This window comes from Janthinobacterium sp. GW823-FHT03B06 (assembly GCF_058796955.1).
Genome location: NZ_JBXAJE010000001.1, coordinates 369,071 through 459,141, shown reverse-complemented (window position 1 = coordinate 459,141; position 90,071 = coordinate 369,071). Strand labels below are relative to the sequence as shown.

At 64.4% G+C, this 90,071-nt stretch carries 76 protein-coding genes (1 of these 76 cut by a window edge); 31 read left to right on the top strand and 45 right to left on the bottom strand.

Annotated features, from left to right (window positions below):
• Nucleotides 1-395: 395 nt before the first annotated feature.
• From AC1RBA_RS02070 to AC1RBA_RS02055, 4 genes are all read right to left on the bottom strand, one after another.
• Complete coding sequence (locus AC1RBA_RS02070) at nucleotides 396-599, bottom strand: cold-shock protein (protein ID WP_010398811.1); 204 nt, start codon at nucleotides 597-599, stop codon at nucleotides 396-398.
• A 298-nt stretch (nucleotides 600-897) separates the two neighbouring features.
• Nucleotides 898-1,260, bottom strand: coding sequence for an Hpt domain-containing protein (locus AC1RBA_RS02065; RefSeq protein ID WP_070291633.1), 363 nt, complete (start codon nucleotides 1,258-1,260; stop codon nucleotides 898-900).
• Nucleotides 1,261-1,281: 21 nt separating this feature from the next.
• Nucleotides 1,282-1,932, bottom strand: coding sequence for a uracil phosphoribosyltransferase (gene upp, locus AC1RBA_RS02060; protein ID WP_046682928.1), 651 nt, complete (start codon nucleotides 1,930-1,932; stop codon nucleotides 1,282-1,284).
• 146 nt (nucleotides 1,933-2,078) lie between these two features.
• Nucleotides 2,079-3,761: an isovaleryl-CoA dehydrogenase gene (locus AC1RBA_RS02055; protein ID WP_492416295.1), complete on the bottom strand. Its 1,683-nt coding sequence runs from the start codon at nucleotides 3,759-3,761 to the stop codon at nucleotides 2,079-2,081.
• A gap of 397 nt (nucleotides 3,762-4,158) precedes the next feature.
• Between AC1RBA_RS02055 and AC1RBA_RS02050 the strand changes: the two genes are divergently transcribed.
• Together AC1RBA_RS02050 and AC1RBA_RS02045 are read left to right on the top strand one after the other, a co-directional pair.
• Nucleotides 4,159-5,898 (top strand): putative bifunctional diguanylate cyclase/phosphodiesterase, encoded by a 1,740-nt coding sequence (locus AC1RBA_RS02050; protein ID WP_070224478.1) that lies wholly within the window; start codon nucleotides 4,159-4,161, stop codon nucleotides 5,896-5,898.
• Nucleotides 5,895-7,391 carry an HDOD domain-containing protein gene (locus AC1RBA_RS02045; RefSeq protein ID WP_070224427.1) on the top strand — a complete coding sequence of 499 codons (1,497 nt, stop codon included), beginning with the start codon at nucleotides 5,895-5,897 and terminating at the stop codon, nucleotides 7,389-7,391. Before AC1RBA_RS02050 ends, AC1RBA_RS02045 begins: the two co-directional genes overlap by 4 nt.
• 207 nt (nucleotides 7,392-7,598) lie before the next feature.
• Here the strand turns inward: AC1RBA_RS02045 and aroC are convergent, their stop codons facing one another.
• Complete coding sequence (gene aroC / locus AC1RBA_RS02040; RefSeq protein ID WP_070224428.1) at nucleotides 7,599-8,693, bottom strand: chorismate synthase; 1,095 nt, start codon at nucleotides 8,691-8,693, stop codon at nucleotides 7,599-7,601.
• A 560-nt stretch (nucleotides 8,694-9,253) separates the two neighbouring features.
• Here aroC and AC1RBA_RS02035 point away from each other — a divergent pair.
• Nucleotides 9,254-11,515 (top strand): putative bifunctional diguanylate cyclase/phosphodiesterase, encoded by a 2,262-nt coding sequence (locus AC1RBA_RS02035; RefSeq protein WP_070291631.1) that lies wholly within the window; start codon nucleotides 9,254-9,256, stop codon nucleotides 11,513-11,515.
• Between the two features lie 69 nt (nucleotides 11,516-11,584).
• Here AC1RBA_RS02035 and AC1RBA_RS02030 read toward each other — a convergent pair whose 3' ends face one another.
• Nucleotides 11,585-12,031, bottom strand: a complete 447-nt coding sequence (locus AC1RBA_RS02030) for a CBS domain-containing protein (RefSeq protein ID WP_010398828.1) — start codon at nucleotides 12,029-12,031, stop codon at nucleotides 11,585-11,587.
• A gap of 129 nt (nucleotides 12,032-12,160) precedes the next feature.
• Nucleotides 12,161-12,784 carry a 2OG-Fe(II) oxygenase gene (locus AC1RBA_RS02025; RefSeq protein WP_492416293.1) on the bottom strand — a complete coding sequence of 208 codons (624 nt, stop codon included), beginning with the start codon at nucleotides 12,782-12,784 and terminating at the stop codon, nucleotides 12,161-12,163.
• A gap of 294 nt (nucleotides 12,785-13,078) precedes the next feature.
• On the opposite strand from AC1RBA_RS02025, the gene AC1RBA_RS02020 reads away from it, so the two are divergent.
• The 4 genes from AC1RBA_RS02020 to AC1RBA_RS02005 are packed head-to-tail and all read left to right on the top strand — an operon-like array spanning nucleotide 13,079 to nucleotide 18,657.
• Nucleotides 13,079-14,389, top strand: a complete 1,311-nt coding sequence (locus AC1RBA_RS02020) for an O-acetylhomoserine aminocarboxypropyltransferase (RefSeq protein WP_492416292.1) — start codon at nucleotides 13,079-13,081, stop codon at nucleotides 14,387-14,389.
• Nucleotide 14,390: 1 nt separating this feature from the next.
• Nucleotides 14,391-15,209 (top strand): alpha/beta fold hydrolase, encoded by an 819-nt coding sequence (locus AC1RBA_RS02015; RefSeq protein WP_492416291.1) that lies wholly within the window; start codon nucleotides 14,391-14,393, stop codon nucleotides 15,207-15,209.
• Between the two features lie 23 nt (nucleotides 15,210-15,232).
• Complete coding sequence (locus AC1RBA_RS02010) at nucleotides 15,233-16,636, top strand: PoNe immunity protein domain-containing protein (protein WP_492416289.1); 1,404 nt, start codon at nucleotides 15,233-15,235, stop codon at nucleotides 16,634-16,636.
• Nucleotides 16,637-16,665: 29 nt separating this feature from the next.
• Nucleotides 16,666-18,657, top strand: coding sequence for a DUF6630 family protein (locus AC1RBA_RS02005; protein ID WP_492416287.1), 1,992 nt, complete (start codon nucleotides 16,666-16,668; stop codon nucleotides 18,655-18,657).
• A 73-nt stretch (nucleotides 18,658-18,730) separates the two neighbouring features.
• Here AC1RBA_RS02005 and AC1RBA_RS02000 read toward each other — a convergent pair whose 3' ends face one another.
• Complete coding sequence (locus tag AC1RBA_RS02000) at nucleotides 18,731-20,128, bottom strand: esterase-like activity of phytase family protein (RefSeq protein WP_070291625.1); 1,398 nt, start codon at nucleotides 20,126-20,128, stop codon at nucleotides 18,731-18,733.
• Nucleotides 20,129-20,247: 119 nt separating this feature from the next.
• A complete protein-coding gene (locus AC1RBA_RS01995) occupies nucleotides 20,248-21,624 on the bottom strand; it encodes a YihY family inner membrane protein (protein ID WP_492416285.1) in 1,377 nt (458 codons plus the stop codon).
• 67 nt (nucleotides 21,625-21,691) lie between these two features.
• Here AC1RBA_RS01995 and wrbA point away from each other — a divergent pair, with 67 nt between their 5' ends.
• The 9 genes from wrbA (at nucleotide 21,692) to AC1RBA_RS01950 (ending at nucleotide 31,952) form a co-directional block, all read left to right on the top strand.
• Nucleotides 21,692-22,300: an NAD(P)H:quinone oxidoreductase gene (gene wrbA, locus AC1RBA_RS01990; RefSeq protein WP_070224480.1), complete on the top strand. Its 609-nt coding sequence runs from the start codon at nucleotides 21,692-21,694 to the stop codon at nucleotides 22,298-22,300.
• Entirely contained in the window at nucleotides 22,300-22,710 is a 411-nt protein-coding gene (locus AC1RBA_RS01985) for a DUF2069 domain-containing protein (RefSeq protein WP_070224481.1), read from the top strand. The genes wrbA and AC1RBA_RS01985 overlap by 1 nt, the downstream gene beginning before the upstream one ends.
• Nucleotides 22,707-24,134, top strand: coding sequence for an FAD-binding oxidoreductase (locus AC1RBA_RS01980; protein WP_492416283.1), 1,428 nt, complete (start codon nucleotides 22,707-22,709; stop codon nucleotides 24,132-24,134). The genes AC1RBA_RS01985 and AC1RBA_RS01980 overlap by 4 nt, the downstream gene beginning before the upstream one ends.
• Nucleotides 24,131-24,559, top strand: coding sequence for a DUF4124 domain-containing protein (locus AC1RBA_RS01975; RefSeq protein ID WP_492416281.1), 429 nt, complete (start codon nucleotides 24,131-24,133; stop codon nucleotides 24,557-24,559). Before AC1RBA_RS01980 ends, AC1RBA_RS01975 begins: the two co-directional genes overlap by 4 nt.
• The gene (locus tag AC1RBA_RS01970; protein ID WP_492416279.1) at nucleotides 24,547-27,138 is read left to right on the top strand and encodes an FtsX-like permease family protein; all 2,592 of its coding nucleotides are present in this window, start codon (nucleotides 24,547-24,549) and stop codon (nucleotides 27,136-27,138) included. Before AC1RBA_RS01975 ends, AC1RBA_RS01970 begins: the two co-directional genes overlap by 13 nt.
• Nucleotides 27,138-28,214: a lipocalin-like domain-containing protein gene (locus AC1RBA_RS01965; RefSeq protein ID WP_492416277.1), complete on the top strand. Its 1,077-nt coding sequence runs from the start codon at nucleotides 27,138-27,140 to the stop codon at nucleotides 28,212-28,214. Before AC1RBA_RS01970 ends, AC1RBA_RS01965 begins: the two co-directional genes overlap by 1 nt.
• Nucleotides 28,215-28,292: 78 nt before the next feature.
• A complete protein-coding gene (locus AC1RBA_RS01960; protein WP_492416275.1) occupies nucleotides 28,293-30,164 on the top strand; it encodes an ABC transporter transmembrane domain-containing protein in 1,872 nt (623 codons plus the stop codon).
• A gap of 2 nt (nucleotides 30,165-30,166) precedes the next feature.
• Nucleotides 30,167-30,841 (top strand): leucine efflux protein LeuE, encoded by a 675-nt coding sequence (gene leuE / locus AC1RBA_RS01955; protein WP_492416273.1) that lies wholly within the window; start codon nucleotides 30,167-30,169, stop codon nucleotides 30,839-30,841.
• Between the two features lie 10 nt (nucleotides 30,842-30,851).
• Complete coding sequence (locus AC1RBA_RS01950; RefSeq protein ID WP_492416271.1) at nucleotides 30,852-31,952, top strand: threonine aldolase family protein; 1,101 nt, start codon at nucleotides 30,852-30,854, stop codon at nucleotides 31,950-31,952.
• Nucleotides 31,953-32,184: 232 nt separating this feature from the next.
• Here the strand turns inward: AC1RBA_RS01950 and AC1RBA_RS01945 are convergent, their stop codons facing one another.
• Both AC1RBA_RS01945 and AC1RBA_RS01940 read right to left on the bottom strand, forming a co-directional pair.
• Nucleotides 32,185-33,627: an OmpP1/FadL family transporter gene (locus AC1RBA_RS01945; RefSeq protein WP_070224443.1), complete on the bottom strand. Its 1,443-nt coding sequence runs from the start codon at nucleotides 33,625-33,627 to the stop codon at nucleotides 32,185-32,187.
• Between the two features lie 198 nt (nucleotides 33,628-33,825).
• Nucleotides 33,826-36,525, bottom strand: coding sequence for a bifunctional diguanylate cyclase/phosphodiesterase (locus tag AC1RBA_RS01940; RefSeq protein WP_492416269.1), 2,700 nt, complete (start codon nucleotides 36,523-36,525; stop codon nucleotides 33,826-33,828).
• A gap of 205 nt (nucleotides 36,526-36,730) precedes the next feature.
• Between AC1RBA_RS01940 and AC1RBA_RS01935 the strand changes: the two genes are divergently transcribed.
• Entirely contained in the window at nucleotides 36,731-37,705 is a 975-nt protein-coding gene (locus AC1RBA_RS01935) for a thymidylate synthase (protein WP_070291618.1), read from the top strand.
• On the top strand, nucleotides 37,705-38,745 hold the full coding sequence (locus tag AC1RBA_RS01930) for an SMI1/KNR4 family protein (RefSeq protein ID WP_492416267.1): 1,041 nt from the start codon (nucleotides 37,705-37,707) through the stop codon (nucleotides 38,743-38,745). Before AC1RBA_RS01935 ends, AC1RBA_RS01930 begins: the two co-directional genes overlap by 1 nt.
• Here AC1RBA_RS01930 and AC1RBA_RS01925 read toward each other — a convergent pair.
• The 4 genes from AC1RBA_RS01925 to AC1RBA_RS01910 form a co-directional block, all read right to left on the bottom strand.
• The gene (locus tag AC1RBA_RS01925) at nucleotides 38,742-41,003 is read right to left on the bottom strand and encodes a TonB-dependent receptor domain-containing protein (protein WP_492416266.1); all 2,262 of its coding nucleotides are present in this window, start codon (nucleotides 41,001-41,003) and stop codon (nucleotides 38,742-38,744) included. The two genes, AC1RBA_RS01930 and AC1RBA_RS01925, sit on opposite strands and share 4 nt — an antisense overlap.
• Before the next feature lie 185 nt (nucleotides 41,004-41,188).
• A complete protein-coding gene (locus tag AC1RBA_RS01920; protein WP_492416264.1) occupies nucleotides 41,189-42,532 on the bottom strand; it encodes a VWA domain-containing protein in 1,344 nt (447 codons plus the stop codon).
• Nucleotides 42,533-42,541: 9 nt separating this feature from the next.
• Complete coding sequence (locus AC1RBA_RS01915) at nucleotides 42,542-43,792, bottom strand: TerD family protein (RefSeq protein ID WP_492416262.1); 1,251 nt, start codon at nucleotides 43,790-43,792, stop codon at nucleotides 42,542-42,544.
• 251 nt (nucleotides 43,793-44,043) lie between these two features.
• The gene (locus AC1RBA_RS01910; RefSeq protein WP_070291613.1) at nucleotides 44,044-44,619 is read right to left on the bottom strand and encodes a TerD family protein; all 576 of its coding nucleotides are present in this window, start codon (nucleotides 44,617-44,619) and stop codon (nucleotides 44,044-44,046) included.
• 204 nt (nucleotides 44,620-44,823) lie between these two features.
• Between AC1RBA_RS01910 and AC1RBA_RS01905 the strand changes: the two genes are divergently transcribed.
• The 4 genes from AC1RBA_RS01905 to AC1RBA_RS01890 all read left to right on the top strand — a co-directional run bounded on the left by AC1RBA_RS01905 (nucleotide 44,824) and on the right by AC1RBA_RS01890 (nucleotide 50,279).
• Nucleotides 44,824-45,609, top strand: a complete 786-nt coding sequence (locus AC1RBA_RS01905) for an alpha/beta fold hydrolase (protein WP_492416260.1) — start codon at nucleotides 44,824-44,826, stop codon at nucleotides 45,607-45,609.
• An 8-nt stretch (nucleotides 45,610-45,617) separates the two neighbouring features.
• Nucleotides 45,618-46,103: a dihydrofolate reductase gene (locus tag AC1RBA_RS01900; RefSeq protein WP_492416259.1), complete on the top strand. Its 486-nt coding sequence runs from the start codon at nucleotides 45,618-45,620 to the stop codon at nucleotides 46,101-46,103.
• A 238-nt stretch (nucleotides 46,104-46,341) separates the two neighbouring features.
• Nucleotides 46,342-48,594, top strand: a complete 2,253-nt coding sequence (locus AC1RBA_RS01895; RefSeq protein WP_070224452.1) for an arginine/lysine/ornithine decarboxylase — start codon at nucleotides 46,342-46,344, stop codon at nucleotides 48,592-48,594.
• A 296-nt stretch (nucleotides 48,595-48,890) separates the two neighbouring features.
• The gene (locus AC1RBA_RS01890) at nucleotides 48,891-50,279 is read left to right on the top strand and encodes a sigma-54-dependent transcriptional regulator (RefSeq protein WP_492416257.1); all 1,389 of its coding nucleotides are present in this window, start codon (nucleotides 48,891-48,893) and stop codon (nucleotides 50,277-50,279) included.
• 6 nt (nucleotides 50,280-50,285) lie between these two features.
• Here AC1RBA_RS01890 and AC1RBA_RS01885 read toward each other — a convergent pair whose 3' ends face one another.
• The 8 genes from AC1RBA_RS01885 to AC1RBA_RS01850 all read right to left on the bottom strand — a co-directional run bounded on the left by AC1RBA_RS01885 (nucleotide 50,286) and on the right by AC1RBA_RS01850 (nucleotide 58,497).
• Nucleotides 50,286-51,020, bottom strand: a complete 735-nt coding sequence (locus AC1RBA_RS01885; RefSeq protein ID WP_240453383.1) for an amidohydrolase family protein — start codon at nucleotides 51,018-51,020, stop codon at nucleotides 50,286-50,288.
• Between the two features lie 16 nt (nucleotides 51,021-51,036).
• Nucleotides 51,037-51,687 (bottom strand): hypothetical protein, encoded by a 651-nt coding sequence (locus AC1RBA_RS01880; RefSeq protein WP_139143845.1) that lies wholly within the window; start codon nucleotides 51,685-51,687, stop codon nucleotides 51,037-51,039.
• A gap of 46 nt (nucleotides 51,688-51,733) precedes the next feature.
• Nucleotides 51,734-52,564, bottom strand: a complete 831-nt coding sequence (locus AC1RBA_RS01875) for a hypothetical protein (RefSeq protein ID WP_492416255.1) — start codon at nucleotides 52,562-52,564, stop codon at nucleotides 51,734-51,736.
• Complete coding sequence (locus AC1RBA_RS01870) at nucleotides 52,548-53,594, bottom strand: aminotransferase class I/II-fold pyridoxal phosphate-dependent enzyme (protein WP_492416253.1); 1,047 nt, start codon at nucleotides 53,592-53,594, stop codon at nucleotides 52,548-52,550. The genes AC1RBA_RS01875 and AC1RBA_RS01870 overlap by 17 nt, the downstream gene beginning before the upstream one ends.
• A 20-nt stretch (nucleotides 53,595-53,614) precedes the next feature.
• Nucleotides 53,615-55,765: a hypothetical protein gene (locus AC1RBA_RS01865; protein WP_230506706.1), complete on the bottom strand. Its 2,151-nt coding sequence runs from the start codon at nucleotides 55,763-55,765 to the stop codon at nucleotides 53,615-53,617.
• Nucleotides 55,766-55,775: 10 nt separating this feature from the next.
• Nucleotides 55,776-57,131, bottom strand: coding sequence for a hypothetical protein (locus AC1RBA_RS01860; RefSeq protein WP_492416251.1), 1,356 nt, complete (start codon nucleotides 57,129-57,131; stop codon nucleotides 55,776-55,778).
• A gap of 4 nt (nucleotides 57,132-57,135) precedes the next feature.
• Complete coding sequence (locus AC1RBA_RS01855) at nucleotides 57,136-57,867, bottom strand: hypothetical protein (RefSeq protein ID WP_071654456.1); 732 nt, start codon at nucleotides 57,865-57,867, stop codon at nucleotides 57,136-57,138.
• Between the two features lie 63 nt (nucleotides 57,868-57,930).
• The gene (locus AC1RBA_RS01850; RefSeq protein WP_492416250.1) at nucleotides 57,931-58,497 is read right to left on the bottom strand and encodes a hypothetical protein; all 567 of its coding nucleotides are present in this window, start codon (nucleotides 58,495-58,497) and stop codon (nucleotides 57,931-57,933) included.
• A gap of 26 nt (nucleotides 58,498-58,523) precedes the next feature.
• On the opposite strand from AC1RBA_RS01850, the gene AC1RBA_RS01845 reads away from it, so the two are divergent.
• The 3 genes from AC1RBA_RS01845 to AC1RBA_RS01835 all read left to right on the top strand — a co-directional run bounded on the left by AC1RBA_RS01845 (nucleotide 58,524) and on the right by AC1RBA_RS01835 (nucleotide 62,145).
• On the top strand, nucleotides 58,524-58,844 hold the full coding sequence (locus AC1RBA_RS01845; protein WP_409028476.1) for a hypothetical protein: 321 nt from the start codon (nucleotides 58,524-58,526) through the stop codon (nucleotides 58,842-58,844).
• Nucleotides 58,845-58,911: 67 nt separating this feature from the next.
• On the top strand, nucleotides 58,912-60,687 hold the full coding sequence (locus AC1RBA_RS01840; RefSeq protein WP_070224460.1) for a DUF1800 domain-containing protein: 1,776 nt from the start codon (nucleotides 58,912-58,914) through the stop codon (nucleotides 60,685-60,687).
• Nucleotides 60,688-60,696: 9 nt separating this feature from the next.
• The gene (locus tag AC1RBA_RS01835) at nucleotides 60,697-62,145 is read left to right on the top strand and encodes a DUF1501 domain-containing protein (protein WP_070291603.1); all 1,449 of its coding nucleotides are present in this window, start codon (nucleotides 60,697-60,699) and stop codon (nucleotides 62,143-62,145) included.
• Here AC1RBA_RS01835 and AC1RBA_RS01830 read toward each other — a convergent pair.
• From AC1RBA_RS01830 to AC1RBA_RS01820, 3 genes are read right to left on the bottom strand one after another with little or no spacing between them, the layout of a single operon-like run.
• Nucleotides 62,142-62,984 carry a dioxygenase family protein gene (locus tag AC1RBA_RS01830; protein ID WP_070310891.1) on the bottom strand — a complete coding sequence of 281 codons (843 nt, stop codon included), beginning with the start codon at nucleotides 62,982-62,984 and terminating at the stop codon, nucleotides 62,142-62,144. The genes AC1RBA_RS01835 and AC1RBA_RS01830 overlap by 4 nt on opposite strands.
• The gene (locus tag AC1RBA_RS01825; protein WP_162995707.1) at nucleotides 62,942-63,112 is read right to left on the bottom strand and encodes a hypothetical protein; all 171 of its coding nucleotides are present in this window, start codon (nucleotides 63,110-63,112) and stop codon (nucleotides 62,942-62,944) included. The genes AC1RBA_RS01830 and AC1RBA_RS01825 overlap by 43 nt, the downstream gene beginning before the upstream one ends.
• Nucleotides 63,113-63,142: 30 nt before the next feature.
• Nucleotides 63,143-63,646 (bottom strand): Spy/CpxP family protein refolding chaperone, encoded by a 504-nt coding sequence (locus tag AC1RBA_RS01820; RefSeq protein WP_070291601.1) that lies wholly within the window; start codon nucleotides 63,644-63,646, stop codon nucleotides 63,143-63,145.
• 193 nt (nucleotides 63,647-63,839) lie between these two features.
• Between AC1RBA_RS01820 and AC1RBA_RS01815 the strand changes: the two genes are divergently transcribed.
• Together AC1RBA_RS01815 and AC1RBA_RS01810 are read left to right on the top strand one after the other, a co-directional pair.
• On the top strand, nucleotides 63,840-64,529 hold the full coding sequence (locus AC1RBA_RS01815) for a response regulator transcription factor (RefSeq protein ID WP_070291600.1): 690 nt from the start codon (nucleotides 63,840-63,842) through the stop codon (nucleotides 64,527-64,529).
• Nucleotides 64,530-64,531: 2 nt separating this feature from the next.
• Nucleotides 64,532-66,019: a sensor histidine kinase gene (locus AC1RBA_RS01810; RefSeq protein ID WP_492416247.1), complete on the top strand. Its 1,488-nt coding sequence runs from the start codon at nucleotides 64,532-64,534 to the stop codon at nucleotides 66,017-66,019.
• 32 nt (nucleotides 66,020-66,051) lie between these two features.
• On the opposite strand, the gene AC1RBA_RS01805 is transcribed toward AC1RBA_RS01810, so the two are convergent.
• On the bottom strand, nucleotides 66,052-66,393 hold the full coding sequence (locus AC1RBA_RS01805) for a FlxA-like family protein (protein ID WP_492416245.1): 342 nt from the start codon (nucleotides 66,391-66,393) through the stop codon (nucleotides 66,052-66,054).
• A gap of 168 nt (nucleotides 66,394-66,561) precedes the next feature.
• Between AC1RBA_RS01805 and AC1RBA_RS01800 the strand changes: the two genes are divergently transcribed.
• Nucleotides 66,562-67,800 carry a PrpF domain-containing protein gene (locus tag AC1RBA_RS01800; protein ID WP_492416243.1) on the top strand — a complete coding sequence of 413 codons (1,239 nt, stop codon included), beginning with the start codon at nucleotides 66,562-66,564 and terminating at the stop codon, nucleotides 67,798-67,800.
• A 35-nt stretch (nucleotides 67,801-67,835) separates the two neighbouring features.
• On the opposite strand, the gene dcd is transcribed toward AC1RBA_RS01800, so the two are convergent.
• The 4 genes from dcd to AC1RBA_RS01780 all read right to left on the bottom strand — a co-directional run bounded on the left by dcd (nucleotide 67,836) and on the right by AC1RBA_RS01780 (nucleotide 70,887).
• A complete protein-coding gene (gene dcd / locus AC1RBA_RS01795) occupies nucleotides 67,836-68,405 on the bottom strand; it encodes a dCTP deaminase (protein ID WP_034755486.1) in 570 nt (189 codons plus the stop codon).
• 132 nt (nucleotides 68,406-68,537) lie between these two features.
• Nucleotides 68,538-69,338 carry an alpha/beta fold hydrolase gene (locus tag AC1RBA_RS01790; protein ID WP_230506714.1) on the bottom strand — a complete coding sequence of 267 codons (801 nt, stop codon included), beginning with the start codon at nucleotides 69,336-69,338 and terminating at the stop codon, nucleotides 68,538-68,540.
• Between the two features lie 58 nt (nucleotides 69,339-69,396).
• Entirely contained in the window at nucleotides 69,397-70,104 is a 708-nt protein-coding gene (locus tag AC1RBA_RS01785) for an HAD family hydrolase (protein WP_492416241.1), read from the bottom strand.
• 21 nt (nucleotides 70,105-70,125) lie between these two features.
• Nucleotides 70,126-70,887: a sulfite exporter TauE/SafE family protein gene (locus AC1RBA_RS01780; protein WP_086139670.1), complete on the bottom strand. Its 762-nt coding sequence runs from the start codon at nucleotides 70,885-70,887 to the stop codon at nucleotides 70,126-70,128.
• Nucleotides 70,888-71,038: 151 nt separating this feature from the next.
• Between AC1RBA_RS01780 and AC1RBA_RS01775 the strand changes: the two genes are divergently transcribed.
• A complete protein-coding gene (locus tag AC1RBA_RS01775) occupies nucleotides 71,039-71,962 on the top strand; it encodes a LysR family transcriptional regulator (protein ID WP_492416239.1) in 924 nt (307 codons plus the stop codon).
• Between the two features lie 3 nt (nucleotides 71,963-71,965).
• Here AC1RBA_RS01775 and AC1RBA_RS01770 read toward each other — a convergent pair whose 3' ends face one another.
• From AC1RBA_RS01770 to AC1RBA_RS01760, 3 genes are read right to left on the bottom strand one after another with little or no spacing between them, the layout of a single operon-like run.
• Nucleotides 71,966-72,487, bottom strand: coding sequence for a GNAT family N-acetyltransferase (locus AC1RBA_RS01770; RefSeq protein ID WP_492416237.1), 522 nt, complete (start codon nucleotides 72,485-72,487; stop codon nucleotides 71,966-71,968).
• Nucleotides 72,488-72,546: 59 nt separating this feature from the next.
• Nucleotides 72,547-73,311, bottom strand: a complete 765-nt coding sequence (locus AC1RBA_RS01765) for a hypothetical protein (protein ID WP_492416235.1) — start codon at nucleotides 73,309-73,311, stop codon at nucleotides 72,547-72,549.
• A gap of 39 nt (nucleotides 73,312-73,350) precedes the next feature.
• Nucleotides 73,351-75,786 (bottom strand): DNA internalization-related competence protein ComEC/Rec2, encoded by a 2,436-nt coding sequence (locus tag AC1RBA_RS01760; RefSeq protein ID WP_492416233.1) that lies wholly within the window; start codon nucleotides 75,784-75,786, stop codon nucleotides 73,351-73,353.
• A 140-nt stretch (nucleotides 75,787-75,926) separates the two neighbouring features.
• Between AC1RBA_RS01760 and AC1RBA_RS01755 the strand changes: the two genes are divergently transcribed.
• On the top strand, nucleotides 75,927-76,103 hold the full coding sequence (locus AC1RBA_RS01755; protein ID WP_492402910.1) for a hypothetical protein: 177 nt from the start codon (nucleotides 75,927-75,929) through the stop codon (nucleotides 76,101-76,103).
• A gap of 82 nt (nucleotides 76,104-76,185) precedes the next feature.
• Here AC1RBA_RS01755 and AC1RBA_RS01750 read toward each other — a convergent pair whose 3' ends face one another.
• Together AC1RBA_RS01750 and AC1RBA_RS01745 are read right to left on the bottom strand one after the other, a co-directional pair.
• On the bottom strand, nucleotides 76,186-76,368 hold the full coding sequence (locus AC1RBA_RS01750; RefSeq protein ID WP_141749921.1) for a hypothetical protein: 183 nt from the start codon (nucleotides 76,366-76,368) through the stop codon (nucleotides 76,186-76,188).
• Nucleotides 76,369-76,474: 106 nt separating this feature from the next.
• Nucleotides 76,475-76,687 carry a hypothetical protein gene (locus tag AC1RBA_RS01745; protein WP_492402908.1) on the bottom strand — a complete coding sequence of 71 codons (213 nt, stop codon included), beginning with the start codon at nucleotides 76,685-76,687 and terminating at the stop codon, nucleotides 76,475-76,477.
• Nucleotides 76,688-77,134: 447 nt separating this feature from the next.
• Here AC1RBA_RS01745 and AC1RBA_RS01740 point away from each other — a divergent pair, with 447 nt between their 5' ends.
• Nucleotides 77,135-79,120, top strand: a complete 1,986-nt coding sequence (locus tag AC1RBA_RS01740; RefSeq protein ID WP_492416231.1) for a helicase-related protein — start codon at nucleotides 77,135-77,137, stop codon at nucleotides 79,118-79,120.
• Nucleotides 79,121-79,123: 3 nt separating this feature from the next.
• Here AC1RBA_RS01740 and AC1RBA_RS01735 read toward each other — a convergent pair whose 3' ends face one another.
• The 9 genes from AC1RBA_RS01735 to AC1RBA_RS01695 form a co-directional block, all read right to left on the bottom strand.
• On the bottom strand, nucleotides 79,124-79,597 hold the full coding sequence (locus AC1RBA_RS01735) for a T6SS effector amidase Tae4 family protein (RefSeq protein WP_070220009.1): 474 nt from the start codon (nucleotides 79,595-79,597) through the stop codon (nucleotides 79,124-79,126).
• A gap of 242 nt (nucleotides 79,598-79,839) precedes the next feature.
• Nucleotides 79,840-81,078 carry a PQQ-dependent sugar dehydrogenase gene (locus AC1RBA_RS01730; protein ID WP_492416229.1) on the bottom strand — a complete coding sequence of 413 codons (1,239 nt, stop codon included), beginning with the start codon at nucleotides 81,076-81,078 and terminating at the stop codon, nucleotides 79,840-79,842.
• A 4-nt stretch (nucleotides 81,079-81,082) separates the two neighbouring features.
• Nucleotides 81,083-81,877: a TatD family hydrolase gene (locus tag AC1RBA_RS01725; protein ID WP_492416227.1), complete on the bottom strand. Its 795-nt coding sequence runs from the start codon at nucleotides 81,875-81,877 to the stop codon at nucleotides 81,083-81,085.
• 9 nt (nucleotides 81,878-81,886) lie between these two features.
• Entirely contained in the window at nucleotides 81,887-82,612 is a 726-nt protein-coding gene (lolD, locus tag AC1RBA_RS01720) for a lipoprotein-releasing ABC transporter ATP-binding protein LolD (RefSeq protein WP_070220003.1), read from the bottom strand.
• Nucleotides 82,613-82,628: 16 nt separating this feature from the next.
• A complete protein-coding gene (locus tag AC1RBA_RS01715) occupies nucleotides 82,629-83,894 on the bottom strand; it encodes a lipoprotein-releasing ABC transporter permease subunit (protein ID WP_492416225.1) in 1,266 nt (421 codons plus the stop codon).
• Between the two features lie 102 nt (nucleotides 83,895-83,996).
• Nucleotides 83,997-85,274, bottom strand: a complete 1,278-nt coding sequence (locus AC1RBA_RS01710; protein WP_492416223.1) for a lipoprotein-releasing ABC transporter permease subunit — start codon at nucleotides 85,272-85,274, stop codon at nucleotides 83,997-83,999.
• A gap of 105 nt (nucleotides 85,275-85,379) precedes the next feature.
• A complete protein-coding gene (locus tag AC1RBA_RS01705) occupies nucleotides 85,380-86,672 on the bottom strand; it encodes a TolC family protein (RefSeq protein ID WP_492402899.1) in 1,293 nt (430 codons plus the stop codon).
• Entirely contained in the window at nucleotides 86,672-87,994 is a 1,323-nt protein-coding gene (locus AC1RBA_RS01700; protein WP_070219997.1) for an HlyD family type I secretion periplasmic adaptor subunit, read from the bottom strand. Before AC1RBA_RS01700 ends, AC1RBA_RS01705 begins: the two co-directional genes overlap by 1 nt.
• Nucleotides 87,991-90,071: the 3' portion of a type I secretion system permease/ATPase gene (locus tag AC1RBA_RS01695; protein ID WP_492416222.1), read on the bottom strand. Its footprint extends 73 nt past the window's final position; the window shows 2,081 of its 2,154 coding nt (coding positions 74-2,154); the start codon falls outside the window, past its right edge — the gene reads right to left on this strand; its stop codon occupies nucleotides 87,991-87,993. The genes AC1RBA_RS01700 and AC1RBA_RS01695 overlap by 4 nt, the downstream gene beginning before the upstream one ends.

The window sequence follows — 90,071 nt, the reverse complement described above, 5'->3', positions numbered from 1 at the left end:
CGCCATTGTCGGCTTACGCGCAAGCGCTAAGCCGACCTACCAGCTACCCGCCTGCCCGGCGAGGCATGCCGGCCAAAAATCAGAGGTATTCGCAACGGCTTGATTGCGCACCGCGACGTACCAGACGCAGGCCGGCATCGGTCAGCGTAGGTCGACGTAGGTCGACGTAAGTCGGCGTAGGTCGGCTTAGCGCAGCGTAAGCAGACACCGCCAGCCCATGCACCTCGCCAGCACCGCCGTTGTCGGCTTACGCGCAAGCGCTAAGCCGACCTACACGGCGACGCAAGCACGCCAAAAGAGCGCGCAGCCCACGAAAAACCCATACCTCACGGAAATTCAGGCGAAAAAAAATCCTCGGAGACCGAGGATTTCTTTATTTCGTTTGATCCAGCGTATTAGATTGGCTGAATGTTCGAAGCTTGCTTGCCTTTAGGGCCAGCGGTCACTTCAAAAGAAACGCGTTGGTTCTCTTGCAGGGACTTGAAGCCGTTCGACTGGATAGCCGAGAAGTGAGCGAACAGATCTTCGCCGCCTTCGTCAGGGGTAATAAAGCCGAAACCCTTCGAATCATTGAACCATTTTACGATGCCAGTTGCCATTACAATTTCCTATTTCAGTTAAGTTGGGCTTGCGCCCGTTATATCGTTTGAAGCAAGAAAGAAATGACAGACAAACTGCACTACTACCTCGAATCCAACGATGCCCAATTATACCAACAAAACTGAGAAAAACCATTCTTTCGCAAAATAAACTTGCGAACACTACTTTAATAGCCAAATCCCCGTCTTGCGGCGCCCTTTACCAGCGGCATGGAGACACTATATCCTAATCTTCGACGCGGGTGCTTTGCGTTGCATCAAATGAATCATTGCAACCACATCTCTGTAGTGCTGTCTCTCACGCGGTGAAATGGGTGGCGGCCGCATCACGTCCGGCCCAGTCCAGTAGCGCCGTCACTTGCGCCCGCAAGGCGGGCCATTCCGCCACCGCTTGCGCTGGGGTATTGAGCATGGCGCGCACCAGCTGTTCGATGCGCCGGCATTCCTGGCCCAGCGCGGCAAAGCCGAAGGTGGCGGCCGAGCCGGCCACCGCGTGCAGCGCGCGGTGCAGCTCCGTCAACGGTTCCAGACGGGCGCCTTCGCTGTCGCAGCGGCCGCTTGCCTGCGCAATCGCCTGCATCAGGGCCGGCACGCTGGCCGCATACTTTTCGTTCAACGCACGCAAACGCGTGCGGAAATCCGGATCGATCAAGGTTGCCATCGCAATACTCGCCTGAATGACTTACTTGGTGCCGAAGATACGGTCGCCGGCGTCGCCCAGGCCCGGCACGATGTAGGCGTGGTCATCCAGGTGCGAGTCGAGCGCGGCGCAGAACATCTTGACGTTCGGGTGCGCGTTCTGGAACACGGTCACGCCTTCCGGTGCGGCCACCAGGGCCAGGAAGATGATCTGCTCGTCCGTCACGCCCCGTTTTTTCAGCACATCGACGGCATACACGGCCGAATTGCCGGTCGCCACCATCGGGTCGCACAGGATGAAAGTGCGCTCGTTCAGGTCCGGCAGGCGCACCAGGTATTCCACGGGCATGTGCGTGGCCGGGTCGCGGTACACGCCGATATGGCCCACGCGCGCCGACGGCACCAGGTTCAGCAAGCCATCGCTCATGCCGATGCCTGCGCGCAGGATGGGCACGATGGCCAGTTTCTTGCCGGCGATGACGGGCGCATCGATGGTCACCAGCGGGGTCTTGATTTCGCGCGTGGTCAGCGGCAGATCGCGCGTGATTTCATAGCCCATCAGCAAAGTGATTTCCTTGAGCAATTCGCGAAAGGTGCGCGTCGACGTGTCGTGCTCGCGCATGTGGCTCAGTTTGTGCTGGATCAACGGGTGATCGGTAATGAACAAATTCGGGAAGCGTGGGTCTTGTTTCATATTGTTTTTCTTTCTCTACTCTCTGGCGCGGCGGCAAGCATGCACCGCAAGCGCGCTGTGTGTCGATAAAATCATGGATTGCAGCATTATCCCAGTCCGCAGCCCGCCTGTGGCCGGAATTTTCGAAATATTCGGATTTATTGAAATCAATACTCGCGCAGCGCGCGCGCCAGGATGGCCGCGCAATCGGTGCCCGCCGGCAAGCGGCCATACGCCCCGCCCGGCGCCTGCACCAGCCTCGACTGCAGGAAGGCTTGCGCAACGAACGGTGGCGCATGGCGCAGCAGCAAGGCCGCCTGCACGGCCAGCACGATGCGCTCGGACAATTGCCGCGCGCCAAATTCATCCGTTTGCGCTCCATCCAGGTCGGCCAGCAGGCGCGCGCGGCAGGCCACAAAGGAAGCGTCATCATCGCCGGCCAGCGCCAGCTCGGCCGCCAGGGCGTCGCGCGCGGCAGGCGACTTGCCGAAGGCGCGCAAGACATCGAGGCACATGACGTTGCCCGAGCCTTCCCAGATCGAGTTGACGGGCAGTTCGCGGTACAGGCGCGCCAGCGGCGCCTCTTCCACATAGCCCGTGCCGCCCAGCACTTCCATGGCTTCCGCGCCAAAGCCTGGCCCCCGCTTGCAGATCCAGTACTTGCCGGCCGGCGTGAGCACGCGCGCCAGCATCGCCTGCCCTGCATCGTCCTTTTCATCGAAACAGCGGGCCAGGCGCAGCGCAAAAGCCGTGGCAGCTTCCGACTCGAGCGCGAGGTCGGCCAGCACGTTTTGCATCAGCGGCTGCTCGGCCAGCGGCTTGCCGAACACGGCCCGCTGGCGCGCATGGTGCAGCGCCTGCGTCAAGGCGGCGCGCATGATGCCGGTGCTGCCCAGCACGCAATCGAGGCGCGTATGGCTGGCCATCTCCAGGATGGTGGGAATGCCGCGCCCCGGCTGCCCCACGAGCCAGCCGTAGGCATTGGTGAACTCCACCTCCGACGAGGCGTTCGAGCGGTTGCCCAGTTTGTCTTTCAGGCGCTGCACGCGGATGGCGTTGCGGCTGCCGTCGGGCAGGTAGCGGGGCAAAAAGAAACACGACAGTCCGCCCTCGTCCGCCTGCGCCAGGATCAGATGCGCGTCGCACTGGGGCGCCGAGAAAAACCATTTGTGGCCGACGATGCGCCAGGCGCCCCCTGCCTCTGTACCGAACAGCGCTTGCGCCTCGTCCGGCGGCACGGGCACGGCGCGCGTGGTATTGCTGCGCACGTCCGAGCCGCCCTGTTTTTCCGTCATGCCCATGCCGACCAGGGCGCCCCGTTTTTGTTCCACGGGCAAGGAGCGGGGATCGTATTCGCGCGACAGGATTTTCGGCAGCCAGCGTTGCGCGATCTGCGGCAGATCCTGCGCCTGGCGCAGGGCCGGCACCGAGGCATACGTCATCGTCACGGGACACTGCGTGCCGTTTTCCACTTGCCCCACTAATAGATAGGCGGCCGCGCGCGCCACCTGGGCGCCGGGGCCGGGCGAGGCCCAGGGCGACGCGTGCGCGCCGGCGCCCACGAGGATGCCCATCAGTTCATGCCAGGCCGGATGGAACAGCACTTCGTCGATGCGCCGGCCGGACCGGTCGAACTGCTGCAGTTCGGGCGTGTGGATATTAGCCAGACGCGCCAGCGCATACGTCTCGGCCCGGCCCAGCTTGTCGCCCAGCGCGTCGAGCTCCTGCAGCGCCGCGCCGCCGCCTTCTCGCAGCAGCGCTTCGATCAGCGCCGGGTCGCAGGCAAACAGGTTGACGTTTTCAAACGGCGTGGCCTGGTTGAAAACTTCATGCGTATCAAAAGCATTCATGGGGGTCTCCCGCGATTTGTTATCATGGCGCCCTTGCCTGCCGCGGGCGCGCCGTCAACACCGTCTGCCAGCCAGACTAGCGCAAAGCGCAAGGCGGGGCAAGCGCGCCAGGGGAAGCAAGCGCAGATAAATGTTTCCACGTGGAATGAAAATACCCATGTGTGTCGCGCGGCATGATTTTTTTCATGGAAGGCAGGAATATTTACAAAACCTGAAGCAATGTTGCTTTATTTCATGTAATCGAATGCTTTTCAATGATACATTTCGTGTGGATCGCGTTCCGATAGCCGCCCTTCCGGCCCCTATGGCGCGCGTCACGCACGATGCACTGTTTCCGTTGGCGCCCTGCCCTGCAGCGAGCGCCGGCACTGATAATAAAAAGGTAAAAGCCAGCACGATGTTTTCCAGTACCCCATCCGCCGCCCACCGCGAGGCCCGCCACGAGTTGGACAACCTCATGGAAGAGGCAGGCGACGTCGTGTTCCGGCTCGATACGGACGGCCTGATCCTGTTCGCCAGCAAGCGCGCGGCCACCCTGTTCGGCGCGCCCTCGGGCCTGTCCGGCCATTTGCTGCTGCCGCTGGCCACCGAAGCGTCGCGCGCGGCGCTGCAGGCGGCGCTGGAAGACGCGCTGGAAGAGCCGGGCCGCCTGGAAGTGCGCCTGCAAGCGCCGGACCAGGAAATCTGGTTCGAGCTGCGCCTGTCGTCTTATATGAACGCGGCCGGCGTGGCCGAATTGCTGGTGGTCGGGCGCGACACGTCGGCCCAGCACAACACGGAAGAACGGCTGCGCCACATGGCCACGCACGATGCGCTCACGGGTCTGCCGAACCGCCTGCTGCTGTCGGACCGCATCCGCATGGTGATCGCCCAGGCCGCCCGTTCGGGCCAGGGCTTTTCCGTCGCCACCATCGGCCTCGATGGTTTTAAAAAGGTCAACGATGGCCTGGGCCACCCCGTCGGCGACGCCGTACTGCGCCTGGCCGCCGCGCGCCTGCGCAAGACCCTGCGCGACAGCGACACCCTGGCGCGCGTGGGCGGCGACGAATTCGTCGCCGTGCTGCCTGGCAGCGCCACCGACGCCCAGATCAAGCTCGTGACGGGCCGCCTGCTGGCCACCCTGCAGGCGCCGTTCGAAGTCGATGGCCACACGATCTACGTGGGCGCCTCCGTCGGCGTATCGATCTATCCGCTGCACGCGGAGGATGAAGTGCGCCTGGTGGCGCTGGCCGATGCGGCCATGTCGCGCGCCAAGGAAACGGGCAAGGCCCGCTGCCTGGTCTACAGCCCGCGCCTGAACGGCCCGTCGGAACACGATATTTCGCTGGAAGCGGCCATGTTCCACGCCGTGCGCGAAGGCGAATTCCTGCTGTTTTACCAGCCCATCGTCGACGCGCACACGCGCCAGATCCAGGGCTTCGAAACCCTGATGCGCTGGAAGCATCCGACACTGGGCCTGGTGCCGCCCGTGCGCTTCATCCCGATTGCGGAAGCCAATGGCCTGATCAACCTGCTCGGCGCCTGGGCGTTGAAGGCGGCCTGCGTGCAGCTCAAGCAGTTCCAGGAAGTGGCCAAACGGCCGTTGTACATCTCCGTCAACATCAGCCCGCGCCAGTTCCGCAACGATAAATTCCTCGACGTGCTCGATGAAGCCATCGCGTTTTCGGGACTCTCCGGCGAACACCTGGTGCTGGAAATCACGGAAGGCACGCTGATGATCGACCCCGTGCATGCGGAAACCATCCTCGTCAAGATGACGGAGCGCCGCGCGCGCATCGCCATCGACGATTTCGGCACCGGCTACTCCTCGCTCGCGTATCTGAAGCGCTTCCCCATTTCCGTGCTGAAGATCGACCGCACCTTCATCAAGGACTTGCCCGAATCGAGCAAGGATGCGGCCATCTGCAACACCATTCTCGACCTGGCCAAGCATTTGAATTTGTCCGTCGTGGCCGAGGGCGTGGAAACCGAGGAGCAGATGCACTTCATCGAGTCGCGCGGCTGCCAGTACGTGCAAGGCTACCTGACGGGCAAGCCGATGCCGGCCCATGCCGCGCTATCGGCCTTGAGCGACAAAACCTATGCGGCGCTGGTGCCTGCGCCGTCTGCCAATGAACCGCGCGGAGGGGTGCAATGAATCCAGGTCATTTCACGGTACCGACACAGCTCGGCAAAAACACCCTGGACCTGCTGTGGGCGCGCACGCGACAGCAAGGCGACATGCCCGGCTTCGCGAAAGCCATCAGCGCCATCCTGGGCGCCATGCGCGGCGAGGATGACCACGAATTCGACATCACGCAAACGGTGCTGTCCGACCCTGTCCTCACGCACAAGGTGCTCAGGCTGGCCAACAGCGGCATGTATTCGGCCTTCGGCCAGCGCGTCAACACGGTCTCGAAGGCCGTGCTGGTGCTCGGCATCGACGCCATCGGCCACCTGGCGCTGGGCCTGAAGCTGATCGAGGAGCTGTCGCAGGCGTCGCCCGATTCCGTCAGTGCCCACGTGGAAATGGAAAAAGCCGTGCTGGCCGGGATGGTGGCGCAGCAGGTGGCCACCAGCGCCGGCAGCCTGCAGGCGGAGCAAGCCGTCGTCTGCTCCATGCTGCACACCCTGGGCCGCATGATGGTGACGTTCTACATGACGGATTTCTGGGCGCGCATGCAGGCGCATGCGGGTCCCGGCAACGAAGCTGCCGCCGCGCGCGAAATCCTCGGCCTGTCGCTGCCCGAAGTGGGCTATGCCACGGCCGCCCACTGGGGCTTGCCGCAGCACCTGATCAACGGCATGCGTCCGATGGACCCGTCGCCGGACAACTCCCCCGTCAGCGGCGCCGACTGGATGGCGGGCCTGTCGACGATGGCGGCGCGCTGCGCCGACTCGCTGTGGCATGACGATGCGGCCGGCGCGGCGCAGGTGCATGCGCTGATCGACGATTATGCGGGCACCCTGGGCATCACCGCGACCGATCTGGTGGTGGCGGTGGACAAGGCCAAGGCGATGGCGGCGGCCGACCTGTCGATCGCACCGCTGTCGAAACCGGCCGAACGGCGCGCGCGCCAGCTGGCCTCGACGCGCATGCGCGCCGAAGGCAATCGCGTGTTGATCGGCGGCCTGGCCGACCTGCGCGGCGCCATCGGCAGCGCCAGCCCGGGACAGATGGTCTCGATGGCGCTCGAAACGCTGCACCAGGGCTTCGATTTTTCGCGCTCGGTGGCGTTCGTGCGCAACCACAGGGACCATTTGTATTCGGCGCGCATCAGCTTGGGCGAAGGCATGGCGGACCTGCAGGATTTGATGGTGTTTGGCGACGCGTATGAGCCGAACGTCTTCCATGCGGCCCTCAATAGCGACCGCGTGATCTTCATCGACAACGCGCGCGACCCGAAATTCGCAGCCAAACTGCCGCAATGGTGGAAGACGACCCTGTCGGAAGCGCGCAGCTTCGTCGTGCTGCCGCTGTCGGCCAACGGCCACCCCACGGGATTTTTATATGGCGACTGGGACGACAGCTTCCCGCCGATCCAATTGAATCAGACGGAATTCAACCTGATCAACGATATCCGGGCGTTATTGGTGCAGTCGGTGGAGATGCGCCATCAATTGGAACTGGTGGCGAACAAGGTAGCATGAGAACACCTGACCAAACCTACTGCGCGTCGGTATAGGCGGCCTGCGATGCTCACCGTACCAGAGTACGGTTGCGCTTCTCAGCCACCTCTCCCTTCCGCTCGCTACGGTTTTGTCAGGTGTCGCAAGCGTCGTTGTTAAACGAGAAAACGACCATCCAGGTCGTAGGTCGGATCAGGGCCGCAGGCCCGTCATCCGACAACATTCAATTTACTTCAGCTTCGGCGTATTCACGCTGACATCGCCGCATTGAGCGCGGTGCATCAGGGCGTGGTCGATCAGCACCAGCGCCAGCATGGCTTCGGCGATCGGCGTGGCGCGGATGCCCACGCAGGGGTCGTGGCGGCCGAACGTTTCCACCATCACGGGATTGCCCTCTTTATCGATCGAGCGGCGCGGCGTGCGGATCGACGACGTCGGCTTGATGGCGATCGACACGCTGATGTCCTGTCCCGTCGAGATACCGCCCAGTACGCCGCCGGCGTTATTGCCGATAAAGCCTTCCGGCGTCAGTTCGTCGCCGTGCTCGGAACCCTTTTGCGCCACCGAATCGAAACCGGCGCCGATTTCCACGCCCTTGACGGCATTGATGCCCATCATGGCATAGGCGATGTCGGCGTCGAGCTTGTCGTAGATGGGCTGGCCCAGGCCGACCGGCACGTTTTGCGCGATCACGTCGATGCGCGCGCCGATGGAATCGCCGTCGCGGCGCAGCTGGTCCATCGCCGCTTCCATGCGCGCGATCAGGTCCGCGTCGCCGCTGGCGGCAAAGAACGGGTTCGCATGCACGTGCTCCCAAGACTGGAACGGCACGGGAATATCGCCCAGCTGGCTCATACAGCCCTTGAACGTGGTGCCGTACTGCTGCAGCAGCCATTTCTTGGCAATCGCCGCCGCGCCCACGACGGGTGCCGTCAGGCGCGCCGACGAGCGCCCGCCCCCGCGCGGATCGCGCACGCCGTATTTATGCCAGTAGGTGTAGTCGGCGTGGCCGGGGCGGAAGCTTTCCGCGATATTGCCGTAGTCCTTGCTGCGCTGGTCTTCATTGCGGATCAGCAGCGCGATGGGCGTACCCGTCGTCACGCCCTGGTACACGCCGGAGAGGATTTCCACGGTATCCGATTCCTGGCGCTGCGTCACGTGGCGCGAAGTGCCCGGCTTGCGGCGGTCCAGCTCGGGCTGGATATCGGCTTCCGACAGGATCAAGCCCGGCGGGCAGCCATCGATCACGCAGCCGATGGCCGGACCGTGCGATTCGCCGAAAGTGGTAACAGTAAACAGCTTGCCAAAAGAATTGCCGGACATAGTAGGAAGTGGTGAGGACTGGAAAACTCAATTCTACCAGCCTGCGGGGCATGCCATGCCGCTAATGCCAGGCCACTGCCCGATATTTACCCGCCACCCGCCCTCCCGCCGCGCCTTTCGCCCCGCCCCAAACCGCCATTTTAAAATCCCGCGCTATTTTTTCGCATAAAAAATACCAAATAAGCGTCGCAATCATGCAATGCAAGAAATATTGCCCTACAGAATAGACTTAAAAAAACATTTTGCTTATTAAATAGCTATATACTTGGATCAGAGCGCGGCACACAATACTGAACGCCAACCCGGATTTAGGCTGCGCCGAGAGCACGTCACAAAATGCCCAGGGCCAGGCGTCGTTGCCGAAGACAGTACGCAAGTACGGCGAGGCAACGCAACGATAGTTGAGTGCTGTTTTTCGTTGTTCCAGAGTGCATCAGAAATGCCCAGGGCTAGGCGTACTGCCGAAGACAGTACGCGAGTACGGCGAGGCAGTACAACAACGCCATGGACATTTCTGATGTGCTCACGTTCCGTATTGAGTCATCCTGGAGAAGCTATACATGCCCGCACCGATCATCCCCCTTGACGCCAACAAGGACGATCACGACGACCTGGTATTCCTCGATGAGCAACCAGCGGCGTCGCTGGCCGTCGCACAGCGCAGCGTCTGGCGGGTGATGATCATCGACGACGATGAAGACGTCCACTCCACCACCACATTCGCCCTGGGCAATCTGGAAATGCAGCACCGCCCGCTGGAATTCGTGCATGCGTATTCGGCCGGCCAGGCGCGCGAACTGCTCAAGCATGAAGACGACATCGCCGTCATCCTGCTCGACGTGGTCATGGAACAGGATGACGCGGGCCTGCACCTGGTGCGCTACATCCGCGAAACGCTGAAAATGACGGACGTGCGCATCATCCTGCGCACGGGCCAGCCCGGCTATGCGCCGGAAATCGACGCCATCCGCGATTTCGACATCAACGACTACAAGACCAAGTCCGAACTGACGCGCATCAAGCTGTTTACGACGGTGACGGCCGCCATCCGCTCGTACGAGCAGATCCGTTCAATCAACAGCAGCCGGCGCGGCCTGGACCGTATCGTCCACGCCAGCACGCAGCTGATGGCGCTGCATGGCGTGCAGAATTTCTCGGCCGGCGTGCTGGCGCAGATCGCCGACCTGCTGGGCACCCGGGCCGACGGCGTGCTGTGCGTGCAGGACTTGCAGGACAATGGCAGCAAGGAGCTGCTCGTTTCGGCCTGCACGGGCAGCTTTTCCAGCCTGCCGCACAGCGCCCTGTGCGGCCTGCAAAACCCGCGCGTGATGGCCGCCATCGAGCACACGCTGGCGCAGCGGCGCAATGTCTACGCACACGACTACGCCACGCTGTACTTCGCGGGCAAGGCCGGCCGCGACGCGGCCGCCTACCTCATGCTGCCGCGCCCCCTTTCCGCCATCGATGAAAGCCTGCTGGAAGTATTCTGCAGCAACGTCGCCGTGGGCCTGGACAACGTCGAGCTGGTATCGCACCTGCACAACGCCGCCTTCTACGACCAGTTGTCGAAGCTGCCGAACCGCACGCGCCTGGTGGAAATTCTCGACGCCACCCTGGCCGGCCCCGCGCGCGACGACGCCACGTTGTCGCTGGTCGACCTCGACCACTTTGCCGAAACCAACGACGCGCTGGGACACCAGTTCGGCGATACGCTGCTGATCGCCGTGGCAGGTCGCTTGCAAACCCAGCTGGGGCCGCAGCTGACGGTGGCGCGCCTGGGCGGCGATATCTTTTGCGTGCTGGGCGACTCGTCCCAAGTCAACCCAGGCAATATCCTGGCCCTGTTCCAGCCGCCGTTCTGCATCGATGGCCAGGACGTGCAGCTGTCAGCCACCTTGGGCCTGGTGCGCCTGGGCGAACATGCGGGCACGGGCGCCGATGCACTGAAGGATGCCGACATCGCGCTGAAACGGGCAAAAAGCCAGCAGCGCGCCGGGCACTTCTATTTTTCGCGCAGCATGGGCATCGAAATCCGCGAACGGGTGCGCATGATGCACGCGCTGCGCACGGCTTTCAGCCAGGACCAGCTGTTTGTCGTGTACCAGCCGCAAATCGACCTGACCACGCGCCGGCCCGTGGGCGCCGAAGCGTTGCTGCGCTGGCAGACGCCGGACGGCAAGTTCATCTCGCCCGACCGCTTCATCCCGATCGCCGAGTATTCGGGCATCATCATCGACCTCGGCGAATGGGTGCTGCGCACGGCCTGCCGCGAACTGGTGCTGCTGCGCGAGCAGGGCCACCGCAATTTCGTCATGTCCGTCAACGTGTCGCAAGTGCAGTTTCGCCACCCGCTGTTCCTAGAAATGCTGCGCGCGGCGCTGGAAGAAACGCAGGCGCCGCCTGAATTCATCGAGCTGGAAATCACGGAATCGATGGCCATGGAAGAGCCGGACTTATTGATCAAGATGCTGTGGCAGATCAAGCAGACGGGCGTGAGCATCGCCATTGACGACTTCGGCACGGGCTTTTCCTCGCTGTCCTATTTGCAGCGCCTGCAGGTCGACCGCCTGAAGATCGACCGCGCCTTCGTCACCGAGATCACGGGATCGGCGCGCGGCAGCAGCATCGCGGAAATGGTCATCCAACTGGGCCGCAACCTGGGCCTGGCCGTGATCGCCGAAGGCGTGGAAGACGAGCGGCAAGCACAGATTTTGCAGGCGCTGGGCTGCCCGATGGCGCAAGGCTTTCTGTTCGCCCGCCCCATGACGGCCACGGCGCTGGGCACCTGGCTGAACAACGAGGCGCTGCAGGGGGCCGCATAGGCTGCACCTTGGATCGCGAATGCAAAACGCCGGCAATCGCCGGCGTTGTTTTTACTGCATGAGTGAAGCTTAGTCGGTGGTTTCGGCCGGCCAGTCGCGAATGTACGCTTTCAGCATCTGGTTTTCAAAGCTTTGCGCTTCGAGCACGGCGCGCGCCACGTCGTAGAAGGAAATGACGCCCAGCAAGGTCTTGGCATTCATGACGGGCAGGTAGCGCGCGTGCTTTTCCAGCATGATGCGGCGCACTTCATTGACTTCCGTATCCGGCGTCACGGTGATCGGGTGGTCATCCATGTGCTTGCGCACGGTGCCGCCGCCGATCTGGCCCGCGTTTTCATGCAAGGCGTTCAACACTTCACGGAAGGTCAGCATGCCGACCAGGTCGCCAAATTCCATGACCACCAGCGAACCGATGTCTTTTTCAGCCATGGTATTGGCCGCGTCAAGCAGGGGCTGGTCAGGCGTGACCGTGTAGAGGATATTGCCCTTGACTTGGAGAATTTCAGATACTTTCATATTGGCCGTCCTGTCCGCGTGATTGGTATTTTAGTTATTCTAAGCCCTTACTGCGACTGTAGCCTATGCCTGCGGAAAAATCCAGCCTTGCGCGCAATCAAATCGAGGGGGATTGCGCGCAACTTTTCATCAGCCCCGGCGGCGGAACCACCCGGCAATCGAGAGGCGCTCGCGCGCCGTCGGCAACACTTCGTGCAGCATCTCGCCCGACATGAACATGGCCATGCGGCCCGCCTGCGGCAAGATATCCACCTGAGCGCCATCCTGCGGGTGCAAACGCAGCGCGCCGCCATGCTCGGGCAGCCAGTCGTCGTTCAGGTACAGCACGACGGACACGGTGCGCTTGTCGTCGTCGCGGAAACGGTCCAGATGGGCCCGGTAAAAGGCGCCCGGCGCGTACAGGGCGAAATGGCTTTCATACTCTTCCAGCCCCAGGAACAGCTCACGGTTGAGCACGAGGCGCAGCGCTTCCATGTGTGCCAGGTAGCGGTCGCACGCGCTTGACCTGCCCGTTTCCAGCCATTCGATATGGTCGCCACGGATGTCCGGCTGCAGCAGCGGCGCATGGCCGCTGCCCACGCCGGCGCCCTTCATCTTGCCGCTGAGCATGGATTGCACGCATTCGGCGGCCAGCTGGCGGCTCAGTTCAGGGGAGATGAAATGCTCTTGCATGAGCCAGCCTGCGTGGCACAGGCCGTCGACGATAGAGGGTCCGGGTACGGCAAGGGAGCCGTCGAACGATATTGCGGGCATAAAATCTTTCCTGGTGGACATGCATGAGAGTGCGCCTGAAGCCCAGGATTTCGTTCGCTTGCAACTGTTTCCCTGCGGCGCGGCGCACGCGCACAGCTAAGACAGCCCGAATATCGCTGATACGATATCGTACCACCGCCGCACCACGCCGGTCACTTTTTTTACACTGCCGGTTACACGCGAGCTGAGCCTGACCGTCCGCCAGCACGGCGCCATGCGCCCTGCACAGCAGCCCTTTTGCTCAGCTGCAAATCAGGTTACGATCTTGCCACTATAAAACTTGGCGGAGACACCATGAGCGGCCCGAAATACCCCGGTTTCGATACCTTATCCCTGCATGCGGGCGCCGCGCCCGACCCGGCCACGGGCGCGCGCGCCACGCCCATCCATTTCACGTCCTCGTTTGCCTTCAAGAGTTCGGACCATGCGGCCTCGCTGTTCAACATGGAGCGGGCCGGCCACGTCTACTCGCGCATTTCGAATCCCACCAACGCCGTGCTGGAAGAGCGCATCGCCGCCCTCGAAGGGGGCGTGGCCGGCATCGCCACGGCCAGCGGCCAGGCCGCCATGCACCTGGGTTTATGTACCATCGCCGGCGCCGGCTCGCACATCGTTGCCTCGCGCGCCCTGTACGGCGGCTCGCACAACCTGCTGACTTATACATTAAAACGCTTCGGCATCGAGACGACCTTCGTCGACCCGCGCGACGTGGATGCCTGGCGCGCCGCCATCCGCCCGAATACCAAAGTGCTGTTCGCGGAAACCCTGGGCAATCCCGGCCTCGACGTGCTCGATATCCCGAAGATTGCCGCCCTGGCGCACGAACACCAGCTGCCGCTGATGCTCGATTCGACGTTCACCACGCCGTATTTGCTGCGCCCCTTCGAGCATGGCGCCGACCTGGTGTTCCACTCGGCCACCAAGTTTTTATGCGGGCACGGTACGGCCATCGGCGGCTTGCTGGTCGATGGCGGCACTTTTGATTGGCAGGCGGCCTACGACCAGACGGGCCGTTTCGCCGAACTATGCGAACCGTATGAGGGCTTTCACGGCATGGTCTTCGCCGAGGAATCGACGGTGGCACCGTTCGCCCTGCGCGCGCGGCGCGAAGGCTTGCGCGACTTCGGCGCCGTCATGAGTCCGCACAACGCCTTCGCCATCCTGCAAGGCATCGAAACCCTGGGCTTGCGAATGGACCGCCACGTGGCCAATACGCGCAAGGTCATCGATTTCCTGCTGGCCAATCCGGCCGTGGAATCCGTGTCCTACCCGGAACTGCCGTCGCATCCCGATTACGAGCTGGCGAAAACCCTGCTGCCGAAGGGCGCGGGCGGCGTCTTCACCTTCCGCCTGCACGGCGACCGCGCGGCGGGCCAGCGCTTCGTCGACAGCCTGAAGATCTTCTCGCACCTGGCCAACGTGGGCGACGCCAAGTCGCTCGTCATCCACCCCGCCTCCACCACGCACTTCCGCGTGCCCGACGATCAACTGGCGCAGGCAGGCATCACGCAGGGCACCATGCGCCTGTCGGTAGGTCTGGAAGACGCCGACGATTTGATCGAAGACCTGGCCCGTGGCCTGAAACTGTCGCAGAAAGGCGCCTGACATGCTGCTCACCATCGACAACACCACGGCCTATTGCTACACGGGCGGCAAACCATTCAAGCCGCACCAGCCCACGGCCGTCTTCATCCACGGCGCGCAAAACGACCATTCCGTGTGGGCCCTGCAGACGCGTTATTTTGCGCACCACGGCTGGAACGTGCTGGCCGTCGACTTGCCGGGCCACGGCCGCAGCGGCGGCGCGGCGAAAACCAAGGTCGAGGAACTGGCGCGCTGGATACTCGCCGTGCTGGACGGGGCCGGCGCACCCAGGGCCATGCTCATCGGCCACAGCATGGGCTCATTGATCGCGCTGGAAGCGGCATTCCTGGCACCGGATCGCGTCAGCCACCTGGCCATGCTGGGCTCCACCTACCCGATGAAGGTTTCGCCGGCGCTGCTGGAAACATCGCTCAACGATGAACAGGCGGCCATCGACATGGTCAATATCTGGTCGCACTCGTCGATCGCGCAAAAGCCGTCGTTTCCCGGCCCCGGCTTTTATGCCATGGGCGGTGCGCGGCGCCTGAAGCAGCGCATCGCCGCCCTCAATCCCGCTCACGTGTTTCACACGGATTTTTCTGCCTGCAATGCCTACGCGAACGGCGAAATCGCCGCCGCTTCGGTACACTGCCCCACTTTATTCATTTTCGGCGCGCGCGACATGATGACGCCGCCCAAATCGACCCGGCTGCTGACGTCCACCATTGCGCATGGCACCGTGGTGCAGGTCGACAGCGGGCACGAATTGATGGCCGAGCAGCCGGACGCCGTGCTCGACGCGCTGTTTGCGTTTGCGCAAACGGCAGCGGCAGCGGCATGAACGCTTTTTTAGGATAGATGCACATGTTGTTGAATACCCTGTTTGAAGAATTGACCGGCCGCGGCAGCGGCACGGAAGCGGAGCGGCACGAACGCTACAACTGGCTGCAACAGCTGCGTTTCAATAACCCGCTGGCGGACGAAGGCGGTCCCATGGCCGGCATCCCCAGCTACCACTGGTTCCGGCTGCCGCAGGCGCTGGTCGTGGCGGGCCAGCACACGGACCTGCTGGTCGGTACGATCAACGCGCAATACCTGGTCTTCGAGGGCCGCCACGCGGCCGCGTTTGCGGCCGAACTGGACCTGCAATACGATGCCAACAACCGCATCGACCGCCCCGGCGGCCTGGACGAACTGCTCGACGCCTATGAAGAGCAGGCGGACGGCAGCTGGGCCACCCTGCCGAACGAAGCGCCAGCGCCGCCGCTGACGGGCTGGGACGACGTGTACTTTCGCGTGCGCGACCTCAGCGACGGCAAGGCCATCCAGAGCGTGACCACCATCGCCTACGAAAGCAGCCGCTTCCCCGGCTACACCCTGCTGGGCACGACCCTGGTGGGCGCGGGCGCCATCGCCCACGACGACGAGACGGCGGCATATTTGCAGCAAATCTTCGCCGACTGGGCCATCCAGCGCGAATGCGCCGATGCCTGTCTGCCAGCGCAGGAACCGTGGCCCCACGCGCCGCGCCAGACGCCGCCCGCGCCTTTCGGTACCCCCTTCGATTTTGCGCGCAACCTGGCCTACCTCGACGCCCTGCTGGCCGCCTATGAACGCGCCCAGGCGCAGGCGGAAATCGACGGCGGCGATAGCGCTTACTGGGCGTGCGCGGCCGCCAGCGTGGCTTACCAGGTCTTCTCGCTGCGCTACACGGCCGGCCTGCCCTTGCCTGACGTGGAGACGGCGCTGGAAGCTGCCATCGCCGCCTGCGAAGCGGCACGCGCGGCCCTGGCAGCCGCCTACGATGACGATGCCCTGCCCGCCTTTGATTTCGAACAGTTGACGGACTATGCGCGCACCCTGCAGCTGCTGGGCGCGACCCTGCTGTTCGGCCGCCACGACCTGGCCATGCGCCTGGCCGCCCTGCAGACGACCTTCGATGGCGAAGACGGCGTGTACGAAGCGCTGCTGTCGACGATCGATGCGCAGCGTCCCGCCGTCGACGAATGGTATTTCGCCGAACCCTATTCGGCCCTGTACGAGTGCCTGGACGCGGACGACCCGGCGCAACAGCTCGAGCACCTACGGCACTACCTGGCCAGCTGGCATGGCGCGCTGGTGCACGAAGACTGGTTCAACGGCCATTTGCGCGCGCACGGCCTGGGCGGCTACTACGGCCTGTGGGCCTTCGAAGCGGCCGCCGTGGCCAAACACCTTGGCCTGGAGCGCAGCGCGCTGGCCCACTGGGTGATGCCGCCATCGCCCTGAATGCCCCGTTTACTTTTAGATAAATATCAATGATCAATACCGCAGCCCTGTTCGGCACCGCATTTTTACCCGGCCAGGCCGGCTTCGACATCGAGACGATCACGGGCCTGGCTGAATGGCGGCTGGACGTACCCGTGCTGTTCAAGCTGCTCATCGGCGCCGGCACGCAAGCCGTCGCCTGGCCCATCTACGGCGATGGCGAAGACTGCCCCTGCGTGCTGGCCGCGCCGATGGCACAGGCACAGGCGAGCTGGCAAGCGTTGTCCGCGCTGATGGACCGGCCGCGCGACGCGGCCGCCATCGTCGCGCGCAGCGCCATCAGCAGCCTGCTGGCCAGCGGCCAGGCGTGGCTGATCCTCGATTGCGTGCAGCTGATCGCGCACGATATCGGCACGCCGGAGTACGCGGCCGCGCTCGAGGCCCTGCGCGCCGAGGCGCATGCCCTGCACTCTGCCCTGCAGCGCGGCGACCGGGACGCGTTGGCGCCGCTGCTGGCCGCTGGTTCCGCATCGCCCGCCACCGGCTACTGGTCGGCGTCCGCCAGCGCGCAACTGGCCGATGTCGAGGAACTCGATGCGGAAGATGTACCGTTCCTGCAAGGCCTGGAAGTGGCGGGATGGGAAGAGGACGCGCTGTGCTATGCAGTCAGCGCCGCCGCTGAACCGGACGTCACCGGCCTGGTCACGCCCTATGGCCGCTGGATCGTGCCGCTGTCGCAGCGCTATGTCGACCTGGGCGTTTACTACGCGGACGATGGCTGGATCACCTTTGCCACGGCGGACGCCTCCGATGCACACGGCGTGCTGGACCTCAACGGCACGGTGGTGCTGCCGCCATCCCCCGGCGCCCTGTACGTCATCAGCCCCCATCTGGTACAGAGAATCGCGCCGGACGGCGCCAGCAGCCTGCTGCGCCTGCCCGACGGCGCGCTGCTGATGGACGGGGTGGACAACATCTGCCAGCGCGACGATGGCTTGATCGACATCGAACGCCAGACGGGCGATGACGACGAGCGCAATGTGCACGGCGTGGTCGACACCACCGGCAAGGTGGTGGTGCCGGCCTCCTACAGCTCCGTGCAGGATTTCGGCACGAAGAAAAAAATCGCCATCGTCAGCCAGCGCATCGCCGGGCGCTTCCTGTTTGGCCTGGTCAATAGCCAGGGCGAGCTGCTGGCGCCATGCCAGTACGAAGCAATCGATAGCACCACCACGTCGTCGCCGCCCAAGCTGCACAAGAATCTGATTTTCGCCATCGATGCGCAAGGCCTGGCGTGCATGCTGACCCTGGACGGAAAACAGGCTTTTACGCCGCGGTATCCGCCCGCCCACCATCTGCGCGGCGTGGCCGTGCAAAGCGACTTTTTATATGTGGTCAACGATGGCATGGCCTGGAGCATGGATTTCACGGGCCAGCTGCTGGAGCAGTTCGACACCGTGGAGAACTTCAAGGCGGCCATCACGGCGCAATTGAGCGAGTCCATCGGCCTGGGCAAGAAAAAGCCCGCCAAGCGCCGCAGCTTCACGCCGGCGCAGATCCTGGTCAAGGCCGACCGCGAGCAGTTGCGCGCGCTGGCCACGCTGCTCTTGCTGGGCGATGCGGCACTGGCCGCACGCTGCGTGGACATCACCCTGGAAGAACTGGCGGATGACGACCCGGAAGAGGAATACGAAGGCGAGACGCCCGAAGCGGCGTGTTTCTTCCTGCTCTGGTCCACGGCCGCCGATGCGCTGGGCCACGGCACCACCCTGGACTGGAAATCGGTCGATGAAGTGCCACGCATCGCCCGGCACATCGACCTGCCCGCGCTGCGCGATTTTTCGTGGGCGCAGCGCGAGGATGGCGACGCGATGGCCGAAGGCCTGGCCGCCATCGCCACCCACCTGGCGCCGCATCAGCTGCGCCTGGTGAACCTGCACGACGGCGAAGACACGTATTATCTGGGCGTGGTGCGCGCGCAGGATGCGGCCGCGTTCAGCAAGGTGGCGCTGCAGGCGGCCCTGCGGCCCGTGCTGCTGTGACGGCTTGCCGGCCCGTCTGCTGATATCGCACCCGGCCGGCAACATGGAGCGCCGTTGCTGGCCGGGTGCATCTTTACTTGACGGAACGATCGAACAGCGCCTTGTCAAAACGCAGGGTAATGACTTCGGTATCGTCCGGCTTGCCTGGCTTGCGGCCGTCTTCACCGGGGTAGTTCGTGTCAATTGCCACGACTAGCGTGTGGGCATCGAGGACTTCAACGCTCTCCACCGAGTCGAAAGGCATGCTGAACTTACCCACAGGCATATTGCTCGCCTGCCCGCCGATGCCTTTGGGGTCGGAGATATTCAGCAAGTCCACCAGCAGCGTTTTCTTGAGGGCGCCATCAGCATCTTTCTCCTTCAGGTCGACCAGGTACAGGCGCTTGATCACGGCCTTGGCGCCCCAGAAGCCATCGCGCTCGATGAGCACGAACTTGCTGCCGCCGACATTGGTCATGTCGCCGATCACGACGCCATTATCCTTGGCCGCGCCATCCTTGCGGTACACGAGGTTCTTGCCCGTATAGCGCATGGCGGCGGGGTCGAACTCGAAGATGTTCAGGTAGCGTTCATCCGCGGCAACGGGCCGCAGCGACGGGTCGCTTGGCGCCGCTTCCGGCACCGCGTAGAGCAGGCTGCGGTCGGCGTTATAGGCCAGGCTTTCGAAACCGCGGCTGCCTGACAGGGTGATGCTGGCGCCCTTGCCCAGCACTTCCGGATTGGCCGGGCTGCGCAGGAAGGGATGGGGAACGGGATCGCCCATGAGCGTGCCGTTTTTGTCGAAGTGCAGGATATACGGGCCGAACTCCTCGCCCACGAACCAAGTGCCATCGGCGGCGCGCGCGAGCGATTCAATGTCGAAGTCAAAACCGGTCAGCAGGCGGCCCGCGCGAATGCGCGCATCGACGGCGATACCGCTGTCGGAAAAGACCAGCCCGCCGGAGGTGTTGCTTGGGTAGTTGACATAGTCGGCCGTGATTTTCAGGTCGATGCCCTTGCCGTCGTTTAAGAAACCCCTGGCGTCGTTGAAGGCGAGAAAACTGTTGATCTTGATGCTGCCCGGCGTCTTGCTGGCGTCTGCGTCCGTGCGGAAGTTGATGCTGGCGTTATACAGGCCGAGCACGAAATCGGCCGAATTGCCCTTGGCGCCGTAGCCATTGTCGGCCATGGCAGTCCAGCTGCCGTCGTCATTCCTCAGCAGAGCGGAGAAGCCCGGAATCGGCACGCCATTGGCAAACGGCGGGCTGACACCAAGCGCCGCGGCCGTGAACTGTCCGGAAACCGGCGCCGGCCAGCGCGCCGTGTCAGGCAACGCTGCCCAGCCGACAAGCTGGTGCGGCAGTCCCTCCCCCTCCTTGGGCACCGCGTCGGGAGCCGCAGAGGAACTGCCGCCGCAGGCAGCCAGCATGCCGCTGACCATCACGATGGCCAAGCCGCGGCACAAATTCAAACCGCTCAAATGACAACGCATATTTGCTTCCTCTACAAGATGAATGGAGAGGAAAGCTTACCGGCCTTCGGTGACCAGTTTATGACATGCGTCCCTAGCGCGCGCGGCGGATGCCGGCAGGAAGCGCACCGCCGGGCCCGTCAATTGCAGCGCACTTCCCCGAAATGCTGCGCCAGGCTCAGGCCCAGTCCCTGCTCCACGGCGTTTTCCACCTGCGCGGCCAGCGCGGCTGCCTCTTCCGCCGCCTTGATGTCGCGCTCGTTGGTGGAACCGGCCGGATAGCCGGAGTTCACGCGCATGCCGCCGAAGACGAACAGGCGGTAGACGTCGGCCAGGCTGATGCGGTTGACGTTGCCCAGCAAGACCCAGTGGTCGGAACTGTCGGCCACGCGCTTGCCCCACTGTACCCGCACGGCGCCGTCCACGTTGACCCGTCCCACCCAGCCCTGCTGCACCATCTTGTCGAGCAGGGTTTCCATCTCTTCGAAGCCCAGGCGCGTGCTGCGGCGGATCTCGGCCGCGCCCACCAGGGCCGAATCGGCGCAGTGGCACGCCTGGTGCAGCACTTTCAGGATGGCGACGGCGTCGACGAATTCGCTGCCCGGCGCCGCCTCGTACCACCAGCGCTCGTATTTCACGACGGGCAAGGCGGCCACCAGCAAGGCGCCCACCAGGGTGATCATCCAGCTCAGGTATATCCACACGAGGAACAGCGGCAAGGCGGCCAGTGCGCCATAGATGCGCGAATAGGTGGGAAATTCCTGGATGAATTCGCCGAAGCCGCGCTTGGCCACCTCGAACGCCAGCGCCGCCAGCAAGCCGCCCCAGGCCGCGTCGCGCCAGTCCACGTCGCGGTTCGGCACGGCGATGTACAGCAAGGTAAACGCCAGCATGGTCAGGCCGATCGACACCAGCGTGTAAAACACGGCGCCGAGGAACGGCACGGCGCCCACCACGCCGCTGGTGGCCATGAAGAGGCGCGAGGTCACCGTCAGCGACACGCCCACCAGCAGCGGCCCCAGGGTGACGATGGCCCAGTAGACGAGCAAACGCTTGGTCCAGCGGCGCTCCTGGCGCACGCGCCAGATGCGGTTGAAGACGCGCTCGATCAAGCCCATCATGCCCACCGAGGTGACGATCAGGGCGCCCGCACCGATGGCCGACAATCGCGTCGCCTTCGAGGCAAACGTCGTCAGGTAGTCGAGGATGGTGTTCGAGATGCCCTTGGGCATCACGCTTTGCACGAAATAGTCTTCCAGCGCGTGGCGGAAGGTATTAAACAGGGGGAAGGTGGTGAAGATGGCCAGGGCCAGCGTGAGCAGGGGCACCAGCGCGAACACGGTGGCGAACGTCAGGCTGCCGGCCACTTGCGGCAGGCTTTCCTCGCGCACGCGGCGGCGCGCGAACTGCAGCAGGTCGCGCGTTTCGGACCACGTCAGGCCGCGCACGACGTCCAGCCCCATACTCAGGGTGCGCCACAGGTATTGGAAGAACGGGAATATATATTTTGAAAACATGTGCAAAATCAGAACGGCGCCATGACAGCAGTCGTATCAGGCTGTAAAGCGCCCTATAATACCAATGATGAAGCCAACCAATCTGATTATTCTCGTATTGTTTTATTCACGCCATGGCGCCACGCGCCAGTTGGCCGAGCTGATAGCCCAGGGAGTGGAAAGCGTGCCTGGCTGCGATGCGCGCCTGCGCACCGTGCCCGCCGTCTCCACCGTAACGGAAGCGACGGCGCCCGAGGTGCCGCTGGACGGCGCGCCCTACGTGGAACTGGACGACTTGCAGGAATGCGCGGGCCTGGCCCTGGGCTCGCCCACGCGCTTCGGCAACATGGCCGCCGCCATGAAGTACTTCTGGGATGGCACGGCCAGCGACTGGCTGGCCGGCAGCCTGTCCGGCAAGCCCGCCTGCGTGTTCACGTCCACGGGCAGTCTGCACGGCGGCCAGGAATCGACCCTGCTGTCGATGATGATCCCCCTCTTCCATCACGGCATGCTGGTCATGGGCTTGCCCTACACGCACCCGGAACTGATGACCACCTCCACGGGCGGCTCGCCGTATGGCGCCACGCACTGGTCGGGCATAGACGGCGACAAGGCCTTGAGCGACGATGAAAAACGGCTGGCCGTCGCGCTGGGCCGGCGCCTGGCGGAAAACGCCGCGAAACTGGCAGGCGCATGATGCACGGCACACTGCACAAGTATTTTCACTGGGGCGCCATCGCCAGCCTCGTCACCCTGATCGTCTGGTGTCTGCTGTGGGAAACCGTCGTCGCGCCCCTGCAGCCGGGCGGCTCCTGGGTCGTGCTGAAGGCGGCGCCCCTGCTCATTCCCCTGTATGGCGTCATCAAGCGCGACGTCTACACCCTGCAATGGTCGTCGATGGTGATCCTGCTGTACTTTACGGAAGGCGTGGTACGCGGCTACAGCGACACGAACCCCACCTCGGCCCTGATGGCCTGGGGCGAGGCGGCCATCGTCTGCGTCTATTTTGTCTGCGCCGTGCTGTATCTGCGCCCGTATAAAAAGGCGGCCAAGCGCATGGCCAAAGAGCTTCTGGAAAAAGTGAATAAAGTGAGCATCAAGAAATGACTGGTCAAACCGATTTCCTCGCCGCCTGCCGCGACCTGCTGGGCGACGCCTATGTACTCACCCTGGACGCCGACATGGCGCCCTTCCTCACCGACTGGCGCGACCGTTTTACGGGCAAGGCCCTGGCCGTGCTGCGCCCCGCCACCGTGGAGCAGGTGGCCGCAATCCTGCGCGCCTGCGCGCAATGGCAGGTGCCCGTCGTGCCGCAGGGCGGCAATACGGGCCTGGTGCTGGGCAGCATCCCCGATGCCGCCGGCACGGCCGTCGTGCTGTCGCTGGCGCGCCTGAACAGCATCCGCGCGCTCGACCCCGTCAACCGCACCATCACGGTCGATGCCGGCTGCATCCTGCAAACCATCCAGGAAGCGGCCAGTGCCGCCGGCTGTCTGTTCCCCCTGTCGCTGGCGGCCGAAGGCAGCTGCACCATCGGGGGGAATCTGGCGACGAACGCGGGCGGCACGGCAGTACTGCGCTACGGCAATACGCGCGAGCTGTGCCTGGGCCTGGAAGTGGTCACGCCGCAGGGCGAGATCTGGAGCGGCTTGCGCGGCCTGCGCAAGGACAATACCGGCTACGATTTGCGCGACCTGTACATCGGCGCCGAAGGCACCCTGGGCGTGATCACGGGCGCGGTCATGAAGTTGTACCCGCAGCCGAAAGCCTGCATCACGGCGCTGGCCGCCATGCCCTCGCCCGCCCACGCCCTGCGCTTGTTAAGCCTGATGCAGGACCATTGCGGCGCCAGCCTGACGGGCTTTGAACTGATGTCGCAATACTGTCTGCAACTGGTGGCGCAGCAGTTCCCGCAACTGCCGCGCCCGTTCGCCGACGCGCACGGGCAGTCGCATGGGCAATATGTGTTGCTGGAACTGTCCAGCAGCCAGTCCGAGGCCCATGCCGTGGAATTGCTCGAAGCGAGCATCGGAGCGGCCCTGGAAGACGAGTTGATCGAAGACGCCGTCGTCGCCAGCTCCGTGGCGCAGTCCGAAGGCCTGTGGCAGCTGCGCGAACATATTCCGCTGGCGCAGGCGCAGGCGGGCAAGAACATCAAACACGATATCTCGCTGCCCATTTCCCGCATCGCCGACTTCATCGCCGTCGCGGATGCGGCCCTTGCGTCAGCCTTCCCCGGCTGCCAGCTCGTGTGCTTCGGCCACCTGGGCGACGGCAACCTGCATTACAACGTGGCGCCGCCAGCCGGCATGACGGACCGGGATTTCCTGGCCAACCAGGACGCCATCAACCGCATCGTGCACGACCAGGTCCACGGCTTTGGCGGCTCGATATCGGCCGAGCACGGCATCGGCGCACTGAAAAAGGCGGATCTGGCGCACTACAAGTCGCCGCTGGAACTGCAGCTGATGCGCGCCGTGAAGCAGGCGCTGGACCCGCAAAACATCATGAATCCGGGGAAGATATTGTGAAGCCATCGTCCCTCCTGCTCTGCGCCATGGCCTTGCTGGCCGGTTACGCCAGCGCGCAGGACGTCTACAAATGCGTGCAGGATGGCCAGACCAGCTATAGCGCCACGCCCTGCACGGGCGGCCAGCTGCAGATCCTGGAAGTTCCCTCGCCTCCGCCCGCCGTCGACAAGGGCGCGGCCACGCGTCAGGAACGGGTGGCCAGCCAGATGGAAGCGGCGCGCAAGAAGCGCGAAAACCTGGAAGACCAGGCGCGCGAACGGGCCGCCAAACAGAAGGAAATGCACGAGAAGCATTGCGCCCAGCTACGGCTGGAACAAAAATGGGCGGCGCAGGACGCCGTCGGCGCGGGCGATAAAACCCGCAATGCGGCGCAACTGAAAGCGCGGCGCGCCGGCGAGCGCCTGGCCGTTGAATGTCTGAATTGAGTGCGCCGGCGGCAAATCCCGCAGGTATGCGCCTGTTGTCGCGCTGGCTGCTGCTGGGCGAATGGCGCGCGCATCCCGTGCGCGCCTTCGTCGCCATCCTCGCCATCGCCATCGGCGTGTCGCTGGGCTTTGCCATCCATTTGATCAACGCGGCCGCCTTCAATGAATTTTCCACGGCCGTCAAAAGCCTGTCCGGCCAGGCCGACGTGCAAGTGGCCGGGCGCGAAGCGCTGTTCGACGAAGCCGTCTACCCGTGGCTGGCGCAGCGCGACGGCGTGGCCGTTGCCTCGCCCGTGCTGGAACTGCAAGCCGGCGTGAGCGGCAAGAAGGACGGCGGCCCGCTGCACATCCTGGCGCTCGACGTCTTCCGCGCCGGCTTCATCTCGCCCGACCTGATCGGCGCGCCGGCCGAAGGCCAGCCTTTCGACACCCTGGCCGACGACGCCCTCTTTTTATCGCCTGCCGCCTTGCGCTGGCTCGACGTCGCCGAAGGCGGCCAGGTCGCGCTGCAATCGGGCACGGGCACGGTGTCCCTGCGCGTGGCCGGTTCGCTGCAGCGCGCGCGCGCCGGCCAGCGCATCGCCGTGATGGATATCGGCGCGGCGCAATGGCGCTTCAACAAGCTGGGCAAGCTGTCGCGCATCGACCTGAAACTGCGCCAGGGCGTCAACCGCGACGCCTTCCAGGCCGCGCTGAGCAGCGCGCTGGAAACGCAGTACCCGGGGCGTTTCCAGGTAGGCCAGCCGAATGATGAAAACCAGAATAGCCGCAACAATAACCTCAGCCGTGCCTACCGCGTCAACCTGACGGTGCTGGCCCTGGTCGCCCTGTTTACGGGGGCGTTCCTCGTGTTTTCCACGCAAGCCCTGTCCGTCATCCGCCGCCGCGGCCAGTTCGCGCTGCTGCGCGTGCTGGGCATGGAGCGGGGAACCTTGCTGCGCCAGGTGCTGTTAGAGGGCGCCAGCCTGGGCGTGGTCGGCGCCGCGCTGGGCATCGCCGGCGGCTACGCCATGGCCGCCGTGGCGCTGCGCTTCTTCGGCGGCGACCTGGGCGCCGGCTATTTCGCGGGCGTGCAGCCGCAGGTGCAATTCACGCCCGTCGCCGCTTTCGTGTATTTCGCTCTGGGCCTCGGCGTGGCCTTGCTGGGTTGCGCCGCGCCCGCGCTGGAAGCGGCGCGCGCGGCCCCCGCCATCGCCCTGAAATCGGGCAGCGAAGAAGTTGTGACGACGCGCCTGGCCAAGACCTGGCCAGCGCTGGCGTGTCTGCTGCTGGCCGGCGCCTTGACGTTCCTGCCGCCCGTGTTCGAGCTGCCCCTGTTCGGCTATCTGTCCATCGCCCTGCTGCTGATCGGCGCCATCGCCCTGATGCCGCAGCTGGCGGCCGTCGTCTTCCGCGCCCTGCAAGCCGCCTGGCTGCGCACGGAAACGAGCAAGCATGCGCCCGTGCGCAGCCTGACCGTGGCCCGCCTGGCGAACGCCTCGGGCCAGGCCGGCATTGCGCTCGGCGGCGTGCTGTCGAGCTTTAGCCTGATGGTGGCGATGGCGATCATGGTGTCGAGTTTCCGCGTTTCCGTCGACGACTGGCTGCTGCAGATCCTGCCGGCCGACGTGTACACGCGCCCGGCGGCCAGCGGCGGCACGGCGGGCCTGAGCCCGCGCGAACAGGCGAGCATCACCGCCCTGCCCGGCGTGGCCAGGGTGGATTTCCAACGCCTGCGCTCGCTGTCGCTGGCGCCGGACCGCCCTAACGTCATGCTGCTGGCGCGCCCCATCAACTTGCGGGACCCTGGCAAGAGCATGGTACTGGTGGGCGAGACATTAGCCGTGCCGGCAGGCAGCCGGCCCGTGTGGCTGTCCGAAGCGGCGGCCGACCTGTACAACGTCAAGCCTGGCCAGCAGATCGCGCTGCCGCTGGCGGGCGGCTTGCACAAGTTCTTCGTCGCCGGCATCTGGCGCGACTATGCACGCTCGTCCGGCGCCATCCAGATGCCGCTCGATGACTACCGCGCCCTGACGGGCGACATGGACGTCAGCGATGCGGCCCTGTGGCTGGCCAAAAATACCACGGGCGAGCAGTTGCAGCAGCGCCTGAAAGCCCTGCCTTTCGGCGCCAGCCTCGAAGTATCGAACCCGTCGGCCATCCGCGCCCTGAGTCTGCAGATCTTCGACCGCAGCTTCGCCGTCACGTATTTATTGGAAGCCATCGCCATCGTCATCGGCCTGTTCGGCGTGGCCGCCACGTTCTCGGCGCAGACCCTGGCGCGCGCGCGCGAATTCGGCATGCTGCGCCACGTGGGCGTGACGCGCGGCCAGATCCTGTCCATCCTGGCGCTCGAGGGCGGCGCGCTGACGGCGCTGGGCATCGCCACCGGTTTTGTGTTGGGCCTGTTGATCAGCTTTGTGCTGGTCTTCATCGTCAATCCGCAATCGTTCCACTGGACCATGCAGCTGCACCTGCCGTGGTCCTTGATCGCCACCGTGGCCGGCGCCCTGCTGACGGCCGCCGCCCTCACCGCCCTCGTCGCGGGCAGGCAAGCCCTGTCCGCTGGCCCCATCCGCGCCGTCAGGGAGGACTGGTAATGCGCCGTTTGACTTGTTTATTGTTGTTTTGCAGCGCCGCCGCCATCGCCGCGCCGCCCGCCTTCGCCCCCGTCACGCCGCTGCCGGCCGGCCAGACCCTGCGCATGCCGCACGATTTCGGCGCCCACCCCGCGTATAAAACGGAATGGTGGTATGCCACTGGCTGGGTCAAGACCGCCGGCGGCGAGCAACTGGGCTACCAGGTGACCTTCTTTCGCAGCGCCACGGCCGCCGACGCGGACAACCCCAGCGCCTTCGCGCCGAAACAGCTGATCATCGGCCATGCGGCCCTGTCCGACCCGAAAGTGGGCAAGCTGCTGCACGACGAGAAAAGCGCGCGCGAAGGCTTCGGCCTGGCCTACGCCAGGGTGGGCGACACGGACATCAAGCTCGACGACTGGCGCATGCAGCGGCAAGCGGACGGCAGCTACAAGGTCAGCCTGGCCGCGCGCGACTTCAGCTTGCAGCTGACCCTCGCGCCCACGCAGCCCGTGCTGCTGCAAGGCGTTGGCGGCTATTCGCGCAAGGGCGCGCAGCCCGCGCAATCGAGTTATTACTACAGCGAGCCGCAGCTTCGTACCACGGGCACGATCGCCCGCGCGGGCGGCAAGCCGGAAGCGGTGACGGGCGCCACCTGGCTCGATCACGAGTGGTCGAGCCAGGTGCTTGATGCGGACGCCAGCGGCTGGAACTGGATAGGCGCCAACCTCGCTGACGGCGGCGCCCTGATGGCCTTCCAGATCCGCAGCAAGACAGGTGCTAAACTATGGGCGCACGCGACATGGCGCGATGCGTCCGGTAAGATGACGCAGTACGCGCCCGGCGACGTCGATTTCACGCCCACGCAGCTGTGGCGCTCGCCCCGCACACAGGCAGAATACCCGGTCGCCACCGAGATCCGCACGGGTGCCACGCGCTGGCAGATCAAGCCCCTGCAGGCGGACCAGGAGCTCGATTCGCGCCGCTCGACGGGGGCCGTGTACTGGGAAGGCGCCGTGACGGTGGAGCGCGACGGCCAGCCCGTGGGCCGCGCCTACCTGGAAATGACGGGCTATGTCCAGCCGATGAAGTTGTAAGCAATGCATAAAATGCCGGGGTCAGACCCATCGGGTCTGACCCCGGACAAGCAAAAAAGTAAATCAAAGCGAAAAACAATGACAACCAGCACAGAAACAGGCAGCACCAGCAAAGCAACCGCCGCAAGCACCGTACCGACTCCCGACACCGGCACCAGCCGCGAACTGAAAAAAGGCAGCCTGGCCGCCTTCAAGGGCTTGATGCCATTTCTGACGCCGTACCGCAAGCAGTTCTTCCTGGCCGGTATCGCGCTGGTGGTGGCCGCCGCCTCGACCCTGGCCATTCCCGCCGCCTTCAAGCAGATGATCGACCTCGGTTTCGGCGGCGCGGCCGGCTCGAAAAGCATCCAGCACGTCGACCTGGTGTTCCTCGCCCTGTTCGGCGTGGCGTCCATCCTGGCGCTGGCGACTGCCGCGCGCTTTTACACGGTGTCCTGGCTGGGCGAGCGCGTCACGGCAGACATCCGCAGCGCCGTGTACCGCCACGTCGTCACGCAAAGCCCGGAATTCTTTGAGACCACGCAGACGGGCGAAGTCCTGTCGCGCATCACCACCGACACGACCCTGATCCAGGCCGTCGTCGGCACCAGCATCTCGATGGCGCTGCGCAATGTGCTGCTGTTCCTGGGCGGTCTGGTGATGCTGTTCGTCACCAGCGCCAAGCTGGCGGGCATCATCATCGGCCTCTTGATTCTCGTCGTCGTGCCCATCATCGTGTTTGGCCGCCGTGTGCGCAAGCTGTCGCGCGATTCGCAGGACCGCATCGCCGACGCTTCGGCCATGGCCGGCGAAATCCTCAACGCCATGCCCACCGTGCAAGCGTTTACGCACGAGAAAATCGAATCGAAACGCTTCGGCGACTCCGTCGAAGGTGCCTTCATGACGGCCATGCGCCGCATCCGCGCCCGCGCCCTCTTGACCATGATCGCGATTTTGCTGGTCTTCGGCACCATCGTGTTCGTCCTGTGGCTGGGCGCGCGCGCCGTGCTGGAAGGCGCGATGACGGGCGGCGACCTGGGCCAGTTCATCCTGTACGCCTCCATCGTGGCCGGCGCCATCGGCGCCCTGTCCGAAGTCATGGGCGAAGCGCAGCGCGCCGCCGGCGCCACCGAGCGCCTGCTGGAACTGATGGCCGTCAAATCGGAAATCGAGTCGCCTGCCACGCCGCTGCCGCTGCCCGCGCGCGCCGCGAACGGCGCTTCGCTGTCGCTGGACGACGTCATGTTCTCGTATCCGTCGCGCCCCGACACCCACGCCCTGAACCACGTCAGCCTCGACATCCGCGCCGGCGAAACGGTGGCCGTCGTCGGCCCGTCGGGCGCCGGCAAGACTACGCTGTTCCAGCTGTTTTTACGTTTTTATGACCCGCAAAGCGGCAGCATCCGCCTCGATGGCGTCGACATCAAGCAGCTCGACCTGCACACGCTGCGCGACGCCATCGGCATCGTGCCGCAGGATACGGTGATCTTCTCGGCCGACGCCATGGAAAACATCCGCTATGGCCGCGCCGGCGCCAGCGACGAGGATGTCATCGCCGCCGCGAAGATGGCGGCCGCCCACGAATTCATCGAGCGCCTGCCGAACGGCTACAAATCCTTCCTCGGCGAACGGGGCGTGCGCCTGTCCGGCGGCCAGCGCCAGCGCATCGCCATCGCCCGCGCCCTGCTGAAAAACCCGCCGCTGCTGCTGCTCGACGAAGCGACCAGCGCGCTCGACGCGGAATCGGAACGCCTGGTGCAAAAGGCGCTGGAAGCGGCCATGGTGGGCCGCACCACCGTCATCATCGCGCACCGCCTGGCCACCGTGCAGCGGGCCGACCGCATCATCGTCATGGAAGACGGCAGGATCGTCGAGACGGGCACGCATGCGTCGCTGGTGGCGCTCGGAGGCATCTATGCGAATCTTGCCGCACTGCAATTCCATCACGTACAGCTCAATCCAGCGGAATAATCATGAACGCACTTTTCCACGCCAACCTGGGCATCACCGATTTCTGGACCTTTTTACTGGGGACCATCTTCATCGTCATCCTGCCCGGTCCCAACTCCATGTACGTGCTGTCGGTCGCCGCCCAGCGCGGCGTGCGGCCCGCCTACCAGGGCGCCTTCGGCATCTTCGCCGGCGACCTGATTCTGATGGTGCTGTCGGCCTGCGGCGTCGCTTCGCTGCTGAAAGCCAGCCCGGCCCTGTTCTACGTCGTGAAATACATCGGCGCGGCTTACCTGGGCTGGATCGGCCTGCAGATGCTGATAGGCTGCTGGCGCAAGCTGCGCGCGCCCGCTCCCGCTGAAGGCGAAGCGGCAGCCTTGCCGCCCCCCGTCAAGGAAAGCGACCCGTTCCGCAAGGCGCTGATCATCAGCCTGATGAACCCGAAAGCGATTTTGTTCTTCATCTCGTTTTTCATCCAGTTCGTCGACCCGGCCTTTGCAAAGCCCGTGCTGTCCTTCATCGGCCTGGGCCTGATCTGCCAGGTGATCAGCTTTACCTACCTGACGGCCATCATCTTTGTCGGCGCGCGGCTGGCCGAGACCTTCCGCCGCCGTCGCCGCCTGTCGGCCGGCATGGGCGGCGGCGTGGGCGCCATGTTCATCGGCTTTGGCGCGAAACTGGCCACGGCCACCCTGTAAGGAAAACACCGTGAACGAGCTTGAACTGCGCCAGCGCTGCCATACCATCCTGCCGGGCCACCGCCAGCCGACGCCAGCGGCCACCTTCGCCGCCATGGCCGCCTGGTGCGATGCCAACGATGTTGCACACGATACCTATGGCGAAGGCGCGCTGATCGAACAGTTCGAGAACAAGATCGCCGGCCTGCTCGGTTTCGAGGCGGCCGTGTTCTGCATCACGGGCACCATGACGCAAGTCACGGCCCTGCGCCTGGCCTGCCAGGACCGGGGCTCGCGCCTGGTCGCGCTGCACCCGACCTCGCACATCCTGCGCCACGAACGGGGCAACCATGAATTGCTCGACCACTTCAAGGGCTTGACGATCGGCGACCCGCACCGCCCGTGGACGGTGGACGACCTGCGCGCCGTGCCCGATGCGCTGGGCGCCGCGCAGGTCGAACTGCCGATGCGCGAGATCGGCGGCCAGTGTCCGTCGTGGGATGAGTTGAGCCAGATCAAACGGCACTGCCGCGAACGCAATATCCATCTGCACATGGATGGCGCGCGCCTGTGGGAAGCGCAAGCCGGTTTTGGCCAGTCCCTGCCCGCCATCTGCGACGGTTTTGATTCCGTCTATGTGTCGCTGTACAAGGGCATCGGCGGCCTCGGCGGCGCCATGCTGGCCGGCAGCCGCCCGTTTGTCGAGCGTGCGCGCGCGTGGTTCCACCGCCAGGGCGGCAACATCGTGCACCGCACGCCCTACGTGGTGGCCGCCGCCATGCAGTTCGACGCGCGCCTCGCCGCCATGCCCCGCTATTTTGCGCGCACGCAGTGGCTGTACGCGCTGCTGCGCGATTTTCCATCGATCGCCATCAACCCCGCCCAGCCGCAGGCCAACATGCTGCATCTGCACCTGCCCGTATCGCGCGAGCGGGCCATCGCCATCCGCAACCAGATGGCCGAAGACCACGGCATCTGGCTGTTCGGCCGCGCCAGCCACGCGGCCCTGCCCGGGCACAGCGTGGTGGAGTGGTATGTGGGCGACAACTTGCTGGAACTGCCCGACGACAGCGTGCGGCTGGCCTTGACCCTGCTGGATCAGGCCGTGCGTAACAAGGCACCATCGGCGTAGGTCGGGGTAGGTCGGGGTAGGTCGGGTTAGCGCATAGCGCGTAACCCGACAACACCACAGCCACAGCCATCGCCAACAATACCGTCGGATTACGCGCGGCTTCGCCACGCTAATCCGACCTACACCCTACCGCGCCCAACAGGGCACCACCGCTGGGGTCTGCCCCAAAAAAAAAAGCGCCCGAAGGCGCTTTTTTCCTTTCATGGCGGCCGGGTTGGCCGCCACTACCTGCTTAGAACTTGTAGTTGTAAGCGAGACCGATCAACTGCATGCGGGTCTTGAACAGGCCCTTGGTGGTTTCACCGTTGCCGGTGCAGCCCGTCTTGACCGGCGAGCAGTCGTTTGTGTAGTTGACGTCAGCATCCTTGAAGTCGATATAGCTGTAAGCCAGGTCGATCGAGGAATTGGCGTTCAGCTTCCAGTTCGCGCCGATCGAATACTGCATGCGGTCGCTGTCCGGCAAGGCCGGGTGGCGCAATTCGGCGCTGCGGACCGGCGCCTGGTCGTGGGCGATACCGGCGCGCAGCATCAGGCTTTCGCTGTACTTGTAGTTGGTGCCCAGCGACACGCGGTAGGTGTCTTTCCAGTTCTGGCGAATGCGCTCGGCGCCTTCGGCCGTCGGCGGGAACTGGATATCCAGGTTCTGCAGGCGCGAAGTGCGGGTCCAGGTGACGTCGCCCATCAAGGCCCATTTATCATCCATCTGATGGAAGGCGTTGACCGACAGGGTTTCCGGCGTGCGCAATTCCACCAGCGCTTCCGAATTGACCTTGTTCGATGCCTTGGCGATGAAGGCGTTCACGGCCGGATTGCTCGTCACTTGCGAGAAGTCCCAGATGGTGCTGCCCTTGAGCTTGTGCGAAATCGACGAGCGGTAAGCGATACCGAAACGCGTGCCTTCGTTCAGCTGGTACAGGTAGCCCAGGTTGAAGCCGAAGCCCCAGTCATGGCCATCCATCGAGGCATGGCCATCCTTGATCGGGCCCTGCAGCGCGGCGCCCGCAGCTTGCGCCGCAGCCAGACCCTGCGTCTTGGCGATATTGGCCAGGAAGGCCTGCGATGCGCTAGGGGCAAACTTGCCCAGGAAAGCAACCGAACCCGGCACGTCCACACCCTGGCCCAGTTCCGCCTTCATGTATTCGGCCGTCACGCCGAAACCGAACGAGTGGTGCTGGTCCAGCTTGAACGACACGGAAGGATTCAGGGCGATGGCTTCGAGCTTGATATTGGTGATCGCGTAGCGGCCATACCAGTCGTTGCCGTAGTCGAGCTTGGCGCCATACGGCACGAACAGGCCAGCGCCGACGGTCCACTGCTCATTGATTTTCTTGCTGGCATACAGCGCTGGCGCGAACACGGCATCCGGCGCATAGTCCTTGGTTGCCGCGTAAGGCGTGCGGTTGCCCGGGAAGAAAGGCTTGGAGCCCGAATCCGTGTAGGTCGAATGCGGTACCACCAGGGTGCCGCCGCCCACGAATTGCGTGCCTTCCAGGCGCGCCATGCCGGCCGGATTATAGAAAATGGTCGACGCGTCGGCCGCTTCGGCGCCGCTGGCGTCGGCCGTGCCTTGGGCGGAAACGCTTTGCGAGCCGAAACGGTAGCCCGATGCCTGGGCGGTGGAAGCGAAGCCGGCGCATGCGACGGCGATGAGGAGGGGCAGATATTTATGTTTCAAGTTAGTCTCTCTTTATTATATGAAGTGTCTTCGTCACATTGTCCCGGGTAGCTCAACCTCACCCGTCCTGCACTGTTCTTGCCGCCGTGAACTCCAATTCACTGACGGCATGAGCGAAGCATATAATATTTTTTAGAAAAAAGCGAACGTTCGCTCTTTTTATGAAACAGCGTTGTTTTCCATGCCCATCACGACGCTCTACAGCACCGGCGCCGGGGCTGGAAGCGGTATCAGGAAGCGCTGATGCATCAGCGCCAGCATCTGTTCGGCCGGCACGGGACGCGAGATGAAATAGCCCTGCACTTCATTGCATTGCAGCGCGCGCAGGATGTCGAGCTGCTCGCGCGTCTCCACGCCTTCGGCCACCACGCTCATGCCCAGCGCATGGGCCATCGACAGGATGGCGCGCACGAAGACCTCGCCCTGCTCCGAGCGGCCCAGCTCCATGGTGAAGGCGCGGTCGATCTTCAAGCCATCCATGGCGAACTTCTGCAGCTGCGACAGCGAGGAATAGCCGGTGCCGAAATCATCAACCAGCAGGCGCACGCCCAGCGCGCGGATGGCCGACAGCTGCTCCACGGCGCGGTTCTGCTCATCCATCATGGCCGATTCCGTGATCTCCACCTCGATCAGGCGCGCGTCGATGCGGTGGCGCGTCAGCGCGGACGCCAGCACCTGGTGCACGTCGCCGCGGCCGAACTGGCGCGCCGACACGTTGATCGATACGGGCACCAGTTCCAGTCCGCTGGCTTGCCAGCGCGCCATCTGCAGGCACACCTTTTCGATGACGACTTCGCCCAGCTGCGAAATCAGGCCGCTGCTCTCGGCCACGGGGATGAATTCCAGCGGCGGCACCATGCCATGCTGCGGATGGTGCCAGCGCACCAGCGCCTCCATGCTGCACAGCTGCCCGCTCATGGCATCGACGCGCGGCTGGTAGACGACGAGGAACTGGTCCTGCTCCAGCGCCGCCACCAGGCTTTGCTCCAGTTCGCGGCGGCTGCGGATGGTTTCGAACAATTCCGGCTGGAAGAAGCGGTGATGGCCCTTGCCCGCCACTTTCACGGCGTACATGGCGATGTCGGCGTTCTTCAGCAGCACTTCCGTCTCGGCGCCATCGCGCGGATACAGGCTGATGCCGATCGAGGCCCCCATCTTGTGGCGTTCGCTGCCCAGGTAAAACGGTTCGTCAAAGGCGATGGCGATGCGCTGCGCCACCTGCTCGGCGCGGCTGTCGTCCTCCACCGGGTCGAGCACGACAACGAATTCGTCGCCGCCCAGGCGCACGACGTGGTCGCCCGGCCGCAGCACGGCCTTCAGGCGCAGGGAGGCGGCGCGCAGCACTTTATCTCCCTCGGCGTGGCCCTGCGTATCGTTGATATCCTTGAAGCCGTCCAGGTCGATGAACAGCAGCGCCAGCATACGCCGCGCGATGGCGGCGCGGCCCAGGGCGCCGGGCAGGAATTGCTGCAGCCAGTAACGGTTGGGCAAGCCCGTCAAGCCGTCCTCGTTGGCCAGGCGGCGCAAGTCGCGCTCGTGCTCCTTGGCCGTGCTGATGTCTTGCAGAGTGACGGCCAGGCGGTCGCCGCTGCGCACCAGGCGCCGGCGTATCCAGCGCAGCTTGAAGGGATTGCCTTCCGGCAGCTCGATCTCTTCCTCGGAGAAGCCGGACTCCATGGCGGCCCGGTAATTGTGGATCAGGTCGCGGAAATACGGCTCATGGGCGCGCGACTGCAGGCGCATGCCCAGCAATTGTTCGCGCCGCACGCCGAAGTAGCCGGCGCCCGGCTCGTTGCAGTCGACCATCTCGAAATCGAGGATGCTGCCATCGGCGCCGCGCAGGGCGGCGATGATATAAAAGCCGTCGCTCGTGCCTTCGGTGGCCATGCGGTAGGCATTGCGCACGCCTTCGGACTGGTGGTGGCGCCACGCCAGGCGCAGCGACAGCACCGTGGCGACGGCGGCAAAGGCCAGCAGCAGCACGGTGACGGCCAGCGCGATGCCGATATAGATGGTGCGCGTTTCCTCGTAGGGGTGCAGCATTTCGCCGTCCGACAGGCCGACCACGGCCGTAAACGGATAGGCTTTCAACGCCTGCCAGCCCACATAACGGCTTTGCTTGTCGGAAAAAGCGATCCGGCCGCCCGAATGCAGGGCGCCGCTCTCCGTTTCCAGGAAACTGGTGTCGAGGAATGGCGTACCCTGTGCGCTCTGGGCCGGCAACACGCGCGCACCGAGACGCATGCTGAACAGCTCGCCCTCTTCCCCCACCATGGCGGACATGCCGAACTTGCCGAAATTGACGCTGTTGTAGAATTCGGAAAAATAGCTGGAGTGGATGGAGATCAGCAGCACGCCGTCGAAATTGCCATCCACGTCTTCCAGCCGGCGCGTGAAATGCACGAGGCTTTCGTCGGCGCCCGGGGGTGCCGCCGCTTCGCTCGCCCTCCCCAGCGCGATGCGCAGGGCGCTGGAATTGCTGCGCCAGTGGCGCAGCAGGAAATCGCTGCGCTCGTTGACGCGCAGGCGCTGCAGTGGCGCCGTGGCCGTCACGGGATGACCCTTGCGGTCGAGAATGGCGACGATGGCAAATTGCGGCAAGGCATACATGCCCTGCGTCTTCAATTGGTCGAGACGCAACTGGCCGCGCGAATTTTCCCATTCATACTTGAGCTGCAAGGTCAGCTGGTCCATCTGCTCCAGGGTGCGCAGCAGATACTGGCTGTAGGCTTTCGACAACGAGGAAACGCTGTCGAGCGCCTGCTGCTGCGCCACCTTTTTTTCCGCCTCCAGCTGCAGTAAGGTGGCCGTCCACAGCACCGCGCACAGGACCAGCCCCAGCAAGGGCCAAGCCAGGATCAGGCGCAGATTGGCCTTGAAAAAATCGGCCCTGCTCATCTCCACTACGGCGCCGTTATTATTATTTACAAATTGTCGCAAGAACATGGTGCAGCGTCTGCCGTTTCTGTGTATTTCTTCAAGGACACACAAATTACCACAGAGTCATGTTTACAGGTAAGCCGGCCGCGCAATTATGTATGCAGCCCGCAGACCGCCTGTCGCGCCTGCGTTACAATCACCATCCTTACCGTTGGAGAAATACATGCAGCAATATCAAGATTTGATCAAGACCGTGCTCGAAACGGGCAGCTGGCAAGACAACCGCACGGGCATCCGCACCCTGAGCGTGCCGGGCGCCATGATGCGTTTCGACTTGGCCAACGGCAACTTCCCTGCCGTCACGACCAAGAAACTGGCTTTCAAATCCGTGATCGGCGAATTGTGCGCCTTCCTGCGCGCCTCGCGCAACGCGGCCGAGTTCCGCGCGCTGGGCTGCAAGGTGTGGGACCAGAACGCCAATGAAAATGCGCAATGGCTGGCCAATCCCTACCGCGAAGGAGAGGATGACCTCGGTCCCGTGTATGGCGTGCAATGGCGTCAATGGCCTGCGTACAAGCTGCTCGACGCCGACCAGCCCGCGCAAATCGCCGACGCGCAAGCGAACGGTTTTACCCTGGTTGCCCCCATCGTCGAGGACGGCGTGCAAAAAGTGCTGCTGTACAAGGCCGTCGACCAGTTGCGCGAATGCCTGGACACCATCATGACCAATCCAGGCAGCCGGCGCATCCTGTTCCACGGCTGGAACCCGGCCGTGCTCGATGCCGTCGCCCTGCCCGCCTGCCACTTGCTGTACCAGTTCATCCCGAACGCCAGCACGCGCGAAATTTCGCTGTGTTTATATGTGCGCAGCAACGATATCGGCCTGGGCACGCCGTTCAACATCGCCGAAGGCGCGGCCCTGCTGCACCTGGTGGCGCGCCTGACGGGCTACACGCCGCGCTGGTTCACCTACTTCATCGGCGACGCGCACATCTATGAAAACCACCTCGACATGGTGGAAGAACAATTGAAGCGCACGCCGTTCCCGGCGCCCAAGTTTGTCATTTCCGACCGCGTGCCCGATTACGCGAAGACGGGCAAATACGAACCGGAATGGCTGGAAAAGATCGAACCGTCGGATTTCTCGCTGGAAGGTTATGAACACCATGCGCCGATCAAGGCGGCGATGGCCGTCTGATGGCGGTCGCACCGCTGGCGGCGCTGCACCGCAAGCTGTTTGACGAAACGGACGGCGTTAAGTTTTCCAAGCTGAAAGACCGGTTGCTGAAAAAGCATGCGGCCGACGAGCGGCAAGCCGTGCTCGCTATCCTGACCGCCTACGCCAGGGAAGGCCAGTTGCTGCACTGGCGCGCCTTCCTGATGACGGATATCGTCGCCCTGGCCGAACCGGGAGAATACGGCGATTTTTTCAGCTGGAGCCTTGATATGGACGGCCTCGCCTACTGGGGCGTGGATGGCATGCTCAAAAGCATGGGCAAGGAGGCGTATGCTCCGCTCGTGGCCTTGGCCACTGCGGAAAATGCCAAGCTGAGCGTGCGCGCCAAGGCCGTGAAAAGCCTGGCCGTCTTCAGCCGCCAGCCTTTCGATGCCGGTTTGCCGTACGATCCCGGCCATTGGAAGGAAGAGCAGCTGCGACTGGTGGCTGTGCAGGCCTGGCAGCGCGATGGCTACCCGGATGGCGCAGGCCATGCGGCGCCGGCCACCCACGCGGCGCTCGATGAGCCGCGCACGCCGCTGGAAAAGGCTGCCGCCAGGCTGGAGAAAAAACTGGCGGCCCGGCGCAAGAAGGAGCAGGACCTGGCGCGGCCATCGAACTGGCTGACCATCGCCAGCGCCGCCGACATGGCCGGCATCGCGCAGCGCTGGGCCTTGCCGGAGCAGTACCGGCGCTTCCTGGCTTGCCATTCGCCGCTGCGGGTGTTGATCGACAGCCCACAGTATTTCCAGGGCTTGAGCCTGTACGGCGCGGCCGAACTGGTCAAGGCCCAGTCCGGTTACGCCTGGGATGCCGTCAGCGGCGCCGCCATCGACGGCTGGCCGGAACAATACCTGGTGATCGCCGACGCGGGCGCCGATCCATATTGCCTGGACCTGGGCGCCATTGCCGGCGGCGATGCGCCCGTGTACACGGCCGAACACGGCATGGGCGCATGGCGCTTCGAGCGCCATGCGGACAGTTTCATCGACTTCCTGAACGAGATCGCGGCAGCCGCCTAGCCTGCTTCGCCTCCCGGTCCGCCCGGGCCGGGACCGCCTGGGCCGCCCGCCCCCCGTCCGCCCGGCGGGCCGAAGCGCGGTTCCCGTTCGCCCTCTTTCGCCGCCGACGTGGCGCCGCCCAGGCGGTACGACAGCCCCACGTAAATCATGCGTCCATCGAAGCGCCGCGTGCTCATCTCGCGCAAGGAAGCGCTGTTGATGACGGTTTCCATCTTGTTGCTGCTGAACACATCGGTCACATTCATGACCAGGCTCAGCTGCGGCGTCACCGTGTGGCGCCAGCTCACGTTCAAGGTGTTGTTCGGCGAACGGTAGCCCTGTCCCGACAGCATCTTGCCCTGCATTTGCAGGGCCAGCTGCAGCTGGTTGGCCGGGTTGATCTGGTAATTGAGGCGCGCGCGGCCGCTCAGGGCATTCGCCGTGCGCGTGCTGCGGTTGCCCAGGTCGTCGGAACTCGTCTGCTGGCTGCGCGCCAGGTTGCCGCTCGTGTTCAAGGTCAACGATGGCGTGAGCTTGCCGCTGACGCTGAACTCCAGGCCGCTCGAATGGCTGCCCTCGCCGTTTTCCCGCGTTGTCAGCAGCACATTGTCACTGATGAAATAGCGGTAATCGACGATGGCATCCGTGTCGCGCCGGTGGTAGGCACGCAAGCTGCTTTCCAGGCCAAACAATTTGGTTTCATAGCCGATCTCGAACGAATCCGTCTGCGTGGGTTTCAGCTTCGGGTTGCCGGCCGACACATTGAACTCATCGCGGTAGATCACGTACGGATTCAGGTCGCCCGCGCTCGGGCGGCGCAGGCGGTGCGCATAGCTGAAGCGCAGGTTGCTCTCGTCGCTGACCTTATACGTGGCAAACAGGCTGGGAATGTAGTTGACGTAGTTGTTGCCGGCCTCGACGCCGCTGGTGATCTGGCGCACGTTCAAGTCCGTGTATTCGGCGCGCAAGCCTGCCAGCGCACCCCAGCGCTCGCTCAGGCGCATCTGGTAGGAACCGTACAGCGCGATGGTGCGTTCGTCGAGCTCGAAACGGTTGCTGCGCATGGAGTTGACGGTGGCAAGCAGGCTGATCGGATGGATGTCCGTGTACAGGGTGTCGAAGCTGCTCTTGTTGTCGGCCACCTTGTAGCCGAGCTTGGCCGTGCCGCCCGCCAGCGGACGCTCGTAGTCGCCGCTGAAGTCGACGATGCGGTTGCCCGTCTCGCTGTGCTGGCGCGCGCGGCTGTCGAAGGTGTTGACGGGCGCGACCGCGTAGGTATTGGCGTAATCGCTGTCGCTCTCGTTGGTCGACGATGACACGCGCAGATCGATCTTGAGGGTTTCGCCCGGCAACGCTCCCTTGTGGTCGTAGCGCGCGCCCCAGCTGTAGTTGCGGCTGTCACCGTTGCGCACGGTGCTGCGCACATAGTCTCCGATGGTGCTGCCCGTGCTGTCGCCATTGAGGTAACGGTCGAGCGAGCGCTGGTCGTTGCTGCGCACGTTATACGACACGCTGGCGGCCAGGGTGTCATTGGCGTTCAGGTTGTAATTGACGGTGCCGTGCAAGCCCAGCGAGTCGTTCAAGCCATTGCTGGTGGACTGCTGGCTGCTGGGGGCGAACGCGCCCGTGCCACGTTCCAGGCGCTCGCGGCTGACCTCGGCCACGGAATTGCGGCCGTCATGGCGTACATTGATGCCGCCCTGGTAGCCCCACGGCCCTTCGTTATAGGTGCCGGAGACGGAGCTGTTGTAGCGTCCGGCGATGCCCGCATTCGCGTTGACGGTGGCAAAGCCGCCCGGCTTGCGGTTGCGCCGCATCACCAGGTTCAGGATCGGGCCGCCACCGGCCTCATTGCCGAACTGGGCGCCGGGATTGTTGATCACTTCCACCGATTCGATATCGTCGGCGGCCATGGCGTTCAGGGTGGCGCCGCGCGCATCGCCTTGCAACATGGCCGACGGCTTGCCATCAATCAATATCTGCACATTGCTGCTGCCGCGCAGGGAGACGGACCCATCGGGATCGACGGCCACCGACGGCACATTGTTCAAGGCATCGGCCGCCGTGCCATTGGTGCTGCCGACGTCGGACTTGACGTCGTAGACTTGCCGGTCGATGCGGCCCGTGGGACGTTCGGCCGTCACGCTGACGGAAGGCGGAGACCCGGCGGCCGGCGCCGGCTTGACGGCATTGTCACCGGTGACGGTTTGCGCCTGGACAGCGGCGCCGGAGACGAGCAGGCTGCCGCCCGCCAGGCAATGGAAAAGAAGTTTATGCATTTGGCTAAAAGATAATCGAGACGCTACGGATGAGGCACTACGCCGCAGCGTGAGAGCACATGCCAAGCATGCCACGATTGCAAGGAGCAAAGCAAATGCGAACCATTGTTATTTACTTCAATTTACAAATCTCTTGCACTTGTGGCTGTACAGCCTCATCCGATGACCTTTGCGCTATCTTTACGTTACCTCAGCAAGCCATGGCCGCGCGCCAGTTTCAGCCAGCCCGGATATTCCGTCATCAATAAATCATACAGTTCTGCGTCGCTGTGCTCGTCGGGCGAGCTGACGGAAAAGTAATTGGCGTTGTCGACCAGGCGACCCTGCAGTTCGTCGAGCTTTTCCAGGAACGGGAAGTCGGAATCGGCAAAGGCGGCGAGGAACTTGCTTTTCGACTTGCGTCCCTTGCCGATGCCCATGAATTGCCAGAAGATGGGCTCGTTACTGGCCCAGCGCAACTGTTTCTCCGTTGTCGCCTGGTCGCTGGTGCCGCCATCGGTGACGAACATCACGTACACGGGCAGCTCGGCCGCGACGGGACGCGTGCGCTCGCCGCCGGCCTTGTCTGGGAAATAAAACGCGCGGATCGCCTGCATGGCGGCGCCATAGCGCGTGTCGCCTTCGAGCGGATGACGCTGTATGGCCTGGCCTACGTAGGTATTGCAGTTACTCAAGGCCATCGGTGCCGGATGGTGGACGTTCTTGCCGAACAGGAAAACGTCGATCTCGCCATCGTCGTCGAACTTGCAGCCCAGCGCCAGGATGCGCTCGGCAAAGCGCTGCACCAGCCCCTCTTTGTACAGCCGTCCCATGGAGCCGGAAATATCGAGGCACAGACAGACCTTGGCGCGGTGCTCCGACAAACCCACTTTTTGCAAGGACACGCCCGCCTGCTTGACCAGGCTCACCAGTTGCGGTGCCTCGCGTTCGACGCGCTTTTCCAGATTGATCTTTGCCTGCATGACGGCCGAAGCCTGCGCAGGCGCGGCAGGGGTGGCAGGAGTGGCCTGGTCGACTTCGCCGCCGAAGTGGCGCACCAGCGCATCGAGGCCCCCATTGAAGCCCTGGCCCACGGCCATGCAGCGCCAGCCGCCATCCTTGCGGTAAATTTCTGCCAGCATGACGGCTTTTTCTTGCGCAAAATCACTGCCCGCGAACGCGAAGCGGGCCAGCTCGCGCCCGCCCGCCTGCAAACGCACGTGGCCCGATTGCAGTTGCGACATCACGCCGCCGCCATCAATGGAAGCCGTCACGACGAGGCGGTTGATTCCGGCCGGCAAGCGCGCCAGCTGCAAGGCAAACTCGGCCATGTCGCCGCCGCTGCCGGCGCGCGCTTCCACGCCGCCGCACGGCGTGCGCGGCTGGTTGAAAAAAGTCATGTAGCGCTCGTCGGATAGCTTGCCGTTGGCATCGAGGCCGAAACAGGCCACGTCCAGCGCCAGGCCCTGGGCGGCAACGCCGACCTGCAAGACGCCATCGGGAACGAGATTGGCCAGCGGCAGACGCTGACCCTTGGACAAGGTTTCCATCAGTGTCTCCTAGGCGATATAGCGGCGTGGATTGTCCGCATTGCAATCATCTTCATCTTCCTTGTCCTCGCCCTTGAAGACGACGGGACCGTTGAAGGCCAGCTGCAGATTCTCGCCCTGCCAGCTCAGCCACGGCGTCGCTTCGCTGCCGGGCTCCGACGTCTTGCCGGACGGCTCGAGGATGATGCTGTCGGGCGTGACGCGCGCCATGCCGATTACATAGGTGTAGACGGAATCGTCCTCGGCCGCCTTGGACAGGCGGAAATCGAAGTCGCACTCGACGATCTGCTGGCCATACTGCATGACCATCTTCGGCCGCATGGAGGCCACCGACACGGCGCCATTGGCCACCGCCGAATACACGCTGAAGACGAGACCCACCGTGCCGCCGTAATGCTGCGCCAGCGCAGGATTGACTTCCACCGTTTCCGTGGCAGGCTCCTTGCCCGATGCGCCCGCCACGTCGCCCAGGTGGCGCACGAAAGGCATGCTGTCGAAGTTGCCGGCCGCGTCCGGTGCCTGGATAAAGCGCATCTGGCCGTTCGGCAAGAGGATACCGACGCGCAAGTCGAGATCGTCGTTATCGTCATCGCCATCGCCGTTATCGACCCAGGTGGCCTTGACGGTCAGTTTGCCCGGCGCGCCCGCGCCCTTTTCCAGCAACACCTTGTGCATCTGCCCCGCCTTGGTCAGCGAAATTTTCGACAAGGAAATCTTGGGTGCCGGCGCCGGTTCCGCCGCCTGGGCCACTTCGCCGCCGAAATGCGCGACCAGTGCGTCCAGGCCGCCATTGAAACCCTGGCCCACGGCCATGAAGCGCCAGCCCCCGTCCTTGCGGTAGAACTCGCCCAGCATGACGGCTTTTTCTTGCGAAAAATCAGACCCGGCAAAGGCGAAGCGGGCCAGTTCGCGCCCGCCGTCGAGCAGGCGCAGGTAGCCGCTGCCGAGCTGCGCCATGGTGGCCGCCCCATCGATGGCGGCCGTGACGACGAGGCGCTCGATGGAAGCAGGCAAACGGTCCAGCTGATAGCTGAAGCCTGCCGCATCGCCGGACGGCGCCGATGTTTCCACGCCGCCGCACGGCGTGCGCGGCTGGTTAAAGAAAGTCATGTAGCGGTCGTCGGACAATTTGCCGGCGGCATCGAGGCCGAAACAGGCGAAATCCAGCGGCACGCCGGCACTGGCGAGCCCCAGTTGCACGACGTTGCCCGTGACGAGGCCGGACAGCGCCAGGCGCTGCCCCTTGATCAGGTTTTCCATGGGATGATGTATTCAGATGTGAAAGTTTCGGACAACGACCCAGGGCAAGGCGCGTCGTCCGAAGACAGTACGAATAGTACGGAACGTGCATGGCGACGCAACGCCGCCATGGGCCGCTTTTTTACATTGCAACGCCTGACAAAACCGTAGCGAGCGGCAACGAGTTGTGGCCGAGACGCGGAGCTGTGCTTTAGCACAGTGAGCATCGGAGGCCGCAAATCGCGACGCGCAGTAGGTTTTGACAGGTGTTATTAGGCGTTGATGCCGAAAGAACGTGCCAAGGGGCCCAGGCCGCCTTTGAAACCCTGGCCGATGGCCTTGAATTTCCATTCGCTGCCGGCGCGGTAGATTTCGCCGAAGATCATGGCCGCTTCCGTCGAGCCGTCTTCCGACAAGTCGTAGCGGGCGATTTCCGTGCCGTTGTCGCCGTTCAGGCAACGGATGTAGGCCTTGCCGACCATGCCGAAGTTTTGCTTGCGGTTTTCCGCATCGTGGATGGTGACGGCCACGGCGATCTTGTCGATGTCGGCCGGCACGTTGGCCAGGTCGACGGCGATTTTCTCGTCGTCGCCGTCACCGCCGCCCGTGGTGTTGTCGCCCGCGTGGACGATGGAGCCGTCAGCCGACTTCAGATTGTTATAAAAAATGAAATCAGCGTCGGAACGGGCCTTGCCATCCGTTTTCAGCAGGAAGGCGCTGCCGTCCAGGTCGAAAGCGGCGCCATCGGTGGCGCGCGGGTCCCAGCCCAGGCCAATCACGATTTTCTTCAAGCCAGGAGCTTCCTTGCTCAAGTTGACATTGCCGCCTTTTTGCAAACTGATCGCCATGGTGTTTCCTCTTTAATGTGTGGGTTGCATTCGGTGTTTCAGGTCACGTCGCCGGTACCCCGGCTTGATGAGCCATGAGCCTACCATAAAGTTCCTGCTTGTCAGCGGCACACTATTGAAAATAATGCCATGCGGAAAATGCCGTACGGCTGTCCCAATACGCAAAATGACGGATAATGCCGCTCGACGAAAATTTTCACCCTCATGAGCGACTTGAACCCGGGCTTGTCTTTGCACAATAAGAAGATACAACTCGACTGCATCCCCGGCACCCTGTGCGATGAACGCCTGTGGTCACGCCTGGCGCCTGCCCTGGGCGACGCCTTCGATCTACGGCACGTGCCGCTGCACCAGGCACGCACGCGCCCACAAATGCAGGAGCTGATCGCCAGCCACAGTGCGCCGCAAGCCCACCTGGTGGGCTTTTCGCTGGGCGCCTACCTGGCGCTCGAACACGCACTGGCGCACCCGCAACGCGTGCAATCCTTGACTTTGATCGCCAATTCCGCCAAAGGTTTGCTGCCGGCGGAAATCGAAGCGCGCCAGCGCATCGTCGCCATGCTCGAGCGCAATGCCTATGCGGGCATCACGCGCCAGCGCCTGCGTGAACTGCTGCACCCGTCGCACCTGGACGATGCCGCCATCACGGGCCTGATCCGGCAAATGGGCCTGGACCTGGGCAAGGACGTGCTGCTGGCGCAATTCATCACCACGATAGACCGCCCCGACCTGATGGCACGCCTGCCGGAACTCGATTTCCCCGTGCTGATCGTGGGCGCCGAAGACGACAAGCTCGTCCATCCCGACGATTTGCGCGCCATGGCGGCCCGCCTGCCGCAAGCCACCTTGCACTTACTAAAAGACAACACCGGCCACATGATTCCGCTGGAAGCACCAAGCGAGCTGGCGCAAGCCATGCGTGCGCATCTGGAGGCTGCCGGCAATTTCAACGATAATGACGGGCATCGGGCCATGCCCCCACCACTTTGACAGAAGCAATGAGCCATTTGACCATCATCGTCGCCACCGACCAGCAAGGCGGCATCGGCATCAACAACAGCTTGCCGTGGAAACTGCCGGAAGACCTGGCGCATTTCAAGCGCCTGACGACGGGCCACCCCATCCTCATGGGCCGCAAGACCTTCGATTCCATCGGCCGGCCGCTGCCAAACCGCCGCAACATCGTCATCACGCGCAATGCCGACTGGCGCCATGAGGGCGTGGAAGCGGTGCCGTCGGTGGAAGCGGCCATCGCCCTGCTCGATGGCGCCGAAGGCTATGTCATCGGCGGCGCCGAGATTTACCGGCAGTCACTGGCCCTGGCCCAGCGCTTGATCATCACGGAAATCGGCCAGACCTTTGATTGCGACGCGTTCTTCCCTGCCCTTGACCATGCCGTGTGGCAAGAAACCGCGCGCGAGGCCCATGTTTCGGAGAAATCCGGCCTGCCTTACGCCTTTGTCACGCTGGAACGCAAAGCCTGATAAGGTGATGTCGATCGCCAGCATGCTGCTGTAATACCCCTGTCACACCCATGCGTCACGCTAGCGTACGCTTGTGACGCTTTGATGCGATATTTTTTTCCCGCAGACGCCGCATTTCTGCGAGAATCCCGTTCTTATTTTTTTTCTGCGGCTGCCGGGTTGTACGACCGCCTGACCGTCGCGCCCTAGTCCGCCCCTTCACATCTGTCAGGGGCGGCTTGCTTTTTTGGAGACATGCATGAAATTTCGTTTCCCCATCGTCATCATTGACGAGGATTTCCGTTCTGAAAATACGTCCGGCCTGGGTATTCGCGCCCTTGCCGCCGCAATGGAAAAAGAAGGCATGGAAGTGCTGGGCGTGACCAGCTACGGCGATTTGTCGCAATTTGCCCAGCAACAATCGCGCGCGTCAGCCTTCGTGCTGTCGATCGACGATGAAGAATTCGGCGGCGGTTCCATCGAGGAAACCGACCATGCCTTGAAATCGCTGCGCGCCTTCGTCGAGGAAATCCGCTACAAGAACGCCGATATCCCGATCTATCTGTACGGCGAGACGCGCACTTCGCGCCATATCCCCAACGATATCCTGCGCGAACTGCATGGTTTCATCCACATGTTCGAAGATACGCCGGAATTCGTCGCGCGCCACATCATCCGCGAAGCGAAATCCTACCTGGACGGCCTGTCGCCGCCGTTCTTCCGCGCGCTGGTGCACTACGCCAACGACGGCTCCTACTCGTGGCACTGCCCCGGCCACTCGGGCGGCGTAGCCTTCCTGAAGTCGCCGATCGGCCAGATGTTCCACCAGTTCTTCGGTGAAAACATGCTGCGCGCCGACGTCTGCAACGCCGTCGAGGAACTGGGCCAGCTGCTCGACCATACGGGTCCTGTCGCCGCGTCCGAGCGCAATGCGGCGCGCATCTTCAATGCCGATCATTGCTATTTTGTCACCAACGGCACGTCGACCTCGAACAAGATGGTGTGGCACTCGACCGTGGCACCGGGCGACATCGTCGTCGTCGACCGCAATTGCCATAAGTCAATCTTGCACTCGATCATCATGTGCGGCGCGATTCCCGTGTTCCTGATGCCGACGCGCAATCACCTGGGCATCATCGGCCCCATCCCGCTGCATGAATTCACGCCGGAAAGCATTGCCCGCAAGATCGAGGCGAACCCGTTCGCGCGCGAAGCGAAGAACAAGAAGCCGCGCATTCTCACCATCACGCAATCGACCTACGATGGCGTGATCTACAACGTGGAAACCCTGCGCGAAATGCTCGACGGCAAGATCGACACCCTGCACTTCGATGAAGCATGGCTGCCGCACGCCACCTTCCACGATTTCTACAAGAATATGCACGCCATCGGCAAGGACCGTCCACGCGCCAAGGAATCGATGATCTTCTCGACCCAGTCCACGCACAAATTGCTGGCCGGCCTGTCGCAGGCCTCGCAAATCCTCGTGCGCGAATCGGACACGGTCAAGCTGGACCAGGACGCCTTCAATGAGGCTTACCTGATGCACACCTCGACCTCGCCCCAGTATTCCATCATCGCCTCGTGCGACGTGGCAGCGGCCATGATGGAAGCGCCGGGCGGCACGGCCCTGGTGGAAGAGTCGATCATGGAAGCGCTCGATTTCCGCCGCGCCATGAAGAAGATCGACCAGGAATGGGGCCAGGACTGGTGGTTCCAGGTGTGGGGTCCGTCCACCTTCAACGACGAAGGCATGGGCCAGCAGGAAGACTGGATGATACGCGCCGAGGATGACTGGCACGGCTTCGGCGACCTCGCTCCCGGCTTCAACATGCTCGACCCGATCAAGGCGACCATCGTCAACCCGGGCCTGTCGCTGGACGGCCAGTTCGGCGACACGGGCATCCCCGCGTCCATCGTCACCAAATACCTGGCCGAGCACGGCGTCATCATTGAAAAATGCGGCCTGTACTCGTTCTTCATCATGTTTACCATCGGCATCACCAAGGGCCGCTGGAATACCCTGCTGACTGCGTTGCAGCAATTCAAGGACGACTACGACAAGAACCAGCCGATGTGGCGCATCCTGCCGGAATTCGCGGCGGCCAACCCGCGCTACGAAAAAATGGGCTTGCGCGACCTGTGCCAGCAAATCCACGATTTCTACAAGGCGTACGACGTGGCGCGCTTGACGACGGAAATGTATCTGTCGGACATGATCCCCGCCATGAAGCCGTCGGACGCGTTCGCCAAGATGGCGCACCGCGAAATCGAGCGCGTGGCCATCGACGAACTGGAAGGCCGCATCACGTCCATCCTGCTGACGCCGTATCCACCAGGCATCCCGCTCTTGATCCCGGGCGAGCGCTTCAACAAGACCATCGTCGACTACCTGCGCTTCGCGCGCGACTTCAACGAGCGCTTCCCGGGCTTCGAGACGGATGTGCATGGTCTGGTGAAACGCGAGGTCGATGGCAAGCGTGGTTACTTCGTCGACTGCGTCCGTCAGTAACAGTTCATCCAATCTGCTGCGCGTCGCGACTTGCGGCCTGCGATGCTCACCGTACTTCAGTACGGTTGCGCTTCTCGGCCACAATTCGCTTCCGCTCGCTACGATTGGATGAACCGTCGTGACGTTCGTTAAAAACGGTTAATTCTGACGTTTGTTGTACGTCATTCAATAGCGCCGCCTGATGTGAGTCAGGCGGCGTTTTTCATTTCAGGCTACCGCGCACGCTTGCGCCAGATCAAACGGCTGGGGTATCGGGCTTCTAAGATGGGCGACTCGTGCCCTGTGATGGCTGGCATATGATGCTCAAGGTGTGGCTGGAAATCGTGCAGCAGGCGGCGGCTGGCAGTGGCGCCTTGCTGATGACGGCCTTGAAGCAGGCTCAGGTAACTATAGCCCGGCGGCACGAAGGTGAGGAGGATGCAGCGGGCATCGTGTTGTTTGCCGAGGCCGATGCCGCGCTGCTGCAAGCACTGCCGGCGCTGTGCTGCCATGCCCGCGTACTGGCCATTGCCGCCTGCGGCCAGTCCCCCAGCTGCGCGCAACAACGCGCGCTGATGGCGGCAGGCGTGCTCGACGTGCTGCTGTGGCCGGCGGGCAGCGTCGATGCGGGCCCGGTGCTGGCGCGCCTGCAACGCTGGCAAGCCGTGGCGCAGCTGCTGGCCTCCAGCGCCGTGCGCCGGCAGCTGGTGGGCGACAGCGCCGCCTGGAGCGCCCTGCTGCACCAGGTGGTGGAAATGGCCGCCTTCAGCCAGGCGTCGATGCTGATCATGGGTGAAACGGGCACGGGCAAGGATTTACTGGCGCAACTGGTCCACCGCCTCGGCAACTGCAGCGGCGGCTTCATCGTCCTCGACTGCACCACCCTGTCGCCGGAACTGGCGGGCAGCGAACTGTTCGGCCATGAACGGGGCGCCTTTACGGGCGCGGCGGCCGCGCGCGACGGCGCTTTTGCCCTGGCGGACGGCGGCGTGCTCTTCCTCGATGAAGTAGGCGAACTGCCGCTGCCGCTGCAGGCCCAGCTGCTGCGCGCCATCCAGGAACGCAAATACAAGCGCGTGGGCGGCAATACCTGGCAGCCAACCCAGTTTCGCCTCGTCTGCGCCACCAACCGCGAACTGGAAGACGAAGTGGCGCGCGGCGCCTTTCGCGCCGACCTGTATTACCGCATCGCCGGCTGGCGTTGCCAGACGCCGCCCCTGCGCGAGCGCCAGGACGACATCCTGCCGCTGGCCCGGCATTTTCTCGCTGAACTGGCCCAACAAGAGCCGCCCCCGCTGGACGCCGCCGTGCGCGAATATCTGCTGCTGCGCGATTATCCGGGCAATGTGCGCGAACTGCGCCAGACCGTCACGCGCATCTGGCACCGCCATTGCGGCCCCGGCCCCATCACCATCGGCGCCCTGCCGCCCGAGGAACGGCTGCTGGCGCCGGCCTGGCCCGACCAGCATTTCGAGGCGGCCGTGCGGCGGGCCCTGGCCCAAGGCTGCAAGCTGTCGCACATCACACGCTGCGCCGCCGACGTGGCCATCCGCCTGGTGCTGGCCGAGGAACACGGCAACAACCAGCGCTCCGCCGCCCGCCTGGGTGTGACGGACCGCGCCCTGCAGATACGCCGCAAGGCGGCCGCCTGCACGGCGCAAGCCGCTACTGCCGCGACACCGCTGGCCACGCCAGCCGCCCTGTGATCTGTCTCACGCCAGCCCCGCCAGCCGCAAAAAATTGCCGCCCGTGATCAGCGCCGCATCCAGCGGCGGCAAGCCCAGCAAGTGAATCTTGTGCAATTCCAGCCCCGGATGCAACCAGGGGCCATCCGAGCCGAACAAGACCTTGTGCGGCCCGGCACGGCGCACGGCCTGTTCCAGTAAATCAAAGCGGCGCACGCCCGAGCTGTCCGTATGGATGTTGCGGTGGCGTACCAGATGGTCGATCAGCGCCAGCTGGGCCGCCCAGTCGTCGCCGAAACTGCCCAGGTGGGGCAGGATGAAGTTGACGTCGGGATACTGCTGCGCCAGCAGTTCGGCCACGGCCACCTCGCCGGCCGGGTCGTACAGCACGGGCAGACCGAAGAAACGGGCCGCGTCGCACACTTCGCCGCTGATACGCGCGTCAAAGCGGTGCGCCTTGATGCCGACAAAACCATAGCGTTCGACGGCCGTGCGCACCAGGTCCATGATGCGGCCCCGGTCGCGCCGCGCATGCACGAAGGCAAAGCCATAAAAACGCTGCGGATCGGAAGCGGCCAGGCGCGCCACGCCGTGGTTGGCAATCGCATAATCGGAGTGGAAGGCGGCGAACAGCACGCTGCGGGCGATGCCGGCCGCCTGGGCCCGGCGCAGGTAGGCGTGCAGCGGCGCATCGCTGTCCCACGGCCCGCTCAAGCCGTCGCCTGGCCCCGCATGGCAGTGACTATCGATGACCAGCGCCATGCCCGCCTCCCTGCGCTCAGTTCCAGTCGCCCATGACGACGATGCGGTTGCCGCGTCGGCGCCAGCGCCCGCTTTCCTCTTCCTGCTGCGGCGCAGGCGAGCGGAAATGCGGCAATTGCTGATGCAAGGCCCGCGTCAGCGCACTCTCGACGGCGCGCGCACTGCCATCGCCGTCGGCCGCCAGACGGGCCGCCTGCCCCGCGATGCGCACGAAGCGGCGCGCCATCTCCAGTTCGCGCTCGGCCGGCGCCTCGGCTTCCATTTCCAGCTCCAGCGCATCGCTGGCCGCGCGCCCCAGGGCGGAACCGAGCGCCGTGCCCACGCCCGGTATCGGTATCATCGAACCGAGAGCGCCGCCGACGAAGGGCAAAGCCGTCTTGGCCACGGCCTTCAAGGCGCCGCCCAGGGGCTTGGCCACCTTGGCGATAGTGGAACCCACTTTCTTGACGCCCTTCCATACGCTCTTGAAGACCTTGCCGAGAAACTGCTCCAGTTCCTCCTCGCTGGCCACTTCCAGCAATTCCATGGCCAGCTGCAATTCCTCCTCTTCGCTCAAGACGGCCGGCGCCGCCCCCTTGCCGGGCCAGTCCGGGCCGAATTCCAGCACTTCAAACGCGGCGCCGGCCCGCTGCCGGCATTGCGCGCATGCGCATTCGAGTTGGTGCATGATGCTCTCCTTCGCAATGATCAAGGCGTGGCTTCCGGGTCCACATTCAGCTCCACATTTCACCGAGCACGGCCAGTTCCAGTTCGCGCCGCTGGTTGGTCAGCACGCCGCGCTGGTTGGCGAACATGTCGTCGTGGATGCGCTGCTCGATGCGGCGCCGCTGCGCCGCCGAGGACAGGGGCGCCACATACACCTGGTGCCCGCTCAGGTCCACGCCCATCATCTGGCCGCACAGCCGGTGCTGCAGCAGGCGCCGGTGCAGGTCGTCCGTCTGGCCGCTGTAGGCGCGGCGGCGCCCGCCCGCATCGAATTCGATCACATACAGGCCCGGCCCCCGGCCATTCGGATCGCGCAAGGCATTGGCCAGCGTCCCCAGCGCCAGGTAATTGAGGGCGGCCGCTTCCGGCACCCGGCCCATGGTGCCGGCCAGGGTCGGCGGGATTTCGCCCTGCTGCTGGCCGTCGTCCTGCCCCTGGTCCTGCCCTTGGTCCTGGTCAGGTTCCGGCTCCTGCTGGTCTCCAAACGCGGGTTCCGCCACGGGATAGGGCGCCGGATAAAGCGTGGGATAGATGGCCGGATAGCCGCCCCAGCCCCGGTAGCGCGGCGGCAGGTAGGACAAGGGCGGCGGCGCGGGGCGTGGGGGCCGACGCGCCGGATTCGCCTGGTAGCGCGGCGGCATGGGGCGGCGCGGGCCGCGCAGTGGGGGCCGCGCGCGCACGCCGCCGCCATAGCGCCCGCTGCCGGGCCGCCAGCGCTCGCCCTCCCACTCGGACTCGGATTCCCCCTCCTGCGCCCACTCCTGCTCCTGCTCCCACTCGTACTCACCTGCCGCTCCCGCTTGCCCCGCAAAGGGCAGCATTTCAAACGCGTCGTTCATATCGCCTCCTCGTGTGATGTTCAAGCAAATTCATCGCCTGCTCCAGTTGCCCGGGCGTCTGATCGGCCCGCAGCAGAAAAGTCAGCGCCCCGGGACCTTCCCCCGCTTGCGCCAGCGCCAGCACGCCCGCCGCCCGCAAGGCTTGCTGCAAGTGGGCGCGTCCTGGCAGGCGCTGCACGGGAAAGCTGCCGCCCCGGCAAGCGATGCCGGCCGCCGCCATCCCGCCGCGCCATTGCGCCACCCTGTCCGCCAGCCTAGCGCGCAAGGCGTCGCCGTGGCGCGCATTGAGCGCCATGGCACGCCGCGCCGCCGCCAGCACGGCGGCCGACGGCGGACTGGCATGCACGCGCGTCTGGCTGTGCGCCGCAAAGCGCCGCAGCAGGGCGCCGCTGCCCGCCAGCACGGCCAGCGGCACGCCAAAGCCCTTGGCCAGCGAGGCGCCGACGATCAAATGGCCGCCCGCTTCGTCGCAAGCGCCCTGCAAGCCGTGCAGCCGCGCCGAGCCGCCGCCTTGCGCGCCCGCCACACCCAGCACCTGTGTGTCGTCCAGCAGCAGATAGCCGCCGCCCTGGCGCGCCAGGGCCGCATAAGCGGCCAGCGGCAAGACCTGGTCGCTGCCCGGCACATAGCCGTCGGCCAGGATCAACGGACGCCGCCCCTGCCTGCCCCAGGCCGCCGCCAGGCGCCGCAGCGCCGCCATATCGCCGCTGGGAAACAAGCGCAGCGGCAAGCCCAGCGCCTGCGCCCGCTCGGCGCCCCAGCGCGCGATGGCATAGCTGCCGCCATCGACGAGGATCACCAGCCGCTCGGCAGCCAGCATGCCGAACAGGTCCCAGAACAGGTGCAGGGTCGACGGCAGCACGCAGGCGGCCTCGCAGCCTTGCAACGCAGCCAAGTCCGCGGCCAGCGCTTGCGCGCCCGGCGGCTCCCGCAGCGCGGCCGGCTGGCCCAGGGTCAGGCTGCTCCACGGCGCCAGCGAGGCCGCCGGATGGCGCATGCCTAGGTACAGGGCACTGGTAAAGTCGAGCATGCACGCGCCCCGCTCCCGCCCTAGACGCTGCGCAACTGCTGGCTCAGGCGCTGGCGCAGCAACACTGAAGGCATCGTCGATTCGACCACCGGGTCACTGCTGTCGACGGACAGATCGACCCCGGTGGCGGCGCGGTAGCCGTGGATATAGCCTTGCACTTGCGGCCGCCAGAAGCGCGCCCAGTTGAAGGCCTGGGTCGGTTCATAGATATCGCTCCAGTTGCCATAGCGCACGGAGAGCAGCAATTGCTCGCCAAAAATGGCCAGGTTACGGAAATGCATGACGCTCGTGTCCGTCCAGCCCTGCAGTTTCTTCATGGCGTCGACCCTGTCCATCCACGGTTCCGGATACGCGACCATCACGCGCGTGGGCAAAAATTCGCGGAATTCTGGCCGCGCCAGCATCCATTGCTGCATCAGCATCTCGATGCGCGCCGTCGACGGCAAGTCGCCGAACTGGTTGTGCGCGCCCTGCGACAGGATCAGGTGGATCTCCTTGAGTGCATTCAGCACCGGGAAGGCATCCGCCTTCACGGTGGTGTCGTCATCCTGCTTGTAGAACGAAGTCAGCAGGCGCAGCAAGTGGTGGAAGGCCTCCAGGAATTTGGAGCGGCTGTCGGCTGGCCGGAAGTGCTGCACTGCCTTGCCGTCCAGGCGCACACCGTAGTGATGGTCATACTCGTAGTTCCGGCGCATCACGGTCAGCCGATGCTGTTCATCCTGCGTGTATCCCCACAGTAAATTATTCAGCGGACGCAGCATGTCGATTTCCGTGTTCGACAAAGGATCGAGATGGTTGCCCGGCGCGCGCAAGTTCTGGAAGCGCTGCGCGATGGCGTTCATGGTCTGCACCAGCATGCCTTCTTCATGCCAGTACGACCAGATCAGTTCCAGCAGGCAGGGATTGGCCAGCTTTTCCTGGATGATGCCAAAGCACAGGTCGACCTCGCCTTCCTGGCCGCGCGGGATGCTGATCGGGATGTCGGGCAGCTTGCGGCGGATCACGGCCAGGTAGGGCAAGGTCTGGAAGCCGTCGATGTTTTCCAGGTAATCGTTGCGCAGCACGGTTTCCAGGTCGCGCCCTTGCGGTATGTCGCGCCGGTCCAGATAGGCGTTGTCCTCGGCCGGATTGAAGGCCAGCGGTTGATTCAGCACGCCGCAATTGACCATCACGAACGCTTCCGTCGCCACTTTCAGCACGCGGTAGGAATCGGCATCGGAAAACGGCAGCGCGCGGCGCTGCTTGAGCTGCTGGAACATGTCGGCCTTTTTCACGAAGCGTTCCTGCTCGAAACCCCGTACGCTGGCCAGGTCGCCGCAAAACAGGCTGTCCATGAAATGCAGGTAGTTGGTAAACGACATCGCCTCGGTACTGTTGCGTATCAGGGTCCACAGCGGCAAGTCTTCCGTCGGCTCCGTTTCCGTGCGCGTCAGCGACACGCCCACGTTGCCCGTGATGGGCTGCGGCTGGCGCTCTTCCGTCTCGTATTCCGCGTCGAGCGCCAGCATGGCGTGCGGGCTCAGCCCTTCCGGCACGGGCAAGGCGTTGCGCAGTTCGGGACGCTGCGACAGCATCATCTGTCCCATGAAGCGGTGCATGCCGGCGCGCCGCACTGGCGTGGAAAACGCGTTCGGCGTACCGCGCATGGGCACCCACGGCGCGGCGGCCAGCAGTTGCACCTGGTCGCGCCCGTCGGCGCTCTGATCGCCGTCAAACGAGACGGTGGCGATGGCGCGGTCGCCCACCCTGCCGAACTGACAGTCGCTGGGATGGCAGTCGGCCGTTTCAAACGCCAGCGTCACCTGCGGGTTGAGTTGGGGCGTGAAGCACAATACGGCGCTGCAGCCGGCCTGCACCGTCACGCACTGGGGCGCCGTGGCGGGGAAATTGCCATACACCCCCACGTAACTGCCCGTCATCAGGTCGGTAAACACGGTGCCGCCACGCCCATCCGTCCAGCGCACGCCCACCAGCATGGCGGGATCAGGCACCCAGGTGGCGGCATTGAAGTTGTGGCAATCCGCCTCGGCTCCCCGGTACAGGCTGATGGCGGCATTGACGACCATGGCCCCGCTGTCCTGCTCGTGTACGGTGACCGCGATGCTGCCGCCGTGGTGTTTCGGACCCGCCTGGCCCGCCCCTCTGCTTTTGCTGCTCATCTTGCTGCTCATGTCGTTCTCCTCAATGGATAATCAAACGGGATGCCAGGGGCGGCAGCAACCTGCCGGACTGGCGGCCATGCCGCACGACGTCGGCGCACAGCTCCGACGTGTCCAGGGTGCTGCGCAAGGCCCAGTGGGTCAGCAAACGCCCCAGCAGCTCGCTTTCGTCTTCCGGACTCAAGGTACCGCTGGCGCGCGCCTGGCCCAGCACGGCGAACACCAGGGTCGGCGCGGCCTGGTACATCTGCGCCGGCGCCAGGGTCCAGCTGCGAAACAGCTGCGCCAGCATGGCGGGCTGACGCGTGTGCACGGCCATGGCTTCGACCAGCGAGCCGCCGCGCAAGGCCGGTGGCCGGTGCTGCACCAGCAAGCCCACGAGGGCCGCCATGCTGGCCTGCAGTTGCTCCAGCAGCCGCTGCCGGGCCGGCGGCAGGCCGGTCAGCGGGTAGTACGACAGCCACAACTGCTCCAGCCGGTCCCATTGCGGATGCGGATACAAGGCCCGTCCCATGGCGCAGCTCAGGCGCACCCGCAGCCAGGGCACCGGATGGGGATCGTCGATATTGAGGCGGAAGACAAACACGCGCGGCAGGCTGACCACGCCGATCAGGCCCAGGGTGGCGGCCACGCCGACCCGCGCCAGCGACCAGAAGTCGGCCACGATCTCGGAAATCCACCGCTCCCACAACTGCCACACGTGCACCAGACCGCTGCCGCCGTGCTGCATGGCTTGCAGCACGGGCCGCAAGGACGCCACCAGGTCCAGCAGCGCCGCGCCCTGGTGGCCCACCTCGTGCACCAGCGACGAAGCGATGCTGCTGCCGATCATGCGTTCGCGCGGCAGGCGGATGATGGCGACGGGATTGTCGCCGCCGCCCGGCAGGCGCGTGCGTGCGCGGCGGATGGCGGCGCCCGGTCCCCGGTCCAGGTAGCAGATCACGGGCGGCGCCTGGTACACATTGCCGGGCAGCGCCAGCGCATCGGCGGCAACGATGTCGAGACCGGCCAGCCAGACGCCCGTCTTGTGCTCGCTGCGCTGCGTGATGACTTCGTTGAACAGGTCGAACTGGGTCAGCGCGGCATTGAATTTCAGGCGCAGAAAGGTGAAGCGGCGCTGCGCCTCGGCGGCGGTGGCCATGCTGGCGCCATCGGCGTGCTCGCGCCGCAGCCAGTGCTGGAACTGGGCGACCATGCGCCGCAATTCACGCCGGCCCTGCACCAGCTGGCTTTCGATGGCCGACTGGGCGCTGGGCATCAGGGCGGCCGCCAGCACCGTCGGCTCGATCAGCGCAAACGGTTCCTGCCGCGCCAGCCGCGTCAGCAGCGAGCGCGCCTCCTGCGCCAGCATCCAGGCAGCATAAGCGCCGATGGCCATGATGTCAGACGCCGTACAGGACGATCTTGTGGCCCTGGCGCGCCCAGCGCCCGCTGGAGGGGCGCATGCCCGCCGAGCCCCTTGCCGCGCCGCCCTGGGCCATGGCCCCGCCCGCAGCGGCGCCGCTGCCGTTCTGCGTGGCGACCTGGCTGCCGGGGCGGCCCAGCAGGCCGGGCGCGAACTGGCGCGCCGCCGCGCTGGCGGCCGCCTGGGCGATGGCGCGCGGGTCGCCCGAACCGCGTGCCTGCGCGGCGCGGTTGACGGTGTCGGCGGCCAGGCGCACGAACTGCTTGGCACCCTCGAATTCGCGGTCTTCGTTCGACGAGGCCTCCGCTTCCAGCCCCAGCGCATTGCCGGCGGCCGAGGCCAGGCCGCTGCCGATCTTGGCGCCCAGCGGGCCGCCGAAATAGCCGCCGATGGCGCCGCCGGCCAGCGGTATCGCCTTTTTCGCTACGCCCTTGAGCACGCCGCCGATGGCTTGGCCCACGGGCGACTTGATGATGCCGCCCGCCACCGAGGCGGCCTTGCGCAGGAAATTGCCGAGGAACTGTTCCAGTTCGGCTTCATTGCTGACCGACAGCAGTTCATTGGCCAGTTCCATTTCCTCGGCTTCGGAAAACATGGCGCTCGCGCCACCCTCGCCGCTCCATTCGCCCTGGCCAAACTCGAACTGTTCCGCTTCAAAGCCGGACATCTCCTGCCCGTATTCCAGGGTCGTACGATCTAAGTCATGCATGATGAGCTCCTAAAAGTTAGCACCTCGGTTGACACTACAGCGCCGGACAGACTGGCCGTCCGGCTAACAATCGAGCACGACGATGTGCCCGCCCTCGCGGCGCCAGCGGCCACCGTCCGGTCCTGGCGCTTGCGCCGCCTGCCTGAGCAAGCCTGGCGCCACGCTGCGTGCCACTTGCAACAGGGCCGTTTCCACCCGCGCCCTGGGCGCGCGCGCGCCCGTGCCGCCGTCCTGCGTCAGCGCCGTATTGACGGCATCGATCAGATGCACGACCTGGCGCGCCAGTTCGAATTCCTTGTCTTCCGGGCTCAATCCCTCCAGTTCCATGCCGAAGATGCCCGCAGCGCGCCGCTTGAGCGCCTGTGGCGAACCGCCATGCAGGGGCAGCAGGGGCGCCACCACCTTGCCCAGCAGCTGGCGCAGCGGCCCTTCCAGCGGCGTGCCGCGCACTTGCTGGCCCGCCGCGGTGGCGCCCAACTGGCGCGTCAGGAACGCGTCGAACTGGGACGGCGCCTGCAATTCCAGCAACTGCGCCGCCAGTGCCAGCTCATCTTCGTGCTGCAGGGACAGCACGCCCGGCGCTTCCGGCAATTCCATTTCGGGACGATAGGCGAGCAGGCGGCTGGTCATGACAGGCTCCGGTGAAAGGCGGGCGGGTGGTCCATGCCTCCCTGACGCAAGGGCCATGCCAGCCAAGTGCAGAGGGAAAAACGGGACGCGACGGCGAACGCCTTTTCGCCGATGCGATAAAAACCATGGTTTCCGGCGAAGCTGTTTTCGCCCTGTCCATGAGCTTTCAAACAAGCTTAATTAGAGGGAATTTATTACGTCGCCTATCGACCACAAGCAGGCGTTCGCGTAAAAATATTTTTCCATTTGTAAAAAATAAAGTTCATCAAAATACTATAAAAAATCACTTAACATCGGTCAAAAATGCATTAAATCGAAAAATAGACAAGACGCAAATGTTCTTTTGAGCACGCACTTTCAGTAGGCAGGCAATACAATAACGAGGTCAGATTTTGATTGCCACAAAGAAACTAAATGATCCATCCTACTTTGCGCCGCTTGCTGGCTGCTGTAACACTTCTGAGTTTGCTGAACGCCTGTGGTGGCGGTGGCGGCGACAGCCCGACCGCAACGGTGGCGCCGCCTGCGGACATGAAGCCGGGCGAGCCGGCAGTTCCCGCAGAAACCGTCCCGCCGCCCCCACTGACCACGCCACCGGCCGCGAAGGTGACGACATTTACGCGCCAGCAGGCGTCACGCTTCCTGGGCCGGGCCACGTTCGGGCCGAATATCGCGGCCATCGATGCACTGGCCGCCAGCGACAGCAACGCCTGGTTCCAGTACCAGTTTTCCAGACCGCAAAGCTTGCATCGCAAATATCTCGATGCGAAATTTCCACCAGCGGACACGACGGCCAGCAAGGCCTTGCCTCAGAATTTTTATGAATCATTCTGGCAGCAGGCCGTAGGCGGCGACGACCAGTTGCGACAACGCACGGCGTTTGCCCTGTCGGAAATTTTCGTCATTTCCACGCAAAACGAAGCCGTGTGGCCGCACGTGCGCGGTGTTGCCAGCTATTACGACATGCTGGGACAACATGCTTTCGGCAACTTCCGCACCTTGCTGCAAGGCGTCGCCACGCATCCGATGATGGGTCTGTATCTGTCGCACCTGCGCAATCAGAAGGAATCGGCAACGCGTACCCCGGATGAGAATTTTGCCCGCGAAATCATGCAGTTATTTACGATCGGCCTGTATCAGCTGAACGCTGACGGCAGCTTGAAATTGTCCGGCGGCAAGCCCATCGATACCTACTCGCGCGACGATGTGAGCGGCCTGGCGAAAGTATTGACAGGCTGGAGCTGGGCCGGACCAGACCAGGCCGCTAACCGTTTCTTTGGCAGCGTGGCCGATCCGGACCGCGACTGGAAACCGATGCAGAATTACACGGCCTTCCATTCCACCGGAGAAAAACGTTTCTTGGGAGTCAGTATTTCGGGCGCCACTACCGGCGAAGCCGACCTGGCGCAAGCCCTCGACACTCTGTTCAACCACCCGAATACAGGCCCCTTCTTCGGCCGCCAGCTGATCCAGCGGCTCGTCACCAGCAATCCCAGCCCCGCCTATGTGGGCCGGGTAGCGGCCGCGTTTGCCAATAATGGCGCTGGCGTGCGCGGCGACATGCAGGCGGTGCTGCGTGCCGTGCTGCTCGATCCGGAGGCGCTGGCCCCGGCCGGCACAACCTTGCGTACGGGGAAATTGCGCGAACCGCTGGTACGCCTGGGCAACTGGATGCGCGCCTTTAACGCCAAGGATGCAGCTTCGCAATACCGCATCTATTACCTGAGCGATCCGCTCACGGGCCTGGGCCAGAATCCCATGAATGCACCCTCCGTCTTCAATTATTTCCGTCCCAGCTATGTCCCGCCCAATTCGCCGCTGGCCGCCGCCAGTCTGGTGGCGCCGGAAATGCAGATCACGGCAGAGCCGTCCGTCACCGGCTATCTGAACTTCATCCAGGACGCCATCAGCGGCGGCGTGGGAGAAAATGCCTCGGTGAAGGCGGACTATGCGGCCGAGCTGGCCCTGGCCGACCAGCCGGCAGCCTTGCTCGACCGCGTCGACCTGCTGCTCTTGGCCGGCAACATGTCGACCAAGCTGCGCGGCACCATCCTGTCCACCGTCAATAGCGTGCCGATTCCGGCCGCCACCGGCAGCAATGCCGCACAGGTCAACCTCGCAAGAACCTACCGCGTACGCCTGGCCATCTTCCTGTCGATGGCCTCGCCTGAATACCTGGTCCAGAAATAAGGAAGCCGCATGTCCCATCTCCCCCCTTTTTCCCGCCGCCGCTTCCTCGGCTCCATGCTGAGCCTGGCCGGCAGCACGGCCGCGCCGTTCGCCCTCAACCTGGCAGCCATGGGCCAGGCTGCCGCCCAGTCGGCCGATGACTACAAAGCGCTCGTGTGCCTGTTCATGGCTGGTGGCAACGACGCCTTCAACACGGTGCTGGCAACCGACACATCGTCCTGGAATGAATACACGCGCCTGCGCAACACGGGCAGCAATGATTCGATCCACCTGCCCGCCGTCGGTGCAGCCGGTGGCGTGTTGCCCATCGTGCCGGCCACCGTGCAAGCGGGACGCAGCTTTGCCCTGCATCCCTCCCTCGTTCCGCTGAAAAGCCTGTTCGATGACGGCCGCGCCGCCGTCGTCGCCAATGTGGGCACCCTGATCCAGCCAGTTACCCTGGCGCAATATAAGGCGGGCGGCGTGGCCCTGCCGTCCAAGCTTTTTTCGCATAACGACCAGCAATCGACCTGGCAGTCGGGCCTGCCGGAAGGCGCCAGCGTGGGCTGGGGCGGACGTCTGGGCGACTTGCTTGGCGCGGGCAACAGCAACGCCATGTTCACGGCCGTATCCGCGGCATCGAACGCGCTGTTCCTGAGCGGACGCCAGGTGCGCCAGTTCCAGGTGGGCCAGGCCGGTGCGGTGCCGATTCGCAATATCGATCTCAGCGGCAGCCTGTTCGGCACGGCGCAGGGGCCGGCGGCATTGCGTGAAATCATCACGACGGCCGGCAGCGACCTGATGGAACAGGAACATGTGGCCACGATCGGGCGCGCCATCTCCAGCCAGAGCGTCCTCAGCGGCGCCATGCTGGCGGCCGGCGCGGGGGGCGTGCCGAATCCCCCGCCCTACGTCAATCCGAACACAGGCGCGTCCGGCGTCAATCCGCTGGCCGTGCAATTGCAGACGGTGGCGCGCATCATCGGCGGACGCGGCGCCCTGGGGGTGAAACGGCAAGTATTTTATGTGACCCTGGGCGGCTTCGACACGCATGACCGGCAAAAGGCGCTGCATGCCGACCTGATGGCCCGGCTGGCCCATGCGCTCGCCTACTTCGACACGACCCTGGCGGCCCTGCAGGGCGCGGATCTGCGGCGCCAGGTGACGACCTTTACGGCGTCGGACTTCGGCCGCACCTTCAGCAGCAACGGCGATGGCACGGATCACGGCTGGGGCGCGCACCACTTTGTCGTGGGCGGCGCCGTCAAGGGCCGCGACATCTACGGCACCTTCCCCGTCACGGGCCTGGGCCATGAGCTGGACGTCGGTTCCGGCGCCCTGCTGCCGACCACCTCCGTCGACCAGTACGGCGCCACGCTGGCCAAGTGGTTCGGCGTGGCCGACAGCCAGCTGGCCGAGGTGTTCCCGAACATCGGCAACTTCAGCCGGCGCGACCTGGGGTTCATGACGACAACTTAACCATTGACGGCGATCACCAGCGTGACGACGTAGCCATCCGTGGCATTGCCCGTCACCGTGGCCATCTGCAGGCTGGTGCCGTCGCTGAAGACATTGTCGCTGGCATAGCTGATCTGCGCCAGGTTGCGCACGCTGGCCGTGTAGCCGCTGGCCGTGTAGGCCTCATTCAACGTTGCCATTGGAAAAGTGAACTGCGAGGTCTTGATGCGGTTCGAGGCAGAGGCTGCCTTGGCCAGGCTGGGATAGACCTCGACATGCACGTGCGGCATGCGCCCCGCATAGCAGCCGGGAAAGATCGTCGTGAAGCTGAGGTTGCCGGCGCTGTCCGTTTCCTGCACGCCGCGCAGGTAATTTTGCGCCGTCACGCCGCTCGAATACAGCGAATACAGGCCGTCGCGGTCGCAATGCCATACATACACGGCGTAACCGGCCAGGCTGGCGCAGCTGCCGCTGGCGTTAAGCAACTGCAGCTTGATGGTGAGCGGCACACCCGCCGCCACACCCGTGGCGCCATTAAAACTGGCGCGGATATCGCTGCGCACGACACCCGACTGGTTCAGCACGTTAATGATGCTGCCGCCATAGGTGTTCGTGCCATCGGCAGGATACGGCCCGCCCGTTTCCTCGGGAATCACTGTGCATGCGCCCGTGCTGGGTGTCGTGACCCCAGCGGCGGCGCTGCCTGCCGCCGCGCCGCTGGCGTCCGACCCGCCGCCGCAGCTCATCAGGGGCAAGGTGGCGGCGCCGGCCAGCAGCCAGCGCAGCACCTGTCGCCGCTCGGCCGCCTGTTGCCGCATCATTTCGAGGTCGGATGCCAGACCGTGATCATGTAGTTCCATAGATATTCCATCAAGTGGGGCAAGCCCGCCAAGGCGGGATTCAGGCTGGCGCACAGGTACAGCGCCTGCGTCGCATGGCGCGAGAGCGCTTGCAAGCTGCTGCCCGGACGCAAGGCATGGATGCGCATGCTGGCTCTCCCTGCGCTCGCGCCTGCCGCTTACTCGGAGCGCCGGAGGTCGCGCGGACCCTGGCGGCTGTCGTGCCGCTGCAGCGCCTGCTGGCGCTGTGCCGCCGTCAGCACGGCCAGCAATTGCTGCTCCAGCCGCGCATGCTGCAAGCTGATCTTCGCCATGGCTTGCGCCGCCGTGTTCGCCAGCGCGCTGGCTTGCGCATCGTCGTAGGCGCTGGAGGCGGCCAGTGCGCGCAGCTGCTCGTGGGCCTTGAAGGCGATCTTTTCCTGTTCCCGCAGCAAGGGCGTCTGGGCGTAGGTGGCGGCAAAAATTTTATCCTGCTGCGCTTCGCTCAGCTCGATGCCATGCAGGAACGGCGGCAAGCCTGGCGCGCCGGGTCCGCCTGGGCCGTGACCGAAGCCGGACGGCGGCCCCGGCATGGCGCGCGGCGGCGGGCCGGACGGCGCAGCTTCCTGCTGGGCCAGGGCAACGAGCGGCATGCTGCAGGCGCACAACAGCAACAGGGATACGGCGATACTCAGGTATTTCATCGGGCGTTCCTTTCGTGGAGATCAGCGCTGATTGTCGGCGTCTGGCGTGTAAAGCAACGTCAGGGCCGCGTAAAAGCGTGTAAAGGAAGCTGCGCAAATGTAAGCGGACGTATGTAAAAGCGGGTAAAAGGGCCCTGAGCCGCGCCTGTTGACTGCTATCATCGGGCGATATTCACCCGAAAAAAGCACAGGCATGAGCAAGGTTTTGTTAATCGATGACGACGTGGAACTGGTCGGCATGTTCCAGGAATACCTGACGCAGGAAGGTTTCGATGCCCGCGCCGTGCATGACGGCGAAAGCGGCGCGGCCGAGGCGCTGACGGGCCTGTACGCCATCGCCGTCCTCGACGTCATGATGCCGCGCATGAATGGACTGGAAACCCTGCGCCGCATCCGCGCCGGCAGCAACCTGCCCATCCTGATGCTGACGGCGCGCGGCGACGATACGGACCGTATCGTGGGTCTGGAGCTGGGCGCCGACGATTACGTGACGAAACCGTGCACGCCGCGCGAGCTGACGGCGCGCATCCGCGCCATCCTGCGCCGCGCGCAGGCGGCGCCGCACGACAGCTCGGGTCTGGCGCCGCTCACCGTAGGGCAACTGACGATGTGGCCGGAACAGCGCCGCGTTTCCTGGGCCGGCGCGCACCTGGAGCTGACGAGCACGGAATTCAACTTGCTGGAAGTGCTGGTGCGCCATGCGGGCAAGCCCGTCAGCAAGAATCAATTATCGGAACTGGGTCTGGGCCGTCCCATGGCCCGCTTCGACCGCAATATCGACGTGCACTTGAGCAGCCTGCGCCGCAAACTGGGCAGCCTGGCCGATGGCCGCTCCTGCCTGCAGACCGTGTACCGTCTCGGCTACCAGCTGATCAAGGAGTAAGCGTGGGCCGTCTGTTCTGGAAGTTTTTTCTGTGCATCATGCTGGCGCAAGTGACGGCCACCATCGGCATCGGCGGCACCTTCTGGCTGAAAAACCGGACGGCACAGCAGGAGCGGGCCCTCGACATCGACACCAGTCCGCCCGCGCAAATGATCATCGAGGCCGCCAGCGCCACCCTGGAAGCGGGCGGCAGCCAGGCCTTGCGGCAATTCCTGAGCAAGCTCGAGCGCATGCGCGTGTTTGCCGTTGATGCGCGCGGGCACGAACTGATGGGCCGCGCGGTGCATCCCGCCATGCTGAGCAAGGCGCGCGCCATGCTGGAGCAAAGCCAGACCCATCCCGTCGTGCGCACGGTCACCGGCAGCGACGGCCAGCGCTATCTGCTGTTCCTGCCCTCGTCCGAACGCTTCCGCAGTGCCGAGGCAGGCGCCGCGCGCGACACGCTCAACGCCGTCGCCATGAGCGGCCCGCGCGCCATGGGAGCCGGTCCACGGCCCCACGAAGCAGGCACTGCGCCGCCACGCGGCGAATTCGGCCGCGGCCCGCCCCCGCGCATGGACACGCCCTACCGCACATTCATTCCCCTGGGGGCGGCCATCGCCGCCAGCCTGCTGTTTTCTTTCCTGCTGGCCTGGTATTTTGCGCGCCCCATCCGCGACCTGCGGCAAGCGTTCGAGGCCGCCTCGCACGGCAATCTGGCGCCGCGTTTTCACGCCAGCGGCAAGCGCGGCGATGAATTGACGGACCTGGGCCGCGATTTCGACCGCATGACGGGCCGCTTGCGCAGCCTCATGGATAGCCAGACACGTCTGCTGCATGACGTCTCGCACGAGTTGCGCTCGCCGCTGGCGCGCCTGCAGGCCGCCATCGGCCTGGCGCACCAGCAGCCGGAAAAGATGGCCGCCTCGATGCAGCGCATCGAACGCGAAAGCGAACGCATGGATAAACTGATCGGTGAACTGCTGACGCTGTCACGGCTGGAAGCCGGCGCCGGGCAAACGGGAGCCGGGCACATGCACAGCGAAGACGTCAGCATCGCCGACCTCGTGCACGACATCGTGGACGACGCCCGCTATGAGGCCCGGGCACGCCAGTTGAACGTCGAACTGGCGGGCGATGCGGCCATGCCCGACGCCAGCGTCACGGGCCAGCCAGAATTGCTGGCGCGCGCCGTGGAAAACGTGGTGCGCAACGCCGTCAAGCACAGCCCCGATGGCGGCACGGTGGAAGTGGAACTGTCGCGCATGTCCGACTGGCTGCGCATCGCCGTGCTGGACCGGGGCCCCGGCGTGGCTGGCGCGGACCTGGCGCGCATTTTTGAACCGTTCTTCCGCGCCAGTAATACCCAGCACAGCACGGATGGACACGGCCTGGGCCTGGCTATCGCCCGGCACGTCATCAATGCCCATGGCGGCCGCATCGGGGCCAGCTTGCGCAGCGGTGGCGGCTTGTGCGTGGAAATGTTGTTGCCTGTCAAAACGCCAGGCTGAACGGTCGGCAAGCCTGGCGCGTGGATGTGTTGTTACGCCTGCGTATCGATGATGCTGCCCAGGGTCGACGCGCTTGACCTGGCGGGACTCGCCACAGTCTCGGCACTGCTGGCCGTTTGGGATTCGCCTTGCGCCGCCTGCTGCGCGGCCGCCGCCTGTAGCTGGGCGATTTGCGCCTGCAAGGCCTGAATTTGCTGCGCCAGCTGCTGCTGCAGCTTTTGCGACGCGTCCGTCTGCTCGCCCTTCTGCGACTCCGTCAACTGTTTTTGCGCCGCCGTGATCTGCTTTTGCAGCGCCGCGATCTGCGCACTGCTGCCCGCACTGGCGCTGCCGGCCGCGCTGACTGCGCTGCCGGAACCGATTGCCGCTACCATATTGCCTCCCTGATTATTCAACACCTTATTATCGGCGCGCAAGGTACTCAATACAGGGCGGCAAGTGTAAAGGCGGGTAAAGCCATGTAAAGACGCCGCGCGCACCATCCGATTGCACGCCAGCAAGAAAAACTGGCACACTGGCGCTTCCTGCCTTGACCACGATCCATGATGATGACGCCCCTGCTGCCCGCCCTGCCCGACCTCGTGCCCCGCCAACGCTGCGGCGTGATCGAGTTTCCCGTCCACCACATGCGTGGCGGCACATCGACGGGCCTGGTCTTGCACGGGGCCTGCGTGCCGGCCGAGCAAACGCTGCGCGAGGAATTGCTGCGCCACCTGATGGGCGTGCCCCAGTCCGGCCGGCAGCCGGGCAACCGGCAAATCACGGGCCTGGGTCGGGGCACGCCCACCAGCAATAAAGTCTTCCTCGCCGAGGTGGAACAGCATGCGGGCCAGCCGCGCCTGGTCAGCACCCTGGCCCAGCTGGCTGGCGAGCATGGCGATATCGATTGGAGCGTGAACTGCGGCAATATGTCGTCCGCCCTGCAACTGTGGGGACTGGACAGCGGCGTGATCGAGGCACTGGCCATCGGCGCGCACGATATCGATATCCGCAACACCAACACGGGCGTCATCACCACCTCGCGCATGGCGCGCGAACGCGACGGCAGCTTTACGGCCGCCAGCATTCCTGGCGTGACCGGCAACTTCCCCCGCGTGGACCTGTTCCTGCGGCAACCGGCAGGCGCCAAGACGGGAAAATTATTACCAACAGGCAATGCGCAGGATGTGCTGCACGGTTATGTGGTCTCGTGCGTGGATGTGGCCGTGCCCATGGTCATCGCGCCAGCGAGCCAGTTCGGCAAGACGGCGCACGAGTCCATCGCGGAACTGGAAGCGGACACGGCTTTCATGCAGGCGATCCGCCAGGTGTGGAGCGCGGCGGGACTGCTGATGGGCTTGCGCAAGCGCGATGGCGGCTTGATGACCTTGGAAGAGCTGGAGCGCAGCGAAACCATCCCCAAGTTCTGCATCGTGGGGCCGGCGGCGGGAGAGGGAAATATTGCTGTGCGCTACTTTACGCCGCAATCGGGCCACGCTTCGCTGGCCGTCTCGGGCGGCTGCTGCCTGGCGGCCGCGTGCCTGATACCGGGCACGGTGGCGCATGCGCTGGCGCGCGGCGTGCCGCCAGTCAAGCAAGCGGAAACAGAGATGGAACTGGGCCTAGCCAACCCGGCCGGCATCCTGGACACCACCATCGTGGCGCGCCAGGACGGGGTGACGGGCAACATCGCCATCGACGGCGCGGCCTACCGCCGCAGCGCGCAAATCTTGCTGCGCGGCCATGTTCCCCTGTACCAGCCGTCAACCGCGCTGAAGGCGTGGCTGCTGAAACAGATTTAAAGCAGGACTGGCGCCCCGCCCGTTCAAGCAATCAATCAGGTCTTCGGCAATGTCACGCCGACCTGGCCCTGGTATTTGCCGCCGCGGTCCTTGTACGAGGTTTCGCACACTTCGTCGGATTCGAAGAACAGCACTTGCGCCACGCCTTCGTTGGCGTAGATTTTCGCCGGCAACGGTGTCGTATTCGAAAACTCCAGGGTCACATAGCCTTCCCATTCCGGTTCGAACGGGGTGACGTTGACGATGATGCCGCAGCGCGCATACGTGCTCTTGCCCAGGCAAATCGTCAAGACGTTGCGGGGAATGCGGAAATATTCCACGGTACGGGCCAGCGCGAACGAGTTCGGCGGGATGATGCAATAGCCCTTGCCCGACACATCGACGAAGTTATTCGCGTCAAAATCCTTGGGATCGACGATGGTGGTGTTTATGTTGGTAAACAACTTGAACTCGTCGGCGCAACGGATGTCATAGCCATAGCTGGAGGTGCCGTAGGAAACGATGCGGTTGCCGTCGCGTTCCTTGACCTGGCCCGGTTCGAACGGCTCGATCATGCCCGTTGTTTCCGCCATGCGGCGTATCCATTTATCGCTTTTAATCGTCATCGCAGGGGTATCTTTCTAGAATATCGAATGGCTGGGGCGGCGCGCCAGGTGCAGGCGCGGCCCGAATGGCAGGATTTTACGCGAAAATCCGCCGCTGTTGGCCCCCATCCCCTGAAAATCCTTGGCGGAAGGCTATTGTTTCGCCAGCAATGCCGTGATCATCTCGCGCACCACTTGCGCCGTCAGTTCCGGGTTTTCCATGGGAAACAGATGGCCGCCCGGCACCTGGCGGAAAAACTTGCCGACCAGCTTGCGCGTGGCCGTCAAGCCCGCCTGGCGGCATTCCACCGATTCCGTGCCGCCGATAAAACCGATGGGCACGGGCAAACCATCCTTGACGAGGCCGCCGATATGGTGCGGCAAGCTGCGGTAGACCTGCGTTTCCACTTCGCGCGTAAACCGCAGCTGCACCCCGTCCGGATGGGGAGCCAGGCCGCTGTCGATGTAATCGCGCAAGACTTGCGGCGCCCAGATGGCGAACATGTCCTTGGCCGCGAAGTGTTCATATGCGGCTTGCGCATCGGGCCACAGCTTGCGCCGCCTGGCGGAAAAACGCGAGGGGGAAAACCGCTCGCCCAGCGCCGTGTTGCGCGCCAGGCGCACCAGCAAGGCGCGCCAGCCCGCCACCACGGGCGAATCGAGCAAGACCACGCAACGCACCAGGTCGGGCCGCTGCTTGGCCACCATCACGCTGAGCATGCCGCCCAGCGAATGGCCGACGAGGATCACGGGCGCGCTGTAGCGGCGTTCCAGGTCGTCGATGTACTCGCGCACCAGCTCGGGCCAGCCCGTGCTGACGGGGTAATCCGGATCGTGCGCATGCATGTCAAGCGCCTGCACGGTGTAGTGCTGGCCCAGCAAGCCGAACAGCTTGCGGTAGGTGCCGGCAGGGTAACTGTTGGCGTGGGCAAAGTGCAGTTGCGGGAGGGTCATCGTGGGGCGGTGCCGGTGAATGCGATAGGCAATTGTAATGGCATGCCGGCAAGACGGATCAGAGGAAGACCTCTAATTTGCGGGCTGGCAGCGGGCGCGCTGGCGCCATGCCGGGCACGAACGAGGCCAGTACGTCGCCCAGCTCGGCGTTGGAATCGACCACGCAAAAAGCATCGTCAAACGCATGGTGACGGTTCATGGGATTGCGCACGACGATGCATTCCAGCCCGGCCGCCCTGGCGGCGCGCAAGCCGCGCGGCGAGTCTTCCACGGCCACGCAGTCGGCGGCGGCCAGGCCCAGGCGCTGCAAGCCCAGCTGGTAGCCGTCGGGCGCCGGCTTGCTCTCGCCATACATTTCGCGCGTCAGCACGAAGTCGAAGTGGCTGAGCAGGCCCGTGGCCGCATGGCTGATGCGGAAATGTTGCTCATAGGCGCTGGTGACCACGCCCATGGCCACATGCGGGCGCAGCGCCGCCAGCACTTGCCCGATGCCGGGGATGGCCAGCTGCCCCGCCTGGCGCAGGCGTTGCGCAAACAGCTCGGTGCGCTCGGCGCGCAGGCGCTCGACCAGCTCGATGGCATGGCCCTGTCCCAGCAGCAGATGCCAGGCGCCGTAGTTATTGTCCAGGAACCAGTCAAAAAATTGCTTCGGCGTCAAGTCTATGCCGTAGGGCAAGAGCAAGTCGCGGTTGCTTTCGTAAAACAGCTGTTCGGTATCGACCAGCACGCCATCGTTGTCCCACAGCACGCCCTGGATGGTTTTCATGGCTTGTTGTCGTTCAAAAACTTACTTGAAGAAGATGTCGTAGGACAACTTCACGATCAGCAGCACCAGCAGCACGAGGAAGAGGATGCGCACGAAGGCGGCGCCGCGGCGCACGGCGATCCAGGTGCCCGTCAGGGCGCCCAGGATATTGCACACGGCCATGGGCGCTGCCACCGCGTAGACCACGTGGCCGGCGGGAATGAAGAAGGCCAGCGCGGCCACGTTGGTGGCGATATTCACCAGTTTCGAGCAGGCCGAGGCGAGGATGAAATCGAAGCCGAAGACGCGGATGAACAGGAAAATCAAAAAACTGCCCGTGCCCGGCCCGAACAGGCCGTCATAAAAGCCGATGGCGCCGCCGATGACGATGGCGAGGAGGCGCTCGCGCGGGCCGATGGGGCGCGCTTCGCGCGTCGTGCCGAAATCCTTCTTGATGAAGGTGTAGATGGCCATGATGATGATCAATACCAGCACCATGGGGCGCACCACCTGCTGCGGCACGTAGGACACGGCGGCCGCGCCGATGAAGGACATGACGAAGGCGCTGGCCACGGCGGGCAGCACCAGCAGCCACGGGATGTGCACCTTGCCGACAAAGGAGCGGGCGGCGAACGTGGTGCCGCAGGCGGACGCCAGCTTATTCGTGCCCAGCAAGGACGTCGAGGCCATGTTCGGCATCAGGTTGAACAGGGCCGGCAGCTGTATCAGCCCGCCCCCGCCCACGGCGGCGTCGATCAGGCCGGCAAAGAAGGCGAATAAACACAGCAGCGAGATGGTCAGCATGATAGGCAATATGGAATGGGCGACAGCGGCAGTATAGGCGGCAGTCACTTTTTCGGATGCAACTTCAAATTGCGGAAAACGCAATCAGGCGTAACGCTTGACGGAATGCGCCCCATGCGGTCTACTGGCCTCTTTTGCCGGGAGCGACGCGATGTCGATGAAACTGATGTGGGAGATCCGCGCCTTTTGCACCGTGGTGGAAAAGCGAAGCTTCATCCACGCGGCGCGCATGCTAGGACGCTCGCCGTCGGCCGTCACGCGCGCCATCCAGTTCCTCGAAGAAGCCATCGGCGCCGAGCTGATCCTGCGCACGCAAAAGCAGTTCACCCTGACGACGGCCGGCGAAACCTATTACGCGTCGGCCAGGCACTTACTGGAAACGCAGGCCGAGGCGGAAGAGCAGCTGGCAGAGCTGAGCAACTCGCCGCAAGGCTGGGTGCGCCTCTCGGCGCCGGAAATTTTGTCGCTGGGCTTCCTGCCGAAAGTGGTTGCGCAATTTTCGCGCGACTATCCGAACGTGTCCGTGGACATCCATTTCTCGGACAAATCGATCGACCCCATCCAGGAAAAGCTCGATTTCGCCATCCGCGGCGCCTTCCCCCAGTCGAGCGAGCTGATCGGCTATCCCCTGTGGAACTACCGCCGCTACATGTACGCCTCGCCCGACTATATCGCCCGCATGGGCGCGCCCGAGGAACCGGAAGAGCTGGCCGGCCACGACATCATCATGCACTCGGCCCCCCGCATCCTGCGCGACTGGCATTTCGTTTCCACCGAGCGCAACGTGCGCTACCAGGTGCAGCCCCGCTTCCGCTTCACTTCCGGCATCGCCACCTTCCAGGCGGCCCTGGAAGGCGCCGGCATCGTGCGCCTGGCCAGCTGGCTGGCCGAGCCGTTTGTCGCCGCCGGCACCTTGCGCCGGGTCTGCACGGCATACCGGCTGACCTCATCGAAGGAGCTGGACCCGAGCATCCATGCCGTGTATGGCACGTCGAGGATGGCCAAGGGGGCGCGGCTGTTTCTGGAATATGTGCGGCAGCGAGGGCTGGAAATACCCGATGAACGGGCAAGTTAGCATCTATTTCGCGGCGATGACGTCGCTATACACGGCGAACTGCGCGCCGTCGAAAACAAAGGCGGCCACCTCGCGCATGCCCAGTCGTTCATGTGCGCCCAGCGAGCCGATATTGTCGCGCCGGATGAACAGCACCGCCTCCGCACCCCCATGCCGCGCCCGCATGACAGAGTACAACAGCGCCAGCAAGCCCTGCCCCCGCTCCGAGTCCGCGATGCAGACGGGGCCATACACATAGGCCTTGTCACTTCCCCGATACGCGGCCAGCATGGCCAGCACCACGGGCGCCTGCGCGGCGGCAGCTGCAGCGCTGAACAACACGCCAACGACAGGCCCGTCCGCTGCGCGCCGCGCCACAATGACGGGCGATTCGCCATCCGCCATGCTGGCCACCTTGTCGCGCGAAAACTCGCCCGTCAGGCTGCCGCCGTGCGATGGGGAATTAGCTTGCAACAAGGTCGTGATGGCGTCGATGTCGGCGGCCTGGGCCAGGCTGATCAGATAATGGCTGCTTAAATGTAACAATCAACGCTCCTCGATTGGGTTCTTCCGTTGAGATGCTGCTGAAGCGAATATGAAAACAGCTAGTGTGCAACTGCACAGTCCGCCACCTTGCTGGCCTTGGCGGCATCGGCCACCTGTACGGCGCTGCGCTTGACATCTCCCCACAGGTAAAAGATGAGAAAAATTCCCACCAGTGGAAAAATAAAGTGCAGGACCTCGTACTTTTTTTGCGGTGCAGGACACTCTTCGCCAGCGCAGCTCTTCTTTCGCCATAGCCCCACCACGCCGTAGCGACATAAATAAATAACTGCGTTCATCGTCACTGCGAGTAGCCACACTATCGAAATAATAAGGAGGCTGAATAACCATTGTCCGATATTCGGCAGAAAACTCTTCGTCAGCACGTCCGAAAAGACGAGCGACAATAACATCCCGATGCTAATTGACACTGTATGCGAGATGCCATGTATGACAGGCACCAGCACTTTCTGCCTGAAAAAATGCCCCCACTCGGCAGTCAACAACATGGTGCATGCCGCCAGAAAAAGGACAAGATCGAACAAGGGTGCTGGAATATCCTGGTAATGCACAATGAATTTGCGCTGTAGCGATTTGGCCATGTCATTGACAGGCTGATCAATCGTAAATTGCAATCCAAACAAGATCAAGCCAGTAAACAAGCCGCTCGCGATACCAATACCCGTATGCTGTATCGCCTGCGCCAACGCTGGCGAAATCCCCTCCACATAACGTAACCCTTGATCCCACCGAATCAAACGCAAGCGCCGGTAAGCAGCGTCGGCCTTCGCCAGCAAGCGCTCGAAGGGATTGCATTCATCGCACATGATGGGTCTCCTGTCCGGCATCCGATTAGGCGCACTGCCTTATCGCACATGCCAGTACCGTGGCCGGCTGGCCCGGTACAACGTCGCATCGATATCGTCGCCAAATTCCAGCACCACCGCCCCCGTCACATCCGTGCGCAGCCGCGCAATGCCCATGTCGCCATAGCGCGCATACACTTGCGGCTTCGGATGTTTATAGCGGTTCCGGTGTCCGACCTGGAAAATTGCCAGGGCCGGATGGACGGCATTCAGGAAGGCCGGTGTCGACGAGGTGCCGCTGCCGTGGTGCGGCGCCAGCAGCACGTCGGCGGCCAGGTCGCCATCGGCCGAGCGCGCCAGCAACTGTGCTTCCTGCGCCGCCTCGATGTCGCCGGCCAGCAAGATGGCATGCTTGCCTGCCGTGATTTTCACGGTGCAGCTGCGGGCGTTCGGCGTCAAGCTGATGTCCGTGTGGCTGGCGGGCAATGGGTGCAGCATGGCAAAGTGCACGCCTTCCCAGGTCCAGCTCTGGCCGGCCACGCAGTGCAGATACGGACGCCCGGCTTGCCGCCGGGCCTCGACGGCCGGATGGCCATCGAACAGCGACGAGGCAAGCCAACCCACTTCCACGTTCTCCAGCAGAGAAATAGCGCCGCCCGCGTGATCGAGGTCGCTGTGGGAAATGATCACGCCGTCGAGCGTAGCGATGCCCCGTGCGCGCAGATACGGCACGATGACACGGCTGGCGCCGTCGGAATCGAGGCTGTAGGCGGGCCCCGTGTCGTACAACAAGCGGTGTCCATGCGTTTCCACCAGCACGGCCATGCCTTGTCCCACATCAAAGGCCGTGATCCACATCTGGCCCGGTGGCGGGCTGGACGGCAAGGCCGTCAGCAGTGGCAGCCAGCCCAGCATGCCCGCCCAGCGATGCGGCCATCCGCGTGGCGCCAGCAGCCAGGCCGTGCCGAACAATGCCCAGCAAAAACTCCACCATGGCGGCGCGGGCGCCGTCCACACGGCAAAACGGCGCGCACCGAGCCAGTCCAGCACCTGCGCCAGCATCTGCACGATGGCATGCGCCAGCAGCAACAACCCGTCGCACAAAGGCGCCGGCAGCAAACTGCCCGCCAGCGACAAGGGCGTGACGACCAGGCTGATGACGGGTATGGCCAGCGCATTCGCCACGGGGGACACGAGCGAGACTTGCGAAAACAGCAGCATCGTCAACGGCACCAGCCCCACCGTCACCACGTATTGCGTATGCGCACCGAGCGCCACGGCCGCGCGCAGGCGGCGCCAGCGGCTGGCGTTCTCCGGCAAAGGCGCCGTGGTGCGGCCTGCCGTCGCGTACAGCATGGTGGCAACGGCGCCGAACGACAGCCAGAAACCGGGCCACAGCACGGCCCAGGGATCGAGCAGCACGACCACGCCCAGCGCCAGGCACAGGATATGGACGATGCTGGTGATGCGCCCCAGCCACAGGGCCAGCGCCACCACCAGCAACATATATAAAGTGCGCTGCGCGGGCACGCCGAAGCCGGCCAGCAGCACATACACCAATGCCGCCAGCGCGCCAGCCAGCGCCGCCACCTTTTGCGCCGGCAGCAGCAAGGGCAGCTGCCGGTCCGTGAAAAACGAGCGCCGCCACAGCGCGCCCGCACCGAGGGCGAACAGACCCGCGATCATCGTGATGTGCAGGCCGGAAATCGAGATCAAATGACTGACGCCCGTGCGGTTGAACACCTGCCAGTCCGACTGGGGAATGGCGCGCTGATCGCCCACCACCAGCGCCACGATCACGCCCGCGTATTGCTTGCCATCTAAACTGTGCGCGATGCGCGCGCGCAAGGCCGCGCGGCTGGCCTCTACCACGTTGCCGAAACCGGGCACGAAGGCCGCCAGGCGGACGTTCGGCGTGTCCGCGCGCGGCTGCGGCCGCACGTAACCGGTGGCGCGCACGCCCTGCTCCAGCAGCCACGCTTCGTAGTCGAAGCCCATGGGATTCGCGTTGCCATGCGGGCGCTGCAGGCGCACCGTCAGCCGCCAGCGCTCGCCAGGCTGCACGTCGCCCACCTCGTTCGTCACCTCATCGCGAAAGCCCGCGTACCAGGACAGGGCGATCAGGGGAGGCACCTTTGCATTGAGTGCCTTCTCCACGGCAAAATTGAAGCGCACGCCCTGCTCGAAGCGGTACGGCAAGCTGACCACCGTGCCCGTCACGACGATGTCCTGCCCCTCGTCGGCCAGCGCCAGCTGCGGCGCCATGGCGGACTGGGCCAGCCAGGCGGCCCAATAAAAGCCCAGCCCCACGCCGGCCGAGAGCGCAATAGCGGAACGCCAACCGGAACGCCAGCGCGCGTGTCGGCACAACAGCCACGCCATCAGCAGCGCCGCGCCAGCGATCACCGACAGCAGCGCGCCCGCGTGCGGCGGCAAGCTTGCCTGCGTCTGCAACCAGGCGGCGCCAGCGGCAAAGCCGAGTATCAGGGTGCGCATGGGAAGGCAGGATCAAGGCAAAATCCGCTCGCTGCGAAAGGGACTCAACTAATGTGATCGTTTTCCACGCCTTGCCGTCTGATCTGGCGCAAAGGTGCACTGGATAAGAACGCTCATGCACTGCATCCACCAGCTACGCCTTGTCCTATGCCGTACTGACCGACCTCGTGTCGGTCAGCAATAACCCCTTGGCGGTGATCGACCTGGCCTGCGGCGAAGGTCATGCGTTCATGGACGCCGCAGCGCCGCTGCAAGCCGGCGACGGATTGATCGCCACCGGCTGGGGGCTACGCGCCGTGCGCGCACGGGCAGCCTGAACTGCCATCGGCGCCATGGCTTGCTGGCGTCAGCGGCAACAGGCTACGATAGTGGCTGCCGCAGCGCGCAGTATTCCTCCCGTCAATTGCAGGATTGCAGGCAGGCGGACCGCTCGGCGCCGCACTCGGCTTGAGCGGTACCGGCGGCGATGCAAGCCCGCCATTCGGCAGCGCAGGCGCTATAGCAGCTGGCAAAGGCTGGCGTCGCAGTCACCGCCAAACCGAGACCTGACGCAAAAAGAAATGCAGCGAGCTTTTTATTCATGGAGTTCTCCCAAAGTCGGATGGCTGATGAATCCCCGCGCGCGCCATCCTCTGGCGCAGGGCCACATACACAGGTATGTCGGGTGTCATCGCGCGCTGGTCGTACGTCAGCGCGAAATGGAAAATCCTGCGGCCTCCAGCGTATCCTGGAGCACCGTCAAATCAAAGCCGTGCATATCAACGGCACGCCCCAGCCGATAGCCAGAGCGGCATCCAGAATAATGCCGCACGTCGCCGTCAATTTCAGATATTTTAAAAAGATACCAAAATATCCCTGCAAAATCTGAACCCATGATCAGCTCGCCATTATTAATTGTCAAGACAATTCAATTCATTGCGCGCCATCGGCCAATTCTTCACACAATGAAAAATACAGGCGCGATACGTATATCATCACCCTGGCTATCGATAAAAACATACTCTTTGTTACCATCGGCGCCACGGCAATTGAAATTTTAATGTTAAATTCAAAAATATAACAAAATTAATAAAAAGACATTCATGTAAATTCCAGCCGAATAAAAATGTCGCAGGAAAAAACCGATAAGCGCAAAGCACCGGATATCGGATTCCCATTTCGCGTTCAAGCAAGATGATTGGCAAGCAGGCGGCAGCGCCGCCCTCCATGGTTGCGAGGCTTATCCGCCTCAGGGAATCATCGTTTTACAGATCAGCGCTCGTGCGGCAGCGGCACCGTGCGCCGGGGGAAAATCTTTACCCTGCGCACGGTATAATCGGCCTCGCTTACTTTAACACCCAGGCACGACATGACTTCCTCCGCACTTCCTCCCGATACTTCCACCGACCTTTCCGACAGCAGCGAAGACAATAACGACGCCACCCTGGTCGCGGAACTGGGGGAGCTGGCCGAGCATATCCGCCTGGTCAAGATGGAAGGCCGCGTCTTCGTGCGCTTTTCCGGCGTGGTCAAGGCCGGCCACCTGGTGGTGCCGTATGCACTCGTGCCTGCACAGGGCGTGCTGGCGCGGCCGGCCAAATGGCGCAAGATGGACCGCGAGACCAAGCTGGCGCTGGTGCGCGAGCGGGCCAGCGCGGCCGTCTTCGAGGAGCTGCGCCAGCACGTGATCGATTTCGTCGCCGATATCGCGGGCCTGAGCGAGGATGTAGACACGGACCCGATGGTCTTCCTGCACACGCTGGCCGACATGCAGACGTCGGAGCCGGCCGGCATGGTCTTCGACCGCATCCGCCAGCGCTTCAACCACGCCATCGAGCGCCAGCAGGAGGAACAGCACGCGGCACGCACGCGCCAGAGCATCAACCTGGCCGAGTATCCCGCCTCGTTCGAGATGGCGCGCCGCCTGCCGCGCCGCTTCATCGCCCTGCTCGGACCGACCAATTCCGGCAAGACGCACCGCGCCATGGAAGCGCTGGTCAAGGCAAAGAGCGGCATCTACCTGGCGCCATTGCGCCTGCTGGCCCTGGAAAACTACGAACGCCTGCAGGAAGCCGCGCCGCACGGCAAACCGCTGGCCGTGAGCCTGATCACGGGCGAGGAACGCCGGGTCGTCGACGGCGCCACGCACGTGGCCAGCACGGTGGAAATGCTGGATACGAAAACCGTCGTCGAAGTGGCCGTCATCGATGAGATCCAGATGCTGGCCGACCCGGACCGGGGCGCCGCGTGGACGGCGGCCGTCTGCGGCGCACCGGCCCACACCGTCTACCTGGTAGGGGCGCCGGAAGCGCGGCGCGCCATCGAGGCGCTGGCCGAACGCCTGGACTGCCCGCTGGAAGTGCACGTCCTGAAACGCATGGCGCCCCTGTCGATGGAGCCGACGGCCGTGCGCAAGGTGCGCAACCTGCGCCGCGGCGACGCCGTCATCGCCTTTTCGCGCCGCGAAGTGCTGATGTGGCGCGACATGATCACGGAAACGGGATTATCGGTGGCCACCGTCTACGGCAACCTGTCGCCCGAAGTGCGGCGTGCGCAGGCGCAGCGCTTCCGCGACGGCACGGCCGATATCGTCGTCGGCACGGATGCGCTGGCGATGGGCCTGAACATGCCGATCGCGCGCATCGTCATGACCACCTGCGTCAAATACAATGGCCGTGAAGAGGAAGAGATTTCGGCCGCGCTGGCGCGCCAGATCGCCGGACGCGCGGGCCGCTATGGCGTGCATGAAGAGGGACTCGTGGCCGGCTACGACAACGAGACGCATGAAGTGATGCGCGCGCTGCTGAAGGAAAAGCTGCACCCGCTGAACACTAGCGGCTTTGCCGTGGCGCCCTCGCTCGAACATCTGCACCGGATTTCGTCGGTGACGGGAGAGCTGTCGCTCAGTAAACTGCTGCGCCGCTTCATCCACAATATCGACGTGCCGGACGGCTTCTTCTTCCCGCGCATCACGGAAGACCAGAAGGAGCGCGCCGTTTGGCTCGACACCCTGCCCCTGTCCGTGGCCGACAAATTTACCTTGTCGCTGGTGCCGATATCGAGCAAGGTGCCCTCGCTGCAGACGGCGTGGGAGCACTGGGCGAAGAATCTGTCGCAGGGAAAAACGAGCACCTTGCGCCAGCACGCGCACGGCGGCGGCACGCAGAATCTGCAGCAGGTGGAAGACACTTGCCGCTACTATTCCGCGTATGCCTGGCTCAGCTACCGCCTGCCCGAATTCTTCCCCGATATCGCGGTGGCGCAACACCTGTCGCGCGATGCGTCCGAGCGCGTCGATTCCATCCTGCGCGCGCACAATGCGGCCTCGCGCGGACGGTCGAAGAAGTTCAAATAAGCGTCACCTGACGGGCCAGAACCAGACCTCGCCGCAATCCCAGTAGCATTCGCTGCCGCAGACCTTCACGCCGATGGAGGGCAGCAGGATGTCGATATGCCCGCCCGCGCCGCCCAGGTAGCCGGGAATGCGGAAGAAGGCGACGACGCCCTGGCGCTGGCCGATGCCTTCCATGGCGTCATCCCCGGTAAATTTTTCGGGCGCGCCAAACATCGAGGGGCTGGCCAGCATGTGCGACAGCTTGGCCTGCCCCGGTTCGATCAGCGCGCCCTTGAATGCCCCCTTGCGTATCGCCATGCGACCCTTGACCTGGACCCCGGCCTTGATCAGGGCCAGGCTGACGCGGATGGCGCAGGTGTTGGCAAAGCTGTCCTTGCCGATCAAGTCTTCCCAGCCGATTTCGCGGAACAGGGCCGCCTGGTCGACGGCCGCCACGCTGGAGTAATTTTCACGCAGCTTGATGAATGCAGGTTTCACGTCAGCCTCCCGTCATCCCTGGTCGACAGGGAACATCAGGCCGATTGTAGGAGGATGCGGCGGCTCCGCACTGAGCGAGATCAAGCGTAAACCGACCGCACCTGTAACGCCAACAATGACGTCGGATTACGCGCGGCATTGCCACGCCAATCCGACCTACTTGAGCATGTAGGTCGGCTTAGGCCAAAGGCCATAAGCCGACACCCGCCGCAACGCCAGCGAGGACGTCGGATGAAGGCCGCTTACGGTTTGCCCGCCTCGTAGTGCAGCTTGAGCACCAGCCCATTATGGTCGTCGGCCATATAGATGTCGCCATCCTGGCCCTGCTTGACGTCGACGGGCGCGCCCCTGCCCTGCTTGCCCTTGCGCTCCCAGTTGCTGATCAATTCAACGGACTTGCCCAGCGGCGCACCGGCCTTGTCGGGCAGCAGGGCCACCAGGCGGTGGCCGTTGCTGCGGTAGCCGTGGTAGCCGATGATCAGGCTGTTCTTGTACAGCGCCGGGAAGCGGCTGGCCGTATAAAAGGTCATGCCCAGCGGCGCCGCATGGCCGGGCAGCAGGCGCTCGGGCGCCGCAAATTGGGCGTCGCAAGCCGTCTTCGGATATTCGGGACTGGCCACATTGTCGTCGTAGCAGTACGGCCAGCCGTAGTGCCGGTCGGACTTGATCAGATTCAGTTCCTCATGCGGCAGGTTCTCGTCGCTTTTGATCTGTGGCATGGCGGCCTGGATGGCGTCGCGCGCGTTTTCCGCCTGCCACAGTTCGCCCGTGGCAGGATGAAAGGCCAGCGCCATCGAATTGCGCAAGCCGCGCGCATGCGTGCGCCAGCTCGTCACGGTACCGCCCGGCCATGCCATCGTGTATTCGCGGATGGCGCCCAGCGCTTCCGGACCTTCCGCCGAAGGACATGCCTTGGCCGGATCGGGCGCCTTGCCATCGTTCTCGCAATGGTCGGTGCTCGAACCCACGTTCACGTACAGGTCGCCCTTGGGACTGAAACGCATGTTCGTCAGCAGATGCAGGCCGAGGCCCGGCAGGCGCGGCGTCTTGGCCGTGCCGCCGATCACGTCGGTGATGGCGCGGGCGGGGTCGCGCAGGTCGAAGCGGAAGATGCGTCCCACCTCGCCCACGTAGACCAAGCCGTCCGGCCCCTGCACGATGCCGTTCGGGCGGTCGAGCTTGTCGAGCAGCAGCTTGCGCTCGTAGCCCGGACCGGCCGCCTTGCGCTGCAACAGCCACAATTTACCCTGCTTCGGCGCCCATCCCGTCATGTCCGTGACGAGGATGTCGCCATTCGTCAGCGGCAGCACGCCACGGGGAAATTTCAGGCCGTCGGCCAGCACGGCCACGCAAAAGCCGGCCGGCGTGGTCACGTCGAGGCGCGGCATGCCGTCGCACGGGGCATTGACGGCCGCCAGGGCGGGCGCCAACGCGCTGGAAAGGCAGGCTGCCAGGGCGCCCGCAAGCATTTTCTTGTTCATGGTTTCACTCCATCAGGGGTAATCGAGGCAGTACGGCACGCGCGTTGGCGCTGGTTTGCGCCGCCACGTCGGCAAGTTCCAGGCCGCGCAATTCGGCCAGCACGGCGCCGATGCGGGGCAATTCTTCGGGGCTGTTGCGGCCCGGGTGGATCCAGCTGGGCGAAATATCGGGCGCGTCCGTCTCCAGCACGATGGCGTCCAAAGGCAGGTCGCTCGCCATGCGGCGGATCTGCAAGGCGCGCGTAAACGTCATCGCGCCGCCGAAACCGAGCTTGAAACCAAGATCGATATAGCCCTGCGCCTGCTGGAAGCTGCCGTTGAACGCATGGGCGATGCCGCCGTTCGGGCGGATCTGGCGCGCGTGCTTGAGGACGATGTCCTGCGAGCGGCGCACGTGGGCCAGCACGGGCAAATCGAAGTCGCGGGCGATTTTCAGCTGCTCGCGCAAAAAATGCTCCTGCTTGGCGCGCATGGCCGGTTCGCACAGCATCGGGAGGAAGAAATCGAGGCCGATCTCGCCGATGGCGACAAAACCCGGGTCATGCATGGCCAGCGTCACGGCTTCGCGCAGTGCGATCAGATCGTCTTCCGTGGCCTGCGGCACGTAGATCGGGTGGATACCGAGCGCATAGCAGGCGTTGGGCGCCGCCGCCAGGTCGCGCACGATGGCGAAATTGGCCCGTTCGACGGCGGGAACGACGATCATGCCCACGCCCTGCTGCTGCGCGCGCGCCGCCACCTGCAGCGATTCGCTGCCGAATTCATGCGCGTCGAGGTGGCAGTGCGTGTCGATCCACATGGCGGCTCCTTAGTACTGGTACGGCTGCAGCCCTTCGTCCGTCAGGCGCAGCACGCGGTCGCAGCGCCTGGCCAGCTCGATATCGTGCGTGACGATGACGAAGGCCGTGCCCAGGGTGCGCGACAGTTCCAGCATCAGGTCGAAAATCTGTTCAGCCGTGGCGTGATCGAGGTTACCCGTCGGTTCATCGGCCAGCACGCAGGCCGGCTGCGTGACGAGGGCGCGGGCCAGGGCCACGCGCTGGCGCTCGCCGCCCGACAATTCACCGGGCGTGTGCGTGACGCGCTTGGCCAGGTTGACGCGCGTGAGAATCTGCTGCGCCAGCTCGGTGGCGGGCGCGCGCTTCATGCGCCGTATCATCAGCGGCATGGCGACGTTGTCCAGCGCCGAGAACTCGGGCAGCAGGTGGTGGAACTGGTAGACGAAGCCCAGCGAGGCGTTGCGCAAGTCGCCGCGCGCCTTTTCGCTGAGAGTGGCGAAATCCTTGCCCAGCAGGGTCACCTTGCCGCTGGTGGGTGTATCGAGCCCGCCCAGCAGGTGCAGCAGGGTCGATTTGCCCGAGCCGGAGGCACCGACGATGGCGACGCGCTCGCCGCGGTGCACGTCGATATCGATGCCGGCCAACACCTGCACCTTGTAGCTGCCCTGCGTAAAAGTCTTGCCCAGGCCACGGCAGCTAAGGACGGCGGAATCGGCGGAAGTGCCGTTGGAGGCAGGTTTGTTCAGATCGGTCATGGTCGTATTCAGTGGTTTATTCATAGCGCAGGGCTTCCGCAGGTTTGACGCGGGCAGCCCACCAGCTTGGGTACAGGGTCGCCAAAAAGGCGAGGATCACGGCCAGCACGCCGATCTTGGTGACGTCGGGCCAGCGCAGGTCGGACGGCACGGTGCTGATGAAATAGATGTCCTTGGAGAGGAACTGCACGCCCAGCAAATGCTCGATGAAGGGCACGATGACGTCGATGTTCATCGCCACCAGCACGCCGCCGGCCACGCCCAGGATCGTGCCCAGGATGCCCACCAGCGCGCCCTGGATCATGAAGATCTTCATGATGGAACGGGGCGAGGCGCCCAGGGTGCGCAAAATCGCGATATCGGCCTGCTTGTCCGTCACCGTCATCACCAGCGTCGAGACGAGGTTGAAGGCGGCCACGGCGATGATCAGGGTCAGGATGATGAACATCATGCGTTTTTCCGTCTGCACGGCGGCAAACCAGTTGGCGTTCAGCTTGGACCAGTCGCGCAGCCACAGGTCGCCCGGCATGGTTTTCTTCAGTTCCGCCGCCACTTGCGGCGCCTGGTTCATGTCGGCCAGGCGCAAACGCAAGCCGGACGGGCCGTCGAGGCGCAGCAGGCGCTGGCCGTCTTCGATATTGATGAAGGCCAGACCGGCGTCGAATTCATTGTGGCCCGCCTGGAAGATGCCGCTGACGGTAAAGCTGCGCATGCGCGGCAGCACGCCGGCCGGCGTGACCTGGCCCTGGGCCAGCATCAAGGTGACTTTTTCGCCGAGGTTGACGCGCAGGGCGCGCGCCAGCTCGATGCCCAGCACGATATTGAAGGTGCCCGGCTGCAGCGCCTTGAAGCTGCCCATGCGCGTCTGGCCGGCCACGTCGGACACGTTCGGCTCTTCCTCGGGCAGCACGCCGCGCACGATGGCGGGGCGCAGCGCATCGTCGCGCAGCAGCATGCCCTGCGTTTCCACGAATGGCGCGGCGCCCTTCACGGCCGGATTCTTGAACGCTTGCGCCGCTTCCGCGCGCCAGTCGGGCATGCTGCCGCTGTTGTCGAACACTTCCACGTGGGCCAGCACGGACAGCATGCGGTCCGTCACTTCCTTCTGGAAGCCGTTCATCACGGACAGCACGACGATCAGCGCCGCCACGCCCAGGCCGATGCCGGCCATGGAAATGAGCGAGATGAAGGAAATAAAACTGTTGCGGCCACTGCGCTTGCCGGCCCGTGTGTAGCGCAGGCCGACCAGCCATTCGAAGGGAAGATTTTTTAACATGCTCATTAATTCGTTAATTCTTATGTATGCAACATATCATCGCGTTAGCCCGTGCAACGAAGGGCTGGGGTCAGACCCGGCGGGTCTGACCCCGGTTTTACAAGCCGCTTATTCGTAGCGCAGGGCCTCGGCCGGCTTGACACGCGCGGCGCGCCAGCTCGGGTAGATGGTGGCCACCAGCGCCAGGCCAAAGGCGATCAGGCCGATCTGCGCCACGTCCAGCCAATGAACGTCCGACGGCACGGCGCTGATCTGGTAGATTTCCTTGGAGATAAAGTGCAGGCCGAAGATGCCTTCGATGAAGGGCACGATGACGCCCACGTTCAGCGCCAGCACGACGCCGCCGATGACGCCCAGGGCGCTCCCCAGCAAGCCCACCAGCGCGCCCTGGATCATGAATATCTTCATGATGGAAAACGGCGAGGCGCCCAGGGTGCGCAGGATGGCGATATCGGCCTGCTTGTCGGTGACCGACATCACCAGGGTCGAGACGAGGTTGAACGCGGCCACGGCGATGATCATGCTGAGGATGATGAACATCATGTTCTTCTGGCTTTGCACCAGCGCATACCAGCTGGCACTGGCGCGCGACCAGTCACGCATCCACAGCTGGCCCGGCATCGCGGCTTTCAGTTCGCGCGCCACCTGGGGCGCCTTGTTCATGTCGTGCAGGCGCAGACGCAGGCCGGACGGGCCGTCGAGCTGCAGCAGCTGCTCCGCGTCCTGCATGTTCACAAACGCCAAGCTGCCGTCGAGTTCATTGTGGCCCGCCTCGAAGATGCCGGCCACCTTGAGCGCGCGCATGCGCGGCATGACGATGCCGTTGGCCGGGTCGCCCGCCCGTGGCTCGCGCTCGAGCATCAGGGTGACGTTCTGCCCCACTTTCACGTCGAGCGCCTTGGCCAGGTCGATGCCCAGCACGATGTTGTAGGAACCGGGAGTCAGCGCATCGAAACTGCCCTGCTTCATCTGCGCTGCCACGCTGGAGACGGTGGCTTCCTGCTGCGGCAGCACGCCGCGCACGACGGACGGGCGCATGGTTTCGTCATTGAGCAGCATGCCCTGGGTTTCCACGAACGGCGACACGGCCTTCACTTGCGGGTTGGCGTAGGCGGCGCGCTCCTGCGCCTGCCAATTGGGCATGGAACCGCTCGTGTCGAACACCTCGACGTGGGCCAGCACCGACATCAGGCGGTCGGTGACTTCCTTCTGGAAGCCGTTCATGACGGAGAGGACGACGATCAGGGCGGCCACGCCCAGGCCGATGCCGGCCACGGAAATGAGAGAGATGAAGGAAATGAAGCTGTTGCGGCCACTGCGTTTCCCGGCGCGCGTATAGCGCACGCCGACCTGCCACTCAAAAGGAAATTGTTTGATGATGCTCATGCGCTCCCGCGACAACGATGATATGCGAGCGCGCAGTGTGCCACACAATGGGCATTTCATGCATGATCTCTGCGTCATCTCTGTGTGAAACCGCGCACGCCGGCGCTATTTTACCTCCTGCGCCAGGCCGAAAACCCGCAGCAGCTGCCCCGCCAGCGCATATTGCCGCATCTGCGCCAGGGTCAGACGGTGCAGCTGGTCGATGCGCCGCTGCTGTATCGTGAAATAGCTGTCGCGCGTCTGGATGACCTGCTGCAGGTTGCGCCGGCCCGCCTCGTACTGGATGGTCCCGCCGCGCACGACGAAGGCCATCTTCTTTTCCTGCTCGTCAAGCAGGGCCAGCGTGCGCTGCGCATTGGCGATGCGCGGCAGCATGCTGGCCAGGTCGGCGCGCGTGCCCTGCTCGGCGCGCGCCACGTCCGCCTCGGCCGCCTGGGCGCGGCTGATGCTTTCGTCGCGCTGCGCCAGGCTGCCCCCGCCGAGCGGGATTTCCCAGGAGACCCCCACCGACCAGCCCCGCTGCTGGATGGTCGACGGCGGCGGCGTGGTCTTGTTATTGAGCAGATGGCTGACATTCAGATCGATTTTGGGGGCCAGGGTGGCCGCCACGCCACGCACGCGCAACTGGGCCGCGGCGGCCCGCTCGCGCGCGGCGCGCAACTGCGCCTGCTGCGTATCGGCATTCTCCAGCGCCTGCGCCGGCAGCGGCGCAAAGGCGAAATCGGCAAACTGCGCCACCGGCTCGAAGGCCAGCGCCTCGAGCTTGATGCGCGCCGCCTGCTGGTCCGTCAGCAAGCCGTCGTGCACCAGTTCCGCGTCCAGCTGCGAACTTTGCGCCAGTTCGCGGTCCACTTCCGACGATTTGCCCAGTTCCGCCTGGCGCGTCACCTGCCGCACCAGCTGCGTCACGTCGCGCAGGCGTTCCTGCGACTGCTGCAGGCTGCGTTCCAGGCGCTGCATGTCGAAATATGCTTCGGCCAGCTTTTCCGCGCTTTCCGCGCGCGCGCGCTCCACGTCGAAAGCGGCGCCCGCCATCTCGCGCTCGGCCGCATCGAGTTCGGCGCGGTCGGCGCCGCCGTTGTACACGTTCCAGCGCACGCTCGCTTCCACCTGGTGCGTGCGGCGCTCGACCTCCAGCGTCCCATCGAGGTCCTTGCTGCGCCCCCGCGTCGCCTGCAGCGCCGCAGTGGGAAACAGGCGAGAACGGGCCTGCTTGTAGCGCGCTTCGGTGGCGGCCAGCGCCGCCTGCGCCGCAATCACCTGCGGATCGCGCGGCACGGCGCGCGCCAGCAAGGCAGGCAAGCCGCGCGCGGACTGCGCCTGGAAAGTGGCCGGCGGCGCGGACTGGGCCGCCGCGTTTGCGCAGGCCAATGCCATGCAAATCAAGAAGGCACGCATCACCGCTCCTGCAGGGAAGACTGCAAGCCGCGCAGCACGGGCTTGAACACATATTGCAGCACCGAGCGGCGCCCCGTCAGGATGCCCACGTCGACGGGCATGCCTGGCGTGACCGGCAATACCTTGCCGTGCGCCGTCAGCTGGCTGCGGTCGGTGCTCAGCTGCACCTCGAAGTACGGTTCGTTGCGTTCGTCGGGAATCGCGTCCGCCCCCACGCGCACCACTTGCGCCTGCATGCGGCCGTAGGTGGTGGCGTCGTACGCCAGCACATTCGCCGACGCGCTCTGTCCCACATGGATAAAACCGATGTCCGACGGTTTCACGCGCACGGAGATCAGCATTTCCGAATCGGCAGGCACGATTTCCAGGATAGGTTTACCCGGCTGCGCCACGCCGCCGACGGTTGCCACCAGCACGCGGTTGACGACGCCGTCGACGGGCGCCGTCACGTCGCGCCGGCTCACCTGGTCCTGCTGGCCTTTCACGGTGCTGGCCAGGGCGCCGGCCTTGGTCTCATACTCGCTGCGCTGCGCGCCCCACTGGCCGCGCATGCGCGCTTCCACTTCGCCCGCCTGCGCCTGTGCCTCGGCCAGGGTGGCCGTCAGGCGCGGCACGGAGGTGCGCAGGCTGTCGAGTTCCGTGCGCTGCTGCTGCACGCGCTGCTGCGCGTTCAGATAGTCGCCGCGCGAACCGGCACCCTCTTTGAAGAGCCTCTCCTCGATGGACAGGCTTTCCAGGGCGATTTTCAAGCCCGTGTCGAGCTGGGCGATGCGGCTGTGCGCCTCGGCCAGCTCGCCGCGGCGGCGCGTCACGCCTTCGCGCGCGGCCGCCGTGGCCGACGCGAATTCGCGCTGGCCGTCGCGCCACAACTGCATTTCCTTGGCGATCAGCTCGGGCGCCTCCTTCTGCCATTCCGGCGCAAACTGGGGCGTGCCGCCGGACAGCAGCGCGTCGAGGCGTGCCCTGCCCGCCAGCGCGGCCAGGCGGTTTTGCACGCTGGCGCCCAGGTTGGCCTCGTACTGGGCCGTGTCCAGGCGCAGCAGCAAGTCGCCGCGGCGCACGCGCTGGCCCGGCTTCACCAGCATTTCACGCACGATGCCCCCTTCCAGGCTTTGCACTTCCTGCAGGTGCGATGGCGGCGTGATGGCGCCCCGGCCATTCACGGACACGTCGAGCTGGGCGAACATGGCCCAGGCCAGCGCCAGCACCAGCAGCACGGACGTCAGGGCCAGCATGCGGATGACGATGCGCTGCGGTTCGCGTTCCGGATCCGGGTGGGCCGCCGGCAGCGGGCGGGCGTTCGGGGCATTGAGGGCGCTCATGCCGCCACTCCCTGTTCCACCGCAGGCTTGGCCGCCTGGCTGTTCAAGACGCGCATGACGTCGTCGCGCGGGCCGTCGGCCACGATGCGCCCCTTGTCGAAGACGATCAGGCGGTCCACCAGCGCCAGCATGGCCATGCGGTGCGTCACCAGCACGATGGTCGTCTCCTTTAAGGTACGCAGCCGCCCGATCAAGCGCTGCTCGGTGGCCGGGTCGAACATGCTGCTCGGCTCATCGAGCAGCAACATCGGCGGTTTCACCAGCAAGGCGCGGGCCATGGCCACGGCTTGCCGCTGGCCGCCGGACAGGCGTTCACCGCGTTCGCCCACTTCCGTCGCCACGCCGTTGGGTAGCTGGGTGATGATGTCGTCGAGGCAGGCCAGGCGGATGGCGTCGAGCAGGCTGGCGTCGTCGGCCTGGCTGCGTCCCAGTTCGATGTTTTCGCGCAGGGTGCCGTGGAACAGGGTCACGTCCTGCGGCACGTAGCCTATCTGGCGGCGCAGGCTCAAAGGGTCCAGCTGGGTGCTGGCCAGGTCGTCGAACAGCACGCTGCCGCTTTGCGGGCCGTACTGGTTCAGCAGCAAGCGCAGCAAGGTGCTCTTGCCGGAACCGAGCTTGCCGATCACGCCGACCCGTTCGCCGGGGCGGATGTGCAGGTTCAGCTTATCGAGCAGCGGCGGCGAATTCGGGTAGGCAAAGCCCACGTCGCGAAATTCGATGCGCCCGGACAGGGGCGGCGCCTGCAGGCTGGCCGCGTCATCGTCGGTGGGCGCTTCCATGATTTTATTGAGTGCGTGATACGACAGCTTGGTCTGCTCCCAGCGCATGATCAGGCCCGCGATCTGGCTCACGGGCGCCAGGGCGCGGCCCGTCAGCATGCTCACGGCGATGATCTGGCCCAGGGTCAGCAGATGCTCGCCCATCAGCAAGGCGCCCGTGGCCACCACGGCCACGCCGGACAGGGCCAGCACGGCCGTGTTGATGTAGTTGACCCGGCTGACGATTTCGCGCGTCTCGACGCTGTTGGCGGCGATGGCCACCGTCAGGCTTTCCCATTTGCGCCGGCTCCACGCTTCGGCGCCCAGCGCCTTGATGGTGTCGAGGCCATTCATGGTTTCAAACAGGTGCGCCGTGCGCTGCGCGCTTTCCTGCATCGAGGCGGCCACGTGGCGCGCCAGGGCCGCGCGCGAGGCGAAGGCCACCAGCAGCAGGATCGGGATGACTGCCAGGGGCACGAGCACGAGCCAGCCGCCGACCAGGGCGATCACCAGCAGGAACAGCAGCAGGAACGGCAAGTCGCCCAGGGTGGTCAGGGTGGTGGAGGCGAAGAATTCGCGCACGGATTCGAAATCGCGCACGGTATTGGCCAGGGTGCCCCCGGAAGCGGGCCGGCTGGCCGCGCGCAGGCGCAAGCACTGGGCGAAAATGTTCGACGACAGCGCCACGTCCATGCGGCGCGACGCCGTTTCCACCAGTTCGCCGCGCAGCAGGCGCAGGGCCAGCTCGAAGCCCGTCAGCACCACGACGGCGATCGTCAGCACCCACAGGCTGGACGTGGCATTGTTCGGGATCACGCGGTCATATACGGCCATCGCATAGAACGGCACCAGCGCGCCGATGACATTGAGCACCAGCGTGCCCAGCAAGGCCCAGCGGAAGACCCAGCGGTTACGGTTGAAGACATCCCAGAACCAGCGTCCCGCCACCGGCATGCTGTAAAGCAAGCTGCGCTGGTCGAAGAACATGACGGGACGCACGGCCACCCAGCGCCCATCGGGCACTTCCCGCGCCAGCGCGGCGGCGTCAAACCAGGCACTGCCTTCGATGCCGGGCACGTGGCATTCATATTTGCCATCGGCAATGGCCAGTATCACCAGCGCCTGCCCTTCCCCGTTGAGCAGCAAGGCCGGCATTTCCGTGGGACGGCGTGGCTTATCTACCGGCAACACGGTGCCGGCCAGGCTGGCCTGCGCCAGCGCCTGTTCGAGAAAGTCAGCCGTGGCCGGTGCAGCCTGGGCCGCCACGTTGGCGCGCAGGCGCTCGGCCTGCACGGCAACGCCGAAAAAGCGCGCCAGGA

Coding starts and splice junctions, on each gene's coding strand:
- AC1RBA_RS01825 (WP_162995707.1), bottom strand. CDS start 63,112: ATGCGCATCCATGCCTTGCGTCCGGGCAGCAGCTTGCAAGCGCTCTCG.
- AC1RBA_RS01930 (WP_492416267.1), top strand. CDS start 37,705: ATGGCGGTCGCACCGCTGGCGGCGCTGCACCGCAAGCTGTTTGACGAA.
- AC1RBA_RS01835 (WP_070291603.1), top strand. CDS start 60,697: ATGTCCCATCTCCCCCCTTTTTCCCGCCGCCGCTTCCTCGGCTCCATG.
- AC1RBA_RS01965 (WP_492416277.1), top strand. CDS start 27,138: ATGCGCCGTTTGACTTGTTTATTGTTGTTTTGCAGCGCCGCCGCCATC.
- AC1RBA_RS01875 (WP_492416255.1), bottom strand. CDS start 52,564: ATGAACGACGCGTTTGAAATGCTGCCCTTTGCGGGGCAAGCGGGAGCG.
- AC1RBA_RS02045 (WP_070224427.1), top strand. CDS start 5,895: ATGAATCCAGGTCATTTCACGGTACCGACACAGCTCGGCAAAAACACC.
- AC1RBA_RS01705 (WP_492402899.1), bottom strand. CDS start 86,672: ATGCGTGCCTTCTTGATTTGCATGGCATTGGCCTGCGCAAACGCGGCG.
- AC1RBA_RS01830 (WP_070310891.1), bottom strand. CDS start 62,984: ATGGAACTACATGATCACGGTCTGGCATCCGACCTCGAAATGATGCGG.
- AC1RBA_RS01870 (WP_492416253.1), bottom strand. CDS start 53,594: ATGCTCGACTTTACCAGTGCCCTGTACCTAGGCATGCGCCATCCGGCG.
- AC1RBA_RS02050 (WP_070224478.1), top strand. CDS start 4,159: ATGTTTTCCAGTACCCCATCCGCCGCCCACCGCGAGGCCCGCCACGAG.
- AC1RBA_RS01910 (WP_070291613.1), bottom strand. CDS start 44,619: ATGGCGATCAGTTTGCAAAAAGGCGGCAATGTCAACTTGAGCAAGGAA.
- leuE (WP_492416273.1), top strand. CDS start 30,167: ATGAACGCACTTTTCCACGCCAACCTGGGCATCACCGATTTCTGGACC.
- AC1RBA_RS01915 (WP_492416262.1), bottom strand. CDS start 43,792: ATGGAAAACCTGATCAAGGGGCAGCGCCTGGCGCTGTCCGGCCTCGTC.
- AC1RBA_RS01790 (WP_230506714.1), bottom strand. CDS start 69,338: ATGACCCTCCCGCAACTGCACTTTGCCCACGCCAACAGTTACCCTGCC.
- AC1RBA_RS02015 (WP_492416291.1), top strand. CDS start 14,391: ATGCTGCTCACCATCGACAACACCACGGCCTATTGCTACACGGGCGGC.
- AC1RBA_RS01780 (WP_086139670.1), bottom strand. CDS start 70,887: ATGCTGACCATCTCGCTGCTGTGTTTATTCGCCTTCTTTGCCGGCCTG.
- AC1RBA_RS01715 (WP_492416225.1), bottom strand. CDS start 83,894: ATGAGCATGTTAAAAAATCTTCCCTTCGAATGGCTGGTCGGCCTGCGC.
- AC1RBA_RS01980 (WP_492416283.1), top strand. CDS start 22,707: ATGACTGGTCAAACCGATTTCCTCGCCGCCTGCCGCGACCTGCTGGGC.
- AC1RBA_RS01860 (WP_492416251.1), bottom strand. CDS start 57,131: ATGGCCATCGGCGCTTATGCTGCCTGGATGCTGGCGCAGGAGGCGCGC.
- lolD (WP_070220003.1), bottom strand. CDS start 82,612: ATGACCGATCTGAACAAACCTGCCTCCAACGGCACTTCCGCCGATTCC.
- AC1RBA_RS01800 (WP_492416243.1), top strand. CDS start 66,562: ATGATGATGACGCCCCTGCTGCCCGCCCTGCCCGACCTCGTGCCCCGC.
- AC1RBA_RS01995 (WP_492416285.1), bottom strand. CDS start 21,624: ATGTTTTCAAAATATATATTCCCGTTCTTCCAATACCTGTGGCGCACC.
- AC1RBA_RS02030 (WP_010398828.1), bottom strand. CDS start 12,031: ATGAAAGTATCTGAAATTCTCCAAGTCAAGGGCAATATCCTCTACACG.
- dcd (WP_034755486.1), bottom strand. CDS start 68,405: ATGACGATTAAAAGCGATAAATGGATACGCCGCATGGCGGAAACAACG.
- AC1RBA_RS02000 (WP_070291625.1), bottom strand. CDS start 20,128: ATGCGTTGTCATTTGAGCGGTTTGAATTTGTGCCGCGGCTTGGCCATC.
- AC1RBA_RS02010 (WP_492416289.1), top strand. CDS start 15,233: ATGTTGTTGAATACCCTGTTTGAAGAATTGACCGGCCGCGGCAGCGGC.
- AC1RBA_RS01855 (WP_071654456.1), bottom strand. CDS start 57,867: ATGCATGACTTAGATCGTACGACCCTGGAATACGGGCAGGAGATGTCC.
- AC1RBA_RS02055 (WP_492416295.1), bottom strand. CDS start 3,761: ATGAATGCTTTTGATACGCATGAAGTTTTCAACCAGGCCACGCCGTTT.
- upp (WP_046682928.1), bottom strand. CDS start 1,932: ATGAAACAAGACCCACGCTTCCCGAATTTGTTCATTACCGATCACCCG.
- AC1RBA_RS01785 (WP_492416241.1), bottom strand. CDS start 70,104: ATGAAAACCATCCAGGGCGTGCTGTGGGACAACGATGGCGTGCTGGTC.
- AC1RBA_RS01760 (WP_492416233.1), bottom strand. CDS start 75,786: ATGCGCACCCTGATACTCGGCTTTGCCGCTGGCGCCGCCTGGTTGCAG.
- AC1RBA_RS01740 (WP_492416231.1), top strand. CDS start 77,135: ATGACTTCCTCCGCACTTCCTCCCGATACTTCCACCGACCTTTCCGAC.
- wrbA (WP_070224480.1), top strand. CDS start 21,692: ATGAAGCCAACCAATCTGATTATTCTCGTATTGTTTTATTCACGCCAT.
- AC1RBA_RS01985 (WP_070224481.1), top strand. CDS start 22,300: ATGCACGGCACACTGCACAAGTATTTTCACTGGGGCGCCATCGCCAGC.
- AC1RBA_RS01925 (WP_492416266.1), bottom strand. CDS start 41,003: ATGCATAAACTTCTTTTCCATTGCCTGGCGGGCGGCAGCCTGCTCGTC.
- AC1RBA_RS01765 (WP_492416235.1), bottom strand. CDS start 73,311: ATGTGCGATGAATGCAATCCCTTCGAGCGCTTGCTGGCGAAGGCCGAC.
- AC1RBA_RS01725 (WP_492416227.1), bottom strand. CDS start 81,877: ATGTGGATCGACACGCACTGCCACCTCGACGCGCATGAATTCGGCAGC.
- AC1RBA_RS02035 (WP_070291631.1), top strand. CDS start 9,254: ATGCCCGCACCGATCATCCCCCTTGACGCCAACAAGGACGATCACGAC.
- AC1RBA_RS02070 (WP_010398811.1), bottom strand. CDS start 599: ATGGCAACTGGCATCGTAAAATGGTTCAATGATTCGAAGGGTTTCGGC.
- AC1RBA_RS01920 (WP_492416264.1), bottom strand. CDS start 42,532: ATGGAAACCTTGTCCAAGGGTCAGCGTCTGCCGCTGGCCAATCTCGTT.
- AC1RBA_RS01820 (WP_070291601.1), bottom strand. CDS start 63,646: ATGAAATACCTGAGTATCGCCGTATCCCTGTTGCTGTTGTGCGCCTGC.
- AC1RBA_RS01815 (WP_070291600.1), top strand. CDS start 63,840: ATGAGCAAGGTTTTGTTAATCGATGACGACGTGGAACTGGTCGGCATG.
- AC1RBA_RS01805 (WP_492416245.1), bottom strand. CDS start 66,393: ATGGTAGCGGCAATCGGTTCCGGCAGCGCAGTCAGCGCGGCCGGCAGC.
- AC1RBA_RS01900 (WP_492416259.1), top strand. CDS start 45,618: ATGAGCCATTTGACCATCATCGTCGCCACCGACCAGCAAGGCGGCATC.
- AC1RBA_RS01940 (WP_492416269.1), bottom strand. CDS start 36,525: ATGAGCAGGGCCGATTTTTTCAAGGCCAATCTGCGCCTGATCCTGGCT.
- AC1RBA_RS01885 (WP_240453383.1), bottom strand. CDS start 51,020: ATGGCGCTGGTCATCGATAGTCACTGCCATGCGGGGCCAGGCGACGGC.
- AC1RBA_RS01750 (WP_141749921.1), bottom strand. CDS start 76,368: ATGAATAAAAAGCTCGCTGCATTTCTTTTTGCGTCAGGTCTCGGTTTG.
- AC1RBA_RS01890 (WP_492416257.1), top strand. CDS start 48,891: ATGATGCTCAAGGTGTGGCTGGAAATCGTGCAGCAGGCGGCGGCTGGC.
- AC1RBA_RS02005 (WP_492416287.1), top strand. CDS start 16,666: ATGATCAATACCGCAGCCCTGTTCGGCACCGCATTTTTACCCGGCCAG.
- AC1RBA_RS02020 (WP_492416292.1), top strand. CDS start 13,079: ATGAGCGGCCCGAAATACCCCGGTTTCGATACCTTATCCCTGCATGCG.
- AC1RBA_RS02065 (WP_070291633.1), bottom strand. CDS start 1,260: ATGGCAACCTTGATCGATCCGGATTTCCGCACGCGTTTGCGTGCGTTG.
- AC1RBA_RS02025 (WP_492416293.1), bottom strand. CDS start 12,784: ATGCCCGCAATATCGTTCGACGGCTCCCTTGCCGTACCCGGACCCTCT.
- AC1RBA_RS01895 (WP_070224452.1), top strand. CDS start 46,342: ATGAAATTTCGTTTCCCCATCGTCATCATTGACGAGGATTTCCGTTCT.
- aroC (WP_070224428.1), bottom strand. CDS start 8,693: ATGTCCGGCAATTCTTTTGGCAAGCTGTTTACTGTTACCACTTTCGGC.
- AC1RBA_RS01710 (WP_492416223.1), bottom strand. CDS start 85,274: ATGAGCATCATCAAACAATTTCCTTTTGAGTGGCAGGTCGGCGTGCGC.
- AC1RBA_RS01865 (WP_230506706.1), bottom strand. CDS start 55,765: ATGAGCAGCAAGATGAGCAGCAAAAGCAGAGGGGCGGGCCAGGCGGGT.
- AC1RBA_RS01730 (WP_492416229.1), bottom strand. CDS start 81,078: ATGAACAAGAAAATGCTTGCGGGCGCCCTGGCAGCCTGCCTTTCCAGC.
- AC1RBA_RS01935 (WP_070291618.1), top strand. CDS start 36,731: ATGCAGCAATATCAAGATTTGATCAAGACCGTGCTCGAAACGGGCAGC.
- AC1RBA_RS01840 (WP_070224460.1), top strand. CDS start 58,912: ATGATCCATCCTACTTTGCGCCGCTTGCTGGCTGCTGTAACACTTCTG.
- AC1RBA_RS01775 (WP_492416239.1), top strand. CDS start 71,039: ATGTCGATGAAACTGATGTGGGAGATCCGCGCCTTTTGCACCGTGGTG.
- AC1RBA_RS01880 (WP_139143845.1), bottom strand. CDS start 51,687: ATGCACCAACTCGAATGCGCATGCGCGCAATGCCGGCAGCGGGCCGGC.
- AC1RBA_RS01700 (WP_070219997.1), bottom strand. CDS start 87,994: ATGAGCGCCCTCAATGCCCCGAACGCCCGCCCGCTGCCGGCGGCCCAC.
- AC1RBA_RS01850 (WP_492416250.1), bottom strand. CDS start 58,497: ATGACCAGCCGCCTGCTCGCCTATCGTCCCGAAATGGAATTGCCGGAA.
- AC1RBA_RS01970 (WP_492416279.1), top strand. CDS start 24,547: ATGTCTGAATTGAGTGCGCCGGCGGCAAATCCCGCAGGTATGCGCCTG.
- AC1RBA_RS01905 (WP_492416260.1), top strand. CDS start 44,824: ATGAGCGACTTGAACCCGGGCTTGTCTTTGCACAATAAGAAGATACAA.
- AC1RBA_RS01960 (WP_492416275.1), top strand. CDS start 28,293: ATGACAACCAGCACAGAAACAGGCAGCACCAGCAAAGCAACCGCCGCA.